Consider the following 112,726-nt stretch of genomic DNA (forward strand, 5'->3'; position numbering starts at 1 on the left):
ATCGGGGCCGAAGTGCGGCTTACCCAGCGGCTTGATGTGAGCGCCCTCGCTGTACGGTTTCCCGTCCGGCCCGACCAAACGCAGACCGCAGGTCTGGCACTCGTGGTCGTACATGTCCTTGACGCGTTTAATCAGCGCACTGTCTCGCACCAGTCGCTGCACCCAGGAGGAACGCGCCTCGGGGAACTTCTCAGCTTCCGCCCGCCGCTCCTCCGCAGCGAGCAGCGCCTTCATGGCCTGCCGCTCCAGGCCCGAGACCTCCTGTAAGGAGTCAGGAAGGCGCTCCAGATCAAACTGGCAGATCTTGACCTCAGATCCATCGGGAGCGGGGTACTTAGAGATAGCCGTACGGATGCCGGTGATCTCGTATAGACCGTCGTAGCGGTACCCCTTGCCGGGCGAGTACCGCTTATCCCCTTCGTAGCCTCGGAACACTCGAATCAGATGGCCGCGCTCATAGCTCAATTGAAGCGCGGCATTGTCGGCATACTCCCAGGATTGACTACACCTGAGCTTAGTCTCGCCTGCCTCTTGGTACTTTTCCTTGTCTGGCGAAGCGCCGGTGTACAGAACCGTGTACCAGTCATCCGCATCGTCTGCGTATCCACCATTGAGCACAATGGCGTCGGAAACCCACCTGCCATCCCGATCTTTGAAGCGTGAGATGCCTCGCTGTAAGTCCGAGTGCAGCTTGGCATCGAATATTTCTCTGCGCCTCGGGAAGCAGGCCCCAGGCCCGACACCCTCGACATACCCGATCACACGTTCAGTCACCATGTGATCAATCTGGACCGCAACCGACCACTACTGTCAACTACCTTTTCCGCTCGGCTAGTTCAGTGGCGCATAGTGATCGCTCTTGGTCGCATACCCCTCGCGTGTCAGTCCCGCCTGTTACAACTGGCCCGTCAGCCCACGAACGCGGAGGAGCCAGCGTGAGCCACCCAGGGGACCTGTCGGAGCCGGTTGCCGGCCTGTACGAGGTGCTCATCACGGAGCGCATGCAGGGGCAGATGGCTCAGCTGCATACGGCTGGCTGGAAAGCGATCGAAGCCGAGGTCAGCGACGATTCCTCACCCCACGTCCTCGCTCGACACCTCGGGCAAGCCATAGGGCGCCGCCTCCGCCAGCTTCCGCCCGAGCAACGCGTGACCTTGACTAACGAGATCATCAAGTCACTGGCAGACCCGGCTACACCCGATCAGCCTGAGCTAGAGCTCATCGCCGAGGGACCACGACAGCTTCTCGCTCTGGCGGAACAAGAGGCTCCTGGCGTCTACGCCATGCGCCCACTCACCCCGCTGTCCGAGACCGCGCTCATCACCAACGCCCCCGAGGACCCGAGCCTCGGAAGCGAACTGCGCGCGGAACTTGCCACAGCAGATCGCATCGACCTGCTCTGCGCCTTCGTGAAGTGGTACGGCCTGCGCGTTCTCGAAGACTCGCTCCGCGCCGCCAAGGAGCGCGGTGTCCCCATCCGCGTCATCACAACCACCTACATCGGCGCGACGGATAGGCACGCCCTCGACCGCCTCGTGCGCGATTTCGGCGCCGAGGTAAAGGTCAACTACGAGCTTCGCTCAACTCGCCTGCACGCTAAGGCCTGGCTGTTCCGCCGTAGGAGCGGCTTCGACACGGCCTACGTAGGCAGCTCCAACCTCTCCAAGGCTGCGCTCCTCGACGGACTGGAATGGAACGTACGGCTCTCATCCGTCGCTACGCCTGCCGTACTGAGGAAGTTCGAGGCCACCTTCGACGCGTACTGGAATGACATCGCCTTTGAGTTGTACGACCCGAATGATGACGGCGAGCGGCTAGACCAGGCGCTGGCTCGGGCCGGTGGCACTGGTCTGACACCGGACCTCAAGATCAGCGTGTCGGGACTGGAGGTTCGTCCTTTCCCCCATCAACAGGACATGCTGGAGCGCCTGCGTGTGGAGCGTCAGGTCCGCGGTCGAACCCGCAACCTGCTGGTGGCCGCAACGGGGACCGGCAAGACCGTCATGGCTGCACTGGACTATCGGGGTCTGCGCAGGGAGCTGGGCAACGGCAACCCAACCTTGCTGTTCGTCGCCCACCGCAAGGAGATTCTCCACCAGTCCCTGCGCATCTACCGCGAGGTGCTCGACGACGCCTCCTTCGGTGAGTTGCTGTACAGCGGAAAGGAACTGCGCGAAGGCCAGCATGTGTTCGCAAGCGTCCAGTCACTCAATGCCCAGCGGCTGGAGCAACTCGCCCCTGATCGTTTCGACATCATCGTCATCGACGAGTTCCATCACGCTACGGCAGCCACGTACCGCCGGGTCATCGACCACTTCAAGCCGAAGCAACTCCTGGGCCTGACGGCCACGCCCGAGCGGATGGACGGGCTGAACGTTCAGGATGAGTTCTTTGATGGTCACATCGCGGCCGAGATGCGTCTGTGGGAAGCCCTGGAGAACGATCTCCTCTGCCCCTTCCACTATTTCGGCATCCCCGACGGCACGGATCTGACGAACCTCACCTGGCAGCAGGGCGCCTACGCTGACCGTGACCTCGACAACGTCTATACGGGCAACGACGCCCGCGCACGCATCGTCGTCAAGCAGATCCGTGACAAGGTCGCAGCGCCGGGTGCGATGCGCGCGCTCGGCTTCTGCGTAAGCAAGCGGCACGCGCACTTCATGGCTCAGTTCTTTGTCAAGGCTGGCTTCCAGGCCGTGGCTCTGGACAGTGACTCATCGGCCGAGGTCAGGGCGCAGGCGCTCGCTGACCTGCGGGACGGCAAGGTCCAGGTGATCTTCTCCGTCGATCTCTTCAACGAAGGGCTCGACATCCCCGACGTCGATACGTTGCTACTGCTCAGGCCCACGAACAGCGCCACTGTCTTCCTGCAGCAGCTTGGGCGAGGGCTGCGTCGCACCGAGACAAAGCCCGTACTGACAGTGCTCGACTTCATCGGGCAGCATCGCGCGGAGTTCCGGTTCGAGGAGCAGTTCCGTGCCATGACGAACCTGTCCCGCAATCGACTGATCGAGCACATCGAGCGGGACTTTCCCCAGCTGCCCTCGGGCTGCCAGATCCTCCTCGAAGGCAAGTCCAAGGACCTCGTCCTGGACAACATCCGCACGCAGCTTGGCGCCACCGTGAAGACGTTGGTGAAGGAGGTCAAGGACTTCCGCGCGCCTCGCCTAGCGGACTACCTCCGCGAGAGCAGGCGAGAGCTGAAGGAGCTGTACAAGAGCAGCAACTCCTGGACCGCCATCCTGCGCCGCGCTGGGCTGCTCAACGAGGCCGCGCCGCAGGGAGAAGCCGCGCTACTCAAGCGGGTGCACGCTTTCCTCCACGTCGATGACCCGGAACGGGCTGCGGCCTACGTTCGCCTCCTCGCCGACGACGCCCCGCCGTACGACGCGCTCTCCGAGCCCGAGCAGGCGTACGCCCGCATGCTCTTCTTTAACCTCTGGGATGACGCGGGTGGTTTCACCAGTTTTCAGGAGGGGCTCGAATCCCTCCGCTCGCAGGCAGCTCTACGGGACGAACTTAGCCAGGTCCTGCAACTCGCGATGGAGCAAGCCGATCACTTGCCCATCGCACTGTCGGACCCTCATTCCCACCTCCCCCTGAAGGTGCACTGCTCCTACAACCGCTCAGAGATCCTGGCCGCGCTGGGCGTAGCCCGCTTCGGCGGCCAGATGCCTCGATCGTTTGCGCAGGGTGTGCAGTGGGTGGAGGACATCCAGACAGATGCCCTCCTCATCACCTTGGAGAAGAACGAGAAGGACTTCTCCCCCTCGGTCCGCTACAAGGACTTCGCCTTGAGCCCCGAGCTCTTCCACTGGGAGTCCCAGAACGCCACAGCAGAGAACTCACCGACTGGTCTGCGCTATCAGCATCACGCCCGGCAGGGCAGCCACGTCCTGCTCTTCATGCGCCGCTACAAGAACACCGACATTGGCAAGCCGCACCCCTGGATGCTGCTCGGCCCTGCCACCTACGAGGAGCACAGCGGCAGCAAGCCAATGGGCATCACCTGGCGGCTCCACCACGAACTCCCGGCTGACGTCTTCACATACGCAGCCATCGCCGCCGGGTAGGCGATCTAGGCGTAGGAGCCGTTGTCCTCAGCCTGCACCTCGAATCGAGTCTGAGCGCGGTCCAGTACGTCGTCGGTGTCACGCCCATGCGCCCTCAACCAGTGGAGCACGTCCGTGATCACGTCGATGACCGCTTCCTCGGCGATGGAGGCGCCAAGTCTGCTGTGGCCGAGGCAGCTCGGGGAGTAGTCCGCCGTTCCGTAGAGGCTGAGTAACGCACCGGCGCGCGCCACGCTGTTTCCCTCGACATGCCCGTTCGGCGAGGTCAGCGCTGTTGCGAGCTCGCACCAGGTGATCTTCCGATCGGCACGACGCTGAACGCCCCACCGCTCTGCGACCGCATTGATCAATGCGACGCCTCGGCCCTCCTCGGAGGCACAGGCCGCGTCAACGAGGGTGGGCGAGGTGCCCGTATCCGGATCGTGCACCTCGATGCGTAGGCGGGTGCCCCGCATAAAGACGGCGAGGGTGGCCGGCGTCCCGCGTCCAACGTGCAGGATGACGTTGGTCGCCAGCTCGCTGACGCAGAGCTGAGCTGCGTCGATGAGCTGATGCAACCCCCAGATTCCCAGGTGGAGCCGCAACAGGCGCCTCAGTGCCCCCACTTCCTCAGGCTCCGCCTTGAACGGAAGAGTCCACGGTTTCCTCTGCATGCACTCGCCGCAATCCATTGCTCAGCTCCTCCACTCACCCACTGAGTCACGTGAAGTAACCATCACCACACTGAGAGTTGCACTGTAACTCTCAAAATGGAACTCTCATGAAGGCCGCTTCGGGAGCGCGGTGCCGCTTCGCGCGCCCCCCGCGCACGCCACCTTGCCCAGGCATTCGAACAACCGCGACGATCCACGAGAGATCGACGTGAGGGACGAGGAACATGCCCATCGGACCGACCACACGAAGGCGCCAACTGGGCGCTGACCTGCGCCGCCTCCGCGAGGCCACAGGATTGACCCTGGAAGAGGCAGGAGCCCGCGTAGGTATCTCCAAGGCCACACTCAGTCGCTACGAAACCAAGGAGGGCACGGTCAAATGGCCAGCGGTAGACGCTCTCTGTCGTGAGTACGGAGCCTCGGACGAAGAGCGGCAGGCTCTGGTCGAGCTGGCCAAGGGCGCCAAGATCCAGGGCTGGTGGCGCTCGCTCGCCGACCCGATCCCGGAGTCCATGAACCTCATGCTCACGCTGGAGGACGAGGTCGTTCGCGAGGACCACTACGCGTCCATGTACATCCCCGGCCTTCTCCAGACGCGAGCCTATGCGGAGGCTGTTCATCGAGCGTCAGAGGTTCAGTGCCCGGAGCGCGAGGTCCAGCACATGGTGGACATCCGTATGAAGCGCCAAGAGCTCCTCGACCGGGACGAGCCACCCCACCTCTGGTGCGTCATCGACGAAGCAGCACTGCGACGCCGCGTAGGCGGACAGTCAGTCATGCAGGCCCAACTGGAGCACCTGCTCACCGCCTCCCAACGCCCTCACGTCACCATCCAAGTACTGCCGTTCTCAACTGGCGCACACGCGGCCGCGGTCGGCAGCTTCGCCGTCCTACGCGGCCCAACCACCGAACTCGATGTGGTCTACGTGGACCTCCTCGGAGGTGGCCTATTCATGGAGAAGCGCCAGGAACTGGACCGCTATAGGTTGGCGTTCGAGTACCTCAGCGCACAGGCCCTCGACCTCGAATCCTCGGTGGAGATCATCCACCGCATAAGCAAGGAGACCTGATGAAGGCGTCCTCCCCGCACCACTGGTTCAAGTCCTCCTACAGCGGCGGCAGCGGAACCGAGTGCGTGGAGTGTGCCTACGTCACCGAGGCGACTCTGATACGCGACTCCAAGCACTCCAGTGGTCCTGTCCTCGCCATCAGCCCGAACGCCTGGCATCGCTTCGTGAGCGCCCTACGCGAGTGCGATCTGTCACTGCATGCCTAGTCCGCGCGCCGGACACCTCGGTTCGCTCTTTGCGAACCATGACACCCTCATGACCGGCGCTCTGCGCCACCGCTCGGGCGCCTCAAATCACCCACGTCGCAGGGCGAACACCCCGCCGGACGGCCGACACCGCACTCCTCCCAAAGAATGCCCCACCCCCACCACGAAGTCCGTGAAAACCCCCTGTGACTGTGGGACGGGAGTGGAGGGTGCAGGATGGGGGGTATGACGACCAAGGTCTACTTCGACATCACCATCAATGACCAGCCCGCCGGGCGGATCAACTTCAACCTCTTCGACGACGTCGTCCCGAAGACCGCGGAGAACTTCCGCGCGCTCGCCACCGGCGAGAAGGGCTTCGGCTACGCCGGGTCCTCCTTCCACCGGGTCATCCCGGCCTTCATGCTCCAGGGCGGCGACTTCACCGCCGGCAACGGTACGGGTGGCAAGAGCATCTACGGCGAGAAGTTCGCCGACGAGAACTTCCAGCTCAAGCACGACCGCCCGGGCCTGCTCTCCATGGCCAACGCCGGTCCGAACACCAACGGCTCGCAGTTCTTCATCACGACCGTCGTGACGGACTGGCTGGACGGCAAGCACGTCGTCTTCGGCGAGGTCGCGGACGAGAGCAGCATGGAGGTCGTGAAGAAGATCGAGGCCCTGGGCTCCCGCAGCGGCTCCACCTCGGCGAAGATCACGATCGCGGCTTCCGGTCAGCTCTGATCGGCGCACATCAGTTGTAAGTGGCACGGCCGGGGCGAGCTGTCGCCCCGGCCGGGGCCCAGGACGGGGCCGCGAAGGGTTACCGGGTCAGGAAGGCCCTCAGCGCCCCGTACAGCGCCTCCGGCGCCTCCAGGTGCACGTCATGCCCCGCCGTGGCGATCGTGCGCAGTTCGGCCTCGGGGCGTACCACCCCCATCGCCCGGAACTCCTCCTCCGGCATCCAGCCCTTCCCGCCCCTGATCACCAGCGCCCGCGCCGTCGTCCGGCGCCATTGCGGCCAGTAGTCCCGGCCTGCGGCGTCGGTGATCATGTCGACCATGACGTTCCGGTCGACGCGCGGCCACCAGCCGTCCGGCCTCTTCTCCAGGCCCCGTGCCCACGCCTCGTGGCCCAGGAAGTCGCGGGCCGCCTCGAAGGTCGGGAACGGCTTCGGCCAGCTGTCCAGCCAGGTGCCTATGCGTTCCGGCATCTCTACGGGGATCGGGCCCGGGCCCGCCTCTATCAGGACCAGGGACGACAGCAGCTCGGGGCGGGTCGCCGCCAGCAGGAGCGCGGTGTGGCCGCCCAGGGACTGGCCCACCACGGTCACGGCGGCGGGCGACAGTGACAGGTGGTCCATCAGCGCCGCCGCGTCCGCCACGCACGACTCCCGTGTGACCGAGACCGGGCGGCGCGTGCTCTCGCCGTGGCCCCGGGCGTCGTACGTCACCACGCGGTGGCCGTCGGACCGGAGGCGGGCCGTCAGGTCGTCCCACTCACCCCGGTGGCCCGCCAGGCCGTGGAGGAGGAGTACTGGGGAGCCCGGAGCCTCGTGGTCCTCGTACGCGATCTCCGTGCCGTCGGCGGTCACAAGCCGCACACGCTGCTCCATTCGGGTGAGTTCGGGGGGTTCGAGTGATCGTCGAGCCGGGCGATTAGCCTCTTTACCAGTAGTCGAGTCGATCAGTCGTACAGGCAGGAGGCCTACACACATGGCGAAGATTCCCAGCGCCGCGATCGCCGCGGGCGGGCTGGTCGGCGGGTACGGCGTGGCCCGGTGGACGAAGAAGCGGCCGCTCGGCGGGGCCGTGCTCGCCGCGGCCGGAGCCGTCGCCGCCAAGCAGTGGCAGCACCGGGCCGGTGGCAAGGCGGCCGGTGCGCTCACGGCCGCCTATGTCGCCGCCTTCGCCGGGTCCCACCCGCTCGCCAAGAAGGTCGGCGCCTGGCCCTCCGTGATAGGCGTGGCCGGGGCCGTCGCCCTCGCCTCCTGGGCGGTCGCCGACCGCAACAGCTGAAGAGCTAAGCCGCGCGGTGCGTCAGGACGTTCACCACACGGCCCGTCGGGTCGCGGACGAAGAAGCGGCGCACGCCCCACTCCTCGTCCCGCAGCTCCCGTACGATCTCCGCGCCCGAGGCCACGACCTCGGCGTACACCGCGTCCACGTCCTCGACCTCCACGCTGAGGTCGGGGACGAGCGGGGCGGTGCGTTCCTCGGTGAACAGGCTGATCTGGGCGGTGGGGTTGGACGGTGAGGCGAGGGTTCTCACCCAGCCCATGTCCATGGCTTCCTCGAAGCCGAGCAGGCCGTAGAAGGCACTGGACTCGGTCAGCGCCTTCTCGGAGTCGACCTGGATGTTCGGGACGATTCTGCGGATGGTCATCGGGCGGCGCGCCTCCAAGTTCGGAAGTCTCGGCAGCTTCGGGAGACTCGGAAGTCTCGACAGCGCGAGGAGACTCGGGAGTCTCAACCACCCTGCCAGTATCGGTACTTACGCCACCTGCTGCGAGGCCCGGTCCCCCACCTCCGACAGCGGACGCGCGATGTCCTCCAGCGACTGCCGTTCCGCGCGCACCGCGAGGAACGCCGCGACCAGGCCGGCCGCCGTCATCAGGCCCGCGCCGATCTGGAAGGCGAGCACGGTGTCGCCGACCACGCCGGACTCGGTGAGCTTGGCGAAGATCAGCGGGCCGCTGATACCGCCGGCCGCGGTGCCGAGCGCGTAGAAGAAGGCAATGGCCATCGCCCTGGTCTCCATCGGGAAGACCTCGGAGACGGTCAGGTAGGCGCTGGAGGCGCCCGCGGAGGCGAAGAAGAGGACCACGCACCAGCAGGCCGTCAGGGAGGTGGCGGTGAGGACCTCCTGGTCGAAGAGCCAGGCCGTGGCGAACAGCAGCAGACCGGAGAGGATGTAGGTCGAGCTGATCATGATGCGGCGGCCGACGGTGTCGAAGAGCTTGCCGAGCAGCAGCGGGCCGAGGAAGTTGCCGGCCGCGATGACGGCGAAGTAGTAGCCGGTGCTGCCGGTCGGGACGTCGTAGAAGGTGATCAGGATGGCGCCGAAGCCGAAGGTGATGGCGTTGTAGAGGAACGCCTGGCCGATGAAGAGGGACAGGCCGAGCACGGCGCGGCGCGGGTAGCGGGCGAAGACCGTGCGGCCGATCTCCACGAAGCTGATGCTCTTGCGCTGGTGGATGGTGATCTCACCGGCGGGCGGCGGCAGCGGCTCGCCCTTCTCCTGCTCGATCTGGCGTTCCACCTCGTCGACGAGTTCGTCCGCGTCCTCACCGTGGCCGTGGATGTACTGCCATCGTGGGCTTTCCGGGACGTGTCGTCGTACCAGCAGGATGACCAGGCCCAGGACGACGCCGAGGGCGAAGCTGAGCCGCCAGCCGAGGTCCTTGGGGAAGATCGCGGTGTCCAGCATCACGATGGAGAGCAGGGATCCGCCGATCGCGCCGAGCCAGTAGCTGCCGTTGATGATCAGGTCGACGCGGCCCCGGTAGTGGGAGGGGATCAGTTCGTCGATCGCGGAGTTGATGGCCGCGTACTCGCCGCCGATGCCGAAGCCGGTGAGGAACCGGAAGAGGAAGAACCACCAGGTCTCGAAGGACAGGGCGGTCATCGCGGTCGCCGCCAGGTACACGGCGAGGGTGACCATGAACAGCTTCTTACGCCCGTAGCGGTCGGTCAGCCGGCCGAAGAACAGGGCGCCGGAGCAGGCACCGGCCACGTAGAGGGCGGCCGCGGTGCCGGTGATCTGCGCGGAGGAGATGTCGAGGCCGCTGCCCTCCTCGGCGATCCGGCCGGCGACGTTGCCGACGATGGTGACCTCAAGCCCGTCGAGGATCCAGACGGTACCCAGGCCGATCACGATCATCCAGTGCCAGCGCGACCACGGCAGCCGGTCCAGCCGGGCCGGTACGGCGGTGGTGACGGTGCCGGCCTCTTTGGGCACGGGGGCGGACGCTGCTGCAGTCATCGGAACGGCTCCTTCCGGACACCTTGGCCCGGCCCGAGTGCCCCGCCGACCGGCGCTTATGCGCCCGAAGTCGTCAGCAGCGACCCGGCGTCACGCCCCGAACGCCCGGGACACCGTGTAGATGAGCAGTCCGGCGAGGGAGCCGACCACCGTGCCGTTGATCCGGATGAACTGCAGGTCCCGGCCGATGTGCGCCTCGATCTTCCGGGTGGTGTGCTCGGCGTCCCAGCTCGCCACGGTGTCCGTGATCAGGGAGGTGATCTCCTTGCGGTAGGTGGTGACGACGTAGACCGCGGCGCCCTCCACCCAGCTGTCGACCTTGCCCTGGAGCTTGGGCTCCACCGCCATCCGGGCGCCCAGCGACAGCAGCGAGGCGCGTACCCGCAGCCGCAGTTCGCTGCGCTCGTCCTCGGCCGCCGAGACGATCATGGACCGTACGGCCGTCCAGGCGGAGGCGATCAGGTCCTGCACCTCGCCCCGGCCGAGCACCTCGCCCTTGAGCCGCTCCACGCGGGCCCGGGTGTCGGTGTCGGACTGCAGGTCGGAGGCGAAGTCGGTGAGGAAGCGGTCCAGGGCGCCGCGCGCCGGGTGCGAGGGCATGTCGCGCATCTCGGTGACGAAGCGCAGCAGTTCCTTGTAGACGCGCTCGCCGACCCGCTTGTCGACGAAGCGGGGGGTCCAGCCGGGGGCGCCGCCCTGGACGGCGGCCATGACCTGCTCGTCGTGCAGGACCAGCCAGTCGTGGGCCCTGGAGACGACCAGATCGACCACGCGCTTGTGGCCGCCGTCGGCCACCACCTTCTCCAGCATCTTGCCGATGCCGGGGCCGATCTCCTGGGCGTCGGCCCGCCGGGTGATCGCCTCCCCTACGACCGCCTGGACGTCGGAGTCCCGCAGCACGGTCAGCGCGCCCCTGAGGGCGGCGGACAGTTCGGCGGTCACCCGGTCGGCGTGGTCGGGGACGGCGAGCCAGGCACCGAGTCTGCTGCCGATGCCGACGGAGCGCAGGCGCTGGCGCACGACGTCCTCGGAGAGGAAGTTCTCGCCCACGAACTCGCCGAGGGAGACGCCGAGCTGGTCCTTCTTGGTGGGGATGATCGCGGTGTGCGGGATGGGGATGCCGAGGGGGTGGCGGAAGAGGGCGGTGACGGCGAACCAGTCGGCCAGCGCGCCGACCATGCCGGCCTCCGCGGCGGCGGCGACGTAGCCCGCCCAGGCGCCGGCGCCCTGGTGCTCGGCCCAGGTGGCGAGGACGTAGACGACGGCGACGAAGAGGAGCAGGCCGGTCGCGGTGAGCTTCATCCGGCGCACCCCGCGCTGCTTCTCGCGGTCGGCGGCGCTGAACGTCGTCATCGCACGGACGGCCGAGGCGGGGACGCCGTTGGGATTGGCCGGACCGTCCCGCCGGGCATGATCCTCTACGCCGGAAGGATCCGAATCCCCTGAATCCCCCGGAGAACCCGGAGAACCCGGAGAACCCGGAGAACCCGGAAGACCCGAAAGATCCGAAGCCTCTGTTTCGCCCGTTTCCGATCGTTCCATCCGCTCCACCCGTTCACCGTCCCGTACTCATTGTCCCTTCCTGACCGACTCCTGGAACGAAACGAGAGTTCCCGACGTCTGTCCGGTGGGGGGAGCACACTGGGGAACTCCACGGCCCAATGGGGGGTCAGTTCATGCCCCCCTGATCTCATGACGCATCATGAGATGATCACAGCGGAGCCTCGGGCTCCCTTCGCCCGAGGAGACACACACCGCATGACCAGGCGTGTTGCTGGGGGTGTGGGGGTGTCCCCCACAAAACACCGCGCCCTGTTGTCCGCCGTCGTCGCCCTGATCGTGGGGCTGTCCGCGGCGATCTACATCACCGTCGGCGCCGACAACGGCAGCGCCCGGGGCCCCGCGCTGGCCAACGGGAACACCCCGCGCAACCAGGCCGCGCCGGTCTCCACCGGCACCTGGGTCGGCACCTGGTCGGCCTCGCCGGGCGCCGCGGAGCCGGGCACCGAGGTCGACGGGATGGCGGGCCGCTCGGTGCGCAATGTCGTCCACACCTCGGTCGCCGGTACGAGCGCCCGGGTGACGCTGTCCAACCTCTACGGCCAGTCCCCGCTGACGATCACCCACGCCTCGCTGGCCGTCGCGACCGGGTCGGACACGGCCGAGGCGCTGACGGACACCATGCGGCGGCTCACGTTCGGCGGGGACACCACCGTCGTCATCCCGCCGGGCGGGCAGGTGCTCAGCGACGCCGTACGGGTGCCGGTGCCCGCGGACACGGACGTGCTGGTCACGACGTACTCCCCGACCCCGTCCGGGCCGGTCACCTACCACCGGCACGCCCGCCAGACGTCCTACGTCGCCCAGGGCGACCGGACCGAGGACGCGACCGGGACGGCGTACACGGAGAAGGTGGGCGTCTGGCGGTACCTGACCGCGCTGGACGTGCTGTCGAAGGACGCCGACGGCACGATCGTGGTCCTCGGCGACTCGCTGACCGACGGGATCACCTCCACGTCGGGGGCCAACCGGCGCTGGACGGACGCCCTGGTCCGGCGGCTGCGCGCGGCGCAGGCGGCCGGGGAGGACGTGCCGCGCTACGGCGTGGCCAACCAGGGCATCAGCGGCAACCGCATCCTCACCGGCGGCCTCGGCCGCCCCGCGGACAACCCCAGCGGCCTGGACCGCTTCGGGCGCGACGTCCTGGACCGTACGAACGTCAAGGTCGTCATCGTCGTCCTCGGCGTCAACGACATCCTGCGCGACCCACAGGCCGCCGACCCCAACCGCGTCATCGGCGGACTGCGCACGATGGTCGGCCAGGCCCACGCCCGCGGCCTGAAGGTCATCGGCGCGACGCTCATGCCGTTCGGCGGCCACCGCGGCTACACGGACGCCCGCGAGTCGGTCCGCCAGCAGATCAACTCCCGGATCCGCTCGGGCGAGGTCTTCGACGAGGTCGTCGACTTCGACAAGGCCCTGCGCGACCCGTACGACCCCCGCAAGCTCCGCTCCGAGTACGACTCCGGCGACCACCTCCACATGAGCGACCGCGGCTACGAGCGGATGGCTCAGACGGTGGACCTGAAGTCCCTGAAGGGTTCGGCACCGGCACGGCTGTAAAGCCCTCAGCAGGGCACTCCCTCAGTCTTCGTCGCCGTACGGCCTGTGATGCGACCCGTGTTTGTCCAGGGCCTGACGCTGCTCGGTCCGGAGCTTCTCCTGGCGGCGTTCCTCACGCAGCCGGCGGCGTTCGGCCCTGGGGAGCTTGCGTTCCACACCCACGCCGCCCCAGAAGGCGAAGCCGGTGATGATGACCCGCGGGGCGCCCGGGTCGCCCGGGACGCCGTCCTCACGCTGGTCGAAGCCGCCCATGATGCCGATGCCGCGGGTGGAGACCTCGACGCCGGGCGGGACAATGATGTTGACGCCGCCCATGATCGCGACGCAGTTGATCACGACCTCGCGGTCCGCGAAGTTCGCCTCGCGCAGGTCGATCTCGCCGCCGCCCCAGAAGGCGAAGCAGTTGAAGCGGCGCGGCACGGTCCAGCGGCCCTTGCGCTCGAAGCCGGACATGACCGCCACGCCCAGCGTGGACGTGCCCTCGCCGCCGGTGATACGGCTCGCCCAACTGCCGTCGGTTTCCGGCCCCTTCACCAGGTTGACGGTGCCCGCGACCGGCAGGTCCCGGGTGATCGGGGTGAGTTCCCCGTACGTACGCGCCTTGTACGTGGCGTCCAGCCGTTCCCCGAACTCCTCCATGTCGAGCCGCCCCTCGGCCAGGGCTTCCCGCAGGATCTCGGCGACCCGCTCACGATCGGCGTCGGATGCTCGAAGCTCAGGGAGTTCCTCGGTCATGCGTTCAGCCTACGAGTTCCATGGGCCCCGCACTATGCGGTCGCCGGGTCCACGTCCATCCGCCGCCACACGGTGGCATCGCCCACGCGCACCCGCCCCTCCCCAAAGGCCCCGCCCACGCGCACCCGCCCGTCCACAAAGGCCCCACCCACGCACATCCGCCCCCACCCGGTGACCCCGTCCACGCGCACGCGCCCCTCCCTGGCACCCCGCCCACGCGCATCCGCCCCACGGAATCCCCGCCCACGCGCACCCGCCCCTACGCCGTCGCCTTGTCCGCGTACATCCGCGCGATCACGGCCTCGATGTCCGGCTCGCGCACCGAGAGGTCGACCAGTGGGTACTCCGCCGCGATCCGGGACACCAGCCCCGCCGCCGGCTCGCCCGCCGGGAACGCCAGCCATTGCCGGGGCCCTTCCGTGCGGACCACCCGGGCCGCCCCGCCCACCTCGATCGGCGGCAGTTCGCGTTCCAGGTCCACCACCAGGATGCGCTCGCTGCCGCCCGCCTCGTGGAGTCCGGCGAGGGTGCCGTCGTAGACCATGCGGCCGTGGTCGATGACCATCACCCGGGAGCAGAGCTGCTCGATGTCCTGGAGGTCGTGCGTGGTCAGCAGGACCGTGGTGCCGCGGTCGTGGTTCAACTCCCGCAGGAATTCCCGGACCTTGGCCTTCGAGATCACGTCCAGGCCGATCGTCGGCTCGTCCAGGTACAGCACCTCCGGATCGTGCAGCAGCGCCGCCGCGATGTCGCCGCGCATCCGCTGGCCGAGGGAGAGCTGGCGTACGGGGACGTCCAACAGGTCGCCCAGTTCGAGGAGTTCCACACAGCGGTCGAGGTTCTCGCGGTAACGGCCGTCGGGGATGCGGTACATGCGGTGCATCAGCCGGTAGGAGTCGATCAGCGGCAGGTCCCACCACAGGGTGGTGCGCTGCCCGAACACCACCCCGATCCGGTGCGCCAGCCGCCTGCGCTCGCGCGAGGGATCGATCCCGGCGACCCTGAGCCGCCCCCCGCTCGGCGTCAGGATCCCCGTCAGCATCTTGATCGTCGTCGACTTGCCCGCGCCGTTCGGCCCGATGTACCCCACCATCTCGCCGCGCGCCACAGTGAAGGAGATCGAGTCCACCGCCCGCACCTGCCGCCGCTCCCGCTTCAGGAACCCGGTCCTGCGGCGCACCTCGAAGACCTTCTCGACCCCGTCCACCTCGATGAACATCCGCCCTCAGCTCCCCGTGCTCCGATACGCCCGCAAGCCCGACCGCCACACCAGCCCCGCCACCACCGCGAACCCCGCCGCCACCAGCGGCGGCGCGAAGGCCGCCCCCTCCGGCAGCCCCAGCGGATACGGCCGCCCCAGCACATAGGCGGCCGGCACCCAGTTCACGAAGGCCAGCGGCAGCATGTACGTCACCGAGCGGACCAGTTCCGTCCCGAACACCGTGGGCGGGTACTGCAGCAGCGTGCTGCCGCCGTAGGTGAACGCGTTCTGCACCTCCGCCGCGTCCTGCGCCACGATCTGGAAGGCCGCGCCCGCCACGAACACCGAACCGAAGATCACCGCACCGCCGATCACCGTCACCGGCACCAGCAGCGCCTTCGCCGCCGTCCACTCCACATCGACCGCGAACAGCGCCCAGGCCAGCACCAGCGTGCCCTGGGTGATCCTGCCCAGGCGGCGCAGCGCGAACTGGTCGGCGCCGACCTGCGCCAGCACCGGCACCGGCCGCACCAGCAGCGTGTCGAAGGAGCCGTCCCGAATCCGGGCGCCCAGCGCGTCCATCGAGCCGAGCAGCAGGTCCGCGAGGCCGAACGCGGTCGCGACCAGGCCGTACAGCAGGGCGACCTCGGGCAGCGTCCAGCCGCCGAGCGTGTCGACCTGCGAGAACATCAGCAGGATCCCCACGAAGTCCAGGCCGGTGATCAGCAGGTTGCCCACCACCGTGAGCGCGAAGGAGGTGCGGTAGGCCGTCGTCGACCGGATCCACATCCCCGCGATCAGCCGGTACGCCCGAAGCCCCTCCCCCAGCCGCGTCGGCTCGGCACCCCGCACCACCACCCGCCGCGTCGGCTCAGCCACCCTGCACCACCACCCGCCGCGTCGCCGCCGCCTGCAGCAGCCGCCCCAGCGCCAGCAGCACCACCGCCCAGCCCGCCTGGAAGGCGTACGCCGACCACAGCGAGGTCTCCCCCATCAGCACATCCGCCGGGACCTGCAGCTGCGCCGCCCACGGCAGCGCCCGCACCACGGCCCCGATCTCCTCCGGGAAGGCGTTCAGCGGCAGGACCATGCCGGAACAGAAGACCCCCGCGATCATCACCGTCTGGTTGATGCCCCGGTCGTCCATCAGCCAGAACATCGCCAGCGCGGCCAGGTAGCGGATCGCGAAGCTCACCACCATCGCCAGCGCCACCGCGACCGTGAACGCCGCCCAGGTCGCGGCCGACCGGGGCAGCGCCATGGTGAAGAACACCGCCCCGAACGTGAAAGGAATCACACCGCGGCCCAGCAGCTGGAACACCGAACGGCCCAAGTCGCCCGCCAGCCACCACAGTTGGAGATCGGCCGGCCGGTACAGATCGACCGCGATCTCCCCGGTGCGGATCCGGGACATCAGCTCCTTCTCGGCACCGCCGCCCTGGATCGCCAGCGTCGCGTACAGGGCCTGGCCCAGCCAGGCGTACGTGACGGCCTGCGCCTGGTCGTACCCGCCGAGGTGCGGCTTCTCGTCCCACAGCGCCAGGTAGGTGTAGACGAGGATCACCCCGAAGACGGTGTTGGTGAACACCCCGGCGGCGGTCGCCGCCCGATACGTCGCGTATCGTCTGAAACCCCCCACCGCGACGGTCCCGTACAACCGGCCGGAACCCAGCACCACAACCCTCCCCGGCCCTCGCGCGTCAAAGCGCAGGAGCCTAACGCCCAGGCAGTGACCCACGCCACGCGTTTTCCGTTGCCGAAGCGTGCCGTGGATCCGGGAACGGAACGCATGGTGCGAGAGTCTTCAACGGGGGGCGCAGAACGCGTACGAGGTCGTACGGGAACGTACGACGCGAAACAGGAGTCCAGGCACTAGATGAGCGACGAGCCGCAGCCGCAGGCAGAGCAGCCGAACGAGAAGCCCAAACGGCCCAAGCGGACCGGCTGGCGACGGCTGGTCCCGACCTGGCGCATGGTGCTCGGCACTTTCGTGATCGGCACACTGCTCCTGGTCGGCCTCTTCTTCCTCGGCTACTCCATGGTCAAGATCCCGCCGGCCAACGCGCTCGCCACCAAACAGGCCAACGTCTTCCTGTACGCCGACGGCTCCCAACTCGCCCGGGACGGCAAGATCAACCGGGAGAACGTCGACCTCGCGCAGATCTCCAAGGAAGCCCGGTACGCCGTACTCGCCGCCGAGGACCGCGACTTCTACAGCGAGTCCGCCATCGACCCCAAGGCGATGGTGCGCGCCGGCTGGAACACCGCCACCGGCAAGGGCAAGCAGTCCGGCTCCACCATCACCCAGCAGTACGTGAAGAACTACTACCTGGCGCAGGAACAGACCGTCACCCGCAAGGTGAAGGAGTTCTTCATCTCGATCAAGCTGGACCGCGAGAAGCCCAAGGACGAGATCCTTGAGGGCTACCTCAACACCAGCTACTTCGGCCGCAACGCCTACGGCATCCAGGCCGCCGCACAGGCCTACTACGGCGTGGACGCCTCCGAACTCACCGCCGCCCAGGGCGCCTACCTGGCCGCGCTGCTCAACGCGCCCAGCCAGTACGACGTGGTCGCCCACCCGCAGAACAAGGCCGCCGCAAAGGCCCGTTGGGACTACGTCCTGGACGGCATGGTCAAGGAGGGCTGGCTGAGCGAGTCCGAGCGGGCGAAGGCGAAGTTCCCGATGCCCAAGGAGGCGACGGTCCCCACCAACCTGTCGGGGCAGCGCGGTTACATCGTGCAGATCGTCAAGGACTACCTGATCGACAACCGGATCGTCGACGAGAAGGAACTGGAGCGGGGCGGCTACCGCATCACCACCACCCTCAGCAAGTCCAAGCAGGACGCCTTCGTCAAGGCCGTCAACGACCAGCTGATGGACAAGCTCGACCCCAAGGCCCGCAAGGTCGACTCCTACGTCCGCGCGGGCGGCGCCTCCGTCGACCCGAAGACCGGCAAGGTCGTGGCCCTGTACAACGGCATCGACTACATCAAGCAGTACACCCCGAACGCCACCCGCCGGGACTTCCAGGTCGGCTCCACCTTCAAGCCGTTCGTCTTCACCTCGGCCGTCGAGAACGAGGCCACCACCCAGGACGGCCGCACGATCACCCCCAACACGATCTACGACGGCACCAACAAGCGCTACGTCGAGGGCTGGCCCGGCGACCCCTACAACCCGGAGAACGAGGACCAGTACTCCTACGGCGACATCACCGTCCGCGAGGCCACCAACAAGTCGGTGAACTCGGTGTACGCGCAGATGGCCGTGGACGTCGGCCCCGAGAAGGTCGAACAGACCGCGATCCAGCTCGGCGTGCCCCGCGACACCCCGAACATGGCCCCCTACCCGTCGATCGCGCTCGGCACCGCCACCGCCAGCGTCCTCGACATGGCGGAGGCCTACGCGACCCTCGCCAACCACGGCAAGCGCGGCACGTACACCATGATCGAGCGGATCACCAAGGACGGCTCCGACGTCATCGACCTGCCCAAGCGCAAGACCTCGCAGGCCGTCAGCCGGGCCGCCGCCGACACCACCACCTCGGTGCTGCAGAGCGTCGTGCAGTCCGGTACCGCCACCGCCGCGCAGTCCGCGGGCAGGCCCGTCGCGGGCAAGACCGGCACCGCGGAGAAGGACAAGGCCGCCTGGTTCGCCGGCTACACCCCGGAACTGGCCACCGTCGTCGCGGTGATGGGCCAGGACCCGGTCACCGCCGAGCACAAGCCGCTGTACGGCGCGATGGGCCAGGTACGCGTCAACGGCGGCGGGGCGCCCACGCAGATCTGGGCGCAGTTCACCAAGGACGCCCTCAAGGGCAAGCCGGTCACCGAATTCGACCTGGAACTCCAGGAGGGCGCCGACATCGTCCAGGCCCCGCCCACCCAGCCGGACACCGGCACCGACCCCGACGAGGACGAGGACGAGGGCGACAGCACGACCGGCGGCGACGAGACCGGCGGCCGGACCCCGGGCGCCGACGAGGGCCAGACCCAGGGCCAGACCGGCGGCGACACCACCACCGGCGGTACGACGGACGGCGGCACCGAGGGCGGTACGGCGGACGGCGGGACCACCGACGGGGGCGCCACGAACGGGGGCGGTACCGCGGACGGCGGCGGCACGGCGGACGGCGGCACCACCGACGGCGGCGCCACGAACGGGGGCGCCGACACCGGCGGCGGGACCACCGCCGGGACGACCCTGGGGACGCTGGGCAGACGGGACTGAGCCCGTACGGTCAGTGGCCGCCGGTCGCCTTCAGCCCCACCACGGCGACCAGCAGCAGACACACGAAGAAGATCCGCGCGGCGGTGACCGGCTCCCCCAGCACGGCCATGCCGACCACCGCCGCACCGGCCGCGCCGATACCCACCCACACGCCGTAGGCGGTACCGATCGGCAGGGAGCGGGCGGCGTAGGACAGCAGCAGCATGCTGGCGACGATCCCCGCACCGGTGAACAGACTGGGGACAAGGCGGGTGAAGCCGTCGGTGTACTTCATCCCGACCGACCAGGCGACCTCAAGCAGACCGGCGACGACAAGCAGCACCCAGGCCATGGAAACCTCCGCGAGACGGCGTGTGGGCGGACACGGATGCGTCGTCTTTGCCTTCACCCGGTACGGCGCGTCTCGTCGGGGCTGCCTCCAAAACTAGCAAAGAAAGCCGAAAAGGGGCCGGTGACAATGGCCACCAGCCCCTTGAAGGCGAACAATCACAGGTACAGGCCGGTCGAATCCTCGGACCCCTCGAACCGGTCGGCGGCCACGGCGTGCAGATCCCGCTCACGCATCAGCACATACGCGACCCCCCGGACCTCCACCTCGGCCCGGTCCTCCGGATCGAACAGCACCCGGTCACCGGGCTCCACCGTCCGTACGTTCTGCCCCACCGCCACGACCTCGGCCCAGGCCAGCCGACGGCCGACCGCCGCGGTGGCCGGAATCAGGATCCCGCCACCGGAACGCCGCTCGCCCTCGCTGGTGTCCTGCCGCACCAGAACCCGGTCGTGCAGCATCCGGATGGGCAGCTTGTCGTGTGGGGTGGTGTCGTTTCTGTTGGCGCTCACGCCTCGAACTTACCTGCCTTCGCCGCGTCCGTACGCCGCCGGGTCAGCGCTTGCGGCGCCGCGTGCCGGCGGTCAGCAGCCCCACCACGCCCACGACGAGCAGCGCGGCCGGGACAACCCGCTCCAGACGCGGCGCGCCGTCCTCGTTCACGAACCGCGCCTTCACGTCACTGACGACCCGGTTCACGTGCACATAGGCACGGCCGACCGTGTGATCAATATTGGAGACGACCTTGGCCTTCGCATCCCCGACGATCGTCTTCGGGTGGACCCGCACCCCGATCTCGTCCAGGGTCTCGGCCAGCAGCTCACGGCGGCGCCTGATGTCCGCCTCGATCTGCGCCGGGGTTCTGGTGTCCGACGTTTCCGCCACCGTTCGGCCTCCGAAGTCCGCTGATACTGATGCGGACAGTCTGTCAGCTCTGCGCCGCGCCGCACTGTCAGGACCCCCGGTTACGCTAGCGAGATGAGCGAGCGACTCCAGCCCGGGGACGTAGCCCCCGCCTTCACCCTCCCCGACGCCGACGGCAACCAGGTCTCCCTTGCCGACCACAAGGGCCGCAAAGTCATCGTCTACTTCTACCCGGCGGCCCTCACCCCCGGCTGCACGAAGCAGGCCTGCGACTTCACGGACAACCTCGACCTCCTGGCCGGCGCCGGCTACGACGTCATCGGCATCTCCCCCGACTCCCCGGAGAAGCTGGCGAAGTTCCGCGAGAAGGAGTCCCTGAAGGTCACCCTCCTGGCCGACCCCGACAAGAAGGTCACCGAGTCCTACGCCGCCTACGGCGAGAAGAAGAACTACGGCAAGACCTACATGGGCGTCATCCGCTCCACGATCGTCGTGGACAAGGACGGCAAGGTCGAACGCGCCCTGTACAACGTCCGCGCGACAGGCCACGTAGCCAAGATCATCAAGGACCTGGGCATCTGACCCCACACCCCTCCTACGGAACGGCCCGCACCGGCATCCCCCGGTACGGACCGTTCCGCATTTCGTGCGTGACTGTCCGATAAACGAGTCGTTACTCCATGCGAGCCACGAACAGGTGGCCGGAATGGAGGGGGGCTCGATGGCGGTCGGTGGATACACCAGGGAACGGCTGGAGGAGGCAGCCAGGGGAGCTCGGACACTGTCCGAGGCGTGCCAGAGGCTGGGAGTGGAGCCCAAGGGGTCGAAGCGCCGCTACGTCCACGAGCGAATGAAGAAGCTCGGGATCGACATCTCGCACTTCGAGCGCGAGGGGATCAAGTGGACACGACAGATCCTCGAACCTGTGGTCGCCCAGTCGTCCAGTGTCAATGAAGTACTCCGGCGCCTGGGACTGGACCCGGTCGGCGGACACCACACGAACATCTCCCGGCGCATCAAGGCGTACGGACTCGACACCTCGCACTTCACTCCCGTGGCCCGCACGGAACGGCAGCGGTACAACCAGCGCCGCCGGACGGCCGGGGAGATCCTCGTGGCGCAGGCCCCGGCACACGCCAGGCGGGTGCCGAGCAGCCGCCTCAAGCGGGCAATGCGTGAGCTGGGCGTGGAGGAGCGCTGCGCCCTGTGCGGGACGGAAGGCATGTGGCAGGGGCATCCGCTCCCTCTGGAGGTCGACCACATCGACGGCGACTGGCGGGACAACCGCATCACCAATCTGCGGCTTCTGTGCCCCAACTGCCATTCGACGACCGACCATTACCGGGGTCGCGGCAAGTGTCGGGCGGGACGATGAGTAGTGGCGTGCGGTACACCCGCGAGCGGCTGACGGAGGCTGCTGCGCAGTGCTCCTGCCTCGACGAGGTGATCGCCTTCTTCGGCACCCGGCCGTACGGCCATCTCCGCCGGTATCTCATGAGGCGGTTCGCTCACTTCGGCATCGACATCTCGCATTTCACTCCCTCCGGGAGGCTTCCCCGCCCCACACCCGAGGAGTTGAGCACGGCAGTCGCCGAATCCGTTTCACTCGCCGCTGTCCTTCGGCGGCTGGGGCGTCCCGACAGCCGTACGCAGCGAGCTCTCCTGCGCCAGTGGATCGCTGAGGACAAGATCTCCACGGCGCACCTCCTGGGGCAGGCACACCAGCGCGGCAAGCCAGGCCCGACCCCTGCCCGGCGGCCCGAGGACATCCTGGTCAAGCACGGCGGCAAGCGCCGGACGAGAACTGTGCTCCTGCGTCGGGCTCTCCGTGAAGTGGGCGTATCCGAGGAATGCGCGGGCTGCGGCACGGGGCCCGAGTGGCTGGGCAAACCCATGACACTGGAGATCGATCACATCAACGGGGACTGGAGCGACGATCGACGTGAGAATCTGCGACTGCTCTGCCCCAACTGCCATGCGATCACCAGCACCTGGTGCCGAGGGGGCGGACGGCGCCTCGGGCGGACAGGCTGACCGGTAGCATGGCCAGGCATGCGGCCGTGATGGAAGGGCAGACATGCGGCGCTTAGAACGCCGTGGGCGAGAGCCCGTGTGGGTTCGAATCCCACCGGCCGCACATGCAGGGGGCCACTCAGCCAGTGGCCCCCTGACTTCTGTTATCCCAACAGCTCCCGCATCACCGGCACCAACGCCCGGAACGCCTTCCCCCGGTGGCTGATGGCGTTCTTCTCCTCCGGGGTCAGCTCGGCGCAGGTTCGGGACTCGCCGTCCGGCTGGAGGATCGGGTCGTAGCCGAAGCCGTTGGTGCCGGAGGGGGTGTGGCGGAGGGTGCCTCGGAGTTGGCCCTCGACCACTTGCTCGCGGCCGTCCGGGAGCGCCAGGGCTGCCGCGCAGGCGAAGTGGGCGCCTCGGTGGGTGTCGGGGATGTCGGAGAGCTGGGCCAGGAGCAGGTTCAGGTTGGCCCTGTCGTCGCCGTGCTGTCCCGACCAGCGGGCCGAGAAGATGCCCGGGGCGCCGTTGAGGACGTCCACGCAGAGGCCGGAGTCGTCGGCGACGGCGGGCAGGCCGGTGGCGCGGGCCAGGGCGTGGGCCTTGAGGAGGGCGTTCTCGGCGAACGTCACCCCGGTTTCCTTGACGTCGGGGATGTCGGGGTAGGCGTCCGCGCCGACGAGGTCGTGGTCGAGGCCTGCGTCGGCGAGGATGGCCCTCAGCTCGGTGATCTTTCCGGCGTTGCGTGTGGCGAGGATCAGGCGGGTCATGCCCCCAGTATCAGGGGGTGCAGACCTTGGTGAGTTCGCCGGCGGCGTCGGTGACCGGGGTGAGGTCGGGGGTCTCGTCGCCGTTCTTGATGGCGGTGCGGACGTTGTCGACCGCCTTGGCGAGGTCGTCGACGGCCTTGCTGACGTCGGCGTTGTCGGTCTTGTCGGTGACCTCGTTGAGGTTGTCGTCGATGGAGTTGAGCGACTCGTCGATCTGCGTCGGGTCGTTGGAGGCGTTCTCGACGGCCTGCTGCAGGTCGGTGACGCTGTCGGCGACCGCCTCGGCGGTCTGGACGCAGTCCAGTGCCTTGCTGACGGCGTCGCAGCCGGTGGTCAGTCCCACGGTCAGCCCTACGGCCGCCACCGCGGCGACTACGGTGATACGGCTCCGACGGCGTCGGCTCGCGCGCATGCTGGTGTCCCTCCCGTGCTCAGGCCCTGTGTCAGGCCCCCGTGCCTGGCCGGGCGTACGAGGTTTCGTACGCCCGTACCCCTAGTGACGCGGGGGCGGTCGGCGTGGTTGCCCGTGCCGGACGCTGTGCTTGGTGCGTCCTTTACTTTTCCAGGACGGTACCAAGGGCCTCGCGCTGGTGGACAGCGAGTTCCGTGCAGCCCGAAACAGCCAGGTCCAGCAGGGAGTTGAGCTCCTCGCGGGCGAACGGTTCGGCCTCGGCGGTGCCCTGGACCTCGACGAAGCGTCCGTCGCCGGTGCAGACGACGTTCATGTCGGTGTCGGCGCGGACGTCCTCCTCGTAGCAGAGGTCGAGCAGGGGGACGCCGCCGACGATGCCGACGGAGACGGCGGAGACGGTGCCGGTGAGGGGCTGGCGGCCGGGCTTGATGAGCTTCTTGCCCTGGGCCCAGGCGACGGCGTCGGCGAGGGCGACGTAGGCGCCGGTGATGGCGGCGGTGCGGGTGCCGCCGTCGGCCTGGAGGACGTCGCAGTCGAGGACGATGGTGTTCTCGCCGAGCGCCTTGTAGTCGATGACGGCGCGCAGGGAGCGGCCGATGAGGCGGCTGATCTCGTGGGTGCGGCCGCCGATCTTGCCGCGGACGGATTCGCGGTCGCCGCGGGTGTTGGTGGCGCGGGGGAGCATGGAGTATTCGGCGGTGACCCAGCCCTCGCCGCTGCCCTTGCGCCAGCGCGGGACGCCTTCGGTGACGGAGGCGGTGCAGAGGACCTTGGTGTCGCCGAAGGAGACGAGGACGGAGCCCTCGGCGTGCTTGCTCCAGCCTCGTTCGATGGTGACGGGGCGGAGCTGTTCGGGGGTGCGGCCGTCGATGCGTGACATGGCGATGAGCCTAGTCCTCGTACGGAAGGGGCCCTTCCCGTGGTGGGAAAGGGCCCCTTTCGTGTGGGTCCGGGCTCGTGGGGAGCGCGGGTCACATCATGTCTTCGATCTCCGCCGCGATGGGGTCGGCGTCGGTGCCGATGACGACCTGGATCGCGGTGCCCATCTTGACGACGCCGTGGGCGCCGGCCGCCTTCAGTGCCGCCTCGTCGACGAGGGAGGCGTCGCTGACCTCGGTACGCAGGCGGGTGATGCAGCCTTCGACCTCTTCGATGTTGTCGATGCCGCCGAGTCCGGCAACGATCTTCTCCGCCTTGCTGGCCATTTCGGTCTCCTTACGCACAGTTGGCCCAACTTTACGAGCGATTGCGCCGTACGTACCGAAAGATGACGTCACAGCAACCCAATCGTCGGATAACTGGTCTACACCACCTGACAGGCGGTCGCCAACTGATGAATGCGCCCTCCGAGATCTCCCCGGCACGACAGCGCTGGCACACGGCGTTCCAGGGACTGCAGAAGATGGGTCGCAGCCTCCAGCTGCCGATCGCCGTGCTGCCGGCCGCGGGCATCCTGAACCGGCTGGGCCAGCCCGATGTGTTCGGTGACGACGGGCTCGGCTGGGACAACGTCGCGAAGGTGATGAACGGGGCGGGCGGCGCGCTGCTCGACGGCTCGCTCGGTCTGCCGCTGCTGTTCTGCGTGGGTGTCGCGATCGGCATGGCGAAGAAGGCGGACGGCTCGACGGCGCTGGCGGCGGTGGCGGGGTTCCTCGTCTACTTCAATGTGCTGCGCCAGTTCCCGGAGGACTGTCCGCCGGGCACGAAGGGGGTCCCCGGCATCGGCTGCCAGGGGACCGTGGACGGGACGGTCCAGGCGTTCACCTACCAGAACCCCGGCGTGTTCGGCGGCATCGTCATCGGGTTGCTCACGGCCTTCTTCTGGGCCCGCTACCACCGGACCAAGCTGGTGGACTGGCTGGGCTTCTTCAACGGCCGCCGTCTGGTGCCGATCATCATGGCGTTCGTCGCGATCGGTTTCGCGGCGCTGTGCCTGTGGATCTGGCCGCCGATCGGTGACGCGCTGGAGGACTTCAGCGACTGGCTGAGCGACGCGGGCTCGTGGGGTGCCGGCATCTTCGGTGTCGCGAACCGGGCGTTGCTGGTGATCGGGCTGCACCAGTTCCTGAACGTGCCCATCTGGTTCCAGTTCGGCACGTACACCAAGCCGGACGGCACCGAGGTGCACGGCGACATCAACATGTTCCTCGCCGGGGACCCGGACGCGGGGCAGTTCCTCTCCGGGTTCTTCCCGATCATGATGTTCGCGCTTCCGGCCGCGGCGCTGGCGATCACGCACACCGCGAAGCCGCACCGCCGCAAGGAGGTCGGCGGTCTGATGCTGTCGGTGGCGCTGACGTCGTTCGTCACCGGTATCACCGAGCCGATCGAGTACTCGTTCCTGTTCGTGGCGCCGGTGCTGTACGCGATCCACGCGCTGCTGACGGGTGTGTCGATGGCGGTGACGTGGGGGCTCGGGGTGCACGACGGGTTCAGCTTCTCCGCCGGCCTCATCGACTACATCATCAACTGGAATCTGGCGACCAAGCCGTGGGCGATCATTCCGATCGGTCTGTGCTTCGCAGTCGCGTATTACGTGATCTTCCGTTTCGCGATCACGAAGTTCGATCTGCAGACCCCGGGACGGGAACCCGAGGAGGAGGCGCGGGAGATGGAGCGGGACAACATCAGGTGACGGCCGGCTCGACGATCGAGTCGAGCATGACACGCAGACTCGTGAATGCCGCTCGTACCTCGTCGCCGCCACCGCAGCTCACCGCTGATCGGAAAGCGTCGGCGACCTCGTCGTAGCGCCCGCAGGCCAGAGCCAGCAGGGCTCGTAGCTCGGCGTGGCGGGCTGCGAGCCGCGGCCGCGCGGGGCCGGCCGCCAGCGCCGCCTCATCGAGGCCGTCCACCAGGGCGGACAGCCGAGCCAGCAGGACACCGCTGTCGACGAGGGTCCCGTAGTAGGCCGCTTCGGCGGCCCTGTCCGCTTGGCGCAGCACCGCCAGGCTGTCGTCCAGGCGGGCCCGGTCGCCGCTTCGCAGCGCCAGTTCGGCCAGCAGCGCGTACGACTCGTCCTCACGCTGGCGTTCGTACGCCGTCAGGCCGCTGTCGCCGTACCGGTCGATGGCGGCGCGCAGGTCCGAGTACGCGGTGGCGAGCGCCTCCGGGTGGGTGCCCCCCGCGGCCAGGACCTCACGCGCGGCGTAGAAGACCCAGGTCGGGTTGGCCGGCTCCTCCTGCCGGCAGCGGGCGATCAGGGCCGCGTCACGGTTGCGTTTGTCCCGGGCGGTGATGACTTCGGGGAGGTAGCCGTGGTGGATCAGCTCCACATCGAGTCCGACCGACCGGGGTGCGGTACCGTCGGGGTGGAAGGGCTGCTCATGGATCCGGCCCCGGAACCGCAGCGGGCTGTCCGTCCTCAGCATCCTGCGTGTCCGATCGTAACTGCCGCTTCCGTCGATGTTGACGATGCGCGGTGACAGGACGACGTCACGGCCGGCGCGCGCCTCGTCAACGTCGCGCAGGGCCTGCCGCAGCCGTGCACCATGACCGTCCCGCAGGCGTTCGTCGGCGTCGACAAACAGGATCCAGCCTTCGGTCACCTCGGTGAAGGCGTGGTTGCGCTGAGCGGCGAAGTCGTCGCGCCAGGGCCGCAGCACGGCCTCGAAGGGCAGACGAACCGCCTCGGCCGCCCTGTGCGCGGAGGCCACGGTGCCGTCGGTCGAGCCGGCGTCGATGAGGAGCACTTTGTCCACAGCGTCGGCGAGGGCTCGAACGGTCTCACCGATGCAGGCTTCCTCATCCTTGGTGAGGATGACGGCGGTGATGGTGGGGATGGTCATGGTTCACTTCCCGACGGCGATGATCGCGTCGAAGTCGGAATCGGGCACGTCTCGGTGGGAGACGAGCACATCGGCACCGGGGACGTCCCTGAGGTTCTTCCATATGCGCCGGAACGTGTCCTCGTCGATGCCGCTGAAGGTCTCGTCGAACAGCCGGACATGCGGTTCCCGCAGTACGGCTCGGGCCACCGCGAGCCGCTGGGCCTGGCCACGCGAGAGCTGACCGCCGTCCTCCTTCAGGAACTCGTCATAGCCACCGGGAAGCCTGTCCACCACCTCGTCGAAGCAGGCGATACGGCAGGCACGGTTGATGGCCTCCTGCGAGTGGTGGGTGCCCAGCGTCAGGTTCTCGCGGACGGTCGCGGCGACCAGGAGAGGCTCTTCCGGGACGTAGAGGATGTGCCGGGATCGCCGTGTCTCGTCCATGTGCCGGATCTCCTCCCCGCCTACGGTGACGCTGCCCGTGTGGTCGGCATGGAGGCCAGCGAGCACTTTCAGCAGGGTGCTCTTGCCTGCGCCATTGGGTCCCTGAATTAGGGCTCGTCCGTGGGCAGGCAGGTGGAAGCCGACATCCCGGAACACGGTTTCACCGGTGTGGGAGTAGGCGAAGGCGAGATCCTCGACGTGCAGTTCCGCACCCGGCGGAGCAGTCGCTTCGTCTGCTTCCTCGCCCTGGTCGGTCGCGGCACGGGCATCGTCACGCTGGGACATGATGTCGCGGTAGCGGCCGAGAGCGGCAGCCGCACGCTGCACCCGCACCTGGAGGGCGGCGAGATTCTCGGCCGACCCCAAGAAGTACCCGGACAGTGCGAGGAAGCTCATCAGTTGCCCCAGCGCGAGTGTGCCCCGGTCGACCTGCGCGGTGCCCAGCCAGGCGACGACGATGACGAAGATCCCCTGGTTGGCGATCTTCACCGTGCCACTGAGGTTGTCCAGCCTTCCCAGCCGCACCTCCGCGTCGACCAGCCGTCCCAGGGACCGGTCGAGCCGTTCGGTGGCGTAGTGCCGCTTGCCGTGCGCGGCAAGGTCCAGGTGGCCGCGCAGCAGGTTGTAAGCCTCCGCCTTGAGGGAGGAGTCGCGTTGCAGCGCCTCCTCCGCCTGTTCTCGCACAGCCGGATACAGCGCCCAGGTCGTGCATACGTCGATCACTGCCGACAGCAGGAGCACCAGGAACAGCGGCGGGGCGGAGACAGCGAGGTATGCGCCCGAGAACAGCACGGTGCAGAGGTCGATCGCCGCGCCGACCGTCAAGGTGGCGAGAAGGGACTGGATGGCCTGGACGTCGCCGAACCGGCTGACCAAATCTCCGGTCCTGCGCGTGGCGTAGAAGGAGAGCGGCAGCCGCATGAGCTTACGGATGTATGCCTGAGTGAGCCGCCGCTGCAGCGACTGACCGAGGGTGACGACCATACGGCCTCGGACGTACTGCAACAGCACGCCGCCCAGGACGACCAGCACGGCGCCCGCTGCGCCGACAGTGAGGCCCGAGACATCCCCTCTCGGCAGGTAGGTGTCCACCGCGGCCTGGAGGAAGAAGGTCGAGGCGGCGATCAGGAGGACGGACGTGGCGGCGGTCAGCAGCGCCACGGCCGCCAGACGCCCGCGGTACTCCGAGGCAAGCCGCCACAGCACGCTCTGGGCGCGGGTCTCCGCCAGTAGATGGCGCAGACCGACTCCACCGCCCGACGGCGCATCCGTGACCAGCACCTGGCCGCCGAATCGGCCGATGAAGGTCTCAAGCGTCCATACAGTGGGCCGGTAGACAGCCGGGTCGCTCACAAACAGCGTGCCGTCGGCCCGGACCTCGTGCACGACCACGAAGTGGGTCAAGCCGTCCTCGTGCAGCACGGCAAGCGCGGGCCCGGCGGCCGCGAACACCTTGAGCAGTTCATCGGGTCGTGGACGCAGCAGCAGCGACTCCACACCGTATCCGGCGAGCACGTCCCGCAGTCTGAGCAGTGAGGCGCCCGACTCGCCCAGCCCGACGGATTCGCGCAGCGTGGCCGTGTCGACCAGAACGCCATGTCGTTTCAGGAGAATCCGGGCGCAGGCCGGACCGCAGTCGGTGTCTCCTTCTTGGTGTGCGTGGTAGCGCTGCCACTTCATGCCGTAGGTTCCCCTGCCCGCGGTGCGTTTCAAGAGCCGTGCCCCGCTCCTCTGCGGAGCGGGGCACGGCGGACCTGTCAGGTCAGTGCTCAGAGCTTGGGGCCTTTGCCCTTGCACTCACGGCGGTAAAGAGCGATGTACTGCGAGGTGTCGGCGCTGCCGTACATGTCGAGTGCACCGGTGGTGATCTGGTTGTAGAGGACCTTGCACTGGGTCTTGGACATCGCGCCCCCGATCACCTGCGCTGCTTCATCTTCCCCGAGCAGAGAAACACCCATATTGCGAAGGTTCGCGAGACTCATAACTCTTCTCCCCTGTTGGTCAGTTGACGCCGTTTCATCGGCGACAGGTCTAGACAACCATCAGCCAAGGGCGTCTTTCAAGAAACAGAGGCCACAGCTACCGGAGAGTAGGATCACATTGCATCAGCACACGAGAAACGGAACCGATCGGCCGCGATTCGCATCGCCAGGCGGCCACCGTGCGCAGCCCTCCCATTACAGGAACCACGGGTTCCTTATGCCGCCTTCATCGTGCTACAACAGGTCTACACCACTGAGTGGTGTAGACCACCACCCGATGGAGGAAGTCTATGAGCACCGCCACCTCGCCAACGGCGGCCCCCCCGAAGAAGTGGGGATCCGGTCTTTTCCAGGGCCTGCAGAAGGTCGGCCGCAGCCTGCAGCTCCCGATCGCCGTGCTTCCGGCGGCGGGCATTCTGCTGCGACTCGGTCAGCCCGATGTGTTCGGCAAGGACGGACTGGGCTGGGACAAGGTCGCGTCGGTATTCGCCACCGCCGGCGACGCCGTCTTCGCCAATCTGCCGCTGCTGTTCTGTGTCGGCATCGCCATCGGCTTCGCGAAGAAGGCCGACGGCTCCACGGCACTGGCGGCGCTGGTCGGCTTCCTCGTCTACAAAAACGTACTGACCGCCTTCCCGATCACCGAGGCGAAGGTCACCGAGGGCGTTGACGTCGCGGCCACCTACAACGACCCCAAGGTCCTCGGTGGCATCGTGATGGGCCTGATAGCCGCCGTCACCTGGCAGCGCTACCACCGCACCAAGCTCCCCGACTGGCTCGGCTTCTTCAACGGCCGTCGTCTGGTCCCGATCCTGATGGCCTTCATCGGCACCGCCGTCGGTGTCTTCTTCGGCCTTGTCTGGGAGCCCATCGGTGACGTGATCACCAACTTCGGCGAGTGGATGACCGGCCTCGGCGCTGGTGGCGCGGCCATCTTCGGTGCCATCAACCGCGCGCTGCTGCCTGTGGGCATGCACCAGTTCGTCAACACGGTCGCCTGGCAGGAGATCGGCTCCTTCAAGGACTCCGCCGGTGCCGTCTGGCACGGTGACCTGCCCCGCTTCTTCCACGGCGACCCGACCGCCGGCCAGTTCATGACGGGCTTCTTCCCGATCATGATGTTCGCCCTCCCGGCGGCTGCCCTCGCCATCACGCACTGCGCCCGTCCCGAGCGCCGCAAGGCTGTCGGCGGCATGATGCTCTCGCTCGCGCTGACCTCGTTCGTCACGGGCATCACCGAGCCGATCGAGTTCGCGTTCATGTTCATCGCGCCGGTGTTGTACGTGATCCACGCGGTGCTGACCGCGCTCTCCATGGCCGTCACCTGGGCCCTCGGCGTCCACCACGGCTTCAGCTTCTCGGCCGGTGCGATCGACTACTTCCTCAATTGGGGTCTCGCCACCAAGCCCTGGCTGATCATCCCGATCGGTCTCGTCTTCGCCGCGATCTACTACTCCGTCTTCCGCTTCGCCATCACGAAGTGGAACCTCCCCACCCCGGGCCGCGAGCCCGAGGAGGAGGTCGAGGACCTCACCAAGGCGTGAGCCTCACCGCCTGAACAGCGACGAGGCCCCCGGAGAGCTTGGGTTCTAACGGTCCTCGCAACACCCGCAATCTGTGGGAGTTGCGAGGACCGTGGCGGTTGAGCGTGATGATCTTGCGGGGTTGAGGGAGCGTTTCCTTGCACGGCTGGATGCCGTGGGGAACGTGACCGTGGTGGCGCGAGAGCTGGGGGTGAACCGGAACACTGCTTTCGGCTGGGCCCGGAAGGCCGGACGGACCTCGGTGCGCCTGCCACGGCGGCATCCCGGGCGGGACGAGTACGAGCGGCTTCGTGCCGCCGGTGTCGCCCGCCGGGGTGCGGCCCGGCAGGTCGGTGTGAACGAGCGCACGGCCAAGGACTGGGACTGGGGCGTCAAGAAGACCCGTACCACCCGCACTTACGCCGACGGCCGCCGTGTCGACTACACCACCGGGACCGTCACGATGTGCGGCGTGACCACGGCACCGGTGGGCCTGAGCGCCCTGGAAAAGCAGCTTCACCCGCGATTCCTGACGCTCGCCGAGCGCGAGAAGATCCGCGATCTGCGCGCGGCGGGCCTGTCGCTGCGGGCGATCGGACGTGCCCCGGGACGGCCGGCGAGCACGGTCAAGCGGGAGACCGACGCGAACTCCGGCAGCGAGGGCTACCAGCCCTACGCCGCCCACCGCGCCGCCGCAGCGCGCAGGCCCCGGCCCAAGGAGCGCAAGCAGTTGCGCGAGGGACGGCTGCGTCGCTTCGTGAAGGACGGACTGCGCCGGCGGTGGTCACCCGAGCAGATCTGCCACGCTCTAACGACGAGAGCATCCCGACGACGAGAGCCTGCGGGTGAGCGTGGAGACGGTCTACCAGGCGCTGTATTTCCAGGCCCGCGGCGCCCTGAAGCGGGAAGTGCAGGCAGCCATCCGCTCCGGCCGCACCCGCCGCAAGCCGCGCCGGGACCCCCAGCGGCGCACCCCACGGTTCATCGACCCGATGGTGATGATCAGCGACCGTCCCGCCGACGTCGAGGACCGGGCCGTGCCCGGTCACCGGGAAGGCGACCTGATCATCGGCGCGGGCGGGCGCTCCGCGATCGCCACCCCGGCCGAGCGCAGCACCCGCTACACGATGCTGGTCCACCTGCCGGGCGGAGCCCACGACGCCGAGACCGTCCGCGACGGCCTCATCGCCACGATCCAGACCCTGCCCGACCACCTGCGCGGCTCTCTGACCTGGGACCAGGGCAGCGAGATGGCACGCCACAAGCAGTTCAGCATGGCCACCGGCATGCCGGTCTACTTCTGCGACCCGGCCTCGCCCTGGCAACGCGGCTCGAACGAGAACACCAACGGACTTCTGCGCCAGTACTTCCCGAAAGGCACCGACCTGAGCGTCCACAGTCCCGAAGACCTCGAACACGTCGCCCAGGAACTCAACGGCCGCCCACGCAAGACGCTCGGCTGGGATACCCCAGCCGAGCGTCTCCGTGATCTACTCACCACCTAAACCAAGTGGTGTTGCGAGGACCCCTGGAACCCAAGCTCTCCGGGGGGCCTCGTCATGTCCTCGGCCGCGTCAGATCTCGTACGTCTGCCGCGGCGCCGCCAGCGTCACCGGACCGTCGTACACCGCGCGGGCGTCCGCGAGGTTGGTCTCGGGGTCGGTCCACGGCGGGATGTGGGTCAGCACCAGGCGGCGGGCGCCCGCGCGGGCCGCCGTCTCGCCCGCCTCACGGCCGTTGAGGTGCAGGTCGGGGATGTTCTCCTTGCCGTGCGTGAACGCCGCCTCGCACAGGAACAGGTCCGTGTCCCGGGCCAGTTCGTCGAGGGTCGCGGTCACGCCCGTGTCGCCGGAGTACGTCAGGGACCTCCCGCCGTGCTCGACGCGGATGCCGTACGCCTCCACCGGGTGCGCCACCCGCTCGGTGTGCACGGTGAACGGGCCGACCTCGAAGGTGGACGGCTTGACGGTGTGGAAGTCGAAGACCTCGCTCATCGAGGAGGCCGACGGGGTGTCGGCGTAGGCCGTGGTCAGGCGGTGCTCGGTGCCCTCGGGTCCGTAGACCGGGATGGGGTCGCAGCGGCCGCCGTCGTGCCGGTAGTAGCGCGCGACGAAGTAGCCGCACATGTCGATGCAGTGGTCGGCGTGCAGATGGCTCAGGAAGATCGCGTCGAGGTCGTAGAGACCGCAGTGGCGCTGCAGCTCGCCAAGGGCGCCGTTGCCCATGTCGAGGAGCAGCCGGAAGCCGTCGGCCTCGACGAGGTAGCTCGAACAGGCCGATTCCGCGGACGGGAACGACCCCGAGCAGCCGACGACGGTGAGCTTCATGAAGCAGAAACCTCCGCTGGCGGGAAATCCGGATGGGGGGCGACGGGGGTCGTGCGGTTTGTCGAGCGTAAGGCGCGAAACGCCCGGTCGCTCCTCCGCCAAGGGCTGTTGTGGGCGAACTCACCTGTGCTGTCACCGGTTCGGCTGGCAGTGGGGCGCGGGAGGCGCGAGAAGGGCGCGCACGGCTTGGCGCGCGCCGGTAACGTCGTCGTATGGACACGTCCTGGTGGCTGGCGCTCGCGGCGGTGGTGCTGCTGGCGCTGGTCGCCGCGCTGGTGGACGGGTGGGGGCGCAGGTCCTCGGCGCGGTCGGCCCGGCGCCGGCCGGCGGTGCGGCCGCGGCCCACGGAGATCTGGTGGGCGAGTGTGCCCTTCGAGGACCGGCCCGGTGCGAAGGACCGGCCGTGTCTGGTGCTGGCGGTGCACGGCAGGCGGGTGCGGGTCGCGAAGATCACCAGCCGGTATCACGACGAGCGGTCCGGGGTGATCCCGCTGCCGCCGGGCGCGGTGGGCGACGCGCAGGGCCGGGCGAGCTTCCTGGAGACGGACGAGCTGCGCGAGGTGCCGGTGTGGGGCTTCCGGAAGAAGGTGGGGGTGGTGGACCCGGTCCTGTGGGACCAGGTCCGTCACCTGGCGTCGTAGCCCGCGTCGTAGCCCGCGGGGGGGGGCTCACGCCCAGAGCTGGCCCTGGAGCGTCTCGATGGCCTCTTCGGTGGTGGCCGCGGTGTAGACGCCCGTGGAGAGGTACTTCCAGCCGCCGTCGGCGACGACGAAGACGATGTCGGCGGACTCCCCCGCCTTGACGGCCTTCTTGCCGACCCCGATCGCCGCGTGCAGGGCGGCGCCGGTGGAGACGCCCGCGAAGATGCCCTCCTGCTGGAGCAGTTCCCGGGTGCGGGTGACCGCGTCGGCGGAGCCGACGGAGAAGCGGGAGGTGAGGACGGAGGCGTCGTACAGCTCGGGAACGAAGCCCTCGTCGAGGTTGCGCAGGCCGTAGACGAGGTCGTCGTAGCGCGGCTCGGCGGCGACGATCTTCACGTCCGGCTTGTGCTCGCGCAGGTAGCGGCCGACGCCCATGAGGGTGCCGGTGGTGCCCAGGCCCGCCACGAAGTGGGTGACGGAGGGCAGGTCGGCGAGGATCTCGGGGCCGGTGGTGGCGTAGTGGGCGCCCGCGTTGTCGGGGTTGCCGTACTGGTAGAGCATCACCCAGTCGGGGTGCTCGGCGGCCAGCTCCTTGGCGACGCGCACGGCGGTGTTGGAGCCGCCCGCGGCCGGGGAGGAGATGATCTGAGCGCCCCACATGCCGAGCAGGTCCCGGCGTTCCTGGGAGGTGTTCTCGGGCATCACGCAGACCATGCGGTAGCCCTTGAGCTTGGCCGCCATGGCCAGGGAGATGCCGGTGTTGCCGCTGGTCGGCTCCAGGATGGTGCAGCCGGGGGTGAGCCGGCCGTCCTTCTCCGCCTGCTCGATCATGTGCAGGGCCGGGCGGTCCTTGACCGAGCCGGTGGGGTTGCGGTCCTCCAGCTTGGCCCAGATGCGGACCTCGGCGGACGGCGACAGCCGCGGCAGGCGCACCAGAGGGGTGTTGCCCACCGCGGCCAGCGGGGAGTCGTAGCGCATGTGGATCAGGCCATGCCGCCGGCCACGGCCGGCAGGATCGTGACGTTGTCGCCGTCGGAGAGCTTGGTGTTGATGCCGTCGAGGAAGCGGACGTCCTCGTCGTTCAGGTAGACGTTGACGAACCGGCGCAGCTGTTCGCCGTCCACGATGCGGGCCTGGATGCCCGCATGCCGGGTCTCCAGGTCCTGGAACAGCTCGGCGAGGGTGTCTCCGCTGCCCTCCACCGCCTTCTGACCGTCGGTGTACGTGCGGAGGATGGTGGGGATGCGGACCTCGATGGCCATGGCAAGGGGCTCCTGTCGGAAAAAGTGGTCTGGTCTCGGTGGGCGCGCATCGGCGCGCCGCGGCTGCGCGGCCCTACGGCTACAGCGGGCGGGTCAACAGATGGCGCTGCTCAGCCTGCACAGGTCGACGTGCAGCCGCGCAACGAGCAGCGTGCCCGGCGCTTTGTCGCCCACGTCGAGAAGAACCATGGGGTCATCGTATCGATTCCCGGACCGCCCCCTGGAGTGTGATCTCACAGGGCGGACATGAATCATCCGGGGTGTGAGATCGGGGCGCGAGGAACCTACTGATCAGTACGCGATCAGCAGGCGATCAGTACGCGCTCAGTACGCGCTCAGTACGCCTCGACGATCTTGACTTCCTCCTCCGTGACCTCGCCCTCCAGGATCCGGAAGGAGCGGAACTGGAACTCGCCGAGGCCGTCGGTGTCGGCGGTGGAGACCAGGACGTAGTGGGCGCCGGGCTCGTTGGCGTAGGAGATGTCGGTGCGGGAGGGGTAGGCCTCGGTCGCGGTGTGCGAGTGGTAGATGACCACCGGTTCCTCGTCGCGGTCGTCCATCTCGCGGTAGAGCTTGAGCAGGTCGCCGGAGTCGAACTCGTAGAAGGTGGGCGACATCGCCGCGTTCAGCATCGGGATGAAGCGCTCGGGGCGGTCGCTCCCGGCCGGGCCCGCGATGACGCCGCACGCCTCGTCGGGGTGGTCCTTGCGCGCGTGCGCGACGATCTGGTCGACGAGGGCCTGGGTGATGGTCAGCATCTGGCCAGGATAAGCAAACAGGCCGCCCCGTACCGATGGGTGGTACGGGGCGGCCCGAATGCCGGACGGCTGGGATGGGGTCAGCCGACCTTCTCGAATTCCGGGTCGCGGCGCTCGGTGACCTCGGGGCTGCGGGACTTCAGTACCAGCCAGCCGATGCCGAGGGCGGCGGCCCAGCCGGCCATCACGTAGAGGCAGACCCGGGAGTCGGCGTCGTAGGCGATGAGGCCGGTGACGAAGAGCAGGAAGACGATGGCGATCCAGCTGCACTTCGCGCCGCCCGGGGCGGGGAAGGACGAGGCGGGCAGGCGGCCCGCGTCGACCGCTCGGCGGTACAGGACGTGGCTGACGAGGATCATGAGCCAGGTCCAGATGCCGGCCGCGGTGGCGACCGAGACGACGTAGCCGAAGGCCTTCTCCGGGACGATGTAGTTCAGGACCACACCGATGCCCATGAACAGCACCGAGACGGTGATGCCGAAGGCGGGCGTCTTGGTGGAGGACAGCTTGCTGAAGACCTTCGGGGCCTCGCCGTTGTCCGCGAGCGTGCGCAGCATGCGGCCGGTGGAGTACATGCCCGAGTTGCAGGAGGACAGGGCGGCGGTGAGCACCACGAAGTTGACGATGCCCGCGCCGGCCGGGATGCCGATGACGGCGAACGCCTTCACGAAGGGGCTGACGCCCTCGGCGAACTCGGTCCACTTCACCACGCAGAGGATGACGGTGAGGGCGCCGACGTAGAACAGGGCGATACGCCAGGGCAGGGTGTTGATCGCCTTGGGGAGGGTCTTCTCGGGGTTCTCCGACTCGCCCGCGGTGACGCCGACGAGCTCGACGGCGAGGTAGGCGAACATGACGCCCTGGAGGGTCATCAGGGAGGAGCCGATGCCCTTGGGGAAGAAGCCGTCGAAGGCCCACAGGTTGGAGACGGCGGCGCTGTCACCGGCGTTGCTGAAGCCGAAGGTGAGGACGCCGAGGCCGATCACGATCATGCCGATGATCGCGGTGACCTTGACCATCGAGAACCAGAACTCGATCTCGCCGAACAGCTTCACCGAGATCAGGTTGGCGCCGAACAGGATGACCAGGAACACCAGCGCGGACGTCCACTGCGGGACCTCCGGGAACCAGTAGTTGATGTAGATCGCGGCGGCGGTCAGTTCCGCCATACCGGTGACGACCCACATCAGCCAGTACGTCCAGCCGGTGAAGTAGCCGAAGAACGGGCCGAGGAATTCGCGGGAGTACTCCGCGAACGAGCCCGAGACCGGGCGGTACAGGAGCAGCTCGCCGAGCGCCCGCATGATGAAGAAGATGATCACGCCCGCGAGGGCGTACATGACGATGAGGCTGGGGCCGGCCTTGGCGATGTTCGCCCCGGCGCCCAGGAAGAGGCCGACGCCGATGGCGCCGCCGATGGCGATCATCTGGACCTGGCGGCTGCCGAGTCCGCGCTCGTAGCCCTCTTCCGGTGCTTTGTCCGTGTCGACCTGAGCGGAGGTCATATGTAGTCGTGCGCCTTTCTCCACGCCGACCCGGGCCTCTTGTCGGCCTCGGACCGGATCTCGATCCCCCCGGATGATGGAGCGGTGCCTGGCCGACGATGGTCGGCTCGGTGGCGCACCCGGCCGAACATTCGGGTGGTGTTCGCGCCGAGCGGTCTGAAGATTTATCACGGCCGCGACGCTGATCACGTGGCGCGGATGTGGTCCATCACACAGGGAGAAGCGCGCAAACAGGGCGCAAAAGGTGCACAGGGGGCCGAGAGGTTGACGTGATCGTTATCCGGATTTGAGCGTCCGCTGAGCGAACTCACGGATCGGTCGCAACCGTCGCACTTGGGGCACGTGTGTGTTCAGCGCATGAGGGTGGAGACGAGGGTCTCCTGCAGTCCGCCCAGCCAGAGGTAGGCCATCACCATCGGCTTGCGCGGGTCCTCGTCCGGGAGGCGGTAGAGCAGCTCGGTGTCGTCCTCGTCGGCGATGTCGAGGCGGGAGCCGATCGCCAGGCGCAGGTCGTTGAGGGCGCCGAGCCACTGCCGGGACTCGTCCGGGTCCAGCTTCAGTACGGCGCCGCCGTCACCGGCGGACTCGGTGCTGAGCCCGTTCAGGGTGCGGATCACCGCGAGGGCGTTCTCCCGCTTGCCGGCGCGCAGGTCGTTCTCGGTGTAGCGGCGGAACTCGGCGGAGTAGGCGCGCTGTTCCTCGGCCTGCTCGGGGCCGGGGGTGCCCTCGGGGTCGCTGTAGGCGTCCGGGAAGAGGCGGCGCAGGACGGGGTCGGCGGGCGGCTCGCTCGGGCCGTCGGTGAAGAGTTCGGCGAGCGGGTCGTCGGAGGTGTCCTCGCCGGGGCCCGGGCCGATCAGCTCCAGGAGCTGCACGGCCAGGGACCGGATGATGGAGATCTCGACGTCGTCGAGGGCGACGGCCGCGCCGCCGCCGGGGAGCGGTTCGAAGGTTCCTGGCATCAGCGCTGGTCGCTACTTCCGGTCCTGCTGGAGGGTGGCCCACAGTCCGTATCCGTGCATCGCCTGCACGTCGCGTTCCATCTCCTCGCGGGTTCCGCTGGAGACGACCGCCCGGCCCTTGTGGTGGACGTCGAGCATGAGCTTGGTGGCCTTGTCCTTGGGGTAGCCGAAGTACGTCTGGAAGACGTACGTCACGTAGCTCATGAGGTTGACCGGGTCATTGTGGACGATCGTGACCCAGGGGACGTCGGGCTCGGGGACAGCGAAGACCTCTTCCGCCGACTCGGTGCGTTCGATCTCTACGGGAGCGGGTGACGTCACACAGCCCATGCTGCCACGCTCCCCATAAATCGTCACACTGACGCGAAGTGCGGTATGGTCGTTGCCATGAACACAGCGGACCTTGGGCTGCCAGAAGAAGAAGGGCGCGAAGCGCTTCCTCAGAAGGGTGGTGGTGGGCGACGGGTGGGGGTTCCGTCGACGGCGCTCTTCACGGACCAGTACGAGCTGACGATGCTCCAGGCGGCCCTCCGGGCGGGCACGGCCGAACGGCGGAGCGTGTTCGAGGTCTTCACGCGCCGGCTGCCCAACGGGCGGCGGTACGGGGTGGTCGCGGGCACCGGACGGGTGCTGGACGCGGTGGAGAACTTCCGGTTCGACGAGGGCGTCCTCGGCTTCCTGCGGGAGCAGGCCGTCGTCGACGAGCGGACGCTGGACTGGCTGGCGGACTACCGCTTCAGCGGTGACATCTGGGGCTACCCCGAGGGCGAGGTGTACTTCCCCGGCTCGCCGATCATGCGGGTCGAGGGCTCCTTCGCCGAGTGCGTGCTGCTGGAGACGGTGATCCTCTCCATCCTCAACCACGACTCCGCGATCGCCGCCGCGGCCTCCCGGATGTCGTCCGCCGCCGGGGACCGGCCGCTGATCGAGATGGGGGCCCGGCGCACCCACGAGCTGTCCGCGGTCGCCGCCTCGCGCGCCGCCTACCTGGGCGGTTTCACCTCCACCTCCGACCTGGCGGCGGGCTTCCGCTACGGCATCCCGACCGTCGGCACCTCCGCGCACGCCTTCACCCTGCTGCACGACACCGAACGGGACGCGTTCCGGGCCCAGGTCGACTCCCTCGGCCGGGGCACGACGCTGCTGGTGGACACGTACGACGTCGCCGAGGCGGTCCGTACGGCCGTCGAGGTGGCCGGGCCCGAGCTGGGGGCCGTCCGGATCGACTCCGGTGACCTGCTGCTGGTGGCGCACCGGGTGCGGCAGCAGCTGGACGAGCTGGGGGCGCGGGACACGAGGATCATCGTGACCTCGGACCTGGACGAGTACGCCATCGCCTCGCTGGCCGCCGCGCCGGTGGACGCGTACGGGGTGGGCACCCAGCTGGTGACCGGCTCGGGGCACCCGACCTGCTCGATGGTCTACAAGCTGGTCGCCCGTGCCGCCTCCGCCGATCCGGCGGCGCCGCTGGTACCGGTGGCGAAGAAGTCCACCGGGGGCAAGACCTCCATCGGCGGCCGCAAGTGGGCGGCGCGGCGGGTGGACGCGGAGGGTGTCGCGGAGGCCGAGGTCATCGGCACCGGACCGGTTCCGGCCGAACTGGCGGACCGGCAGTTGCTCGTGGAGCTGGTCAAGGGCGGTGACGTGGTGGCACGTGAGCCGCTGGACGTCGTACGGGACCGGCACATCGCCGCGCGGGCCCGGCTGCCGCTGTCGGCGACACAGTTGTCGCGTGGGGAACCGGTCATTCCGACGGAGTACCTGTGAGGGCGCCCGGGTAGCCAATGCGGGTGCGCCCTCCCGCGGTGCCGCCTCAGTCTCTAGGCTCGTAAGTTCACACTCCGTCGAAGGACACCCACCATGCGCCGCGCCTTGATCGTCGTAGACGTGCAGAACGACTTCTGCGAGGGGGGCAGCCTCGCGGTGGCCGGCGGGGCCGATGTCGCCGCCGCCATCACCGAGCTGGTGGGGCAGGCCGCCGGTTCGGGCTACCAGCACGTGGTCGCCACCCGGGACCACCACATCGCGCCCGGCGGCCACTTCGCCGACAACCCCGACTACGTCCACTCCTGGCCCGCGCACTGTGTCGCGGGCACCGAGGGGGTGGGCTTCCACCCGAACTTCGCACCCGCGGTCGCCTCCGGCGCCGTCGACGCCGTCTTCGACAAGGGCGCCTACGCGGCCGCGTACAGCGGCTTCGAGGGCACCGAGGAGAACGGCGTGAAGCTGGCCGACTGGCTGCGCGCCCGCTCGGTCACCGAGGTCGACGTGGTCGGCATCGCCACCGACCACTGCGTGCGGGCCACCGCCCTGGACGCGGCCCGCGAGGGCTTCCGTACCCAGGTCCTCCTGGACCTGACGGCGGGGGTCGCGGCGGAGACGACGGACCGGGCCCTGGAGGAGATGCGGCAGGCGGGCGTCGAGCTCACCGGCAAGCCGGTCGTGACCTGAGCCCGCCTGCGCCGGTGCCTCGGTCGCGGCCTGAGCCCGCCCTACGCCTGTGCCGCCGGTCACGGCCTGAGCCCGCCCTGCACCGGTGCCTCGGTCGCGGCCCGACCCGGCCCTACACCCGTGCCGCCGTTCGCGGCCCGGCCGGGCCCTACGCCGGTGCCGCCGGGCGTCTGAGCAGGGATCTGATCGGGCGCCACAGCTCCTGCTCCAGGTCCGCGGGCGGGGTGACGCCCAGGTCGGGGGCCGTGCGCCATATCAGGCCGTCCGGATGGTGGAGGACCGCGGTGATCTCGTCCGGGGTCGGAGGCGCCAGGTTGCCGCGCAGGTAGACGGCCCGCAGACCCAGGTTCCGGAGCCTGGTCAGGGCCCGGGCCCGGTTGCGGGCGTGGACGAGGACGCGGACCGAGCCCGTGCCGTCGGCGGACGGCGAGGGCAGGTTCAGCGCCACCACCACGCTGCCGGTCGGCAGCTTGCAGAAACCTCCTGCGGCCATGCGGTCACACCCCCGTGTGCGTCGGTGTCAATAAGAGAGCCACAGGACGCACCTAAACACGGATCGGCGGCAACCCGCCAGGGGGTCACCGCCGATCTCGCTCTGACCTGGGCAGATGCTAATTACCTGCCCGCTTTGCCAACCTCAAGCTCGATCGTGGAGCCGTCCTTGGCCTCCTTGGTGATCTTGATCTTGGTGTTGGTGTCAGTGATCTTGACGCCACCGGTCGGGTTCGACTCGTCGTAGTAGTCGTCCTTCCGGTCGTTGAAGACCGAAACACCCTTCGAGCCCGGAATCGACTTCGCGACGCCCGCCTTGTGCAGCGTGATGCCGTCGCTGCGGAAGGTGCTGAACGGCGAGTCGTAGGCCTGGATGCGGTTGCGCATCAGCGTGCCGTCGGTCCACTTCAGCGCGGTCGGGTGGGAGTCGATCGGCAGGATCAGACCGGTACCCGGGTGCTGGCTGGTGTTGTTGTCCGCCTGGGAGGTGTCCCACTTCCAGATCAGCAGACCGTTCTGGTACGCGTAGTGCTCGACCCAGTCCGGGCGGTCGGCGAAGCCGAAGTTGTACGGACCGACCTTGAGGGTCTTGTCGTACGACACGTACTGCCGGTTCTCGGCGATGTAGTACTGCGCGTAGTCCTTGGTGAAGGACGCGCCGATACGGGAGAAGCCGGTCGCCTTCCAAGCGGCGTCCGCGGTCTCGGCGTTGTCGGTGAACAGCGCCGCACCGTCCGCGGTCACGGAGATCGCGTCGGCCGCGAAGCCCTTCTGGGCCACGCCGCCGTCGGTCTGGTAGCGGAAGCGCAGGTCGACCTTCTGACCCGCGTAGGCGTCCAGGGAGAACGCGAACTTCTTGTAGCCGTCGAGCGTGCCGTGCAGCGCGGGCTTGTCACTGCCGTCGCGCGGGATCGGCTGACCGTCCACCGTGCCGTCGATCGCGGTCCAGTTGGCGCCGCCGTCGGTCGACACCTCGGTGTAGAGGTAGTCGTAGTTGGCCTCGATGTCGTACCAGCCGTCGAAGGTCAGCTCGGCCTTCGACTTGCCGGTGAGGTCCACCGAACGGGTCAGCGTGTTCTTGAGGTTGTCACCGCTGCCGCTCCACCACTGGGTCTGGCCCTCGGCGGGAGTGACGATCTCGGTGGTGACGGCCTTCTTCGGCAGATTGACGACCAGCGCCTGCTTGTGCTTGGTGTTGTACTCGGCAACGCCCAGCTTGTGCCAGGAGTTGACCCCGGCCTTGGCGGTGTCGTAGTTCAGCCAGCCGAGCTGGAGCTTGTCCCAGGCGGTCATGTCGCCGGGCAGGTCGCCGATCTCCTTCTTGCCCTTGCCGAGCCAGGAGCCGGACGACATCAGCGTCCAGAAACCGGTGGAGTTCTCGCCGCCGTTGGTGTCGTAGAGGTCCGGCAGACCGAGGTCGTGGCCGTACTCGTGGGCGAAGACACCGAGTCCGCCGTTCTCCGGCTGGATGGTGTAGTCGCCGACCCAGATACCGGTGTCGCCGATCTTCGCACCGCCGAGCTTGTTGTTCTCGGGGCCGGTGGCACCGGCGTCGGTGCCGAAGGCGTACCAGCGGTGCGCCCAGATCGCGTCCTCGCCCTGGACGCCGCCGCCGGCGGACTCGTCCTCACCGGCGTGCACGATCTGGAAGTGGTCGATGTAGCCGTCCGGCTCGTTGAAGTCGCCGTCGCCGTCGAAGTCGTAGCGGTCCCACTCGTCGTAGCGAGCGACGTCCGCCTTGATCTGGGCGTCGGTGCGGCCGGCCGCCTTCTGCTGGGCGACCCAGGCGTTCAGACCGTCGCTGACGACGTTCCACACGCTCGGGCAGTTGCTGTCGCCGCAGGCGTTGTTGCCGTAACGGGCCTCGTTGTAGGGGACCTTGACCCAGTCGGAGACCTCGCCCTCGACCGAGTAACGGCCCGAGGACTGCTTCTCGTAGTACGTCTTGACCGAGTCCACGTTCTTGCCGTGGCCGAAGTACAGGTCGTCGAAGTACTGCTGGTCGTAGTCCTCGCGCCAGGCCGTGGAGTTGTCCTTCTTCCGGTTCGGCTTGGCAATCTGGTTGTGCAGGGGACCGGGGGTGCCGCCGTAGCGGCTGTCTATCTGGTCCCCGAACTCCACCAGGATGGTGAAGATCTTGTCGGTCTTCTCACGGCCGAGCTCGACGTACTTGCTGTCGCCCTTCTTGCTCTTGAGCTGGACGACCTTCGAGCCCTTGCGGTTCTTCACCGAAGCCTTGCCGGAGAGGACCTGGTTCAGGGCCTCCTCGCGCTGGGCGGCCTGAGTGTCGCTCAGGGGGCCTTTGAGGTCGTGCGAGTCCGTACCCTTCGCAGGGTGCGGGTCGTGGCGGTCCACGGCCTCCGGCCGGGCCGGCGAGTCCGCCTGTGCCACGCCGGCGGCGGACAGCGTGGCGGCGGCCGCCGCGAGCGCGACAGCGGTGGCCGCCGCTCTGAACGTCCAGGGTCTGCTGGTCACTTGAGATCCTCCCCCGCGTTGTGCGCGCGCGACGGGAGGGTTCCTGGTCATGGAGATTCGCGCGCGCGTGATCAACGCGTGTAGTCAAGTGACGACATTTGACTAGAGGTTCAGCAGAAAAGACAGACCTTGACTTGAGCAGGTCAATTGCACTATGCGGAGTCGCGATCCGCTTTACGGACACCCGCGGCATACTCGACAGGCGCGTGACACCGTCCAGTTCGTGGACTCCATGACTCCGTGCGCCCCCTGTGCACCGGTACTGTTGGTTAGGTCACGCTTACTGTTCGTTCCGCTCGGGCATGCACGCGATTAGAGTCGACTGGCGGAACGCCCAGAAGTTGGCGGAATGCCAGGCCCCCACCCCCGTGTACCCCCGATTCCGAGGACACGATCATCATGCCTCGTCCGACCGCCGCACAGCTCGCCTACGGTTCGTGCACCGTACTTCTGTCGACCCTCGCCATGCTGCTGCTGTCACAGACGAGTTCGGGTGCGGCCATCGCGCTCATCGCCGTCGCGGCACTCGCCCTCGGACTGCTGGTGGCGCTGACCGTACCCAGGCCCAAGGCGCGCGTCGTCGCGATCCGCCGCCCGGCTCCCGCCGTCCAGCAGGACGCGCCCGCCCCGGCACCGGTTCCCGAGCGCGCCGCCTGACCCGCGCCGCGCCACCGCCTCAACGCGTGCTGACCACCACCGTCTTGGCCGCCTTGTCGTGCAGGCCCTGCCGGTAGGGCTTGTCGAAGAAGCTCCAGCCGCCGCAGATCGCGGTCCAGACGCAGGCACAGCAGAACGCGAACGGGATCCACAGCACCAGCGCGCGCACCAGCGAGGTCTGCACGGAGGGCGTGGCTCCGTTGTCCAGGTTGGCCACTCGCATGCCCAGCCACTTCTTGCCGAGCGTCTGGCCGGTCCGGGACATCGTGAAGGTGTCGTAGGCGATGTAGAGGACAGCGGCGATCGCGGACTGGACGAGCGACTTGCCGTAGTTGACGTTGTCGGCGCTCATGTCCAGCTCGTTGACCCGGAACGCCCAGGTGAGCAGCCACACCACCACGGCCACCATGATCATGTCGATGATCCGGGCCAGGGTGCGTCGGCCGCCGTCCGCGAGCGGCGGCATCCCGGCCAGCGGATCGGCCGGGTAGCCGCCCCCGCCGTAGGGGTCACCGCCGTAGGGGCCGCCGTACGGCGGCGGCTGGCGGTCGTACGGCGAGCCCGCGCCGTCGTACGGCGAGCCCGCGCCGGAGTCCCCGGGCGGGGGCTGCTTCCTGAACGGGTCGTCCTCGGGCGGCTGTCCGCCGGAGCCGGGGGGCGGTTCACTGCTCATGGCCCGAGTCGACCGCGAACCCCCGGTTCCCGCATCCGGCGAGCGGCCGTCCGGGGTACGGAATCATCCGCGCCGTTCGCCGTACCGGGTCATCCCGCCACGAACGTATTCGCGGCCTTGTCGTGCCAGCACTGCCGCCACGGCTTGTCGAACAGGCACCACAGGACGCCCACGACCCCGATCACCAGCAGTGCGGGGACGCTGTAGACGAGCCAGCGGCGCAGCGCCCCGCCGAAGGTGGGCGGTTCGTGGGCCTCGATGTCGCGCACTTCGAGCCCGAGCAGCTTCTTGCCGAGCGTGCGGCCCCACTTGGCGGTGGGCAGCGCCTCGTAGAGCGCGCCGAAGACCAGCAGGACGCCCAGCACGATGCCGAGGTAGACGGAGGTCGTGGAGTCCAGCAGCCAGACGGTGACGGTCTCTCCGGAGAACCGGGCCGCGTCGATCTTCTGCTCGATGTGGTCGAGCGCCTTGGTGCCGAGCGGTACGGCGGCCACCGCGGTGACGCCGAGCACGACGACGGTGTCCAGCAGCCGAGCCGTGAACCGCCTGCCCAGGGAGGCGGGCCGGGCGGACGCCTGGCGCCGGGCGGCTGCCTGGAAGGGGTCCTCGACCGGGGGCTTCCAGGGCGCGACCGGCTGGTCCTCGCCGGCCAGCCGGTGCACCTGCTGGGCCCAGGAGGGCTGACCGCCGCCGGGGCCACTGGTGAGCGGGGTGGAGGCGGCGCCCTGGGCGGGGACCTGCGGCGCGGGCCGCGGGCCGGGCTGCGCCGGGGCCGCCGGTGCCGCCTGCGGCCCGGACAGGGCCGTGGGGGCGGCTGCCGGGGCCTGTTGGGGCTGCGCGGCGGCGCGCTGGGCGGCGGCCTTCCCGGCGCCGAACCCGGGGCCCTGCGGGGCGGACCCGGCCGTGACCGGTGTCCCCACGGCCCCACTTGCCCCTTGTCCCGGGGGCGAGCCCGCCGTGCGCCCCTGCTGTGCCGGGGATGCTCCGTCCGGGCTCCCCGTGCGCGGGGAGAGGGCACGGAAGGTCATGGTGCCGTCGTCGGTGCCGGCGTCCTGCGCGGCCGGTCCGGGGGTCGGGCGGCGGAAGACGAAGGTGTTGTTCGCGGCTGCCGCGTCGTCGGAGTCGTGGTCGGCCGGCGGGATGGTGGCAGTGCCGTCGGTGCTGTGGGTGCCGCCGTCGGCGCTCGCGGCGGCGGTGCCTGTGGCGGTCCGGGGATCGGGTGCCGGGGTACGGGGGTCCGGGGCGCCCCAGGAGACCCGGCGGTCCTGGTCGCCGCCGAAGCCGGACTGGCGGGAGCGGTCGGCGCCCCAGGCGGAGGCGGGCTCGGGACGGCTGCCGTGCTGGGCCTGTGCGGGGGCGGCGGGTTCGGCCGGGTCCTCGTCGAAGAAGTGCGGGCCGGTCTCCTCGACCGGCGGGACGGACCCGGCCTGCGCCGGGCCCGCGCCGGGCGGCGGGGCGAGCGGCTCGCCGTCCGAAGGCGCCGGACGGCTGGTGCCCGGCACCCAGGCGGTGCCGTTCCAGTACCGGACATATCCAGGAATGGACGGGTCCGGGTAATACCCTTCGCGGGGCCTGTCGTCACCGGGGGCCGGGGTTGGGGCGCTCATGTCCGTCGTCCCGTATCTGCTCGGGGGTCATTGGAGGGGCTCCACATCTATCAGACGCGGGCAACCCCCACCGCCAGTCCCGCCGTACCCACCCCTTTCCGGGCAACCTCGCGCAAGGGCGCCACAGGCCCGGAAACGGCGTGCGCAGGGAAGTGCGGAAAAAAGTTTCCCGAACCCGCGTAATGCTCCGAGCCAAACCCGCTCTCCACTCGTACGGGCCCACAGCCGGACCCGTACGAACGTCGTCAGAGAGGACACCTCACACCATGTACCCCACCGTTGTGGAGCGGGAGCTGGAGCTCAAGCTGGTGCTGTCGCCCGAGCGCAGCATCGCCGTCCCGGCCCGGCTGAGCTACACCAGCGACGACCCCTTCGCCGTGCACATCACCTTCCACATCAACTCCGACCATCCCGTCAACTGGACCTTCGCCCGCGAGCTGCTGGTGGAGGGGGTGTTCCGGCCGTGCGGGCACGGGGACGTGCGGGTGTGGCCGACGAAGGTGGAGGGGCGCAGCGTGGTGCTGATGGCGCTCAGCTCGCCCGACGGGGACGCCCTGCTGGAGGCGCCGGCCGCGCAGGTGTCGGCCTGGCTGGAGCGCACCCTGCGGGTGGTCCCGCCGGGCACCGAGGCCGACCAGCTCGGCATCGACGACGGGCTCGCGGAGCTGCTGGCGCCGACCCCGGCCGACGATCTGTGGCTGTGCGACCCGTGGCCGTCGGACGAGTCGAAGGACGGCGAGTGAGCGGGGGCGGTTGGGTCTGGGGCTGCTCAGAAGAGCTTGCCCGGGTTGAGGATGCCGAGCGGGTCGAAGACCTGCTTGATGCCGCGCTGCAACTCCACTCCGACGGGGCCGATCTCGCGGGCCAGCCACTCCTTCTTCAGCACGCCGACGCCGTGCTCGCCGGTGATGGTGCCGCCCAGTTCCAGACCGAGCGCCATGATCGCGTCGAAGGACTCGCGGGCCCGCCGGGACTCGTCCTCGTCGTTCGCGTCGAAGCAGACCGTGGGGTGGGTGTTGCCGTCACCCGCGTGGGCGACGACGCCGATGGTCAGCCGGTGCTTCTCGGCGATCCGCTCGACCCCGTCGAGCATGTCGCCGAGCCGGGAGCGCGGTACGCACACGTCGTCGATCATGGTCACGCCGCGCACGGCCTCCAGCGCCGTGAGCGACAACCGGCGCGCCTGGAGCAGCAGTTCGGACTCGGCGGTGTCCTCGGCGGGCACCACCTGGGTGGCCCCGGCGGCCTCGCACAGCGCGCCGACGGCGGCCAGGTCCGGCGCGGGGTCCGGGGTGTCGAAGGCGGCCAGCAGCAGCGCCTCGGTGGTCTCCGGCAGGCCCATGTGCGCCAGGTCGTTGACCGCCTTGACGGTCGTACGGTCCATGAGTTCCAGCAGGGACGGCACGTGGCCGCCGGCCATGATCCGGCACACCGCGTCGCAGGCCGCGGCGGCGGAGGCGAACTCGGCGGCCAGCACCAGCTGGCGGGGCGGCTGCGGCTTGAGCGCGAGGACCGCCCGGACGACGATGCCGAGGGAGCCCTCGGAGCCGACGAACAGCCGGGTCAGGTCGTACCCGGCGACGCCCTTGGCGGTGCGGCGGCCGGTGGACATCAGGCGGCCGTCGGCCAGGACGACGTCGAGGCCGAGCACGTACTCGGCCGTCACCCCGTACTTCACGCAGCACAGGCCGCCCGAGGCGGTGCCGATGTTGCCGCCGATCGTGCACTGCTCCCAGCTGGAGGGGTCCGGCGGGTAGCACAGACCGTGCTCGCCGACCGCGCGGGACAGCGCGGCGTTGACGACTCCGGGTTCGACGACGGCGATGCGGTCGACGGGGTTGATCTCCAGGATGCGGTCCATCCTCACCAGCGACAGCACGATGCAGCCGTCGGTGGCGTTGGCGCCGCCGGACAGGCCGGTGCGGGCGCCCTGCGGGACGACAGGGACGCGCAGCTCGGTGGCGGTGCGCATGACGTGCTGGACCTGTTCGACCGTGCGCGGCATCACCACCACGGCCGGGGCGCCGGCCGGGCAGAAGCTGGCCATGTCGTTGGCGTAGGAGGCCGTGACGTCGGGGTCGGTGAGGACCGCCTCGGCGGGCAGGCCGGTGAGCAGACGGTTCACGAGGTCGTGGCTCATGATCACAGCCTGACACCGGGGGCCATCGGTGTGAACCCCGCTACCGGGGGGCTTTGGGTGCGGGAATGCGGTCGTCGTACTGACGCACAGTGAGCGCCATGGACAACCAACAGGAAGGGCGCGAGGAGCGGCGCCCATGGATCGGCCGGCGGGCGCTGATCGGCGCGGTCGCGGGGTGTGCGGTGCTCGGCGGATTGCTGGTGCTGGTGCCGTGGGGGCCGTCGGGGGGCGGGCCGCCCGCTCCGGCGCCGGGGGCGCAGGCGCTGGCCGCGGTGACCACGGGTGTTCCGGCCGCGCTGCCCGACCTGGCGGTGCTGATCGAGGAGCGGGAGAGCCATCTGCGGCGCAATCCGAAGGACGCGGAGTCCTGGGCGGTGCTGGGGGTGGCCTATGTGGAGCAGGGGCGGCGGACCGCGGACCCGGCGTACTTCCCGAAGGCGGAGCGGGTGCTGAAGACCTCGCTGAAGGTGCGCCCGAAGGGGAACGTGGAGGCGCTCGGCGGGCTCGCCACGCTGGCGAACGCGCGCCGTGACTTCCCCGCCGCGCGCAAGTGGGCGGAGGCGGCGCGGGAACTGGCGCCGCGGCGCTGGACGACGTACCCGCTGCTCATCGACGCGTACACGGGGATGGGCCAGTACAAGGCGGCCAAGAAGAGCCTGGACCGGATGCTGGAGCTGGGCTCGGGCCCGGCGGTGCTGGCGCGGGCCGGGGCCGTCTACCGGGACCACGGCTGGCGCGAGGACGCGGCGGCCTCCTTCTCCGACGCGGCGGCCTCGGCCGAGTCCCCGGCGGAACGGGCCGCGTATCTGGAGCGGGGCGGCCAGCTGGCCTGGGAGCGCGGCGACCGGGACGCGGCACTGCGCCACTTCCGGCAGGCGGTGCGCCTGGACCCCGACCAGCGGGCGGCGCTCGCCGGGCAGGGCCGGGCGCTGGCGGCACTGGGCCGCACGACGGAGGCGCTGAGCGCGTACCGCAGGGCGCTGGCCCGGCAGCCGCTCCCCCAGTACGCGCTGGAGCTGGGCGAGTTGTACGAGGCGCTGGGGCTGGGGCAGGCGGCCCGGGTCCAGTACGACCTGCTGCGTGAGCGGGTGCGTACGGCGGAGGCCGGCGGGGCCGACGAGGCGCTGGTGCTGGGCCTGTTCGAGGCGGACCACGACGACCCGGAGTCGGCGGTACGGCGCCTGCGCGCGGAGTGGGAACGGCAGCCCGGCATCGCGGTCGCGGACGCCCTGGGCTGGGCCCTGCACCAGGCGGGCGAGGACGAGGAGGCCCTGCGCTACGCCCGCATCGCCACGGACCGCACGAAGGGCGGCGCCGTGCGCAACGCCCTGTACTCCTACCACCGCGGCATGATCGAGCGGGACCTGGAGCTCACCGGCCCGGCCCGCCGCCACCTCCAGGAGGCACTGCGGATCAACCCGTACTTCTCCCCACTGCACGCACCGCGCGCCCACCGGGCCCTGAAGGCCCTGGGCGAGCCCGCGCCGGAACCGCTGACGGAGTTCGAGTAGAGCCCCTTACGCCACGCGGGCGACGCGGCGCGGGGCGGGGCGGGGCCGGCCCACGCCCCGTCACGGAACAGCCGACCGCCCCACGCCGGACTCCGCCCGCCCACGTGAAGCCCAGCGCCCCGCCCGGCGCAGCGCGACGGCGAGCCGGGCGGTCCCGGGCGCGTCGGGCGGCACGAAGCGGTTTGCTGCGGCCATGGCGGCCCCGGCAGGCGGCTCGTGTCGGTGGCTAGAGATTCCCCCGCCTCGCCTGCTCGCGTTCTATCGCCTCGAACAGGGCCTTGAAGTTGCCCTTGCCGAAGCCCATGGAGCCGTGGCGTTCGATGAGCTCGAAGAAGACCGTCGGGCGGTCCTGGACCGGCTTGGTGAAGATCTGGAGCAGGTAGCCGTCCTCGTCGCGGTCGGCGAGGATCTTCAGCTCGCGCAGGGTCTCCACGGGGACGCGGGTGTCGCCGACCCAGTCACCGAGGGTGTCGTAGTAGGAGTCCGGGGTGTCGAGGAACCGCACCCCGGCCGCGCGCATGGTGCGTACCGTCTGCACGATGTCGTTGGTGTTCAGCGCGATGTGCTGGACACCGGCGCCGCCGTAGAACTCCAGGTACTCGTCGATCTGGGACTTCCGCTTGGCGACGGCGGGCTCGTTGATCGGGAACTTGACCTTGAGCGTGCCGTCGGCGACCACCTTGGACATCAGGGCGCTGTACTCGGTGGCGATGTCGTCGCCCACGAACTCCTTCATGTTCGTGAAGCCCATGACCTTGTTGTAGAAGCCCACCCACTCGTTCATCCGGCCCAGCTCGACGTTGCCGACGCAGTGGTCGATCGCCTGGAAGGTGCGCTGTGCGGGCGGCTCGACGATCGGGTCGGTGGCCACGTAACCGGGCAGGTAGGGGCCGGTGTAGCCGGAGCGGTCGACGAGGGTGTGCCGGGTCTCGCCGTACGTGGCGATCGCGGCCAGCACCACCGTGCCGTGCTCGTCCTTCAGCTCGTACGGCTCGGCCACGGAGGTCGCGCCGTGCTCGACGGCGTAGGCGTACGCCCGCCGCGCGTCCGGGACCTCGATGGCGAGGTCGACGACGCCGTCGCCGTGCTCGGCCACGTGCCGGGCGAGGAAGCGGCCCCAGTCGGTGGCGGGCTTGATCACGGAGGTGAACACGAAGCGGGCGGAGCCGTTCTCCAGTACGTAGGAGGCGGTCTCGCGGCTGCCGTTCTCCGGTCCGGAGTAGGCGACCAGCCGCATGCCGAAGGCCGTGGAGTAGTAGTGCGCCGCCTGCTTGGCGTTGCCGACGGCGAACACGACCGCGTCCATTCCCTTGACCGGGAAGGGGTCTGCCTGCCGGGCGGTGTCGGGAGTGTGGTGTGTGGTCTGTGTCATATATGCAGGCTGGCTCTGCCCCACATAGTGCGCAATAGTGTGCCTTTCCACTGGGCAGGTTGCTCAGCGCCATGCCCGTGCGTACGGGCTTTCTGTACAGGTTGACCAGTGCCGGGAGGGCTCATGGCGATCGATCAACTGGACGGCCGGATCCTCGTGCTGCTGGCGCAGGAGCCGCGGATCGGGGTGCTGGAGATGTCCCGGCGGCTGGGCGTGGCGCGCGGGACCGCGCAGGCCCGGCTGGACCGGCTTCAGTCGAACGGAGTCATCCGCGGATTCGGTCCGCAGGTGGACCCGGCGGCGCTCGGATACCCGGTCACCGCCTTCGCCACGCTCCAGATCCGGCAGGGCCAAGGGGCCGATGTACGGGCCCACTTGGCGACCGTTCCGGAGGTGCTGGAGCTGCACACGACCACCGGCAGCGGGGACATGCTGTGCCGGCTCGTGGCCCGCTCGAACGCCGATCTGCAGCGGGTCATCGACCGGGTTGTCGGTTTTGATGGGATCGTCCGGGCCTCCACCGCGATCGTCATGGAGAACCCCGTTCCGCTGCGGATCATCCCGCTGGTGGAGCAGGCGGCGGAGGACCAGCGCGGCCAGTAGAAGACCGGCGGGGTGAGCGGATGAGCTTCTGGGAGTACCTGAGCACGCGCCACCAGCAGCTGCTCGCGGACGCCTGGCAGCACGCGAGCGCCGTCTTCCAGTGCACCCTCGTGGCGACCGTGCTCGGCGTGCTGATCGGGGTGGCCACCTACCGCAGCGAATGGGCCGGGAACCTGGCCCAGGCCACCACCGCGACCATCCTGACCATCCCCTCGCTCGCCATGATCGGCCTGCTCGTCCCGCTGGTCGGCCTGGGCGTCCCGCCCACCGTGATCGCGCTGACGCTGTACGGGCTGCTGCCGGTCGTGCGCAACGCGATCGTCGGACTGCGCGGCGTGGACCCGGCCCTGGTGGACGCGGCCACCGGCATCGGGATGTCCCGGCCGATGCGGCTGCTGCGGATCGAACTGCCGCTGGCCTGGCCGCCGATCCTGACCGGCATCCGGATCGCCACCCAGATGCTGATGGGCATCGCGGCCATCGCCGCCTTCGCCTCCGGACCGGGCCTCGGCAACGAGATCTTCCGCGGGATCGCCTCCCTGGGCAGCGCCAACGCGCTCAACCAGGTCCTCGCGGGCACCCTCGGGATCATCGTCCTGGCCCTGCTCTTCGACGCCGCGTACGTCCTGCTGGGACGGCTGACCATTCCCAGGGGGATCCGTGCCTGAGTCCGTGCCCGAGTCCGTGCCTGAGTCCGTGCCCGAGTCCCCCGCCTCCCCCGCCTCCCCCGCCTCCGGCGCCTCGATCGAGCTGGAGCACCTCAGCAAGCACTACCCGGGCAGCTCCACCCCGGCCGTCGACAGCGTCTCCATGGAGATCCAGGCGGGCGAGACGGTCGTCTTCGTCGGCCCGTCCGGCTGCGGGAAGTCCACCACCCTGAAGATGATCAACCGGCTGATCGAGCCGACCGGCGGCCGGATCCGCATCGGCGGCGAGGACGTCACCGACATCGACCCGGTCAAGCTGCGCCGCAAGGTCGGCTACGCCATCCAGTCGGCCGGTCTCTTCCCGCACATGACGGTCGCGCAGAACATCGCGCTGGTGCCGAAGATGGTCGGCTGGCCGAAGGCCCGGATCGGCGACCGGGTGGAGGAACTGCTGGACCTGGTCGGTCTGGACCCCGGCGAGTTCCACGGCCGCTATCCCCGTCAGCTCTCCGGCGGCCAGCAGCAACGCGTGGGCGTGGCCCGGGCGCTGGCCGCCGATCCCCCGGTGCTGCTGATGGACGAGCCGTTCGGCGCGGTCGACCCGATCACCCGCGACCACCTCCAGGACGAACTGATCCGGCTCCAGCACGAACTGCACAAGACGATCGTCTTCGTTACCCACGACTTCGACGAGGCGATCAAACTGGGGGACCGGATCGCCGTGCTGCGCGAACGCTCGCACATCGCCCAGTTCGACACCCCGGAGGCGATCCTCACCAACCCCGCCGACGACTTCGTCTCCGGCTTCGTCGGCGCGGGCGCGGCCCTGAAACGGCTGAACCTGACCCGGGTGCGGGACGTGGCGATCACCGGCTGTCCGACGGTCACCGTCGACGACCCGCTGCAGGAGATCTTCAACAAGCTCCGCTCCAGCGGCACCAACGAGATCCTGCTCCTCGACAAGCGCCGCCGCCCCTACAAGTGGCTGCGCCGCGGCGACCTGATGCGTGCCAAGGGCTCGCTCGCCCGCGCGGGCACCCTGGTGCACGACACCGTCACCCGGGACGCCACCCTGCGCGACGCCCTGGAGGCGGTGCTCACCGACAACGCGGGCCGGGTCGCGGTCACCGGACGGCGCGGCGAGTACGAGGGCGTCGTGGACATGGAGACGCTGATGAACTCCGTGCACGAACTGCTGGAGGCCGACCGGCTGGAGGCGCTGGAGGCCCAGCACGAGCTGGAGTCGGTACGGGCCGGGCAGACCCGCGCCGAACAGGAGGGCTCCGTGGGGGAGGCGAAGGCGTGACCACTTCCCCGGAGCGGCAGCGCCCCGGCTTCCCCGACGAGGGTTTCCGCGACGAGGGCGAGGCCGAGCAGGAGGCGCCGCCGCCCCCGCCGGTCCACCGGCGCCGGCTGACCTGGCAGAAGCTGACGATCCTGCCGTCGGTGCTGGTGGCCCTGCTGCTGGGCACCTGGCTGTGGTTCCAGCAGGCGGATCTGGACCCGATCACCGAGAACGCCCTCTCCGACGGCCAGGTCTCCAAGGCGCTGTGGCAGCACGTGGAGCTGACGGTGATCTCCACGTTCTTCGTACTGATCATCGCCATTCCGCTGGGCGTCCTGCTGACCCGCAAGGCCTTCCGCAGGTTCACCCCGATCGCCATGACCGTCGCCAACATGGGCCAGGCCACCCCGGCGATCGGCCTGCTCGCCCTGCTGGTGATCTGGCTCGGCACCGGCATGAGGTCGGCCCTGATCGGCATCACCCTCTACGCCATCCTGCCGGTGCTGTCGAACACGATCGCCGGACTGAAGGGCAACGACCCCGCCCTGCTGGAGGCGGCCCGCGGTATCGGCATGTCCCCGATCGGCGTGCTGGCCCGGGTCGAGATGCCGCTGGCGGTCCCGCTGATCCTGGCCGGTGTGCGCACCGCCCTGGTCCTGAACGTCGGTACGGCGACCCTGGCCACCTTCGGCGGCGGCGGGGGCCTCGGCGTCCTGATCACCACCGGGATCACCAACCAGCGCATGCCGGTGCTGATGCTCGGCTCGATCCTCACCGTGGCACTCGCCCTGCTGGTGGACTGGCTGGCGTCCCTGGCCGAGCTGCTGCTCCGGCCGCGCGGCTTGGAGGCGGGGACATGAGACGGGCGGCCTGCGTACTGCTGGCCGGGACGCTGCTCACGGCCTGCGGACTGACCAGCGGCTCCCCCATGGTCGACGACGTCCGGCCCGGCTCCATCGGCAAGGGCGAGCCGCTCAAGGGCGCCGATCTCACCGTCACCTCCAAGGAGTTCAGCGAGCAGCTGATCCTCGGCGCGATCATGGGCATCGCCTTCCAGGCGGCCGGCGCCAAGGTCCTGGACCGCACCGGCATCCAGGGCTCCATCGGCTCGCGGGAGGCGGTCAAGCAGGGCACGGCGGACGCGGACTACGAGTACACCGGCACCGGATGGATCAACTACCTCGGCAACACCGAGCCGTTGCCCGATCCGCGCAGGCAGTGGGAGGCGGTGCGGGACGCGGACCGGGAGAACGGGGTGACCTGGCTGGAGCCGTCCCCGCTGAACAACACCTACGCGCTGGCGATGAGCCGGGAGAACTTCGAGAAGTACGGCACGAGGACGCTGTCGGACGTGGCGGAGCTGTCGCGCAAGGACCCCGGCGCGGTGACGCTGTGCGTGGAGAGCCAGTTCGCCAACCGACTGGACGGACTGCGGGGCATGGCCAAGGAGTACGGGATGGACGTCCCGGCGAAGAACATCACACAGATGGACACCGGGATCATCTACACCCAGGCGGCGAAGGGCACCTGCACCTTCGGCGAGGTCTACACGACCGACGGACGCATCAAGTCGATGGACCTGGTGGTGATGGAGGACGACCGGAAGTTCTTCCCCAACTACAACGCCGCCCCGATGGTCAACACCGAGACGCTGAAGAAGTACCCCGAGATCGCGGAGATCCTGGCGCCGATCACCAAGCGGCTGAACAACGCGGTGGCGCGGGAGCTGAACGCGCGGGTGGACGTGGACGGGGAGGACCCGCACGAGGTGGCGCTGGACTGGCTGAAGCAGGAGGGGTTCGTGAAGGAGGGGTGACTCGGCTGCTAGCAGCTCGGCACGTTCCCCGTCCCCTTCTCCAGCGCGACCAGCGCGTCCACGGCGCCCTTGAGGGTGGTGACCGGGATCAGGCGCAGCCCCTTGGGCAGCTCGGACTTGGCGTCGGAGCACTCCGCCTTCGGCACCAGGAACACGGTGGCGCCGTCCCGGCGGGCGGCCTGCGTCTTCAGGCCGACGCCTCCGACGGGGCCGACCTTGCCGTCGGCCGCGATGGTGCCCGTACCGGCGATGACCCGGCCGCCGGTGAGGTCGCCGCCGGAGCCGTCGCCGTCCAGTTTGTCGACGATGCCGAGGGAGAAGAGCAGACCGGCGCTGGGCCCGCCGACGTCGGCGAGCTCCAGGTCGACCTTGACCTTGGCGGGGTCCAGGTCGAGGTAGTTCAGGGCGGCCTCGGTGGCGGAGTCCTGGGACTGCTCCATCTGCTGGGTGTTGTGCTGCTCGATCTCCTTGGTGCTCTTGCCGCTGGGGTAGACCGCGTCCCGGGGCAGCACGGCGCGGTCGGTGCGGAACCAGGAGTCGATCACATCGCCCAGTCCCACACTGGCGTCCGGGCCGGTCGCCTCGATGGTGGTCATCCGCAGCTGCCCCGAGGTCTTCCGGGTCTCGGCGCCGGTGACGGTGATCACCGGCTCGCCCTTGTTCTCGCCCAGGACGTTCGCGGTCATCCCGGGCTGCGTCAGCGAGAACGGCAGCGGCGCCAGTGCGGCCGTGGCGATCAGGGCCACGACCGGCACGGCGCAGACAGCAAGCGCCTTGGGGCGCGAGAGACGAGAGAGCACGGGGTCAATCTAACGTGGCGGCGATCCGGTCCGGCCGCGCGCGGTCAGCGCAGCGCCTCCGCCACCTCGCGTGCCGCGTCCACCACGCGCGGACCGACCCGCTCCGGTACGGCGTCGGCGAGCATCACCACGCCGACGCTGCCCTCGACCCCGGTCACCCCGAGCAGGGGTGCGGCGGCGCCGCTGGCACCGGCCTCCAGTTCGCCGTGGGTCAGGGTGTAGCCGGGCTCCTCCAGGGGCTGGCGGCGGGCGGCGAGGATGGCCTTGCCGGCGGCGCCGCGCTCCAGCGGGTGCCGGAAACCGGCCCGGTAGGCCACGTGGTAGTCGGTCCAGGTCGGCTCCACCACGGCGACCGCGAGCGCCTCGGCGCCGTCGACCAGGGTCAGATGCGCGGTCGCGCCTATGTCCTCGGCCAGCGAGCGCAGCGCGGGCAGCGCGGCCTCGCGTACCAGGGGGTGCACCTGGCGGCCCAGGCGCAGGACGCCGAGTCCCACCCGGGCCCGGCCGCCCAGGTCCCGCCGTACGAGTGCGTGCTGTTCCAGCGTGGCCAGCAACCGGTACACCACGGTCCGGTTCACGCCCAGTTTGTTGGATAGCTCGGTGACGGTCAGCCCGTGGTCCGTGTCGGCCAGCAGCTTGAGGACGCGCAGTCCCCGATCGAGCGTCTGAGAGGTCTCCGCGGTCACGACGCCCACTCCTTAGTGGTGAGGTCGGCAGCCCCCTCAGCGACAGCTGCGTCACCGAGTCCCGTCGGAAGACGCGCTTCAGAGGCCGCCGATCGGCCGGCGGCCCGGCCTGTCCGGGCCGCGTCGCTTCACGGCTGCGCTCCGCGGCGGCGCTGCCACGGGGCGTGTGCGTAGCGGGACATTAGCGAAGCGGGTTCGCTCAGCGGAAGGCTCCGTCCAGAATCCGGGCACCGGCGGGTACGGCACGCCTGTGTTTGTCCCCATACGCACAGCGCTCGCGTCACCGCATGCGCGTGGCCCACTCCTGCACCTTGGCGATGCGCTGGCGGAGCTGGCCCGCGGTGGCCTCGGCGCTCGGCGGGCCGCCGCACACCCGGCGCAGTTCGGTGTGGATCACGCCGTGCGGCTTGCCGCTCTGGTGGACGTAGGCGCTGACCATCGTGTTGAGCTTCTTGCGCAGCTCCATCATCTCCTTGTGGGAGACGACCGGGCGGCGCTCGGCGGGCAGCTCCAGCAGGTCGGCCTCGGCGTCCGGCTTCTTGCGGCTGTGCGCGATCTGCCGGGCCTGCCGCTTCTGCAGCAGCAGCTGCACCTGGTCGGGCTCCAGCAGCCCGGGGATGCCGAGGTAGTCCTGCTCCTCCTCGCTGCCGGGGTGGGCCTGCATGCCGAACTCGGCGCCGTCGTAGAGGACACGGTCGAAGACGGCGTCGGACTCCAGCGCCTCGAAGGGCAGCATGTCCTGCTCGCCGGTGTCCTCGTCCTGCTCCTTGTTCGCCTCCTCCATCTCCTTCTCGGACTCGGCGTACGGGTCCTCCTCGCCCTCCTTCTTCGGCTTGTCGAGGGCGTGGTCGCGCTCGACCTCCATCTCGTTGGCGAAGGTGAGCAGGTCGGGGATGGTCGGCAGGAACACGGAGGCGGTCTCGCCGCGGCGCCGGGAGCGCACGAAGCGGCCGACGGCCTGGGCGAAGAAGAGCGGGGTGGAGATGGTGGTGGCGTAGACGCCGACCGCGAGGCGGGGCACGTCGACGCCCTCGGAGACCATGCGGACGGCGACCATCCAGCGGTCGTTGTTCTGACTGAACTCGTCGATCCGCTTGGACGCGCCGGCGTCGTCGGACAGGACGAGGGTCGCCTTGGTGCCGGTGATCTCGCGGATCAGCTTGGCGTAGGCGCGGGCGGAGTCCTGGTCGGAGGCGATGACGAGGGCGCCCGCGTCGGGGATGGCCTTGCGGACCTCGGTCAGCCGCTGGTCGGCGGCGCGCAGCACGCTCGGCATCCATTCGCCGCGCGGGTCGAGGGCGGTGCGCCAGGCCTGGCTGATCGCGTCCTTGGTCATCGGTTCGCCGAGGCGGGCGGCGATCTCGTCACCGGCCTTGGTGCGCCAGCGCATGTTGCCGCTGTAGGAGAGGAAGATGACCGGCCGCACGACGTGGTCGGCGAGCGCGTGCCCGTAGCCGTAGGTGTAGTCGGCGGCGGAGCGGCGGATGCCGTGGCTGTCCTCCTCGTACGTGACGAAGGGGATGGGGTTGGTGTCCGACCGGAACGGCGTACCGGTGAGCGCGAGCCGGCGGGTGGCGGGCTCGAACGCCTCCAGGCATGCCTCGCCCCAGGACTTGCTGTCACCGGCGTGGTGGATCTCGTCCAGGATCACCAGGGTCTTGCGCTGCTCGACGCGGTTGCGGTGCAGCATGGGGCGCACGCCGACGCCCGCGTAGGTGACGGCGACGCCGTGGTAGTCCTTGCCGAGCGGGCCCGCGCTGTACTCGGGGTCCAGCTTGATCCCTATCCGCGCGGCGGCCTCGGCCCACTGCTTCTTCAAGTGCTCGGTCGGCGCGACCACGGTCACCTGCTGCACGACGTGGTGGTGCAGCAGCCAGGAGGCGAGCGTCAGGGCGAAGGTCGTCTTGCCCGCGCCCGGGGTGGCCACGGCGAGGAAGTCACGCGGCTGCTCCTGGATGTACTTGTCCATCGCCCCCTGCTGCCAGGCACGCAGCTTGCCGGCGGTACCCCAGGGGGCACGGCCGGGGAAGGCGGGGGAAAGGTGGTGGGAGGAGGAGGCGGCGGTGGTAGTCACGGTCTCCGGTTCTCGACTGCGTACGACGACCGAGTCACCCTACCGGCGCCCGCCCGCGTCAACACGCGGACGGGGCCGCGTCACTCGGGGGTGGGACCGACGTCACAGCTGCCGCAGCCGTCCCGCGATCCGCCCGATGTCCCCCTCTGCACCGGACGCCACATCGATGACCAGCGCGTACGCCGCGTCCTGGTCGCACCCGGCGAGATCGATCCCGTTGATGCCGAGGAACGTGGCCGCCGCGAGCCACGCGGTGCGCTTGTTGCCGTCGACGAGGGGGTGGTTGGCGGCCAGCGCGTGCAACAGCGCGGCGGCCTGCTCGTACAGATCCGTGTACGCCTCGGTCCCGAACATCCGGGCCCGCGGCCTGCGTACGGCGGAGGCGAGCAGCCCGGCGTCCCGCGCCTCGGGGGCCCGCCCGCCGAAGGCGACCCGGGCCAGTTGCTCGACGTCGGCGACGGTCAGGTGCCTGGTCACTCCCCCAGCCTCCGCAGCAGGTCGGCGTGGGCGGCGGCGAGCACCTCGGCGGCTTCCCGCACCGGGCCGGCCTCCGCGGCCACCCGGTCCCGTACGGCGTCCAGGGCGATGTCCTCCGCGCCGCGCCCGGTGGCGTCGGCGAGGTCGAGGAGCTGCTCATGGAGGTCGGGCGGGAGGGCCAGGGTCAGTTCGGACATGCCGAGGAGGGTAGGGGGTGGGGGGCAGGGCGGCGATCGGTTTTACGCCTCCCGCACCGCCAGCCGCCGCGTCACCCACACCCCCGCCAGCGCCACCGCCGCCATCGGCAGGAACACCGCCGCGAAGGCCTCCGGGGTGGACGCGGTGGCGTTCGTGGTGTGGCTGAGGGCGCCGCCGCCCAGGGCGGCGAAGGCGGCGCCGACCAGGCTGAGGAGGACGACGTTGGAGAGGGCGTCGGAGATCTGGAGGGAGGCGGAGTTGGTGCCGGCCTCCTCCGGGGCGGACAGCTTCAGCAGCAGCACGCTTGCGGAGGAGATCACCAGGCCCATTCCGAAGCAGCCGACCGCCCAGGCCGCGGCCAGCGTCCACACCGGCACGGAGTCGATCAGCACGCTCGGCGCCGCCGCGATGGCCGCGGCCACCAGCACCATCCCCAGCGTGGTCAGGCGCTCCCGGTACGGCTCAAGGCGCGGCCGGGACTGCACCCAGGAGCCGATCGCCCAGGTCACGCCCCCGGCCGCGAGGGAGAACCCGGCCAGCGTCGGCGACAGCCCGCGCTGGGTGACCAGCATCAGCGGTACGAAGGACTCGGCGCCGATGAAGGTGCCCGAGGCGATCCCGCGCAGCAGCACCACGGAGGGCAGGCCGCGGGCGGCGCGGTAGGTGCCGCGCGGCAGGAGGCCGAGGACGGCCGGGACGAGCAGCGCGGCGCCCAGCACACCGGGCACCAGGGCGAGCGGGCGCAGGTCCTGGGCGGCGTACTGGAGGAGGCCCGCGCCGAGGGAGATGCCGAGGGCGAGGCGGATGCGGCGGCGGTCGAAGGAGGTGTCCGCGCCGTCCACGGGTCCGCCCGCCCGGCGCCGTATCTGGGGCAGCGCGAGGGCGAGCGGGAGGAGGACGAGCACCGGGATGCCCAGGAACACCCAGCGCCAGCCCAGGTGCTCGGTGACCGCCCCGGAGGCGAGCGGTCCGACGACGGACGGGACGACCCAGCTCGCGGCGAAGGCGGCCACGATGGCGGGCCGCAGCCGCTCCGGGTAGGCGCGTCCGATCACCACGTACAGCGCGACGATCACCAGTCCGCCGCCGAGGCCCTGCACCGCCCGGCCGAGCACGAACGCCCACATCGTGGTGGCCGTCCCCGCCAGCAGCAGCCCGGCGGCGAAGGCGCCGATCCCGGCGGTCACCGGCCCGAGCGGGCCGCGCCGGTCCGCCCACTGGCCCGCGAGCACCATCCCGAACAGGGAGGTGGTGAAGAACCCGGAGAAGGCGAACGCGTACAGCTCCACCCCGTCCAGCTCGCGCGCCGCGACCGGCATGGCCGTGCCGACGGCGGTCGCCTCGAAGGCGATCAGCAGCACGACGGAGACGATCCCGATGCTGAGCGCCCGGTAGGACCGGCCGAGCACGGTCTCGGCGGAGCCGTCGCCGGTGGCGGGCTCGGTGTCGTGCGCGACAGCGGTGTCGCGGGAATCGGAGCGGGTCATGCGAGCCAGAGTAAGGTGCGAAGCCGTCTGCTGCCCCTGTCAGGAGTCGGTCCCGGCCGCGGACCTTGGTCCTACGACCAAAGGACCGTTGCGCCCGGTCAGGGGCGTGTGTGCAACAGCCGCCGAGCGACCGGCCTCGGCGATCAGGCGGCCGCCCAGTCCGCCGTCCCGGGTCTCGGGGACGACGGACACGCACTGCACATCACCGGAGGCGCGGTTCAGGGCGTGCGGGGTCGGCACGCGTCGCACGATCGCCGGCCAGGCCATGCCGATGACGACCGAGTCGCGGATCGGAACCGTGCAGCGGTGGGTGGCGGAGCTCTCGGCGGCCCAGGCGCCGAAGTGCCGTACGAACGCGGCGCGTTCGACCGTGGCCGACGGGTCCGGCCGGGCGGACGACGCCCTCGGTCACGCGTGCGCGGTGTCCCGGTGCAGCAGCCACAGGGCGAAGGCGAGGACGGAGACGTCCGTGTTCAGGGCGTGCGGTATCGGGGCGGTCGGGGTCCAGGTGTGCAGGGTGCCCGTTTCGCCGTGCAGGAGGAGGTGGTTGGGGGCGTCCAGGTGGCCGAGGACGATCAAACGGTCGGCGTCCGGCGGGAGTTCCGCGGCCGGGTCGCCCGCGTACGACTCCGTCAGTGTCGGCAGGACCGCGTCCAACTCCAGTCGGAACAGGGCGTGTTCCTCCGGCAGGCCCGTCTCGCGCAGGAAACGGCGGGTCGGTTCGTGGGTGAGGGCGGCCGGGAAGTCCACGTCCTCAAAGCGCATCACGCTCCCCCGCCCGAACTCCTCGGCGAACAGTCGGGGCGGGACGGACACGGCGAGCCCGGACGCCTCGCGCCGGTCGGGACCGGGGCCCGCGACCAGTTCCAGCGTGGTGACCAGGCGCCCGCAGCACCGCGGTTCCGGCTCGGCGATCGTCCCGATCATGGTGTCCCCCCGTTCATGTCCCGATACCGCAGAACATTACGCCGCACCACTGACAACGCCCGCCGAGCGGCTCACGTGCCGTTCGTCACCACCGCGGCCTGCGGCCGGATCGGCAGCCGGTTCACCGGACGGCCCGTCGCGGCGCGCACCGCGGAGGCGACGGCCGCGGGCGAGGCCACCACCGGCACCGCGCTCACCGCCTTCGCGCCGAACGGCGCCACCACGTCCCGTTCCTCCACCAGCTTCACGATCCTGATGTCGGGGGCGTCCAGGGCCGTCGGGAGCGCGTACCCGGTCAGATCCGGATGCCGTATCGAGCCGCGCGCCGTGCGCAGGTTCTCCGTCAGCGCGATACCGACGCCCTGCGTGACACCCGCCTCGATGCGCGCCGCGAGCTGCGCGGGGTTGAGCACCCGGCCCACGTCCTGGGCGACGGCCAGCTCCACCACGCGGATCGAGCCCAGCTCGATGTCGACGTCCACCACCGCGCGGATCGCGCAGAACGCCATGCCCACGAAGGCGTCGCCCTGGCCGGTCTCGTTCAGCGGCTCGGTGGGGTGCGGACGGCACTGGGCGGTCGCCCACAGCTCCTTGCCGTCCATCGCCTCGGTCACGGTGGTCGACAGCACACCGTCGTACGAGGTGATCTTGCCGTCGGTGATCTGGAGCAGTTCGGTGGACATGCCGAACTTGTGCGCGAGCGGCTGCAGGAGCTGGGTGCGGACCATCTTCGCCGCGCGCTCCACCGCCCCGCCCGACACCCAGGTGTGCCGGCCGCGGCAGCTCGCGCCCGCCGGGGGCTGGTCGGTGTCGACGGGGGCCACGTGGACCTCGTCGATACCGAGGGTCTCCTGGACGATCTGGCGGGCCAGCGTGGTGAAGCCCTGACCGGTCTCCACCGCCGCGCACAGCACGGTCGCGACACCGTTCTGCACCTTGACCGTCGCCGTGGACACCTCGTCGGCGCCCTCGGCGCCCAGCATGTGCACCATGCCGAGCCCGTAGCCGACGCCCCGGCGCACCGCGCCCGGTTCGCCCGCGCCCTCGGGGCCGCCGGGCAGCAGCCACTCCTCCTCCGGGGTGTCCTTGGGCAGCGGCGGCAGCGGGAAGTCCCGTACCGCCTGGAGGAGTTCGGCGACCGGCGCCGGGCAGGTCACGGTCTGGCCGGTGGGCAGGACGTCGCCGGTGGCCAGCACGTTGCGCAGGCGCAGTTCGGCCGGGTCGACGCCGAGCTTCTTGGCCAGCTTGTCCATCTGCGCCTCGTAGGCGGCGGCGACCTGCATGGCGCCCTCGCCGCGTACGTGGCCGGAGGGCGGGTTGTTGGTGCGGACCGCCCAGCCCTCGATGAAGGCGTTCGGGACGACGTAGGGGCCGCAGGCGAAGGAGACGGCGGCGGCCAGGGCCTCCGAGGAGGTGTCCGCGTACGCGCCCGCGTCCAGCAGGATCTGCGCCTCGACCTTCACCAGCTTGCCCTCGGCGTCCGCGTGGTGGCGGTAGCGCAGCAGGGTCGGGTGCCGGTGGGCGTGGCCGAGGAAGGACTCCTCGCGGGTGGCCGTCAGCTTCACCGGGCAGCCGGTGCGCAGGGCAAGCAGGCCGAGCGGGAGCTGGAAGCCGGGGTCCTCGCGGTCGGCGGTGGCGCCGGGGACGCCGGTGACGACGATCTTGACGCGGTCGGCGGCGAGGCCGAAGCAGGCGGCCGCCCGGTCGCGGTCGGCGTGCGGGTCGGTGGAGGCCAGGTACAGCTCCACGCCGCCGTCGGGGCGGGGCACGGCGAGTCCGGCCTCGGCGCCGATGGGCGCCGGGTCCTGGCGGCCGATGCGGTACAGGCCCTCGACCACGACGTCGCCGGCCGCGTCGGGGTCGCCGTGGCGCAGCGGGATGTGCCGGATCAGGTTGCCGTCGGGGTGCAGCGGCTCGGCCTCGAAGGCCTGCTCGGGGTCGGTGACCGGGTCGAGCACCTCGTACTCGACGATGACGGCGGCGGCGGCCATCCGCGCGGTGTCGGGGTGGTCGGCGGCGACGGCGGCGATGGGCTCGCCGTGGTGGCGTACGACGTCGGAGGCGAAGACCGGGCGGTCGGCCTTGCCGCGGCCGTGCAGCGGGGCGCCGGGAACGTCCTCGTGGGTGATGACGGCACGCACGCCGGGCATCTCCCGCGCGTGGGTGGTGTCGATCGACACGATGCGCGCGTGCGCGTGCGGCGACCGCAGCACGGCCGCCCACAGCAGGCCCTCGGCCCACAGGTCGGCGGCGTAGGGAAAGGTGCCCTCGGTCTTCGCGCGCGTGTCGGCGGCCGGCAGCGACGCGCCGAGCCCGTGCGGAATCGCCTCGGCGGCGGGCGCTGCCTCCGCCGGAATGGGCGCGGTGACGGCTTCATTGCTCACGCCTGGCCTCCGTCCTGGCCGTACTGCTGGTGCTGCGGGACCCCGGAGGCCGGGGCGGTCACGGCTGCCCGGCTCCTGCCCGGCCCGCGGCGGCCGTACTGCTCGTCGCGCGAAGCCCCGGGGGCAGGGGCGGCTGCCCGCGCGGGGGCGGCTGTCGTGCTCACGCGGGACCTCCGTCCTGGCCGACCGGTCGGCCGCGCCGGGCCTCGGGAGCCGGGGCGGCTGCCCGCGCGGGAGCGAGTCGGTTGCTCACGCCTGGCCTCCGTCCTGGCCGTACTGCTGGTCGTGCGGGGGCTCGGGGTTGAGGGCGGAGGGGTGGACGCCGCCCGCGCCCGGGCCCGCCTGGTGCGGGATGCGCGCCTCGTCGGCGTCCGCCTCGGCCTCGGCCGCGCTGTGCGCCTCGCGTTCGGCGACGACCTCCCTGACCGCCTCGACGACACCCCGGTAGCCGGAGCAGCGGCACAGGTTGCCGCAGAGTGCCTGGCGGGTCTCCAGGTCGGTGGGGGCGGGGTTGCCCTCCAGCAGGTCGTGCACGGTCATCGCCATGCCGGGTACGCAGAAGCCGCACTGGACGGCGCCGCAGCGGGCGAGCGCGCGCTGCACGTCGGAGGGCTGTCCGTCGACGGCGAGGCCCTCGACCGTACGCACCTCACTGCCCGCGGCGGTCACCCCGGGTACCAGGCAGGAGGCGACGAGCCGTCCGTCGACCTGGACGTTGCACGCCCCGCACTCGCCCTGCGAGCAGCCGTCCTTGGCGCCCGCGAGCCCGAGCCGCTCGCGCAGCACGTACAGCAGCGACTCGCCGATCCACGCGTCCGTGACGGGCCGGTCGACGCCGTTGACGCGCAGGACGTAGGAGGCGAGGGGGTGTTCCTCTCCGGGCAGCGAGGGAGCGGGCTCGTCCGGGGTCTCCTCCGGCGCCGACGCGGCGTCCTCGGCGGCCTTCTCCGCCTCCGGCTCGCCCTCGGCGGCCCCGTCCGCCTCAGGGGCCTCCGCGGTCGTCCGCGCGGCCTCTGAGGGCCCCTCAGGAGTCTCCTGGGCCTCCGCCGGGGAGTCGGGGGCGGCCTCGGCCGGACGCTCCGGCTCCGCGGGCTTCTCCGGCGGACGCCCCCACGGCTCCCCGATCGCCTGCGCGGGCGCGGCCTGCTGCTCCGACTCGCCGGGCTGACCAGTGCCTTCCTGCTGCGTCGCCCAGGGCGCGGGCGCGCCGCCGGGCAGGGTCGCGGGCGGGGTCGCGCCGTTCCACTGATCGACCAGCGACGAAGTAGTGAACTCGCCCGATTCGTCCGGAAGGTCGCCCCCGGCGACGGGGATCGACCACTGTCCGGTGACGTCGTGGCCGGGCGCGCTCGCGGAGCCCGCCGCGTCCTCGAAGGTCCACTGCCCGGTGGCGCCGGGGTTGTACGTGAACCGGTCGTCGCCGGCCGTCCCCTCGCCCTGCGGGTTCGCGTTCGCGTCCGGCCACTGCACGCCGCCCGACGGCATCGCCCAGGTGCCGGTGGCCGCCGGGTCGGTGCCCGCGGTGGTCGCGGGCGTGACCGTTATGGGCGGTGGCACATAGCCGTGGCCGGGCGCGGCCAGCGGGCTGTCCGCGGAGGCCAGCAGCGCGTCCATGCCGCCCTCGGGAAGCTTCACGAAGGCGGTGGCGCCGTCGTCGTAGTCGCCCTGGGGCAGCGGGTCCCAGCGGCCCGCGCCCTGCGGGGCGCCCTCTTGGTGCCGGTCGTCGGTCACGACAGCGCCCTCCCCAGTGCTCGTCGGGCCAGCGCGGCGACGGTGCGCCGCAGGTGCAGTACGGCGGGCGGGAGCGGCTCGACGGAGCCGTCCTCGGCCGGCGCCGGGTCGGGGATGCAGGCCGCGGCGACGTACTCGCCGAAGGCGGCCAGCGCCTCCGGGACGATGGCGCGGTCGTTGTCCCAGTCGATGAGCTGCGCGACCCACTGCTCGGCGTCCAGGGGCCGCAGGGGCATCGGCGCTATGGCGCCGACGGCACACCGCACGCCCCGCCGCGCGGGGTCGAGCACCAGCGCGACGGAGGCCATGGCGCGGCCCGGTCCGGTGCGGCCGGTCGCCTTGAGGAAGACCTGGGGGGCGTGCAGCAGCGGCACGCGTACGTAGCCGATGAGTTCGCCGGGCCGCAGCATCTCCACGCCTGCCAGCAGGTGCGACACCGGGATCTCCCGGCGGGCGCCGCCGGGGCCGGCGATGATCAGCGTGGCCTCCAGGGCGGCCAGCACCGGCAGCGCGTCGCCCGTGGGGGCGGCGGTGGCGATGTTGCCGCCGAGGGTGCCGGCGTTGCGGATCTGCGGCGGACCGGCGGCCCGCGCGGAGGCGGCGAGCGCCGGGATCAGCGCGGCGAAGTCGGGGCGGCCCATGCGGGCATGGGTGAGCCCGGCGCCGAGCAGCGCGTGCCCGTCCTGGTACTGCCAGCCGCGGATCTCGCTGATCCGGCCGAGGCCCACCAGCGCGGCGGGCCTGAGCTGCCCGGAGTTGACGGCGGCCATCAGGTCCGTGCCCCCGGCGACCGGAACGGCGGCGGGCATGGCGGTGAGTGCCGCCACGGCCTCGTCCAGCGTCGCGGGCAGCGTGACGGCCTGCGCCGCCTGCGGTGCGTGCGTGGTCAAACCGGCTGCCCCTTCCCGCTGCCCCACCTGGTCCCACCTGTTGCTGCCGTACGGTACGTGCTGACAGGGCGGACGTGGCAACTCTGGCACATCTTCGCCGAGGCCGAACGCGGGGGTCCGCTAGGAGGCATTCGCCCACTTCACCGGGGAGATAGTCCGTTTTCGCACCGCATCGCCGGTGCGCACGAATTTGCCACTCTTCGGTGATCTGCCGGGGTTTTTCCGTTACCTGTTCGGGGCGGCCCTCCGGCGGTTACCTGTTCGGGGGCGGCCCCTCCAGCGGCCGGCCGAGCACACCGGGGCGCCGCTGCCAGGGGTGCGGTCCGGCGGGCGGACGGTAGGCGACGCCGAGGGCGTCGAGGCGGGCGTAGTGGGCCACCATCCGCCGCTGGAAGCCGATGAACTCCCGTTCCCGCGGGGCGGGCAGGTGACTCCACGCCACTTCGGCGAAGGCCGAAAGTCGCGGGAACACCTGGTAGTCCACCCGCGCGGGGTCCTCCATCACCTCGGTCCACACATTGGCCTGGGTGCCCAGGACGTGCCGCGCCTCGGGTTCGGTCAACTCGGGTGGAACGGGCTCGAACCGATAGACGTCCTCAAGGGTGCGGACGTAGCCGATCGGCACCGGTTCGTCCTCGCCCGGCGCCTGCCGGTGGTCCAAGTAGACGTGCTGCTCGGGGCACATGACGACGTCGTGGCCGGCCCGCGCGGCGGCGATCCCGCCCGCGTACCCGCGCCAGGAGGAGACGGCCGCGCCCCTGGCGAGCCCGCCCTCCAGGATCTCGTCCCAGCCGATGAGCCGGCGCCCGCGCGCGGAGAGCCAGTTGTCGAAGTGGGCGATGAACCACGCCTGGAGTCCGTCCTCGTCCGCGAGTCCGAGTTCCTTGATACGAGCCTGCGCCACGGGTGACCGCCGCCACTGCTCCTTCGGGCATTCGTCACCGCCGACATGGACGAACTCCGACGGGAACAGCTCCAGCACTTCCTCGAACACCCCCTCGTAGAAGCGCAGGGTGTTGTCAGTGGGCGCGAGTACGTTCGGAGAGATTCCCCAGGTGTCCCAGACGGTCAGGGAGGCGGTGTCGATGACGTCGGTGTTGCCGAGTTCCGGGTACGCGGCGATGGCGGCCTGCGAGTGTCCCGGGATGTCGATTTCGGGGACGACGGTGATATGCCGCTCGGCGGCGTAGGCGACGATCTCGCGGATGTCGTCCTGGGTGTAGTGGCCGCCGTGCGGCTTCTCCTCCCACAGCGGTGAGGCGCGGTGGCCGAATTTCGTGCGCGACCGCCAGGATCCGGTCTCCGTGAGCCGCGGGTACTTCCTGATCTCGATCCGCCAGCCCTGGTCGTCGGTCAAGTGCAGGTGCAGGACGTTGAGTTTGTGCGCGGCCATCAGATCCAGGTAGCGCAGCACCCCGTCCTTGGGCATGAAGTGCCGGGCCACATCGAGCATCAGACCCCGCCAGCGGAATCGGGGCCGGTCCTCGACCGTGCCCAGCGGTACCGGCCATTCCCGGCGGCCCGGATCGAGCGGCGCCCGCCGGAACGCCTCGGGGCCGAGCAGCTGACGCAGGGTCTGCGCGCCCCAGAACACCCCGGCCGGGTCGCCGCCGTGGACGCGGACGCCGCGCTCGGTCACATCGAGCCGGTACGCCTCCGGCCCGAGCCCGGTGTCGAGCCCCAGCTCGATGCCGTGGTCACCGCGTCCTTCGGCGAGGAGCAGCCCGGTCGCGGCACCCACCGCGGAGCGCAGCCAGTGCGCCACGCGCGCGGTGCCCGGACCGGCGTGCAGGACGGTCCCGGGGTCCAGGACGAAGGCGCCCTGATCCACCGGCGACCACCACGCCCTCCCCGGCGCCGGGATCACTTCGTCGAAGCCCATGTCGTCAGTCCTTTACCGCTCCGCCCAGTCCCGAGACCAGGCGTCGCTGTACGAGTACGAAGAACACCAGCACCGGAATCGTCATCACCGTCGAGGCGGCCATCACACCGCCCCAGTCCGGCTCGTCCGGCTTGTAGAAGACCAGCAGAGCCATCGGCAGAGTCGACTGCGAAGTGTCACTGATGATGAACGACTTGGCGAAGAGGAAGTCGTTCCAGGCGGAGATGAAGGAAAACACGCTCGTGGCCACCAGACCGGGCAGCACGAGCGGGAAAAGGATCTGCCACAGGAATCGCGTCCGGCTCGCCCCGTCGAGGTAGGCGGCCTCCTCCAGGGACTCCGGAACCGCTTTCACGAAACCGCGCAGCATCCAGATCGCGAACGGCAGCGAGAAGGCGATGTGCGGCAGGATCAGCGAGCCCAGCGTGTTGAGCTGACCGGCGTCCCGCATGAGGAAGAACAAGGGGATCGTGAGGGCTTCCACGGGCACCATCTGGGCCACCAGAAACATGATCAACAAGGTGGTCCGGAAGCGGAACCGGAATCGCGTCACGGCGGTCGCCGCGAGAAACGCGACAAGCGCCGAGGCGACCACCACGGTGCCCGCCACGACAAGGCTGTTGACGAAATACCGACCGAATTCCTGCTGCTCGAACACGCGCCGAAAGGAGTCCAGCGTGGGCGCCGTCGTCCAGGGCCGCGGCTCGGTCGACTCGATCTCCCCGGCGGGCTTGAAGGCGCCGAGCACCATCCAGTACAGCGGGAAGGCGACGACGGTCGCGATGAGCAGCGCCGCGCTCTCCGCAGCGAACCGCCACGGACGGGCCACAAGGCCGCGCAGAAGATTCACAGCTCCTCCCCCTGGCGCCGCAGCAGTCGCAGGTACGCGAGCGTCACGACGAGCAGGATCAGCAGCATCACCACACCGATCGCCGAGCCGAGGCTGTACTGCGAGGACGCGAACGCCTTCTGGTAGGCGTAGACATTGAGCACCAGGTTCTGGCCGGCGATGCCGCCGCCGTTGGTCATGACGTAGATCTGCGTGAAGACCTTGAAGTCCCAGATGACGGACTGGATGGTGACCACCACGAGGATGGGCCGCAGGATCGGCGCGAGCACCGACCGCCAGATCCGCCACTGCGAGGCGCCGTCCAGCGAGGCGGCCTCCAGCACCTCCGCGGGCACGGCCCGGATCCCGGCGTACACGGTGACCATCACGAACGGGAAGGAGCACCAGACCACTTCGAGCAGGACCAGAAAGAAGGCGCTGAGCCGCCCGTAGGTCCAGGAGTGGTCGCCGAGGCCCAGCACCCGGTTGACCGGGCCCGTGTCGGGGTCGAAGAGGAACAGCCACACAGTGGAGCCGGTGACGGCCGGGGTGGCCCAGGCCCCGAGCGCCGCCAGCATCAGCGCGAGCCGCGGCACGGCCCGCACCCGGGTGAGCAGCACCGCGAGCGCGCAGCCGACGGCGAGGGTGGAAACCACGCAGGCGGCGGCGAACAGGACCGTCGCCAGCAGCACCTCCCAGAACTGGGAGTCCCCGAACAGCTCGGCGTAGTTGCCGAACCCCTCGAAGGTGGTCGGCTCCCCTCCGCTGACCTGGGCCTGGGTGTAGTGGAACAGGGAGATCAGGCCGAGCTGGTAGATCGGGTAGGCGAGCAGTCCGCCCAGGACGACGAGCGCGGGGGCGAGATAGAGCCAGGGAGTCCAGGACTTGCCGTGGGTCACGGACGTCATCCGACGGTCGCGAAGGCGTCGTTCATCTTCTTCGCCGCGTCCTTGGAGGCCGCCTCGACCGACTTCTTGCCGCTGACGATCTCCTGGAACATCGTCGGCAGGACCAGCGAGGAGTCGATCTGGGACCAGGCGGGCGAGGCGGGGACGAACTTGGTGCCCGCGCCGAGGGTCTCCACGAACGGCTTCACGAACGGCTCCTTGGCCGCCACCTGCTGTCGTACGTCGGAGAAGGTCGGCAGGAAGCCCATCGCGTCGAACATCGACGCCTGGGTCTGCTTGGACGCCAGCCGCTGCATCAGGTCGACGGCGAGCGTGCGGTGCGAGGTGCTCTTCAGGACGCCGATGTTGTTGCCCCCCGCGAACGCCGGGGCGATCTCGCCCTCCTTCACACCGGGCAGCGGAACGACCGCGTACTTGCCCTTGACCTTGCCGGCCTCCACGGCCGCGTGGCTGAAGTCGCCGCCGATCGCCATGGCCGCCTTGCCGGAGGCGAACGCGGTCACGGTGTCGTTGCCGCCCATGCCGGCGCACGTCTGGGCGGGACAGTTGTCGTCGCCGAAGAGCGAGGCGTAGGCCTTGATGCCCTTCTGCGCGGCGGGGCTGTCGATGCCGGAGGCGTACGAACCGCCCTTGCCGGTGGCGAGTTCGCCGCCGTGGGCCCAGACGAAGGGCATCGCGCCGTAGGTGTAGGCGCCACCGACCGCGAGTCCGTACAGGTCGGGCTCGGCCGCCCGTATCTTCTTGGCGGCGGCGATGAGTTCGGCCTGGGTTCTCGGCACCTCGATGTCGTGCTTCTCGAAGATGTCGGTGCGGTAGTACAGCGCGCGCACGCCGACGAAGTACGGGGCGCCGTAGACCTTGCCGTCCACGGTGACCGACTGCCTGGCGGTCGGGTCGGTGTCCTTGGCCTCGGACCAGGCGCCGAACTCCTTGGTGATGTCGAGCAGTCCGCCGTCCTTCACATAGCCGGCGGTGTCGGTGTTGCCGTACTCGATGACGTCGGGGGCGCTCTTGGGGTCGTTGAAGGCGGCCTTGATGCGCTGGGCGCGGGTCTCGACGGGGATGTACTCGACGGTGACGTCGGTGTTCTCGTGGTCCTTCTCGAAGGCGGCGAGGACGGAGTCGACCACCTTCTCCTTGGGCTTGTTGCTGACCTCCTGGAAGAGCCAGACCCTGAGGGTGCCGGACTGTTCGTCCTTGTCGGAGGCGGAGTTGTCGGACGTCTGGGGGGCGCAGGCGGTGGCGACCGTGACGGCGAGAAGCACGGCCAGTCGAGCGGGGAGCTTCATGGAGCATTCCTCCGTGCGTTGCAACATGTGCAATAGCTGTTTTGCTCTGCACAACGGAGGCTAGGGACAACCCCAACGCGCCCACAAGAGGTCTCAACCACTTCGTGACACACGAAGGCCCCCGGAGCGCACGCGTGGTGCGCTCCGGGGGCCTTCGGGAAGGTCGGACCTAATCGGACCTAAGGGGACTACCGGGGGGACTATTTCTTGTCGCCGCCCTTGCCCTTGTCGTCGCCGCCGGAGCCCATGGACTCGTAGATCTCCTTGCACATGGGACACACGGGGTATTTCTTCGGATCGCGGCCGGGCACCCAGACCTTGCCGCACAGCGCCACGACGGGAGTCCCGTCGAGGGCGCTCGCCATGATCTTGTCCTTCTGGACGTAGTGGGCGAAGCGCTCGTGGTCGCCGTCGCCGTGGGACACCTGCGGCGTCGGCTCTACGAGGGTCCCCGTACCAGTCCCGCGCTCGGGCTCAAGAGTGCTCATAACAACCAGAGTACTGAAGCTCACACGTCTCAGTTGAGCGAAGGGTCGTCCGGATACGTGGCGACCATCGCCAGCTCGTTGCGCTGGCGGCGCAGGACCTCCCGCCACAGTCTCTCCGGCTCCGGCGAGGAGACGTCCCCGGGCTCCGACTCCACCACGTACCAGGCACCCTCCACCAGCTCGTCCTCCAGCTGGCCGGGCCCCCAGCCCGCGTACCCGGCGAAGATCCGCAGCGAGCCGAGCGCGGAGGCGAGCAGTTCGGGCGGCGCCTCCAGGTCCACCAGGCCGATCGCGCCGTGCACCCGGTGCCAGCCCAGCGGTGCGCTCTCGCCGCTCGCCCCGCCCGGGATGACGGCGACCCCGAGCGCGGAGTCGAGGGAGACCGGTCCGCCCTGGAAGACGACTCCCGGTTCCCCCGTGAGGTCGGCCCAGCCCTCCAGGATGTCGCCCACGTCCACCGGGGTCGGACGGTTCAGGACGACGCCGAGCGAGCCCTTCTCGTCGTGGTCGAGGAGGAGCACCACCGCACGGTCGAAGTTCGGGTCCGCCAGGGCCGGCGTGGCCACGAGCAGCCGCCCTGTGAGCGAGGACACCTCGGTCATGCCAGACATGATCCCGCATCTTCCCTTCGTGTGGGGAGGCAATCCGGGTAAGGGAGTGAACGCAGCTCAGCGCGGCGCGGAACGCCCCCGGCGCACTCCCCTCACGGTGACTGGTCGTACCCGGTGAGGAACGGTTCGTGTTGTGACACAGCTATGACGTTTCTGGGCCGTCCTTGGGCTTACTGAAGGGGGGTGCGCGGCGATTACCCTGTTTCCTCGGCCCCTGCCCCACTCATCGGAACGCGAGATACATGACCGTCAACGACGATGTCCTGCTTGTCCACGGCGGAACCCCGCTGGAGGGCGAGATCCGTGTCCGCGGTGCGAAGAACCTCGTACCGAAGGCCATGGTCGCCGCACTGCTGGGCAGTGAGCCGAGCCGGCTGCGCAATGTTCCGGACATCCGTGACGTCCGGGTCGTGCGCGGACTGCTCCAACTGCACGGCGTGACGGTCCGTCCGGGCGACGAGCCCGGCGAGCTGGTGATGGACCCCTCGCACGTGGAAAGCGCGAATGTCGCTGACATCGATGCCCACGCGGGGTCCAGCCGTATCCCGATCCTGCTGTGCGGTCCGCTGCTGCACCGGCTCGGGCACGCCTTCATCCCGGGTCTCGGCGGCTGCGACATCGGCGGCCGGCCCATCGACTTCCACTTCGAGGTGCTGCGGCAGTTCGGCGCCACCATCGAGAAGCGCGCGGACGGCCAGTACCTGGAGGCCCCGCAGCGGCTGCGCGGCACGAAGATCCGGCTGCCGTACCCGTCCGTCGGCGCCACCGAGCAGGTGCTGTTGACGGCCGTCCTCGCCGAGGGTGTCACCGAGCTGTCCAACGCGGCGGTGGAGCCGGAGATCGAGGATCTGATCTGCGTGCTCCAGAAGATGGGCGCCATCATCGCGATGGACACCGACCGCACGATCCGGGTCACCGGTGTCGACAAGCTCGGCGGCTACACCCACCGCGCCCTCCCAGACCGCCTGGAGGCCGCCTCCTGGGCGTCCGCGGCGCTGGCGACCGAGGGCAACATCTACGTCCGTGGCGCCCAGCAGCGCTCGATGATGACGTTCCTGAACACCTACCGGAAGGTGGGCGGTGCCTTCGAGATCGACGACGAGGGCATCCGGTTCTGGCACCCCGGCGGCCAGTTGAAGTCCATCGCGCTGGAGACGGACGTGCACCCCGGCTTCCAGACGGACTGGCAGCAGCCGCTGGTGGTGGCGCTGACCCAGGCGACGGGCCTGTCCATCATCCACGAGACGGTCTACGAGTCCCGGCTCGGCTTCACCTCCGCGCTGAACCAGATGGGCGCCCACATCCAGCTCTACCGCGAGTGCCTGGGCGGCTCCGACTGCCGCTTCGGCCAGCGCAACTTCCTGCACTCCGCGGTGGTCTCGGGCCCCACCAAACTCCAGGGCGCCGACCTCGTCATCCCCGACCTGCGCGGTGGCTTCTCCTACCTGATCGCGGCGCTGGCGGCCCAGGGCACCTCCCGGGTCCACGGCATCGACCTCATCAACCGCGGCTACGAGAACTTCATGGAGAAGCTCGTGGAACTGGGCGCGAAGGTCGAACTGCCGGGCAAGGCGCTGGGGTAACGGCAAGCCGCAGAAACGCCGATGGGGCGGTCACCCGAGTTCGGGGTGACCGCCCCATACACGTTTGGCTCAACCCCCTAAGGGGCGCGGGCCGTATCGATCTGCGGCTGGGCCGCGTGGGCGCGACCAGCCACATGGGGCCCGCGGACAGCGACGGCGTCCCGCCCCTACGGCGAGCAGTTCCCGGCGCTCAGAGCGGAGCGCTTACTTGCCCTTGGCGGCTTCCTTCAGCTTGCTGCCCGCCGAGACCTTCACGCTGTAGCCGGCCGGGATCTGGATCGGGTCGCCGGTCTGCGGGTTGCGCGCGGTGCGAGCGGCACGGTGGGTGCGCTCGAAGGTCAGGAAGCCAGGGATGGTGACCTTCTCGTCGCCCTTGGCGACGATCTCGCCGACGGTCTCGGCGAACGCGGCCAGCACGGCGTCGGCGTCCTTGCGGGTCACCTCGGCGCGGTCGGCCAGCGCGGCCACCAGCTCACTGCGGTTCATGTTGTTACTCCCGTGTTCTTCTTGCCATTGAGGCGTGCCACGCGGCGGAGCCGCATATCGGGCACAGCGAAAGTCGATGCTGCCAGGGTCCTCGGACAGTCCCCGGACCCGGGTCCGGTCCGCCAGACGCTCGCGCCCGAAGACGCATCCTGCCCCTACCTGCGGCGGGAAAGCCAATCCGGCACCCGTCCGAGCCGTGAGAACACCCTTGGGGGTCACACGAAGGGCGGGCCCGAGCCCGGCCGTCACGATAAACGGCTGTCACGGGCCCGCGGTTCCACGACGCGCCGCGACAAGGGCTTGCCGTGGCGATCGTCACGTCCCGTCAGACGCCCGAGTTGTGGTGCGCGGCCGCCCCGGCGGCCTTCGCGGCGTCCCGTACGGCACCGGCCACCGCGCCCGCGACCTTGTCGTTGAAGACCGACGGGATGATGTAGTTCGGGTTCAGCTCGTCCTCGCTCACCACATCCGCCAGGGCCTTCGCGGCCGCGAGCATCATGTCGGTGTTGACCGTGCGGGACTGCGCGTCCAGCAGGCCGCGGAACACACCCGGGAACACCAGCACGTTGTTGATCTGGTTCGGGAAGTCCGAGCGGCCGGTGGCCACAACGGCCGCCGTCTGACGGGCGATTGCCGGGTCCACCTCGGGGTCCGGGTTCGCCAGCGCGAACACGATCGCGCCCTCCGCCATGGCGGCCACGTCGGAGCCGTCGAGGACGTTCGGGGCCGAGACGCCGATGAAGACGTCCGCGCCGCGCACGGCCTCCTTCAACGTGCCCGTCAGGTTCTCGGGGTTGGTGTTGTCGGCGATCCAGCGCAGCGCCGAGTCGGGGGCGGCGTCCACCAGGTCGGCGCGCCCGGCGTGCACCACGCCGTGGATGTCGGCGACGACGGCGTTCTTCACGCCCGCCGCGAGCAGCAGCTTCAGGATGGCCGTACCGGCCGCCCCGGCGCCGGACATGACGACCCGGATGCCGTCGATGGACTTGCCGGTCACCCGCAGCGCGTTGGTGAGCGCGGCGAGCACGACGATGGCGGTGCCGTGCTGGTCGTCGTGGAAGACGGGGATGTCCAGGGCCTCGCGCAGCCGCGCCTCGATCTCGAAGCAGCGGGGCGCGGAGATGTCCTCCAGGTTGATGCCCGCGAAGCCGGGGGCGATGGCCTTGACGATCTCGACGATGGCGTCGGTGTCCTGGGTGTCCAGGCAGATCGGCCAGGCGTCGATGCCCGCGAACCGCTTGAACAGCGCCGCCTTGCCCTCCATGACCGGCAGCGCGGCCTTGGGGCCGATGTTGCCGAGGCCGAGGACGGCGGAGCCGTCGGTGACGACCGCGACGGAGTTGCGCTTGATGGTCAGCCGGCGGGCGTCCTCGGGGTTCTCGGCGATGGCCATGCAGACCCGGGCCACACCGGGGGTGTAGACCATGGAGAGGTCGTCACGGTTGCGGATGGGATGCTTCGACGCCATCTCGATCTTGCCGCCGAGGTGCATCAGGAACGTACGGTCGGAGACCTTGCCGAGGGTGACACCCTCGATGGTGCGGAGCTTGGCCACGATCTCGTCGGCGTGCGCCGTGGAGCTGGCCGCGATGGTGACGTCGATACGGAGCTTCTCGTGTCCGGACGCGGTGACGTCGAGGCCGGTGACCGAGCCTCCGGAGGACTCCACGGCGGTGGTGAGCTGCGAGACGGCCGTTCCGCTCGCGGGCACCTCCAGCCGGATGGTCATCGAGTAGGAGACGCTGGGCGCCGTTGCCATGGCCGACTTCCTCTGCTTTCACCGTGTCGCGAAGTTGTGCCGTCCGATCGTCGCACCTACCGCTGAGTACGCGGTAGCCGCCCCGGATTGCGGACTTTTTGTTCACCGAGGCCCCCCAGAAGGGTGGGACTTCGGAAAACATCTTCCACGATACGAGAAATGTTCGGCCAGTCGTGAGCCACCAAAAGAGGCCCACGTCACAGGGACGTGGGCCTCTTCGGAGGTTGAGCGACACCGACCCGCCATGCTCGCCTCGCGGCAAGTGGTCGCTCGAAGCGACGAAGGTTGGGCCCGGGGGCTTGGATCGGGCCGGTGTCACAGCAAGGCTAACAAACCGCTCCCCGGGGCCATTCCCGAACCGGCGATCAGTCCCGCAGAAGATCCGGCACGCCGTCCGCGTCCGGCTCGTCGCGCCCGCCGGAGACCACGGTCAGCTGCTGGGTGGCGCGGGTCAGGGCGACGTAGAGGACGCGCAGTCCGGCCGGGGACTCGTCGGCGATCTCCGCGGGCGAGACGACCACCGTGGCGTCGTACTCCAGACCCTTGGCCTCCAGGGAGCCGAGCGCGACGGCCCGGTCGCCGAGTCCGGCGAGCCAGCGGGCGGCCTCCTCGCGGCGCTGCATGGCGACGACCACGCCGACCGTGCCGTCGACCTGCTCCAGCAGCCGCGCGGTCTCCTCGCGCACGGTCCGCCCCAGCGACTCCCCCACGACGCTGAAGCGCGGCTGGAGCCCGGTGGAGCGGACCGCCTTGGGCGCCGTGGAGCCGGGCATGGCCAGCGCCAGCACCTTCGCGGCCAGCTCGGCGATCTCCGCGGGGTTGCGGTAGTTCACGGTGAGCTCGAAGCGGCGGCGCGGGCGGGTGCCGAGGGCCTCGTCACGGGCCTCGGCCGCCTCGTCGGGGTCGGACCAGGAGGACTGGGCCGGGTCGCCGACGACCGTCCAGGTGGCGTGCCGGCCGCGGCGGCCGACCATGCGCCACTGCATCGGGGTGAGGTCCTGAGCCTCGTCGACGATGACATGGGCGTACTCGACGCGCTCCTGCGCGAGCCGCTCGGCGCGCTCGCGCTGGCTCTCCTCACGCACCGGCATCAGCTCCTCCAGGCCGGTGAGCTGGTCCAGCGGATCCTGTTCGCGCTTGCGCTTCGGGCGGGCCGGGGCGCCGAGGATCGCCTGGAGCTCGTCGAGGGCGGCGATGTCGTGCACCGAGTAGCCGTCCCGGCGCAGCGAGCGGGCGACGCGGCGGACCTCGCCCGGGTTGAGGACGCGCCGGGCCCAGCGGCCGAGGCGCTTCTCGTCGGCCATCGCCGCGAGCACGCCCTTCGGGGTCAGCTCCGGCCACCAGGCGTCCAGGAACTCGATGAAGGAGTCCTCGCTCGTGATGTCCTCGTCGAAGGAGGAGCGCAGCTCGGCGGCGAGTTCGGGGTCGGTGTGCCGGGCGGCGGCTCCCGACTTGGCCCACAGGGCGTCCAGGAGCAGCTTGCGGGCGCGCGGGCGCAGCAGGTTGACCGGTGCGGTGCCGCTGAGGGCGGTGCGGCGGATCGCGGCGAGCTCGTCGGCCTCCAGCTCCAGTCTCCGGCCGAAGGCGACGACCCGGAGCCGGGCCGGAGAATCGTTCAGCTCCAGCGCTCCGCGTGCGGCTTTCCGGAGCACCTTGAGCATGCGGTACGAGCCCTTGGCGCGGGCCGTGGCCGGGGAGTCGTAGAGCGTGGCCTCGGCGCCGTCGACCAGGGAGCCGAGCGCCCGGATGGCGACCTGGCCCTCCTCGCCGAGCGAGGGCAGCACGCCCTCGGTGTACGCCACCAGCAGCGGGGTCGGGGAGACGATCAGGATGCCGCCCGCGTAGCGGCGCCGGTCCTGGTAGAGCAGGTAGGCGGCGCGGTGCAGGGCGACGGCGGTCTTGCCGGTGCCGGGGCCGCCCTCGACGTAGGTGACGGAGGCGGCGGGGGCGCGGATGACCAGGTCCTGCTCGGCCTGGATGGAGGCGACGATGTCCCGCATGCTGTGGGTGCGGGCCCGTCCGAGGGCCGCCATCAGGGCGCCGTCGCCGATCACGGGCAGTTCGTCGCCGTCGAGGAACGCCTTCAGCTCGGGGCGCATCAGATCGTCCTCGACACCGAGCACCCGGCGCCCCTTGGAGCGGATGACCCGGCGCCGGACGACCCGGCCGGGGTCGACCGGGGTGGAGCGGTAGAAGGGGGCGGCGGCCGGCGCCCGCCAGTCGATGACCAGCGGGGTGTAGTCGTCGTCCAGGACGCCGATCCGTCCGATGTGCAGGGTCTCGGCGATGTCGGCGGTGTTGTCGGGGCGTACCGCGCCCTCGGCGGGTTCGACGGCGGTGTACGCGCCGTCCGGGCCCTTCTTGCCGTCCTTGCCGAGCAGCAGGTCGATCCGGCCGAAGAGGAAGTCCTCGTACTCGTTGTTCAGCCGGTTGAGGTGGACGCCCGCCCGGAAGACCTGCGCGTCCCGCTCGGCGAGCGCGCCGGGCGTGCCGACCTGGGCGAGCTTGGCCGCGTCGAGCATGAGGAACTCCGCCTCGTGGATCTTCTCCTCAAGGCGCCGGTACACCCGGTCCAGGTGTTCCTGTTCGACGCTGATCTCGCGGTCCCGGACCGAGTCCGGGACCGCGCCGACCGCGGTTTCCTGTTGAGCCTGAGCGGCCACCGGGCCCCCTTCTGACGTGCTGGGCAGCCGTCAACCGTACGCGAAGGGGACCCCTGGAGGCTATGCGTCGGCTGTGTGTGGCCTCAGACAGCCACCTCGACCAGCCGCTTGCCGTCGAACGTCATGACCTCGAAGCGCTCGATCTCCTCGGGCGTGAACGCGGCCCCGCCGTGGACGTACAGCGGTTGCTTGGCCTGTTCGGTCTGGGCGTTCGGGATGCCGTAGCCCCACTTCGGGACCGACCACGAGGTGATGGTCTCCCGCTCGCCGTTCTTGCCGACGGCGATCAGGGAGCACTTCTCCGGACCGGTGACGTTCTTCAGCTCCAGCACCGCGTGGGTGCCCCACTGCTTGGCCTCCATCGCCACGGTCGCGGTGACCTTGGTGGAGGCGTCGCGGCCGGTGACCTTCTCGGACATGGTGTCGAAGGCCGCCTTGGCGGGGCTGGTGGCCGCCGCCTCGTTCTTGGTGCCGCTGCCGCTGTCGGTGGTGGCGATCGCGGCGACCGGGCCGCCGATGATCAGCGCCGCCGCGGCCGCGACCAGGTAGAAACTGCGGCGCCGGGTCATCGCCCGGCGCTCGGCGACCTCGTCGACGAGGTTCTGCACCAGTCTCGGGCTGGGCTTCGCCGAGAGCGACTCGCCGATGGCGGGGGTGCCGGAACCCGGCAGGTCCGCCAGGGCGGCCAGCATCGGCTCCATCCCGGCCAGCTCGTCGAGCTGCTGGGCGCACCACTCGCAGCTGGCGAGGTGCATCTCGAAAGCGGTTGCTTCGGCGTCGTCGAGGATCCCGAGGGCATAGGCGCCCACGGTCTCGTGCTCGTTGGCGCCCGAAGCACCCTGCGTCCCCTGCATGGGGCCAGACATACCCGGACCGCCTGCTCCGTACCCCCCGTATGTGTTCATCACGCCGTCACCCCCCGCTCCTCCAGCGCCAGCTTCATCGACCGCAGGGCGTAGAACACCCGTGAGCGCACGGTGCCGCTGGGTATACCCAGGGTTTCCGCCGCCTCATTGACCGTACGCCCCTTGAAATACGTCTCGACGAGCACCTCGCGGTGGGCGGGGGTCAGGTCGTCGAGCGCGTCCGACAGCGTCATCAACCACAGCGCCTTGTCGATCTCGTCCTCCGCGGGGATGACCTCCAGCGGCGACGGATCGACCTCCTGCGGCCGGGCCTGCCGGCTGCGGTGGCCGTCGATGACGATGCGGCGTGCGACCGTCACCAGCCAGGGGCGTACCGATCCGGTCGCTCGATTGAGCTGGCCGGCGTTCTTCCAGGCACGGATGAGCGTCTCCTGCACGACGTCCTCGGCGCGCTGCCGGTCACCGGCGACCAGGCGCAGGACATACGCAAGCAGGGGTCCGGCGTGCTCCCGGTACAGGGCACGCATCAGCTCCTCGTCAGGTTCCACCGAGGGCTGGGACATGCGATGTCGGGCCCTCGATCCACGTTCATTGGCCACGGCCGCATCCTTGCGCACGCCCACCTCCGGTGTCCGGGGGTTCCCCCAGTCGGTCGCTCCTCCACCCGTACGGACCGGGGCCGTTGTGTGTTCAAAGCGGGATGACAGTTTTCCTGTGAGTGACATGACGGAGGGGACACGGAGGCACATTCCCCCCTCAATGTCTTTACATTTTCGCCATCACGGAACGATCAACTCCGTTGGTACGTACCAATGATGGGTAAACGAGATGTAATCGAAATCACGTCGATCACCGCGACGCGTAAGGGACATAAGGGACCGTCAGGCGCGGGCGAGCGCGGCGCGCCGGCGATGCCGGGCAACCCTTTCGCGGTTGCCGCACACCTCACTGCTGCACCAGCGCCGTCGGCGTCCTCGTGAGGTGTCGAGGTACACGATGGGGCAGTTGTCCCCTTCGCACTGTCTGAGCCCGGCACGTGCGAACGGATCCGTCAGCAGCTCCACCGCGTCCCGGGCGAGTGCGGCGAGCAGCGCGGCCCGTTCCGGCGGCCCCTCCAACTCCCGTACCAGCGTGCCGTCGTGCACCCGGACCGCACGCGGCGCGGGCGGCGCGGTGCGCGCGATGTCATTGACCCGGGCGAGTGCGGAGGCGTACGACGCCCAGCTCCTGACCTCGGAGAACAGGGCGCCGCGGATCAACAGGTCGATACGGCCGCGCAGTTCGCGGAAGTCCACGAGCCAGGAGGCGTCAGCGTGCGCGAGCGGCGTGCCGGGCGGCACCAGCCCCGACCCGGTGACCCAGGCCCGCAACACCTCGACCGAGCAGAGCCGTTCGACGGGATGACCGGTCGCCAGCAGATCGAGACAGCTGCGTCCGGTGTCGAAGCGCAGCTCGTACGAGACCGTGGCCGTACCCAGTGCCATGTGCCTGTCACCGCCTAGGGATCACCCCGGAACCGGCCCCGAACGAACCGCCCCCTCTAACAGTGCCTGCCCACGGGCCCACCGGAAACCCCTCGTAGGGCAGGACGGTTCCGGGGTGCGGGGGCCGCGCGCACTCCCAGCCCGTCCGGTGTCCGAGGACGAGGCCGTTCAGGCCGAAAGCGGAGGTCTGGGGGCGCAGCCCCCAGAGACGGGACGGGAAGGGGCGGCGGGGGCGAGCAACGAGGGCCGCAAGCCTGGGGCAACGAGTGCGGCGGACCCGGACGGAGTACCTACGCGTCCGCGTACTTGGAGTCCGCGGCCGGGTCCAGGGCCAGGCGGTAGCCGCGTTTGACCACGGTTTGGATGAGTTTGGGGGTGCCGAGGGCCGAGCGCAGACGGGCCATGGCCGTCTCCACCGCGTGTTCGTCCCGGCCCGCGCCGGGCAGGGCGCGCAGCAGGTCGGCGCGGGCCACCACCCAGCCGGGGCGGCGGGAGAGAGCGCGCAGGAGGGACATGCCGGCCGGGGGGACCGGGCGCAGGGCGCCGTCGACCAGGACCGCGTGGCCCCGGATCTCCACCCGGTGGCCGGCCACCGGCAAGGAGCGCGCCCGCCCGGGGAGTTCCTGGCACAGGAGCTGCACCAGAGGGCCGAGGCGGAAGCGTTCGGGCTGGACCGTGTCGATACCGCGGGCCTGGAGGGGGAGAGCGGTGACCGGGCCGACGCAGGCCGCAAGGACGTCGTGGTTGAGGGCTTCGAGGAGTTCGGGGAGCAGTCCGCGCTCCTCCGCCCGGGTCAGCAGCGAGGCCGCCGCCGGGGCGCTGGTGAACGTCACCGCGTCCAGGCCCCGCGAGACCGTCGCGTCCAGCAGCCGGTCCACCGGACTCAGGTCCTCCGGCGGCATCCACCGGTACACCGGCACGCCCACCAGCTCCGCTCCCCCGGCCCGCAGCGCGTCCATGAACCCCGGCAGTGGCTCACCGTGCAACTGGACCGCGATCCGGCGGCCCTCGATGCCCTCCTCCAGCAGCCGGTCCAGCACCTCCGCCATCGACTCCGACGACGGCGACCAGTCCTCGGTCAGCCCGGCGGCCCGGATCGCGCCCTTCACCTTCGGACCCCGCGCGAGCAGCTCCACCCCGCGCAGCCGGTCCAGCAGCTCCTCCCCGAGCCCCCACCCGTCGGCGGCCTCGATCCAGCCCCGGAAGCCGATCGCGGTCGTGGCGACCACCACGTCCGGCGCCTGGTCCACGATCTCCTTGGTGGCCGCGAGCAGCTCACCGTCGTCGGAGAGCGGCACGATGCGCAGGGCGGGTGCGTGCAGGACGGCGGCGCCGCGCCGCTGCAGCAGCGCCCCCAGTTCATCGGCGCGGCGCGCGGCGGTCACCCCTACGGTGAACCCCGCGAGCGGCCCGTGCTGCCCTTGGCCGGGCTTGTGCTGATCGTCGTACATAGTCTCGTCCCGCACTCAAGTCGTCACATGTCGGGTCGCCCCCGCATGCCCGGGTTGGTCCCGCCATGCCGATCGAGCCTGTCAACGGTGCGTGACAGGCTCGGATCGGCTTCATGTCGGCAGTGTTACGTCACACGCCTCACACCTCGGCATAGCTGAGCTGCGGCTTCGCTTCCGAAGCGGCCGCCGGGGCCTCGTTCCGGACAGCCGGGCGGCGAAGGTATACGGCCCAAGTGACCACGAAACAGACGCCGTAGACGATCAGGAAGGCGACGAAGGCGCCGGTACCGGAGCCCACCGAGAGGAAGGACTGACGGAAGGCCAGGTTGATGCCGAGCCCGCCGAGCGCACCGATCGCGCCGATGAGGCCCATCGAGGCACCGGACAGCCGGCGGCCGTACGCGGCGGCCTCCTCGCCCGAGAGTCCCTTGGCCAGGGCCTTGGCGTGGAAGATGCCCGGGATCATCTTGTACGTGGAGCCGTTGCCGAGCCCGGTCAGCACGAACAGGGCGATGAAGGCGACGGTGAACAGCGGCAGCGACTCGCGCATCGAGGCCACGATGATCACCGCGGTGGCGGCGGCCATGCCGACGAAGTTCCACAGCGTGATCCTCCCACCGCCGAACCGGTCGGCGAGCGCACCGCCCACGGGCCGGATCAGCGAGCCCAGCAGCGGGCCGATGAAGGTGACGTACGCGGCCTGCAGCGGCGTACGGCCGAACTGGGTCTGCAGCACCAGGCCGAAGGCGAAGCTGTAGCCGATGAACGAGCCGAACGTCCCGATGTAGAGGAAGGACATGATCCAGGTGTGCCCCTCCTTCACCGCGTCCCAGGCCGCGCCGGTGTCGTTCTTCACGGACGAGATGTTGTCCATGTACACGGCGGCGAGGACCGCGGCGACGACGATGAAGGGGATGTAGATCCCGAGCAGCACCCGCGGTCCGCCGCTGGCGCCGATCACGGCGAGGCCGATCAGCTGCACGACGGGCACACCGATGTTGCCGCCGCCGGCGTTCAGGCCGAGCGCCCAGCCCTTCTTGCGGAGCGGGAAGAAGGCGTTGATGTTGGTCATGCTGGAGGCGAAGTTGCCGCCGCCGACACCGGCGAGCATCGCGCACAGCAGGAACGTGGTGTACGACGTCCCCGGCTCCATCACCACGAACGCGGCGATGGTCGGCGCGAGCAGCATCGTCGCCGAGACGACCGTCCAGTTCCGGCCGCCGAAGAGGGCCACCGCGAAGGTGTAGGGGATGCGGACGACGGCGCCGACCAGGGTCGCCATGGAGACGATGGTGAACTTGTCTGCCGGGGTGAGGCCGTACTCCGGTCCCATGAAGAGCACCATGACCGACCACAGGGTCCAGATGGAGAACCCGATGTGCTCGGAGAGCACGGAGAAGAGCAGGTTGCGGCGGGCGATCTTCTCGCCCTTCTCGGCCCAGAAGGTCTCGTCCTCCGGATCCCAGTGATCGATCCAACGTCCTCCCCTGCTCGCGGCGGGGGCAGTGCTAGGGGCTGTCATAACGCCTCCACGGGGCTCCGGGCTCAGGTCGTACTCCAGGGAGTGGCTGATCCCGAAGGTAGGGAGGGCGCGTTACCTGCCTGTGGCACCGAGTGACCGGAAAGGAACTTTGCTCTCACCTTGGAGGGAGGGGGGATGAGAGGTTCCCGGGGCGGGGGGCGGTTGGATCAGTGGCTCGGGGGCTGCCAGTGGGGGTTCTGCTGGGGGTGCTGCAGGGGGTTCTGCTGAGGGTAGGACGGGGGCGGCGCGTAGGGCTGGGGCGGGGAGTACGGCTGCTGCGGGGCGTACGGCTGCTGCGGAGCCGGAGGCGTGCCGTAGGGACCGGCGGCCGGGGCGCCCGCGCCGTAGGGGCCCTGGGCGTACGGGGCCGCCTGCCCCGGTACGTACACCCCCGCCGGGAAGTAGCGCAGCCGTCCGGTGGCGTCGTTGACCGGCTGGAACCCGGCGGCCCGGAGCAGCGCGGCGAACTTGGCGTTGCGCCTGCGGTTGACGGCGAAACCGATGCCGAGGGCGCCCATCAGCAGGACGAACAGCACCCCCGCGATGATCCACGCGATGTCGCCCTGCGCGGAGCGCATGGCGACGGCGACACAGCCGAGGGTGCCGCCGAGCGCGCCGAGCAGCATCCGCTTCTCGGCGTTCTTGCCGGTGAGGTCGAAGTTGATACGCGCCTTGAGCAGTTCGAAGGCGTCGGGGACGAGCGGCGGCAGGGAGACGCCGTCACCGGCATTGGGGTACTGCGCCCAGTTCTGCGCGGCACGGGCGCGGGCCTGGGGGCTGTGGTCGGGCACGATCAGCATCACCAGCGCGCTGTTGTGACCGCCACCCTGGCGGACGTCGGCGTACTCGTACCCGAACTGCTGGGCGATGAAGGCGAGTCGGGCGAGCTTCTTCACCGAGGCCATGGGGCTGCTGAGCTCGACCGGTTCCCCGCTCGCCATCAGCCGCAGCATCTTCCGCACCTGCCGCTTGCTCATCGCCACCCTCTCCCCCGACACGACGTGGTGCCAGTGTTCCATGAGGGACGGGAACTGGTTGTGGGGGCTTGATGGAGGAACGCGTACGGGCACCTGGCACCCGGTGGACACCTGACCGGCACCGCCCCCTTCCGCTCCCGCCACCCCTCGATATCCTCTAGCCCACCCCACCGGAACGGGAGAGTCCATGTCCGCCGAGTTCAGGGCCGAGCCGCCCAAGGCGCAGCGGTCGGCTGTCGGAAATGTACTGTTCGCCGGGGCCGTGATCGTGGCGCTGGCGGCGATGGTGGGCGGGGCGTTCGCGGCGGTCGCCGGGCTGCTGGAGCCGTTGTCGGGCCTCGCGCCCGAGGACGGGGAGCACGCGCTCGTCGTCGGCTGCGTCGGGCTCGGCGGGGTCGTCGGGCTCGGGGTGCCGGTGATCCTGTTCGGAACGGGGTCACGGTCGGGGGTCGGGGACGCCGGGCGCAGGATCCTCGGCCTGGTCGTGTTCGCCGTCTACCTGCTCGTCGTGGCCGTGATCGCCGCCCAGCTCGGGTACGCCCTCCCCCGCGACCTCACCACCACTGTCGCCGTCTTCGCCGTCGGCTTCAGCTGGATGCCGCTGGTGATGGTGCCCTGGGAGCGGCTCGGCCTGGGCCGGTTCGTGCCCAGGGCCGTCTCACGCAAGGCGGAGTGAATCCGCCAACTCGTCGGCCACCTTGGTCAGTTCCTCGCCGAGCCCGAGTGACGTCCACAGCAGCCGGCACTCCAGCGCCGTCGCGTGCCGGACGGGCAGGACGTAGTGGGCGACGCCCTCGACGACCACACCGCGGTCGGACTCCGGGTCCGTGGGCTCCTGGCGGTGGACGCGCAGGGCCGGTCCCAGCGGGAGTTCGACCTCCGTCAGGCCCAACACCCCGCCGAAGTAAGGACCTTCGGCCAGCTCCGCCTCCGCGCGGAAGGCGGCCAGGCTCAAGGACTCGGGCGGCACCCGCAGTTCGCGGACGCTGTACGAGGCGATGATCGCGTCGTTGCGCGGCGCCAGCACCGAGGCGCACAGCGCGCCCTGCCGCACGGCGGCACCCCAGTACCAGAGCAGGTCCTCGGCGAAGGCCGTACGCAGCCGTTCGTCCGTCTCACCGCCCAGGTGCTCCGCGGCCAGGCCCAGCGCCCACTCCTCCGGGTCCTCGCACCGCAGGTCCAGCACCAGCCAGTTGTGCGCGGCGGGCAGATCGACCCGGCACTCCCGCCAGTCGTCCGGCGACACCATCCCCGCGCTCACACTCCCGCCAGCGACGCGTCGGGCCCGGTGACGTCGATCTCCGGGTCGCCGCCGAACAGCCCGACGAAGCTCTTGGTGTCGGACCCGGCGCCGGTACCGGTGGCGCCCAGGGACACGGAGTTGTAGGCGATGGCCTGCTTGAAGGCATCCGGGGTGCCGATGAAACTGAGATCGGCGGGGTCGATGTTCTTGATCCGGGCGAGTTCGTCGACCATGCCGGGACCGGCGTACATGCTCGCCAGACCGCGCACACCGGCGGTCTGGTAGGCGTCCCGCGCGGCGGAGAAGTTGTCGCCCACCTTGAACAGGTCCCGCCAGTTCGAGCGGATGGTGCCGAGGTCGTCGGCGAAGGAGCGGGGCAGCCCCCGGAAGGCGGCGCCGAGCGACACGTCCGGCAGGGCGGCACCGGGCCGCGCCCCAGCCCGGGCGCCGACCATGGACTCCACGAGCGCCCGGCGCGCGGCCGAGTTGAGATTGGGGTTCCAGGCCCGTACGTACTGAGTGGCCGCCGTCCACACCCGGCTGCGCCCGACGGTGGCGGCCAGCTTGGCGCCGGCGGAGAAGACGCGCCCGATGCCGAAGGTGGCGAGCCCCAGCACGTCCATGGCGACATCGCCCCAGGAGCCGTCGCCGTTGACGGCGAGCAGCACATGGCAGACCAGGGAGACGGCTGTCGCGATGAGCGCGATGGTGCCGAGCACACCGGCGAGGGCCTGCCCGATGATGGGTATCCAGCCGACGACGAGGGCAAGCAGCCCGCACACGGCGGCGATGGCCCCCGCGATGTCGGCCACGATCTTCAACGTGTCCCGGAGGTCGTCCAGCCAGGAGTCGTTGAGCCCGTCGCCCTCGGTCGTGTCGTGGATCTTCTTGGCGGCGGTGTCGCCCGCCTTCCTGTGCCGCGTCTTCAGGTCGGCGAGCTGGGAACGCAACCCGTCGAGGTCGCCCTGCAGATCCTTCGCGGCCTTGTCGAGCTTCTTCTGCCCGGCCTCGTCGGTCCCCTCGGGCGGGTTCTCGGCCCGCGACTTGGCGCTGCTGAGATCGCCGGCCTTGGTCTCGGCCTGGGTGAGCAGCTTGTCGGCGTCCTGCTGCACCGACTCCAGCGTGGTGCAGTACTCCTTGATCGCGGCGCCCGCGTCGGCGTACCGGTCGTGCGCCTTGCTGACCGTCTTCGCGGTGTCGTTGGCCTTCTCCGCGAAGGCGCGGCCGGCCTCGGAGTCCCAGCTCTCCAGGTTGCCGATACGGCGCAGGGCGGCAGCGGTGTCGGTGATGGTCTTGGCGGTGGCGGTGAAGCGCCGGGCCAGCGCCTGCATGTCGTGCAGATCGCCGGGGACCGGGTCACCGCTCTCCCCGAGCACTTCCCAGCGATGGGCGGCGGGACGGGTCACTTGGCCTTCCCCTTGCCTTTGCCGATGAGGGCGTTGTAGAGCGCGGTGTCCAGCTCGGTATAGGCCTTGCCGGACTCATGGGCGAGCGTGCCGAGCCCCTTGATCTCCTCGATCATCTTCTTGCGGTTGTCGTCCCAGCCGTCGGAGAACTCCTGGAGCCGCTCGTAGAGCGTCCCGTGCCCGACCGTGTTGCGGTCGTACTGGTCCATCAGCTTGTCGAGCCCTTCGAGCTCGGTGGCGACGGTACGCAACCCGGTGCCCGCGGTGCGCAGATCGTCGGTGGAGACCTTGAGTTTCTTGCTCACTGTGCACTCCCCTCGGTCGGCTGGTGCCAGCGCAGCGTTCCGGCCACGGCGTCGAAGAGCTGCACCATGGCGTCGGCGATGGGCTCCAGAGGGGTGCTGAAGGTCAGATGCAGCACCTCCTCCCGGTCCGGTACCGGCACGAAGTACTCCACGATCGTGTCGTCGAACTCGGTTCCCAGCTTCCGCGACTGCTTGGGCCGCTCCGTGCGCCGCAACCGAGCGGCGGCCCCGGCGGCGGGAAGCTTCACCGGCTCCACCTCCCCGGACCCGGCGAGCGCGACGACGGCGTCAAGACTGTCAAAGGCCCGGTGAATACGGGTGACAAGCAAGGAGGCGGACAACGGAATCCCCGCTGCCTCCAGGAAGGACAGGTACAACACCACCCCGCCCTGCTCGACCCCCGCCTCCGCGGCCCCGAGCAACTGCTCCTCGGCCTTGCGCCGCAACACGGGCTGATCGTCGACCCCGGCGAACTGCCGCTTGATCAGCGCGGCGACGGACGCCTCCCGCCGCTCCTGCGGCAGCAGCGGGATCCGGTACCAGTCCTCGGGCGTGACCAGCCCGAAGACAGGTGCACGCGTTTCGGTCATGTCCGACTCCCGGTGGCGCGAATCGATCGACGGAGGCGGGCCTACCGTAGCGGGTGCCTCAACCGCACCACCGGGCTCCCCCGTGACGCACACGATTCGCCCACACATCCGACGCCGAGATGCAGTCGGTCAGGTCACATCACCCTGGGTAATCATGCATAAACCGGTTGTCCGCACCAGTTTTGACCTCGCCGTTACGACGCTTCCAGCAACCCTCTTTCAAGGCCTCGCCAAACCAGGCCACGGCCACGCCTCCCGTACCGGTCCCCACAGCCTGACGCTTCGAACCCCTCGCTGCCGACGAAGCCACCAGTACCGCCGCATCGCCCTTCCGACCGAGTGCGTCCATTCCCTCAAGAGCCACCGGGAACGCCAGCAAGAAGAACACCAGGACGCCAGAACCAACTGGACGGGCAGCGGGCTGGTCTTCCCCACCTCGACGGGCACCGCCCTCGACCTCACCAATCTCACCCGCCGCTTCGCCCGACTCCTCAGTCGGGCAGGGCTCCGCCGCATCCGCTTTCACGATCTCCGGCACTCGACCGCGACCCTGCTCCTGGAACAGGGCGTCGACCTCGTCGTCATCAAGCAACTCCTCGCCACGCTCACATCGGCGTCTACGCCCATATCCGACTGTGCCTCAAGCATGCAGAAGCGGCTCGGCTACCTGAGCCCTATCGAGTTCGAGGAGAAGCACTACACCGACCAGGCAGCGGCCGAACAAGTGAACCTGAAACCACGTCGCCCCGCCCTGCCCTGCTAGTCAGCCACTCCCGCGCAGCAGGGGAACCACAAGGGTCGCGGTGCACCGGCTGGGCTGTCACTGCAGGTCCCGGCCCACGGGGCTGTCGAGCGGCCCAGCTCCTGGGCGCGTGGATCGTCTTCGAGGACGAAGCAGGGCAGGACTTGTAGCCCGGCAAGGGCCGCACCTGGTCAAGGAGGGGAGAAGGCCGCTCGTCAAAGTAGTGGGCAAGGGTTCGGCCGGGTCTTGATGGCTGGGATGACCTGCGTGCGACCAGGCCACGAGACCCGTCTGATCCACCGGGCCCAGACGTGGGTGTACGTGGAAGTGCCTTGTCGTACGTCCGTGTTGCTGTTGCCGCAGCGTCAAACCGCCGAGAGCACCACCGAGTTATGCCTTGGTGGTGCACCTCTCTTGTGGTCGACGCTCGACTCGACGTCGACCAGCGGACTACCGAGCTGAAATCTTGATCAAATTACTTCGACTTCGTACCCGTACTGCTCCTTAACGTTCTCCGCCATTGCATGGCCAGCGACGCGCGGGATTTTTCGCTCCCACCAGCCACGACCACCCCGCGCCTCGAAACCTTGGGCCAACAAGCTGGCAAACTTTTCGTCCACTCGCTGAACTTCCGACTTGAACCACGTCAGTTCGGGCACTTCTTTTACCATCGAGTCGTCGATTACACGCTGAAGAAAACTACGAATGGACAAGTCGTCCCAGTATTCAAATAGAGTACCTTCGTAGCCTTCCATGCAGTCGTCGACAAATTCTGACCACTCTTCAATTGCCCGATGGGGGGTCAGCCGCGGGGATCGGCCCAGATCCACAGCCAATTCCCTGAACCTGTCAAGGAACAGCATGACTTACCTCTTCTCTTGGAGTGCTACCGATAATTCATCACGCTTCGACGGAAGTAAGAAAGGCCATCCGTCGGCCGGAAGAACGTCGAGATGCTCCCACTGCTGTTCATGTACCCGTAGTACCCCGTGGTCGGATCGAAGCGATGCATACCACCACTAGCCGTACGGACACTGATCGCCGAATCTGGGCCATCGCCGCTCATAAAGTCGCGAGCGGCTTGCCGATACGCCTTTCTTCCACCTGGTCGATCAAACTCCGGCATATCTGGTTCCACGGCACGCGGTTCGCGCTGCTTGCCCCTCTTAAGTCGCACGTCCACTCCCTTGACGTGCTTTGCATAGTGAACTGCCGCAGATAGGTTCGAGTTGAAATCCGGGCAATTACTGTTGTGAACGAGTACCGGCGTAGTCCCCGCCAGCACATAGTACGTGTGCAGGTCATCGACAGTCAGGTTATAGGTACGTGCATGCCGACTGAAGGGGCGGTTTTCAGTGACGATGACCGTGTCACCTGCATCTGTGCGCAGGGACATCCCAGCTTCGAGCCGAAGAGCCGGGATCCAGTCGTCTTCCGAAGGCGACCAGAACGGGTGCTCGTGTGTTGCCGTGAGTTTCTCGATACCGTCCTCAGTAGCGATGGACAGTTCATTGAAGTGCTTGTCGTCTTCCGTGACGATGAGGTGGGTGACTTTTCGCGGTCCGGTCTCACCAGTTTTCGGATCGGCAGCAAGGACTTCGTCCCCTACCTCGATATCTTCAATGTCTGATGTTTCACCGTTGGCCATCAAGACGTCAGTGCCAGCCAAAAAGCACTTGCAAGAGCTAGGCTTCTGGGGGCCTCGGCCAAAGAGTCGGCCATTTCCGCTGACCAGCCCCATTTCTGCCCCAGCATCCGCCAAGTCGACCATTGGGCTCGCCCAAAGGTCGCCGCACTCGCTCTCGCAGGCGTACATCATTGCCTTGACGCGATTCCACGGATCCGGGTCGGTTCCGTCGTCGCGAGGGGCCATGCAGTAGAAGTTCTTACTGGGGTGCGCGTCGCATACGTAATGGACCCAGTGAAGGACCTCTGCAGCTACCTCATCAACCTTGGGGCTGTTGGCAGGGAAATATATGGCCGGGTAAATCTGGACGTACCACGTCTTGCCGACCTTGACCAGGTTGTTGGAGTCCCCATTTGCCGCATCAGGCAGTTCTCCGGTATACCCCGCTCCACTCGATGCCCCCGAGTTCACACCACCGGCGTTGGGGGGAGCGACGGTTACAAACCTCTTCTCACTGCCGTTGCTTCCCGTTCCTCCAATGGGATATCCGACCCCACAGACATCCGCCCTACACAGACCAGACGGGTCACTGAAGCTGACCGGGCTGTTGTTGGAGTACGCATAACCGTTGATCTGCAACGGATCCGTAAGCACCATCACCGGATCCGCCGAAATGAACCGCCCCGCCGCCTGGTCGTATTCCCGTGCGCCGATGTGCGTCAGGCCCGTGGAGTCGTCGATGCCGACGCCCAGGTAGCTGCGCTTGTTCGGCCAAGTGGTGGGCTTGGTGCCGCGGGTCTCGCCGTACGGCTTGAAGGCGCGGCGGGTGATCGACTGGCCGCTCGCCACCTCCACCGAGGTGTTGGCGGTGCCCAGGTGGTCGGCGATCAGGACGGTGAGCTTGTGGCCGGTCGTCGCACCGTTCGTCGTGGTGCGGACGACCGTGGGGGCACCGGGGTGGGCGTACGAGCGGGACGCCTGGGTGATGCTGCCCGTCGCGTTCGTCGTCACCTCCGTTTCGCCCAGGTAGAGGGTCGAGCCGGAAGGTGAGTTCTCCAGGAGGCGATTGCCGTCGGCGTCGTAGACGTACGTCGTCTTGACGCCGTCGTCCGTGATGGAGTCGAGCTTGTTGTCCGGCGACCACTCAAGGTGCTGCGTGGTGTTGGCCAGGTCGCGCACCTTGGTGTTGCCGGTCGCGTCGTTCTCGTACGAGCTGCCCTTGCCGGACGGGTTCGAGCCTATCCACGCCATGGTGTGCGGCTGGATCTTGTACGACGGGGTGGTGCCGTTGCCGGCGACCGTCTTGCCGTAGCCGTAGGTGAACGTGGTGTCCTTTGTGGCGTCCGCCGGGTCGTGCTCGACGAGCTTCGCCCGGTTGGCGAGCCAGTCGAAGGTGAAGGACTGCCAGTAGGCGGTGGAGCCGGTGGAGACCGTCGCCGCGTCGGGTGCCGCCGCCGCGAGCGTGGACGTCAGGGTGGTGTCAGGGCTCGTGTGGTCCGTCGACGCGTCCGGTGCTTCGGCCACCGGGCCGGAAGCGGGCGCGTAGCTGGTGCGGTGGCCCCATGTCGTGCCGTCGGACGCCTTGCATCCCGTGCCACTGCCGTTCGGGGTGATGTTCGACGTCCAGGCATGGACCAGCTCACCCATCACGTCATAGGTGAAGCACTGGTTGTCCCAGGTGTTGTCACCGAACTTGCGGGCGTTGGATGTGATCGAGCCGGAGACGTCGTAGGAGTAGTAGCTGTCCGCGATGCGGTGCGGGCCAGCGGTTTCGCGGTCCGAGACCGTGCGCTGGAGGCGCCCCGTGTAGGGGTCGACGAAGTTCGTCGTCCAGACGCGGTATGGCTGGGCGGCCGAAACCGTGCGCAGTGCCTCGCCGTACGGGGAGTAGGTGACATCGGACGTGTACCACTTCGCGCCCGAAGTGGACTCCGGGAGGCCGTCGCTGTTGTAGCGGGTGACGACCTTCTCGCTCGCCAGGCCGCCCACGGCGGGCAGCGTGGCCGAGTGGGGCTTGCCCGTGGGGGTGTACGTGTACGCGTACGAATACGTGCCGGACAGACCCGCCGTCATGGAGTTGGCGGGGATGACCGTCTCGCTGCCCTTGACGTTGTAGTCGGAGTCGTAGCCCGTGACGCGGTTGATGTAGTCGCCCGTGTCCGTGTGCCGGATCGAGGCGAGGGGCTGGCCGATACCGCCGGGCGCCGTGTCGTAGGTGTACTCCTTCTCAGGGGTCGCCGTTGCCGATCCCCGGCGCACCTTCACGATGCGTCCGAGGAGGTCGTACTCGGTGAACGTCTCCTGCTCACGCGCGTTCTTCACCCGGTTCGGGCGGTCGGCGTCGTCGTACCAGGTGTCCGTCCGGCCGACGTCGGGGTCGGTGGTCGACGTGACCCGGGCCCGCGCATCGTACGTGTACGTCCACTTGTTCCCCGCGGGGTCGGTGACCGTGTCGAGGTGGCCCCGTGCGTCGTAGTCGTACGTCGTCGTGCGCCCCTCCGTCGCGGACGACGACTCCTTGGAGTAGTGCTTGATGGACGTGACCCGCCCGAGCGCGTCGAAGTACGTGCGCGTCGTCGGCGTCGTCGAACCGGGCGGATTCACCCAGGTGCTGGTGTCGCTGTACGTCGTGTAGGTCGCGAACTTGTAGTGGCCGCCCTGGTAGACCGAGGCCCGGTGCTCACGCTCCAGTCCGTCGTAGCGGAACTTGGTCCACGTGGGGATCACACTGTCCGACTTGGGGACGAACAGCTCCTGGCCCGGCTCCCCCTTCGCGAGGTACGCGCCGGTCTTCTCGTCGACCAGACCGTGGTCGTTGTAGCTGGTGTCCGTGACGATCCGGCCCGGACCGTGTGCCTCGGTCTGGGTCTGGACCTCACGGGACAGACCGTCGTAGAGGGTGACCTGGCGGCTGTAACCGCCGTCGTCCTGGAGGGTCTCGGTGGTCACCGCGGCGGGCTTGTTGACCTTGCCCTTGGCGACCGCCGAGTGGTACGTGAACTTCACGTTGGGGGACTTGCCGTCCGAGCGGGACGGGGCCCAGCCCTTCACCAGCCGGCCGAGAGCGTCGTACTCGGTACGCGTCACACGGTTGTTGGGGTCCGTCACCGTCAGGGGCAGGGCCCGGCCGGGGTCGTACGTCGTCGTGGTCTCGTGCCCCAGCGCGTTGATCGTCTTCGTGGAAGTGACCGGGCCACCGGAGTCACCCGGCGTGTACTGCGTCTCCGTGGTGCCCACGCCCGGTGCGGTGACCTTGCGGGTACGGCCCAGGGGGTCGTAGGTCACCGTCATGACCTGGGAGTACGACGTGCCCTTGCCGTCCGTCTGGGCCGCCGAGGTCAGCCGGCCCTTCGTCGGGGAGGCTCCGTAGGCCTGGCCGTCGTAGGAGTTGCGGACCGCCGATATCAACTGGGTGGCCGGGTCGGCGTCGGCGTGGTTGGCGCAGGACGTACCAGTGGTGCGCTGTTCCTTCGGCAGGCCGATCAGCCAGTCCGAGGAGTTGTGCACGTACGACGTCTTCGTGCACGTCCGGTCGGACAGTTGCTCCCCGTTGCTGCCGGGCTTGACGACCGCGGTCTCGATCTGGACCGGCAGGCCGTAGGTGTCGTCCACCTCCGTGAGGGTGCGCACCGCGCGCCAACTGCTGCCGTTCCGCTGGATCTTGTCCGTACGGTCGATACCGACGCGGTGCGCGAGCAGCGGATCGGCCGCGGTGCCGTCCTCGTTCTCACGGGCGCGGGAAGCGGTCTGCTTGGACCACGGGAAGTTCAGCGTCCATTCGCGGGCCTTGCCCAGAGAGTCGTCGTAGGCGATGGATTCCGCGACCATGCCCGCGTACTGGGGCTTGTCGTCCGCCGCCAGCGTGTACTTGCCCGTGGAATCCTTCACCTCTCCGCCGGTGCCCAGGAAGTACCTGGTCACCGAGCGCGACTGGGGGTTCAGCTCACCCGGCTGGGGCACGGTCCTGGTGCCCTTGTCGACGGTCACCTGCCGGTATCCGCGCCAGTCGCTGTACGTCCGCAGCGAGGGACGGGTGAACTCGTCGTCGCTCTTGGCCCAGGCCGCACCGGAGTACTTGTACGTCATGATGATCGGCTTGCTGTGCGAGGTGACCTTATCGGTCTGGGTCACCGAGGCGACGACGTACTTGTTGAACCAGGCCTTGGCCGGCTTCTTCTCGTCCCCGTCCGGCGACCAGCGGACCGGGTAGCAGGTGCCGTTGCTCCTTTCCTTGTCCGTCGCGGGCTCGGTCGCGCAGCCGCCCCGGTACTCCACCTCGATGTCACCGCCCAGTTCCGTGGAGACGGTGCCGATGCGGGGGCGGGTGAAGCCGGGTCGCTGGTCGCTCGCTCCCCTGCTCACCAGGTTGGGCAACTGCCGGTCCAGCAGGCGGGCGTGGAGCGGCGACTCCGTGCCGACCGTGTACGGGGAGAAGCTGATGCCGTCCTTGGACTGGAGCGTGCCCTTGCTGTCGCCTGGTGCGTAACCGGTGCGGGTGATGGAGTTCAGCCAGAGGCCCGGAGAGGTGTCGTACCAGTCCAGCGGGAAGGACTGGTGCAGCGTGTACTTGTCGACCAGGCCCAGTCCGGACTGGCCGGCGCGTGCGGCCTTCGTCGTCACAGTGTCCAGGCGCATCTGCGTCCAGAAGGACGGGAAGGACGGGCACAGCTTGGACGTGGACTTGCAGTTGAGGTTCCCGGGGGTGTCCCACCAGGGGCGGTAGGCACCCGGGTCGTCCGTCTTGGCGAAGTTGGCGGCCTCGCAGGCGCTCTCCGACTTGAGGCAGCGCTGCTTCACACCGAACGTGACGGTGGCGGAGGGCTTGGTCAGGTCCGCGGTGCGCATCCCGTACTCGATGGACGTCGGGTACGCGTAACGGTCGTACTGCTCGGGCGACTTGAACTTCTCACGGACGGCGTAGTAGTTCGTCTCCTGCTTCCAGTTGACCACCATGGCGTTGCCGTGGACATCGACGACCTTGTCCATGCCCCAGCGCCAGGCCTGCTGCTTGCCCGAGCCGCAGCGCGAGTCGGCGAAGGAACTGTTGTGGCAGGGCTCACCGGGGTGGTTGCCGAAGACGGGGACGGTGGAGACGGAGTTCGTGTCGGCGTGGTCACCGCCCACGTTGTTCTGGCCGTAGTAGTACTTGGTGCCGTCCGGCGTGGTGACGACCCAGTACTCGCCGTTGTTGTCGCCGTTGCTGCCGCCGGTGCGGTGCTCGACGCGCGTGCCGTCGTCCTGCTGCGGACGGTAGATCTCGGTGCCCGTCTCGGGGTTGCCGCCCTCCTCGACCCGGACCAGCTCCACGGTCTTGCCGTTCAGGGACATCACGGCGTTGGCCGACACCCAGCACAGGTCGGCGGTCTTGTTGGCCTTCGCGGTGTTGTTGGGCGTGCCCGCGTCCAGCTTCTTGCGGTCATCCTGACAGGTGCGGTAACGCCGCTCGATGTAGCCGGGATCGTAGCTCCAGCCCTCCCCGATCCACGACGCCTGCGGCGAGGACACACCTGTACGGCCGTCCACTGTCTGGGAGTTGTAGCCGAAGGTGATAGCCGGGGCGGGGCCCGCCGGTGGCGGCGGCACCGTCAGCGGGTACGACCAGGTGAAGGCGCCGGACGAGCCGCCCGCCTCCCACTTGCCGTCCGAGGCGAGCGGCGTCGCCTTGAACGTGCCGCCCGCACCGCCGCCCGAGTCGGCCGTACCGACCACAGCGGTGGAACCGGAGGCCGCCGCGGTCGTGGCCGATGTCGAAGTCCGGTACGCCGCCTGGACAACGCCGGAGTCACCGCGCCCGGTCGAATGAGCCGCTGCCGGTGTCACATCCTCCTGTGCTCCGGGGTCCACCGTCGCCGTGATGGTCCCGGTGGCCTCGTCGTTGACCGTCTCCAGTTCCTCGTACGCCTGGCACGCCTCGTCCTCCGGCGTGTCCAGGTAGCAGTCGGGGAACTGAACCAGTTTCAGCCGGGATGCCCAGTCCGCACCGTAGAGGTTCTTGAACGTGGAATAGTCCAGCTTGACCGACACTGGTACGGCACCCGTGTCGGGTCCTCGGACCACCATGACCGTGCCGCCGACGCTCTGACTGACCGCCGAACTGCGGTCAGGAATGGTGACCTGCCACGTACCCGTCGGAGCCGGCTCGTCGGGTGCCTGGCCGAGGCTGACCGGCAGGTTCCCGACCGGGGTTTCCTCTGCTGCGGCCGCCCGGGCGGACAGCGAGGCCTGGCTCGCCGTGGAGCCGAAATTGACGGTGCCCGTCACGTTGGACGGTGGGGTCACCGAGTTGGGCGGTGGCTGGACCTGCTCCTTGGGAATCTCCGCACGAAGGGACTCCAGCTGCCTGCTGAAGGGCACGCCCTCAAGAGGCTTCTCCTGGTCCAGTTCCTCAAGCGTCAGCGTCTCACGACCGACCTCGGCCTGAGCGGGATCGGGCGGCAGCGCCCATGACTGGGCGGGAAGCAATCCCACCAGCAGCACAGCGGCCAGGGTGGGCACGGCTGCACGCGTGACAGTACGACGGGCATGCGGAAGTGGGCCGAACACGGCGAGGTCCCCCCGGACCACTCGGAGCGGGACCGGTAACGGACCACGCGCGACAACGTTTCAGTTCACGGGGATTCTGTGACCGGACTGTGAAGAAACGCCAGGCCCGCCGGAATCATGTGATCAATGCCACGGTGCGTAGCGATGCGTTACGCAATGAATGCAGCCAACCGCGAGAACTGCCGACATAAAACCGCGCGTGCCGTTTTTAGTCGAGCAAGGGGCAAACAGATGCTATTCACTCCATAAGCACCACTGCCGCAGCACGATTTGGCAGGATATCAGGTATTTGTTCGCCTCAATATTCACGGCAGAAGCTGTCTTTGACGGGACGTCAAACTAGTTGAGAGGCAAACGAAGCGCCCTGTTCATACCCCTCCGCGCAGACCGCACAGGATGACGACAGCTTCTTCATGGGTCATCATCAGGTCGCCTCGCCATGCCCTTGCCACGGCCGGCCGACAGTCTCGGCGACGGCGCACCCTGGCCTGTCGCCGGTCCACAGGGGGAAGGGGAGTTCGTCCCATGTCGCGCAACTGGCGCCGCAGACCCGGCCGTCGGGCCACTGCCGTGCTGATCGCCACCGTCATCGCCGCGACCGGCATCGTCTACGCCGGGTACCGCCTCGACGACGGAACCGAGGGCCGGGACGACGCCCGCGGCCGGCACACGCGGCCCGTGACCGAGGCCGCCGCCATCGACCGGGCCGCCCGCACCGACAAAGCGGTTGAGGTCACCGCCGCGCGTACTGCGAACTCCACCACCTGGGCCCTCCCCGACGGCCTGATGAGGAAGCGCGTGTACGCATCGCCGATCCGCGCCAAGGTGGACGGCGAGTGGAAGAAGATCGACCCGAGTCTGCGGCGCGCGAAGGCCGGTTGGGAGCCGAAGGCCACCAACACCCGCATGGTCTTCTCGGCCGGATCTGGCAAGGCCGAACAGCGGGCCTCCCGGAGTTCCGTGCGGCGGGCATCCCTGGCGCAGTGGGCGGCGGCGGACGACAGCGCCAGTCCCCTCGTCACGCTCTACGTGGACAACAACCAGCACCAGATCCAGCTGACCTGGCCGGGACCCGTTCCCGCGCCGATCATCCAGGGCAACCGTGCGCTGTACCCGGAAATCCTCCCCGGCGCGGACCTGGTCCTTACCTCGGAGGACGACGGATTCGCGCAGATGCTGGTGCTGAAGGAGCGTCAGGCAGCGTCCGATCCGCGCGTGCAGCAGCTTGTGTACGGCCTCCAGTCGTCCACGCTCACCTTCCGCCTCGACCCACTCTCCGGCATCGTCAGCGCCGAGAACGCGTACGGCAACGAAGTAGCCGTGTCGCCCACGCCGCTGATGTGGGACAGCAGCGGCGCCCCTGCCGTCACCGACGGCGGAGTCGGTGCGACGGCTCAGCCGACCGAGGCGGAGACCCCGGACCCCACGGACTCCCCCAGCCCGTCTCCCGAGGAGGGCGAGGATCCCAGCCCCAGCCCGACCGATGAGGAAGAAGTCGAGTCGGACGAGCAGAGCGACACCGACGTAGAGGAACTGCCCTCGGACGACCCCGAGCCCGAACCCACCTTCTCGGACTCCCCGTTGCCCTCCGCACCGACCGAGCCGACCCCCGCTCCGTCGCAGACGGGGTCCGCGAGCACGCTGAGCCTGCCCTCCCTCAACGGGCCCTCCCCCGACTCACGCGGCGAACTGGTCGAGCCCGACCTGGAGGTGGGCAAGTGGACCCTCACCCCTGACCAGGAGTTCCTCCAGGACCCCGAGACCACCTATCCCGTCTTTATCGATCCCTCGGTCAAGAAGCACATCCAGAACTGGACGACTGCCTACAACCGGCACCCCAACGCCACCTTCTACAACGGCAAGGGCTTCAATCCGGGAGGTACGCACGAGGCCCGTGTCGGCTTCGAGTCCGACACGTGGGGGACGTCGCGGTCCTTCTTCAACATGGACTTCGACTCGTCCCTCAAGGGAACGAAGATCGTGAGGGCCAAGCTGCGGCTGCTGGAGACCTACTCCTGGTCGTGCAGCCCCCGCTCGATGAGCGTGCACCTCACCGGCCGCATCAACGCGCACACCAACTGGAAGAACGCCCCCAAGCTCCACGACGGCAACAAGCTGGCCACCAAGAGCTTCGCGCACGGCTACAAGTCGGGCTGCCGGGACGAATACGAGGCGTTCGACGTCAAGAAGGGCGCCCAGGAGGCGGCCGACGACGGGGACAAGTCGATCACCTTCGGTATGCGTGCACGCGACGAGAACTCGCAGTACGCCTGGAAGAAGTTCCAGGCCAACGGCGACCACGGCCCCGTTCTCGAACTGGACTACAACCGCCCGCCCTCCATCGTCGCGAACTCCCTGGATCTGGGGCCGGACGCCAAGTGCACGACCACGAAGCCGTATGTCCGCGTGGGTTCGGGCAAGCTGACGTTCACGGCCAAGGCCACGGACAAGGACAAGAACCTCGATTTCTTGAACTTCGACCTGTGGCCGATCGACAAGTGGAAGGAGACCGGCGACCTGCTGGGTTCGACCGGCAAGGTGTCGGTGGGCGATGACAAGGACTCAGTGGTGGCGACGACGTCGGGGTTCCCCACCAGCAACCTCAAGAACGGCACCTACTCCTGGCGTGTGCAGGCCCATGACGACAGAGACTCGCGGTCCAAGTGGGCGCCCTCGAAGACTCCGTGCCGCTTCGTGCTGGACACCTCTGCGCCCAGTTCACCGAAGGTCAGCTCGACGGACTTCCCGAATGCCGACGGAGAGAATAACGGCTTCGGCAACGACGCCGAGGACGCCAACTGGAGCACCAAGAAGTTCGGAACGCCCGGAAACTTCACGGTGCGCGCCCTCAACAAGGACGTCGTCCGGTACGAGTACGGCTTCAACTCGCCGACCTACACCGGTTCCGTGAGCAGGACCGCGGGTAGCGAGACGAGTGTCAGCGCCACGATCAGCAACGCCAAACCGCCGGCCGCAGGGCCCAACGTGCTCTATGTGCGGGTCGTGGACAGCGCGGGCAACGTCTCGGATCCGACGAAGTACTTCTTCTACGTCAGCCCCCGCGACCAGGCCGACAAACCCGGCGACTTCACCGGTGACGGGCTTCCCGACCTCATGGTCGTCACCGAGGCCGGCAACCTCAGCCTCTACCCCTCCCAGGCCAAGGCGGACCTGTCCAAGGGCAGCGGTGACCTGGACTACTCCATGTCGGGGGCCTACCGGCCGAACCCCGACAAGGATCCGAACGGCGACGATCTGCCACCGTACACAGCAGCGCCCAGTGGGCACTTCACGGGAGCTCTGATCTCGCACAACGGCGACATCTACGGCGGTGACGGCCTCCAGGACCTGGTCGTCCGGGTCGAGGGCAAGCTGTGGGTGTATCCGGGTGACGGCTACGGCGCCGTCAACATCGACCGGCGCCGCGAGATCCTCCTGCCCGAGGGAGCGCCCAGCCCGTCGGCCCTGACGCAGATCGTGGCAGCGGGCGACATCACCGGCGACGGACGTACCGACTTCCTCGCCACCGCCGGTGACGAGCTGTGGGCCTTCACCGGTTACCACGGGGCCACCGTCGACCAGGCTGTGCGGCTCATCGCCTCGTCCGCCTGGGCCGAACGTGATCTGGTCGCCGTCCAGGACGTCTCGGGTGACGGTGTCGCCGACCTCCTCTACCGTTCCGACACCTCCGGAAGACTGCTGCTGCGCAAGGGGATCGCGGCCTCGGGCGGCGGTGTCGTACTGAACTCGCTTTCCTCCGCCGCCAATTCGGCCGACGGCACGGACAACGAGTACGCGGCCTCGGGATGGACGAAGGCGAGCGTTCCGCACCTCTTCGGGACGCCGGATGCCAACGGGGACGAGGTGCCCGACATCTGGGCGGTCCGGTCGGACGGCTCGGTGCGCTTCCACGCCGGTGGCAAGACCGCTCTGTCCGGGTCCGGGACGGAGATCATCACGCCCAAGGACTACTGGAAGACGCGGATCGCCATCGGATGAGTCCGGACAACGAGGTGGGGGCCCGCACCCAGGGCCCCCACCGCTCCGTCGATCAGGCCGACAGCGGGTCAGCTCTTACGGCGCCGCGATCCACGGGATGCCTTGCGACCGCCGCCGCGCTTGGCGGCGGATGCCGAACCGTCCGGCCACAGCTGCGGCTTGCGCTTGGCCGCGAGGTCCTCCGCCCAGCCGAACCACACGATGCAACCGAAGATCAGCAGCCAGGCGAAGACCAGCACCGGCCACGGACTCTCCAACAGCCAGGAGAAGTGCATCCACATCACGTCGATGCCCCACAGCTGGTCCCACATCGTCGCCGCGGCGAGGATGCAGATGTTGTGCCACAGGTAGATCGTCACCGCTCGGGAGTTGAGCAGGGTGATCAAGCGGTCCCAGCGGCGCAGGCGGCGCGGCCACTCGGACCACGAGGGGCTGAAGTGCAGCAGCAGCAGCACCGTGCCGAAGGACCACAGGGCCTGGGCGAGGGGCATGCTGTCGAGGTCGTTGCCCTCCCCGAAGTCGTGGTTGGTGGCGTACCACAGGCCCAGCAGGGCGATCACCGGCGCCACGGACGGCACGATGTAGCGCGGAAGACGGCTCAGGACCCCCTCTTGGTGCGCCATACCGAGAATCCAACAGGCACCGAAGGTGCTGAAGTCGGTGAGGGCGGAGGGGAAACGCTCGCCCGGAAGGTCGAGGTAGCCCTGCTCCAGGACAACCGCCAGCACCAGGGGCGCGAGCACTGTCGCCACGGGCACCGCGCGCAGCAGCTTGAGGATGAACGGCGAGAGGAGGACGTACCAGAGGTACGCCCGGATGTACCAGAGCGGTCCGGCGAAGTCGACGGCCCAGTTCTCGCCGATGACACCGTGGATTCCGGGAAGGCCCTCGGCGTACGGCGGATCGCTCAGCGGAACGATCCAGTAGGCCAGGTGAATCCACCACCAGCCGGGGTGGTTGTCGGGGTCCGGGCCCCAGCCCTGGATCACCATGCCGGTGACGCCGACCGCGCCCAGCAGCCACAAGGGGGGCAGGAGCCGGCGCATACGACCCCTGATGACCTGTATCGCCGGACGCTTCAGGGAGCGCGCCATGAGATTGCCGGCGAGGGCGAACATCACGCCCATGGAAGGGAAGACGAGCGGGAGCCACGCCCAGCCCATCAGGTGGTAGAGGACCACCCGGAACAGGGCGAGAGCGCGGAGAAGATCGAAGTAGCGGTCGCGGACGGGGCCGCGGCGGACCTTCTCCTCCACCGTGTCGGCGGGCTTCGTCTCCTCGGACGGCGGGGTCACGAGGACCGTCGTGTCCAGGGTGTGATGCGCGGTCGGTGGCTGGCCTGCACCGGGCGTCGCCGAGACCGGCGGGAAGTCACCGGAGTAAGGGTTCATCGAAGTCACCGGACCGGCCTCTCATTCATTGCCTGCTGACCGAGCGCCGAGTCCGGCACAGGTGCCCCGACCACACCCGTCCGCCGCAGCTTCTGCCAGCGCAGGCGGCCGCCGGTCAGAGCGGTGATCCAGGACTGCAGGAGCACGACGTACATGAGCTGTCGGTACAGGATCTGCTGGAGCGGCAGGGAGATCAGGTGGACCATCTTTTCCCGGTCGAGACGGAAGGCGTAGGCGGCGCAGACCGCCTGGATGGCGAGGACGCCCAGCCAGGCCATGATCGTCTTCTGGGTCGGGCCGAAGATCAGGCCGTAGAGGAGGAAGACGTCGATCAAGGGGGCCAGCAGCGGGGCCAGCACCATGAACAGGGAGACCAGAGGCAGGCCGACGCGGCCGAAGCGGCCGGAGGGGCCACGCTCCACGATCGCCTTGCGGTGCTTCCAGATCGCCTGCATGGTGCCGTAGGACCAGCGGTAGCGCTGGGACCACAGCTGCTGCACGGTCTCCGGGGCCTCGGTCCAGGCGCGGGCGTTCTCCGCGTAGACGACACGCCAGCCGTCGCGGTGCAGCGCCATGGTGATGTCGGTGTCCTCGGCGAGCGTGTCGTCACTCATGCCGCCGACCCGTTCCAGGGCCGTGCGCCGGAAGGCACCCACCGCGCCGGGGATGGTCGGCATGCAGCGCAGCATGTCGTACATCCGGCGGTCCAGGTTGAAGCCCATCACGTACTCGATGTGCTGCCAGGCACCGATGAGCGAGTCCCGGTTGCCGACCTTGGCGTTGCCCGCGACGGCGCCGACGCTCGGGTCGCCGAAGGGCTGCACGAGTTCGCGGACAGTGGCCGGTTCGAAGACGGTGTCGCCGTCCATCATGACGACGATGTCGTAGCGCGCGTTGGCCACACCGCGGTTGAGGGCGGCGGGCTTGCCCGCGTTGAGCTGGCGGATGACCCGCACGTTGGGCAGGTTCATCGCCTCGACGATGCGCGCGGTGCCGTCGGTGGAGCCGTCGTCGATGACGAGGACCTCGATCGGGTGCTCGCTCGCCATCAGGGAACGGACAGTGTTCTCGATGCACTTGGCCTCGTTGTACGCGGGCACCAGCACCGACACCGGTTCGGTGACCGGCGGTCCCCAGCGGAAGCGCCGTCTGCGCACCTTGCGGGCGTGCACCGCGGACAGCACCAGCATCAGCACGAACCGGCTGATGACCAGGAAGCCGATGATCGACAGGCCGACGACCAGCACGGCGGTGATGTTGTCGGAGGCCTGCACCAGGAAGACCCAGGCCTTGCCCTTCCACAGTTCGGCGCCCGTGACCTGGCTGTGCGCGCTGGGCGCGTCGAGGGCCTCGGTGAGGTTGTCGAACTCGTAGCCCCGCTCCTGCATCTGCGGCAGGAAGCGGTCCAGGGCCGCGACGGTCTGGCTGCGGTCGCCACCGGAGTCGTGCATCAGCACGATCGCGCCCTTGGTGCCCTTGGGCGTGGCCTTGCGGATGATCGCCTCGACGCCCGGCCTCTTCCAGTCCTCACTGTCGGTGTTGTTGACGACCGTGATGTAGCCGCGCGAGCCGATGTACTCGGTGACCGGCCAGGACTCGTTGTCCATGGCGGCGGAGAACGAGGAGTACGGCGGCCGGAACAGCGAGGTGCGGATGCCGGCCGCGCCGGTGATGGCGAGCTGGTTCTGCGACAGCTCCCAGTCGATGCGCTTCTTGGTCTGGAATGACAGGTCCGGGTGGTTGAAGGTGTGCAGGCCGATCTCGTGGCCCTCTTCCACCATGCGCTTGACCAGGTCCGGGTAGCGCGAAGCCATGGTGCCGGTGACGAAGAAGACACCGTGCGCGTCGTGCTTCTTCAGCACGTCCAGGACCTTGGGGGTCCACTCGGGGTCGGGCCCGTCGTCGAAGGTGAGCACGAGCCGGCGGTCCGGCACCTTCAGGGTCTCGGTGCGGCCGCTGCGGGCGTCGATGACCGGACCGCCCTTGAGGATCTGCTGCGGAACCTTGTCGTTGTCGGCGGCAGGGCGGACGCGGTGGTCGGCGAGGATCTCGCTGTGCACGTATCCACGCAGCATCAGCATCGCCATCATCGCGGCAAGGACAAGAACCGGCAGCAGCAGCCGCATGGGCACGCGGCGGCGCCGGGCGTCGGGGGCCTGGGGACGGCCGCCCCGACGGCGGGAACGGGAAGCCATCAGAGGGTGTGCTCCGGGTACGGGTCGTGCGAATGAGCGGTGAGGTTCTGGGGCTGGCCCGCGGCGACCGAGTCGGCTCCGGTGCCACCGCCGGCCTCGCCGCCGCCGGTGGACTCGGTCTCTTCCGGCGGTGTGGGCTCGCCGGTCTCCGTCTCGGTGGGGCCGGGGGCGGGCTCGGTCGCCGTGTCGGTGGGGTCCGGCTTCGGCGTGGTGCCGCCGGTACCCGAGCCGGTGGTCGGCTTCTTGGACGTCGTCGGCTCGGGGTCGGTGGTGGCGTCCGGCGCCTCGCCGGTGGCGGTGGCGCCCGGCACGGCGGCGGTGGCCCCTGCGGAGGGCGTGACGCCGTCGCTCGCGGAGGGGCCGGCGCCCGGGGAGGCTCCGTCGGGCCCGTCGGTCGACGCCGACTCGGCGGGCAGCGGTGAGGTGTCGACCTTTCCGGCCGGGGTGTCCTCCTTCTGGTCCTGAACGGGCAGCCAGGGTGCGTTGGAGTTGCCGGACATCAATGTGACGACGATCACGACGGCGTAGACCGCGCAGGCGAGGGCCACGGCCATGCCGATCCGCCGGAAGCGGCGGCTGCGGCGGCCGGACTCGTCCACGAAGACCGGCCCGTCGGAGGCTTCCGAGCCGTTGGGGCCCGCCTTGGCTCCGCGCAGCGAACCGTCCATCTGGAGGTTGACGCTGTCCAGCTGGATGGTGACCTCGTGCGGGTCGTGGGTGGCGGCGTCGTCGGCCGCGTCCCAGGGGTCGCGGATCGCCGCGGGGGACTCGCGGACCTCGGTGACCGGCGGAAACGGGTCAGCGGGGGCCGGGCCGTTGCGGGCACCGCGCGGCTGAAAGGCATCGTTTGCAGCCGCGTTCCTCGGCGCCTCACCGCGTCGGCCCGCGCTCGGCAGCGCCTCGGTGCGGTCGAACCGGTCGAACGCCGAGAGCAGCTCGGTCAGGTCCTCCCCATCCGCCGCGGCCGGGCCGCCGGAGCCGGAGGCCCCGGCGGGGCCGCCGCCGGGCACGGCTTTGGGGAGTACAGCAGTCTCGTCCCCACCCGCCGGTTCCGGTCGGAACGCCGTGGTGTTGGGAAACGCCTGTGTGCCACCCCCGCCCAGCGGCTTCGGCTGGGTTCCGGATGCGGCCTCGGGCCACTCCGGTTGGGCGTCTTCTCGCCAGTTGTTCACGCGCGCACATCCCCCCAGGGACAGTTCCGGGTGCGCGTACGACACTGAGCACCCGTCGATCGGTACCGGGCCCCCACCCGGGCCGAGCGCCCCCTTTACCACAATGTGCTCAGGCCAAGAATGTAGCGCACGAGTGAGTTCTGTGTTTGCCGTGTGTCATTAGTTGAACCGCATCGTGACTTTGTCACTGGCTGGAATCCAACCCTCCGGGTGTGGCCGAAGCCACTCCTCCGCGGCCGCCAGCTCGGCCCCCGCCCGTCTCAGAGCGTCCAGAGCGGGATGCACCAGCCCCTTCCGCCACACCAGCGAGACCGGGGAGAGCGGCACCGGATCGATCAAGGGGCGCAGTACCGAGGCGGGCATGGCCGGAAAATCCACGACGGCGAGGACGGGTGTCCGGGTCTTCGTCATGATCCGCTGGAACTCCTCGACGCCGACGGCGACCGGCGCGGGAGGCGCCACCTCGATCCCCCGCCCGGCGAACAGCTCGCGCGCGAGATCCGTCCACTCCGGGGTGCGCGGATTGCCCGCCCCCGCGTATACGACCGAGCCCGCCAGCGCGTCGAGCGGTACGGCGTCCAGGGCGGCCAGCGGATGCCCCTCGGGCAGCAGCACCGCCATCGGTTCGTAGCGCACGGGCTGGTGGTCGAGGCCGGCGCGCAGGGCGGGGGCGAGTCCGGAGTACCGCCCGAAGGAGGCGTCCAGGCGTCCGGCGAGCAGATCGGCCGCGGCTCCGGTCAGCCCGCTCTCGTAGCGGGCCATCAGTTCGAGCTCGGGGGCCAGTTCGCGGGCGCGGGCGAGGACGCGGTGGCCGGTGCCGAGGCCGGGCGAGTTCAGGTCCACCAGCAGCGGCCGGGCCTGTCCGAACGCGGCGAGCAGGTCCTCGTGCGCGGCCAGCGCCCGCCGGGCGTGCGGCACCAGGCGCTCCCCGTCCGCGGTGAGCGTGACCTGACGGGTGGTCCGGACGAACAGTTCGGCGCCCAGCTCCCGCTCCAGCCGCCGTACGTCCCGGCTGAGCGCCTGCTGGGCGACGTAGAGCCGGGCGGCGGCGCGGGTGAAGTGCAGTTCCTCGGCGACGGCGAGGAAGGCGCGCAGGAGTCGGGGGTCGGGCATGCCGGGAATTTACAACGCGGGTGTGTCAATCGCCGCGGAGCAGGTGTTGGACCCCTTGATCCACTCCGGGTGAAGGTGGGGCCATGCCTCGACCGACCTCCGCCTACCGGCGGCTCTTCGCCCTGCCCGGGGCCCGCGCCTTCACCGCCGGGAACCTGCTGGCCCGCCTGCCCATGGGCATGTTCAGCGTGAGCGCGGTCGTGATGATCGCCGGGGAGCGGGACTCTTACGCGCTGGCCGGGGCCGTGGTCGCGGCGGGGCTGGCCGCGACGGCTCTGGTCGCGCCGTGGATCGCGCGGCTCATCGACCGGCACGGGCAGGCGCGGGTGGCCCTGCCCGCCACGCTGGTCGCGGTCCTCGGCGGCCTGTCGCTGATCCTGTGCGTCCGCGCCGGGACCCCCGACTGGACCCTCTTCGCCGCGTACGCCGCAACCGCCACGACGCCCAACATCGGCGGCATGTCCCGGGCCCGCTGGGCGCATCTGCTGAAGGACGACGCGGCGGCGCTGCACACCGCGAACTCCTTCGAGCAGGCGGCAGACGAACTGTGCTTCATGCTGGGCCCGGTCCTGGCCGCGTTCCTGAGCGGCACGGCCTTCCCGGAGGCGGGCACGCTGGCGGGCGTACTGCTCCTGGCGACGGGCATGACGCTGTTCACGGCCCAGCGCTCGACGGAACCCCCGGTACGGCCGCGTACGGACCCCACACACCCCCCGTACCGCGCCCCGGGCATGCCCGCGCTGCTCGCCGTCTGCCTGGCCATGGGGGTCGTCTTCGGCGCCGTGGAGGTCGTCACCCTCGCCCACGCGGACACCCTCGGCCACAGCACGGCGGCGGGCGCGGTCCTCGCCCTCCAGGCGGCGGGCTCCTGCGCGGCGGGGCTCCTGTACGGCGCTATGAGGCCGGCGAGTTCGCCGGAGCGCCGCTACCCGTGGTGCATAGCGGCGATGACGGCACTCCTGACCCTGCCCCTGCTCGCGGCGACGCTCACCGACTCCCTGCTCCTCCTGGCCGCCACGCTGCTGGTATCCGGCATGGCCACCGCCCCCACGATGATCACCAACATGACCCTGATCCAGCACCGCACCCCCGAGGGCCACCTCAACGAGGGCATGACCCTGGCGGTGACCGGCCTCCTGGGCGGCATCGCCCTGGGCAGCGCGGCAGGCGGCTGGACCGCGGAACACGTGTCGGCTGCGGCAGGATACGGCGTACCGGTGTGCGCGGCAGTGCTGGCCACCGCCATGGCGGTGGGCACTCGTGCCGCAGCTGCGGGCAGTCGTGCCGCTGGGGCGGCACGGGTGGGCGCAGCGGCACCCCGCAAGCGCGGGCAGGCGAACCCACCCCCGACGCGCGCCACCGCCCCGCGTCAGTCACCCGGCGTCGACGCCCCGGTCTCCGAGCCTCGGTAGTCCTCGTCCTTCTGCCACGGCCCGACGCCCAGCTTCCCGGTCGTACCGAGGTCCAGCTCCGGCGTGACCATGACGGGCGCGTCACCGGGGGCGGCCTGCACACGGACGTAGGGCGCGTTGACCGGATCGCCGAACTCGGTCGTGTTGCGCCACGCCAGTGACGCCCGCGCGGCCTCACCGGGAGCCAGCGAGACAGGACGCGCGGTGTCGTCCCCCAGCCCGGTACTGATCGACCCCGTCCCCTCCAGGATCCGTACGCCCGTCACCTTCCGATGGTCCTCGTCGAACAGCTCCAACTCGGGATAGCCGTTGAACCGCAGTGTCTCCGCACCGCAGTTGACCAGGTGCAGCCCGACCACCCGCAACCCCATCGCGGCGTCGCCCTCGTCCGCGTACACATGCACCCCGGACTTGGGGCAGGGGCCGGACTTGGTCGGTGCCTCGGCGGTGGGGACGCTGCGGGCGCGGAGGATTTCGACGGTGGGCGCCGCGTCCGGCGGCAAGTCCTTCATCACCACCGTCCCTTTGACGGTCCGTCCGGCACCGACCGCCTCGACCGTGCGGTCGATCGGCTCCATGCCCCGGCCGGAGGAGCCGAACGCGAAGGTGATCGTGTAAGTGGCCGTCTCCGGACCGCTGTTGGTGACCTCGAAGTCGGCGGAGTAGTCGACGCCGTCGCAGCCGCTGCCGGGCCCCCAGGCATACAGCCCGGTCACCCGCACCTCGTCGTCGCCCTGGCCGTCGGACGGCGGCAGCGGCAGCTTTGACGGCGTCCCCGAGGGACGTGCGGCGGGCGTCGGTTCGTCCGGTGCGGTGGGCAGCGCGCCGTACTGCTGCTGCGAGGGGCACAGGGTGGCCCGGGCGACCCGCCCGTCCCCTCCTCCCCCGGCCTCGTCGCTCTTCTCGGTGCCGCACGCGGCCAGTAACAGGGCACCCAACAGGACAGCGGGAACTGCGCGACGGGGGGTAGGCATCCGTCCACCTCATCAGCCGGTGATCGTCGAGAGCAGTGGCCCACCTCACACCACCCGTCACAGCCCTGTCACAGCCGCAGCCGGGCACGACAAAGGCCCCGTCGCCGGAAGCGACGGGGCCTTGGCCCACATGGGGTGGTCCCCGGAGGGACAAGTGGAGATGGCGGGAATCGAACCCGCGTCCAACGGTGCGGAATCAGGGCTTCTCCGTGTGCAGTCCGGTACGAGTTTCTCGGCCCTCCGGATCACCCGGACAAGTCCGGAACGGGCCCAGTCACTGTTTGATTTCCCTCTTCACCCCGTGACCGGGATCAAGGTTTAGTTCCCTAGCTGATGCCAGGATCCGGGTCGGGAACAGCCCCGGGCTGACACTTCGCAAGTCGCTACTTAGGCAGCGAGGGCGAAGGAATCGCGCTTGGTGTTGGCGATTATTTGTTTCGGCCTGTGGTTAACGAGATCATGGCCGCTTCCTCGACACGCTTCCCCTGCTTCGACAGCCGCTGTCGAAACCGATCATCCCCATGTTGTTTTTTCAAACACCCTCTGGTGAGGGCGGCGCGCACCCTCGATGAGGTGCAGTGCCATCGTACGTGACCAACGCGGGCGCGTGCCAGCGTATTCCCGGCGTCGGACGGCGCCGGACGGCATCGGACCGCGTCAGACGCCCCGCTGCCGCCGCTTCGCCGCCGCGATGGCCCGGTCCGACTCCCGCCGGTCCTGCTTCTCGCGCAGGGTCTGGCGCTTGTCGTACTCCTTCTTGCCTCGCGCCAGGGCGATCTCTGCCTTCGCCCGGCCGTCCTTGAAGTACAGGGCGAGCGGCACGATCGTGTGACCGGTCTCCCCCGCCTTGACCTCCAGCTTGTCGATCTCCTCGCGGTGCAGCAGCAGCTTGCGCTTGCGGCGCGCGGAGTGGTTGGTCCAGGTGCCCTGGGCGTACTCGGGGATGTGCGCGTTGTGCAACCACGCCTCGCCCCCGTCGACCTGGACGAAGCCGTCCACCAGCGAGGCACGGCCCTG

General features: G+C 69.5%; 100 protein-coding genes, 1 tRNA gene, 1 other RNA gene, 2 pseudogenes and 1 riboswitch (2 of these 105 only partly in view). Of the genes and pseudogenes, 30 read left to right on the forward strand and 74 right to left on the reverse strand.

Going from position 1 to position 112,726, the window contains the following annotated elements:
• On the reverse strand, positions 1-777 hold the 5' portion of the coding sequence (locus ACZ7L7_RS05770; RefSeq protein WP_472074992.1) for a YDG/SRA domain-containing protein. 222 nt of this gene lie to the left of the window's left edge; 777 of the gene's 999 nt are visible here — the first part of the coding sequence; its start codon is at positions 775-777; its stop codon lies beyond the left edge, outside the window.
• A 224-nt stretch (positions 778-1,001) separates the two neighbouring features.
• On the opposite strand from ACZ7L7_RS05770, the gene ACZ7L7_RS05775 reads away from it, so the two are divergent.
• Entirely contained in the window at positions 1,002-4,076 is a 3,075-nt protein-coding gene (locus ACZ7L7_RS05775; protein WP_472075101.1) for a DEAD/DEAH box helicase, read from the forward strand.
• A gap of 5 nt (positions 4,077-4,081) precedes the next feature.
• Here the strand turns inward: ACZ7L7_RS05775 and ACZ7L7_RS05780 are convergent, their stop codons facing one another.
• Complete coding sequence (locus tag ACZ7L7_RS05780; protein ID WP_472074994.1) at positions 4,082-4,747, reverse strand: ATP-binding protein; 666 nt, start codon at positions 4,745-4,747, stop codon at positions 4,082-4,084.
• Between the two features lie 206 nt (positions 4,748-4,953).
• Between ACZ7L7_RS05780 and ACZ7L7_RS05785 the strand changes: the two genes are divergently transcribed.
• From ACZ7L7_RS05785 to ACZ7L7_RS05795, 3 genes are all read left to right on the forward strand, one after another.
• Positions 4,954-5,799, forward strand: a complete 846-nt coding sequence (locus ACZ7L7_RS05785; RefSeq protein WP_250744455.1) for a helix-turn-helix domain-containing protein — start codon at positions 4,954-4,956, stop codon at positions 5,797-5,799.
• Entirely contained in the window at positions 5,799-6,005 is a 207-nt protein-coding gene (locus ACZ7L7_RS05790; RefSeq protein ID WP_250744454.1) for a DUF397 domain-containing protein, read from the forward strand. Before ACZ7L7_RS05785 ends, ACZ7L7_RS05790 begins: the two co-directional genes overlap by 1 nt.
• A gap of 225 nt (positions 6,006-6,230) precedes the next feature.
• Positions 6,231-6,728 carry a peptidylprolyl isomerase gene (locus ACZ7L7_RS05795; protein WP_093720834.1) on the forward strand — a complete coding sequence of 166 codons (498 nt, stop codon included), beginning with the start codon at positions 6,231-6,233 and terminating at the stop codon, positions 6,726-6,728.
• A gap of 79 nt (positions 6,729-6,807) precedes the next feature.
• Here the strand turns inward: ACZ7L7_RS05795 and ACZ7L7_RS05800 are convergent, their stop codons facing one another.
• A complete protein-coding gene (locus tag ACZ7L7_RS05800) occupies positions 6,808-7,587 on the reverse strand; it encodes an alpha/beta fold hydrolase (protein ID WP_250744453.1) in 780 nt (259 codons plus the stop codon).
• Positions 7,588-7,699: 112 nt separating this feature from the next.
• On the opposite strand from ACZ7L7_RS05800, the gene ACZ7L7_RS05805 reads away from it, so the two are divergent.
• Positions 7,700-8,002: a hypothetical protein gene (locus ACZ7L7_RS05805; RefSeq protein WP_093720832.1), complete on the forward strand. Its 303-nt coding sequence runs from the start codon at positions 7,700-7,702 to the stop codon at positions 8,000-8,002.
• Positions 8,003-8,006: 4 nt separating this feature from the next.
• Here the strand turns inward: ACZ7L7_RS05805 and ACZ7L7_RS05810 are convergent, their stop codons facing one another.
• From ACZ7L7_RS05810 to ACZ7L7_RS05820, 3 genes are all read right to left on the reverse strand, one after another.
• Positions 8,007-8,369, reverse strand: coding sequence for a VOC family protein (locus ACZ7L7_RS05810; protein ID WP_250744452.1), 363 nt, complete (start codon positions 8,367-8,369; stop codon positions 8,007-8,009).
• 108 nt (positions 8,370-8,477) lie between these two features.
• Positions 8,478-9,968 (reverse strand): MFS transporter, encoded by a 1,491-nt coding sequence (locus tag ACZ7L7_RS05815; RefSeq protein WP_472074997.1) that lies wholly within the window; start codon positions 9,966-9,968, stop codon positions 8,478-8,480.
• Positions 9,969-10,058: 90 nt separating this feature from the next.
• The gene (locus tag ACZ7L7_RS05820; RefSeq protein ID WP_472074999.1) at positions 10,059-11,510 is read right to left on the reverse strand and encodes a DUF445 domain-containing protein; all 1,452 of its coding nucleotides are present in this window, start codon (positions 11,508-11,510) and stop codon (positions 10,059-10,061) included.
• Positions 11,511-11,726: 216 nt separating this feature from the next.
• Between ACZ7L7_RS05820 and ACZ7L7_RS05825 the strand changes: the two genes are divergently transcribed.
• Positions 11,727-13,091 carry an SGNH/GDSL hydrolase family protein gene (locus tag ACZ7L7_RS05825; RefSeq protein ID WP_285510837.1) on the forward strand — a complete coding sequence of 455 codons (1,365 nt, stop codon included), beginning with the start codon at positions 11,727-11,729 and terminating at the stop codon, positions 13,089-13,091.
• A 21-nt stretch (positions 13,092-13,112) separates the two neighbouring features.
• Here the strand turns inward: ACZ7L7_RS05825 and ACZ7L7_RS05830 are convergent, their stop codons facing one another.
• The 4 genes from ACZ7L7_RS05830 to ACZ7L7_RS05845 all read right to left on the reverse strand — a co-directional run bounded on the left by ACZ7L7_RS05830 (position 13,113) and on the right by ACZ7L7_RS05845 (position 16,699).
• A complete protein-coding gene (locus tag ACZ7L7_RS05830) occupies positions 13,113-13,826 on the reverse strand; it encodes a DUF1707 SHOCT-like domain-containing protein (RefSeq protein WP_472075001.1) in 714 nt (237 codons plus the stop codon).
• Between the two features lie 259 nt (positions 13,827-14,085).
• Positions 14,086-15,045 carry an ABC transporter ATP-binding protein gene (locus ACZ7L7_RS05835; RefSeq protein WP_472075003.1) on the reverse strand — a complete coding sequence of 320 codons (960 nt, stop codon included), beginning with the start codon at positions 15,043-15,045 and terminating at the stop codon, positions 14,086-14,088.
• 6 nt (positions 15,046-15,051) lie between these two features.
• The gene (locus ACZ7L7_RS05840; protein ID WP_472075103.1) at positions 15,052-15,816 is read right to left on the reverse strand and encodes an ABC transporter permease; all 765 of its coding nucleotides are present in this window, start codon (positions 15,814-15,816) and stop codon (positions 15,052-15,054) included.
• Positions 15,817-15,898: 82 nt separating this feature from the next.
• Complete coding sequence (locus ACZ7L7_RS05845) at positions 15,899-16,699, reverse strand: ABC transporter permease (RefSeq protein ID WP_285511287.1); 801 nt, start codon at positions 16,697-16,699, stop codon at positions 15,899-15,901.
• 204 nt (positions 16,700-16,903) lie between these two features.
• On the opposite strand from ACZ7L7_RS05845, the gene ACZ7L7_RS05850 reads away from it, so the two are divergent.
• On the forward strand, positions 16,904-19,261 hold the full coding sequence (locus ACZ7L7_RS05850; RefSeq protein ID WP_285510834.1) for a transglycosylase domain-containing protein: 2,358 nt from the start codon (positions 16,904-16,906) through the stop codon (positions 19,259-19,261).
• Positions 19,262-19,271: 10 nt separating this feature from the next.
• On the opposite strand, the gene ACZ7L7_RS05855 is transcribed toward ACZ7L7_RS05850, so the two are convergent.
• From ACZ7L7_RS05855 to ACZ7L7_RS05865, 3 genes are all read right to left on the reverse strand, one after another.
• Entirely contained in the window at positions 19,272-19,592 is a 321-nt protein-coding gene (locus ACZ7L7_RS05855) for a DMT family transporter (protein WP_453602826.1), read from the reverse strand.
• Positions 19,593-19,627: 35 nt separating this feature from the next.
• Positions 19,628-19,695, reverse strand: a riboswitch (guanidine-III (ykkC-III) riboswitch).
• Between the two features lie 52 nt (positions 19,696-19,747).
• On the reverse strand, positions 19,748-20,050 hold the full coding sequence (locus ACZ7L7_RS05860; protein ID WP_205615585.1) for a GroES family chaperonin: 303 nt from the start codon (positions 20,048-20,050) through the stop codon (positions 19,748-19,750).
• Positions 20,051-20,144: 94 nt separating this feature from the next.
• Positions 20,145-20,474: a DUF3618 domain-containing protein gene (locus ACZ7L7_RS05865; protein WP_453602828.1), complete on the reverse strand. Its 330-nt coding sequence runs from the start codon at positions 20,472-20,474 to the stop codon at positions 20,145-20,147.
• 93 nt (positions 20,475-20,567) lie between these two features.
• On the opposite strand from ACZ7L7_RS05865, the gene bcp reads away from it, so the two are divergent.
• The 4 genes from bcp to ACZ7L7_RS05885 all read left to right on the forward strand — a co-directional run bounded on the left by bcp (position 20,568) and on the right by ACZ7L7_RS05885 (position 22,590).
• On the forward strand, positions 20,568-21,035 hold the full coding sequence (bcp, locus tag ACZ7L7_RS05870; RefSeq protein ID WP_472075006.1) for a thioredoxin-dependent thiol peroxidase: 468 nt from the start codon (positions 20,568-20,570) through the stop codon (positions 21,033-21,035).
• 139 nt (positions 21,036-21,174) lie between these two features.
• The gene (locus tag ACZ7L7_RS05875; protein WP_472075008.1) at positions 21,175-21,828 is read left to right on the forward strand and encodes an HNH endonuclease signature motif containing protein; all 654 of its coding nucleotides are present in this window, start codon (positions 21,175-21,177) and stop codon (positions 21,826-21,828) included.
• A complete protein-coding gene (locus ACZ7L7_RS05880) occupies positions 21,825-22,487 on the forward strand; it encodes an HNH endonuclease signature motif containing protein (RefSeq protein ID WP_453602854.1) in 663 nt (220 codons plus the stop codon). The genes ACZ7L7_RS05875 and ACZ7L7_RS05880 overlap by 4 nt, the downstream gene beginning before the upstream one ends.
• A gap of 20 nt (positions 22,488-22,507) precedes the next feature.
• Positions 22,508-22,590: transfer RNA gene (locus ACZ7L7_RS05885), tRNA-Leu, on the forward strand.
• 40 nt (positions 22,591-22,630) lie between these two features.
• On the opposite strand, the gene rdgB is transcribed toward ACZ7L7_RS05885, so the two are convergent.
• From rdgB to ACZ7L7_RS05905, 4 genes are all read right to left on the reverse strand, one after another.
• Entirely contained in the window at positions 22,631-23,233 is a 603-nt protein-coding gene (gene rdgB, locus ACZ7L7_RS05890; RefSeq protein ID WP_472075010.1) for an RdgB/HAM1 family non-canonical purine NTP pyrophosphatase, read from the reverse strand.
• 10 nt (positions 23,234-23,243) lie between these two features.
• The gene (locus ACZ7L7_RS05895; RefSeq protein ID WP_285510829.1) at positions 23,244-23,645 is read right to left on the reverse strand and encodes a hypothetical protein; all 402 of its coding nucleotides are present in this window, start codon (positions 23,643-23,645) and stop codon (positions 23,244-23,246) included.
• Positions 23,646-23,787: 142 nt separating this feature from the next.
• The gene (rph, locus tag ACZ7L7_RS05900; protein ID WP_285510828.1) at positions 23,788-24,525 is read right to left on the reverse strand and encodes a ribonuclease PH; all 738 of its coding nucleotides are present in this window, start codon (positions 24,523-24,525) and stop codon (positions 23,788-23,790) included.
• Between the two features lie 91 nt (positions 24,526-24,616).
• On the reverse strand, positions 24,617-24,850 hold the full coding sequence (locus ACZ7L7_RS05905) for a PTS sugar transporter subunit IIB (protein WP_093720813.1): 234 nt from the start codon (positions 24,848-24,850) through the stop codon (positions 24,617-24,619).
• A gap of 128 nt (positions 24,851-24,978) precedes the next feature.
• On the opposite strand from ACZ7L7_RS05905, the gene ACZ7L7_RS05910 reads away from it, so the two are divergent.
• Positions 24,979-26,280 (forward strand): PTS transporter subunit EIIC, encoded by a 1,302-nt coding sequence (locus ACZ7L7_RS05910; RefSeq protein ID WP_285510827.1) that lies wholly within the window; start codon positions 24,979-24,981, stop codon positions 26,278-26,280.
• Here ACZ7L7_RS05910 and ACZ7L7_RS05915 read toward each other — a convergent pair.
• The 3 genes from ACZ7L7_RS05915 to ACZ7L7_RS05925 all read right to left on the reverse strand — a co-directional run bounded on the left by ACZ7L7_RS05915 (position 26,273) and on the right by ACZ7L7_RS05925 (position 29,841).
• A complete protein-coding gene (locus ACZ7L7_RS05915; RefSeq protein ID WP_285510826.1) occupies positions 26,273-27,433 on the reverse strand; it encodes a glycosyltransferase in 1,161 nt (386 codons plus the stop codon). The two genes, ACZ7L7_RS05910 and ACZ7L7_RS05915, sit on opposite strands and share 8 nt — an antisense overlap.
• A gap of 3 nt (positions 27,434-27,436) precedes the next feature.
• Positions 27,437-29,539, reverse strand: a complete 2,103-nt coding sequence (locus tag ACZ7L7_RS05920; protein ID WP_453602839.1) for a peptidase domain-containing ABC transporter — start codon at positions 29,537-29,539, stop codon at positions 27,437-27,439.
• Between the two features lie 89 nt (positions 29,540-29,628).
• Complete coding sequence (locus ACZ7L7_RS05925) at positions 29,629-29,841, reverse strand: hypothetical protein (RefSeq protein ID WP_285510824.1); 213 nt, start codon at positions 29,839-29,841, stop codon at positions 29,629-29,631.
• Positions 29,842-30,131: 290 nt separating this feature from the next.
• Between ACZ7L7_RS05925 and ACZ7L7_RS05930 the strand changes: the two genes are divergently transcribed.
• Both ACZ7L7_RS05930 and ACZ7L7_RS05935 read left to right on the forward strand, forming a co-directional pair.
• Entirely contained in the window at positions 30,132-31,385 is a 1,254-nt protein-coding gene (locus tag ACZ7L7_RS05930; protein ID WP_285510823.1) for a PTS transporter subunit EIIC, read from the forward strand.
• A 247-nt stretch (positions 31,386-31,632) separates the two neighbouring features.
• Positions 31,633-32,869, forward strand: a pseudogene (locus ACZ7L7_RS05935) (IS30 family transposase).
• Positions 32,870-32,938: 69 nt separating this feature from the next.
• Here ACZ7L7_RS05935 and ACZ7L7_RS05940 read toward each other — a convergent pair.
• Complete coding sequence (locus tag ACZ7L7_RS05940) at positions 32,939-33,691, reverse strand: MBL fold metallo-hydrolase (protein WP_472075014.1); 753 nt, start codon at positions 33,689-33,691, stop codon at positions 32,939-32,941.
• Positions 33,692-33,903: 212 nt separating this feature from the next.
• Between ACZ7L7_RS05940 and ACZ7L7_RS05945 the strand changes: the two genes are divergently transcribed.
• On the forward strand, positions 33,904-34,332 hold the full coding sequence (locus tag ACZ7L7_RS05945; RefSeq protein ID WP_472075016.1) for a type II toxin-antitoxin system PemK/MazF family toxin: 429 nt from the start codon (positions 33,904-33,906) through the stop codon (positions 34,330-34,332).
• A 27-nt stretch (positions 34,333-34,359) separates the two neighbouring features.
• Here the strand turns inward: ACZ7L7_RS05945 and ACZ7L7_RS05950 are convergent, their stop codons facing one another.
• The 7 genes from ACZ7L7_RS05950 to clpS all read right to left on the reverse strand — a co-directional run bounded on the left by ACZ7L7_RS05950 (position 34,360) and on the right by clpS (position 39,146).
• A complete protein-coding gene (locus tag ACZ7L7_RS05950; RefSeq protein WP_472075018.1) occupies positions 34,360-35,310 on the reverse strand; it encodes a PLP-dependent cysteine synthase family protein in 951 nt (316 codons plus the stop codon).
• A gap of 5 nt (positions 35,311-35,315) precedes the next feature.
• Entirely contained in the window at positions 35,316-35,594 is a 279-nt protein-coding gene (locus tag ACZ7L7_RS05955) for a MoaD/ThiS family protein (RefSeq protein WP_285510820.1), read from the reverse strand.
• Positions 35,595-35,687: 93 nt separating this feature from the next.
• A complete protein-coding gene (locus ACZ7L7_RS05960) occupies positions 35,688-35,783 on the reverse strand; it encodes a putative leader peptide (protein WP_352230189.1) in 96 nt (31 codons plus the stop codon).
• Between the two features lie 146 nt (positions 35,784-35,929).
• Positions 35,930-36,352: a M67 family metallopeptidase gene (locus ACZ7L7_RS05965; protein WP_093720804.1), complete on the reverse strand. Its 423-nt coding sequence runs from the start codon at positions 36,350-36,352 to the stop codon at positions 35,930-35,932.
• Between the two features lie 80 nt (positions 36,353-36,432).
• Entirely contained in the window at positions 36,433-37,857 is a 1,425-nt protein-coding gene (locus ACZ7L7_RS05970) for an amino acid permease (RefSeq protein ID WP_453604913.1), read from the reverse strand.
• 350 nt (positions 37,858-38,207) lie between these two features.
• The gene (locus tag ACZ7L7_RS05975; RefSeq protein WP_453604915.1) at positions 38,208-38,816 is read right to left on the reverse strand and encodes a DUF2017 domain-containing protein; all 609 of its coding nucleotides are present in this window, start codon (positions 38,814-38,816) and stop codon (positions 38,208-38,210) included.
• A gap of 12 nt (positions 38,817-38,828) precedes the next feature.
• Positions 38,829-39,146 (reverse strand): ATP-dependent Clp protease adapter ClpS, encoded by a 318-nt coding sequence (clpS, locus tag ACZ7L7_RS05980; RefSeq protein ID WP_093720801.1) that lies wholly within the window; start codon positions 39,144-39,146, stop codon positions 38,829-38,831.
• 57 nt (positions 39,147-39,203) lie between these two features.
• On the opposite strand from clpS, the gene ACZ7L7_RS05985 reads away from it, so the two are divergent.
• Both ACZ7L7_RS05985 and ACZ7L7_RS05990 read left to right on the forward strand, forming a co-directional pair.
• Entirely contained in the window at positions 39,204-40,583 is a 1,380-nt protein-coding gene (locus ACZ7L7_RS05985) for a nicotinate phosphoribosyltransferase (protein ID WP_472075021.1), read from the forward strand.
• Between the two features lie 93 nt (positions 40,584-40,676).
• Positions 40,677-41,267 carry an isochorismatase family protein gene (locus ACZ7L7_RS05990; protein WP_285510816.1) on the forward strand — a complete coding sequence of 197 codons (591 nt, stop codon included), beginning with the start codon at positions 40,677-40,679 and terminating at the stop codon, positions 41,265-41,267.
• 148 nt (positions 41,268-41,415) lie between these two features.
• Here the strand turns inward: ACZ7L7_RS05990 and ACZ7L7_RS05995 are convergent, their stop codons facing one another.
• Complete coding sequence (locus tag ACZ7L7_RS05995; protein ID WP_285510815.1) at positions 41,416-41,760, reverse strand: hypothetical protein; 345 nt, start codon at positions 41,758-41,760, stop codon at positions 41,416-41,418.
• 122 nt (positions 41,761-41,882) lie between these two features.
• Positions 41,883-44,234, reverse strand: a complete 2,352-nt coding sequence (locus ACZ7L7_RS06000; RefSeq protein WP_453604921.1) for an immune inhibitor A domain-containing protein — start codon at positions 44,232-44,234, stop codon at positions 41,883-41,885.
• A 399-nt stretch (positions 44,235-44,633) separates the two neighbouring features.
• Here ACZ7L7_RS06000 and ACZ7L7_RS06005 point away from each other — a divergent pair, with 399 nt between their 5' ends.
• On the forward strand, positions 44,634-44,891 hold the full coding sequence (locus ACZ7L7_RS06005) for a hypothetical protein (protein ID WP_453604923.1): 258 nt from the start codon (positions 44,634-44,636) through the stop codon (positions 44,889-44,891).
• A gap of 19 nt (positions 44,892-44,910) precedes the next feature.
• On the opposite strand, the gene ACZ7L7_RS06010 is transcribed toward ACZ7L7_RS06005, so the two are convergent.
• Together ACZ7L7_RS06010 and ACZ7L7_RS06015 are read right to left on the reverse strand one after the other, a co-directional pair.
• Positions 44,911-45,564: an RDD family protein gene (locus tag ACZ7L7_RS06010; protein WP_453604925.1), complete on the reverse strand. Its 654-nt coding sequence runs from the start codon at positions 45,562-45,564 to the stop codon at positions 44,911-44,913.
• Positions 45,565-45,653: 89 nt separating this feature from the next.
• A complete protein-coding gene (locus ACZ7L7_RS06015) occupies positions 45,654-47,171 on the reverse strand; it encodes an RDD family protein (protein WP_453604927.1) in 1,518 nt (505 codons plus the stop codon).
• A 266-nt stretch (positions 47,172-47,437) separates the two neighbouring features.
• Between ACZ7L7_RS06015 and ACZ7L7_RS06020 the strand changes: the two genes are divergently transcribed.
• Positions 47,438-47,914 (forward strand): SsgA family sporulation/cell division regulator, encoded by a 477-nt coding sequence (locus ACZ7L7_RS06020; protein WP_285435140.1) that lies wholly within the window; start codon positions 47,438-47,440, stop codon positions 47,912-47,914.
• Positions 47,915-47,940: 26 nt separating this feature from the next.
• On the opposite strand, the gene ACZ7L7_RS06025 is transcribed toward ACZ7L7_RS06020, so the two are convergent.
• On the reverse strand, positions 47,941-49,311 hold the full coding sequence (locus ACZ7L7_RS06025) for an FAD-binding oxidoreductase (RefSeq protein ID WP_285510810.1): 1,371 nt from the start codon (positions 49,309-49,311) through the stop codon (positions 47,941-47,943).
• 98 nt (positions 49,312-49,409) lie between these two features.
• Here ACZ7L7_RS06025 and ACZ7L7_RS06030 point away from each other — a divergent pair, with 98 nt between their 5' ends.
• Entirely contained in the window at positions 49,410-50,822 is a 1,413-nt protein-coding gene (locus ACZ7L7_RS06030; protein ID WP_472075025.1) for a tetratricopeptide repeat protein, read from the forward strand.
• Positions 50,823-51,048: 226 nt separating this feature from the next.
• Here the strand turns inward: ACZ7L7_RS06030 and hppD are convergent, their stop codons facing one another.
• Positions 51,049-52,194 carry a 4-hydroxyphenylpyruvate dioxygenase gene (gene hppD, locus ACZ7L7_RS06035; RefSeq protein WP_285510808.1) on the reverse strand — a complete coding sequence of 382 codons (1,146 nt, stop codon included), beginning with the start codon at positions 52,192-52,194 and terminating at the stop codon, positions 51,049-51,051.
• 123 nt (positions 52,195-52,317) lie between these two features.
• Here hppD and ACZ7L7_RS06040 point away from each other — a divergent pair, with 123 nt between their 5' ends.
• Genes ACZ7L7_RS06040 through ACZ7L7_RS06060 form a run of 5 tightly spaced genes read left to right on the forward strand, consistent with a single transcriptional unit; the run spans position 52,318 to position 56,545 of the window.
• Entirely contained in the window at positions 52,318-52,797 is a 480-nt protein-coding gene (locus ACZ7L7_RS06040) for an Lrp/AsnC family transcriptional regulator (protein WP_285510807.1), read from the forward strand.
• Positions 52,798-52,817: 20 nt separating this feature from the next.
• Positions 52,818-53,465, forward strand: a complete 648-nt coding sequence (locus tag ACZ7L7_RS06045) for an ABC transporter permease (RefSeq protein ID WP_285510806.1) — start codon at positions 52,818-52,820, stop codon at positions 53,463-53,465.
• Positions 53,466-53,493: 28 nt separating this feature from the next.
• Positions 53,494-54,750 carry a betaine/proline/choline family ABC transporter ATP-binding protein gene (locus ACZ7L7_RS06050; protein ID WP_453604966.1) on the forward strand — a complete coding sequence of 419 codons (1,257 nt, stop codon included), beginning with the start codon at positions 53,494-53,496 and terminating at the stop codon, positions 54,748-54,750.
• On the forward strand, positions 54,747-55,589 hold the full coding sequence (locus ACZ7L7_RS06055; RefSeq protein ID WP_285510805.1) for an ABC transporter permease: 843 nt from the start codon (positions 54,747-54,749) through the stop codon (positions 55,587-55,589). The genes ACZ7L7_RS06050 and ACZ7L7_RS06055 overlap by 4 nt, the downstream gene beginning before the upstream one ends.
• Entirely contained in the window at positions 55,586-56,545 is a 960-nt protein-coding gene (locus ACZ7L7_RS06060; RefSeq protein ID WP_285510804.1) for a glycine betaine ABC transporter substrate-binding protein, read from the forward strand. Before ACZ7L7_RS06055 ends, ACZ7L7_RS06060 begins: the two co-directional genes overlap by 4 nt.
• An 8-nt stretch (positions 56,546-56,553) precedes the next feature.
• Here the strand turns inward: ACZ7L7_RS06060 and ACZ7L7_RS06065 are convergent, their stop codons facing one another.
• From ACZ7L7_RS06065 to ACZ7L7_RS06150, 18 genes are all read right to left on the reverse strand, one after another.
• Positions 56,554-57,345: a S16 family serine protease gene (locus ACZ7L7_RS06065; RefSeq protein WP_285510803.1), complete on the reverse strand. Its 792-nt coding sequence runs from the start codon at positions 57,343-57,345 to the stop codon at positions 56,554-56,556.
• A 44-nt stretch (positions 57,346-57,389) separates the two neighbouring features.
• Entirely contained in the window at positions 57,390-58,031 is a 642-nt protein-coding gene (locus tag ACZ7L7_RS06070) for an IclR family transcriptional regulator (protein WP_093721413.1), read from the reverse strand.
• 280 nt (positions 58,032-58,311) lie between these two features.
• Entirely contained in the window at positions 58,312-60,105 is a 1,794-nt protein-coding gene (locus tag ACZ7L7_RS06075) for a DEAD/DEAH box helicase (protein ID WP_453604937.1), read from the reverse strand.
• Between the two features lie 102 nt (positions 60,106-60,207).
• On the reverse strand, positions 60,208-60,582 hold the full coding sequence (locus ACZ7L7_RS06080) for a type II toxin-antitoxin system death-on-curing family toxin (protein WP_472075029.1): 375 nt from the start codon (positions 60,580-60,582) through the stop codon (positions 60,208-60,210).
• Positions 60,579-60,779, reverse strand: coding sequence for a hypothetical protein (locus ACZ7L7_RS06085; RefSeq protein WP_285510800.1), 201 nt, complete (start codon positions 60,777-60,779; stop codon positions 60,579-60,581). Before ACZ7L7_RS06085 ends, ACZ7L7_RS06080 begins: the two co-directional genes overlap by 4 nt.
• A 42-nt stretch (positions 60,780-60,821) precedes the next feature.
• Positions 60,822-62,267 carry an MFS transporter gene (locus ACZ7L7_RS06090; protein WP_453604939.1) on the reverse strand — a complete coding sequence of 482 codons (1,446 nt, stop codon included), beginning with the start codon at positions 62,265-62,267 and terminating at the stop codon, positions 60,822-60,824.
• Between the two features lie 39 nt (positions 62,268-62,306).
• Positions 62,307-62,507, reverse strand: a complete 201-nt coding sequence (locus ACZ7L7_RS06095) for a hypothetical protein (RefSeq protein ID WP_472075032.1) — start codon at positions 62,505-62,507, stop codon at positions 62,307-62,309.
• A 168-nt stretch (positions 62,508-62,675) separates the two neighbouring features.
• The gene (locus ACZ7L7_RS06100) at positions 62,676-63,194 is read right to left on the reverse strand and encodes an SUKH-4 family immunity protein (RefSeq protein WP_472075034.1); all 519 of its coding nucleotides are present in this window, start codon (positions 63,192-63,194) and stop codon (positions 62,676-62,678) included.
• 71 nt (positions 63,195-63,265) lie between these two features.
• Entirely contained in the window at positions 63,266-65,578 is a 2,313-nt protein-coding gene (locus ACZ7L7_RS06105) for a xanthine dehydrogenase family protein molybdopterin-binding subunit (protein ID WP_471591523.1), read from the reverse strand.
• On the reverse strand, positions 65,575-65,742 hold the full coding sequence (locus ACZ7L7_RS06110) for a hypothetical protein (protein WP_285510796.1): 168 nt from the start codon (positions 65,740-65,742) through the stop codon (positions 65,575-65,577). The genes ACZ7L7_RS06105 and ACZ7L7_RS06110 overlap by 4 nt, the downstream gene beginning before the upstream one ends.
• Before the next feature lie 85 nt (positions 65,743-65,827).
• Positions 65,828-67,309 carry a (2Fe-2S)-binding protein gene (locus tag ACZ7L7_RS06115; protein ID WP_472075036.1) on the reverse strand — a complete coding sequence of 494 codons (1,482 nt, stop codon included), beginning with the start codon at positions 67,307-67,309 and terminating at the stop codon, positions 65,828-65,830.
• Positions 67,306-68,199, reverse strand: coding sequence for an FAD binding domain-containing protein (locus ACZ7L7_RS06120; protein WP_285510794.1), 894 nt, complete (start codon positions 68,197-68,199; stop codon positions 67,306-67,308). The genes ACZ7L7_RS06115 and ACZ7L7_RS06120 overlap by 4 nt, the downstream gene beginning before the upstream one ends.
• Positions 68,200-68,452: 253 nt before the next feature.
• The gene (locus tag ACZ7L7_RS06125) at positions 68,453-70,081 is read right to left on the reverse strand and encodes a beta-N-acetylhexosaminidase (protein WP_472075040.1); all 1,629 of its coding nucleotides are present in this window, start codon (positions 70,079-70,081) and stop codon (positions 68,453-68,455) included.
• 4 nt (positions 70,082-70,085) lie between these two features.
• Positions 70,086-70,931, reverse strand: coding sequence for a carbohydrate ABC transporter permease (locus tag ACZ7L7_RS06130; RefSeq protein ID WP_472075042.1), 846 nt, complete (start codon positions 70,929-70,931; stop codon positions 70,086-70,088).
• Positions 70,928-71,818: a carbohydrate ABC transporter permease gene (locus ACZ7L7_RS06135; protein WP_285510792.1), complete on the reverse strand. Its 891-nt coding sequence runs from the start codon at positions 71,816-71,818 to the stop codon at positions 70,928-70,930. Before ACZ7L7_RS06135 ends, ACZ7L7_RS06130 begins: the two co-directional genes overlap by 4 nt.
• Positions 71,815-73,107 carry an extracellular solute-binding protein gene (locus ACZ7L7_RS06140; RefSeq protein ID WP_472075044.1) on the reverse strand — a complete coding sequence of 431 codons (1,293 nt, stop codon included), beginning with the start codon at positions 73,105-73,107 and terminating at the stop codon, positions 71,815-71,817. The genes ACZ7L7_RS06135 and ACZ7L7_RS06140 overlap by 4 nt, the downstream gene beginning before the upstream one ends.
• A 200-nt stretch (positions 73,108-73,307) precedes the next feature.
• On the reverse strand, positions 73,308-73,595 hold the full coding sequence (locus ACZ7L7_RS06145; protein WP_053665779.1) for a DUF3039 domain-containing protein: 288 nt from the start codon (positions 73,593-73,595) through the stop codon (positions 73,308-73,310).
• Between the two features lie 29 nt (positions 73,596-73,624).
• Positions 73,625-74,197 (reverse strand): YqgE/AlgH family protein, encoded by a 573-nt coding sequence (locus ACZ7L7_RS06150; protein ID WP_285510790.1) that lies wholly within the window; start codon positions 74,195-74,197, stop codon positions 73,625-73,627.
• A gap of 251 nt (positions 74,198-74,448) precedes the next feature.
• Between ACZ7L7_RS06150 and murA the strand changes: the two genes are divergently transcribed.
• Positions 74,449-75,789, forward strand: coding sequence for a UDP-N-acetylglucosamine 1-carboxyvinyltransferase (gene murA / locus ACZ7L7_RS06155; protein ID WP_093721381.1), 1,341 nt, complete (start codon positions 74,449-74,451; stop codon positions 75,787-75,789).
• 204 nt (positions 75,790-75,993) lie between these two features.
• Here the strand turns inward: murA and ACZ7L7_RS06160 are convergent, their stop codons facing one another.
• The 9 genes from ACZ7L7_RS06160 to ACZ7L7_RS06200 form a co-directional block, all read right to left on the reverse strand.
• Positions 75,994-76,275 (reverse strand): HU family DNA-binding protein, encoded by a 282-nt coding sequence (locus ACZ7L7_RS06160; RefSeq protein WP_007382399.1) that lies wholly within the window; start codon positions 76,273-76,275, stop codon positions 75,994-75,996.
• Positions 76,276-76,600: 325 nt separating this feature from the next.
• Positions 76,601-78,034, reverse strand: a complete 1,434-nt coding sequence (locus tag ACZ7L7_RS06165; protein WP_285510789.1) for an NAD-dependent malic enzyme — start codon at positions 78,032-78,034, stop codon at positions 76,601-76,603.
• Positions 78,035-78,399: 365 nt separating this feature from the next.
• Positions 78,400-80,697, reverse strand: coding sequence for a HelD family protein (locus tag ACZ7L7_RS06170; protein WP_285510788.1), 2,298 nt, complete (start codon positions 80,695-80,697; stop codon positions 78,400-78,402).
• Positions 80,698-80,780: 83 nt separating this feature from the next.
• Positions 80,781-81,551 (reverse strand): anti-sigma factor family protein, encoded by a 771-nt coding sequence (locus ACZ7L7_RS06175; RefSeq protein ID WP_285510787.1) that lies wholly within the window; start codon positions 81,549-81,551, stop codon positions 80,781-80,783.
• A 50-nt stretch (positions 81,552-81,601) separates the two neighbouring features.
• Entirely contained in the window at positions 81,602-82,186 is a 585-nt protein-coding gene (locus tag ACZ7L7_RS06180; RefSeq protein ID WP_078598885.1) for a sigma-70 family RNA polymerase sigma factor, read from the reverse strand.
• 258 nt (positions 82,187-82,444) lie between these two features.
• Positions 82,445-83,047, reverse strand: coding sequence for a CGNR zinc finger domain-containing protein (locus ACZ7L7_RS06185; RefSeq protein WP_472075049.1), 603 nt, complete (start codon positions 83,045-83,047; stop codon positions 82,445-82,447).
• Between the two features lie 290 nt (positions 83,048-83,337).
• Positions 83,338-84,498 carry a uroporphyrinogen-III synthase gene (locus ACZ7L7_RS06190; protein ID WP_285510785.1) on the reverse strand — a complete coding sequence of 387 codons (1,161 nt, stop codon included), beginning with the start codon at positions 84,496-84,498 and terminating at the stop codon, positions 83,338-83,340.
• Positions 84,499-84,637: 139 nt separating this feature from the next.
• Positions 84,638-86,020 carry an MFS transporter gene (locus tag ACZ7L7_RS06195; protein ID WP_472075051.1) on the reverse strand — a complete coding sequence of 461 codons (1,383 nt, stop codon included), beginning with the start codon at positions 86,018-86,020 and terminating at the stop codon, positions 84,638-84,640.
• Positions 86,021-86,187: 167 nt separating this feature from the next.
• On the reverse strand, positions 86,188-86,997 hold the full coding sequence (locus ACZ7L7_RS06200) for a hypothetical protein (protein ID WP_472075053.1): 810 nt from the start codon (positions 86,995-86,997) through the stop codon (positions 86,188-86,190).
• 187 nt (positions 86,998-87,184) lie between these two features.
• Here ACZ7L7_RS06200 and ACZ7L7_RS06205 point away from each other — a divergent pair, with 187 nt between their 5' ends.
• Positions 87,185-87,673: a hypothetical protein gene (locus ACZ7L7_RS06205; protein WP_472075055.1), complete on the forward strand. Its 489-nt coding sequence runs from the start codon at positions 87,185-87,187 to the stop codon at positions 87,671-87,673.
• Here ACZ7L7_RS06205 and ACZ7L7_RS06210 read toward each other — a convergent pair.
• Genes ACZ7L7_RS06210 through ACZ7L7_RS06225 form a run of 4 tightly spaced genes read right to left on the reverse strand, consistent with a single transcriptional unit; the run spans position 87,656 to position 90,541 of the window.
• Positions 87,656-88,246 carry a hypothetical protein gene (locus ACZ7L7_RS06210; RefSeq protein ID WP_250746685.1) on the reverse strand — a complete coding sequence of 197 codons (591 nt, stop codon included), beginning with the start codon at positions 88,244-88,246 and terminating at the stop codon, positions 87,656-87,658. The genes ACZ7L7_RS06205 and ACZ7L7_RS06210 overlap by 18 nt on opposite strands.
• Before the next feature lie 8 nt (positions 88,247-88,254).
• Entirely contained in the window at positions 88,255-89,646 is a 1,392-nt protein-coding gene (locus tag ACZ7L7_RS06215; RefSeq protein WP_472075056.1) for a hypothetical protein, read from the reverse strand.
• Positions 89,643-89,951 carry a hypothetical protein gene (locus ACZ7L7_RS06220; RefSeq protein ID WP_250746689.1) on the reverse strand — a complete coding sequence of 103 codons (309 nt, stop codon included), beginning with the start codon at positions 89,949-89,951 and terminating at the stop codon, positions 89,643-89,645. The genes ACZ7L7_RS06215 and ACZ7L7_RS06220 overlap by 4 nt, the downstream gene beginning before the upstream one ends.
• Positions 89,948-90,541, reverse strand: coding sequence for a hypothetical protein (locus tag ACZ7L7_RS06225; RefSeq protein ID WP_472075057.1), 594 nt, complete (start codon positions 90,539-90,541; stop codon positions 89,948-89,950). The genes ACZ7L7_RS06220 and ACZ7L7_RS06225 overlap by 4 nt, the downstream gene beginning before the upstream one ends.
• Before the next feature lie 241 nt (positions 90,542-90,782).
• On the opposite strand from ACZ7L7_RS06225, the pseudogene ACZ7L7_RS06230 reads away from it, so the two are divergent.
• Positions 90,783-91,186, forward strand: a pseudogene (locus ACZ7L7_RS06230) (tyrosine-type recombinase/integrase); the annotation flags it as partial.
• A 567-nt stretch (positions 91,187-91,753) separates the two neighbouring features.
• Here ACZ7L7_RS06230 and ACZ7L7_RS06235 read toward each other — a convergent pair.
• Together ACZ7L7_RS06235 and ACZ7L7_RS06240 are read right to left on the reverse strand one after the other, a co-directional pair.
• A complete protein-coding gene (locus tag ACZ7L7_RS06235) occupies positions 91,754-92,146 on the reverse strand; it encodes a hypothetical protein (RefSeq protein WP_472075059.1) in 393 nt (130 codons plus the stop codon).
• A gap of 23 nt (positions 92,147-92,169) precedes the next feature.
• A complete protein-coding gene (locus ACZ7L7_RS06240; RefSeq protein ID WP_472075061.1) occupies positions 92,170-99,405 on the reverse strand; it encodes a polymorphic toxin-type HINT domain-containing protein in 7,236 nt (2,411 codons plus the stop codon).
• A gap of 573 nt (positions 99,406-99,978) precedes the next feature.
• Here ACZ7L7_RS06240 and ACZ7L7_RS06245 point away from each other — a divergent pair.
• A complete protein-coding gene (locus ACZ7L7_RS06245; RefSeq protein WP_472075063.1) occupies positions 99,979-103,452 on the forward strand; it encodes a DNRLRE domain-containing protein in 3,474 nt (1,157 codons plus the stop codon).
• A gap of 68 nt (positions 103,453-103,520) precedes the next feature.
• On the opposite strand, the gene ACZ7L7_RS06250 is transcribed toward ACZ7L7_RS06245, so the two are convergent.
• From ACZ7L7_RS06250 to ACZ7L7_RS06265, 4 genes are all read right to left on the reverse strand, one after another.
• On the reverse strand, positions 103,521-104,843 hold the full coding sequence (locus tag ACZ7L7_RS06250) for an acyltransferase family protein (RefSeq protein ID WP_453603594.1): 1,323 nt from the start codon (positions 104,841-104,843) through the stop codon (positions 103,521-103,523).
• 5 nt (positions 104,844-104,848) lie between these two features.
• Complete coding sequence (locus ACZ7L7_RS06255) at positions 104,849-107,038, reverse strand: polysaccharide deacetylase family protein (RefSeq protein ID WP_472075065.1); 2,190 nt, start codon at positions 107,036-107,038, stop codon at positions 104,849-104,851.
• Complete coding sequence (locus tag ACZ7L7_RS06260; RefSeq protein ID WP_453603598.1) at positions 107,038-108,048, reverse strand: hypothetical protein; 1,011 nt, start codon at positions 108,046-108,048, stop codon at positions 107,038-107,040. Before ACZ7L7_RS06260 ends, ACZ7L7_RS06255 begins: the two co-directional genes overlap by 1 nt.
• A gap of 321 nt (positions 108,049-108,369) precedes the next feature.
• The gene (locus ACZ7L7_RS06265) at positions 108,370-109,323 is read right to left on the reverse strand and encodes a LysR family transcriptional regulator (RefSeq protein WP_472075067.1); all 954 of its coding nucleotides are present in this window, start codon (positions 109,321-109,323) and stop codon (positions 108,370-108,372) included.
• A gap of 83 nt (positions 109,324-109,406) precedes the next feature.
• Between ACZ7L7_RS06265 and ACZ7L7_RS06270 the strand changes: the two genes are divergently transcribed.
• Positions 109,407-110,735, forward strand: a complete 1,329-nt coding sequence (locus tag ACZ7L7_RS06270; protein WP_285510772.1) for an MFS transporter — start codon at positions 109,407-109,409, stop codon at positions 110,733-110,735.
• Here the strand turns inward: ACZ7L7_RS06270 and ACZ7L7_RS06275 are convergent.
• The 3 genes from ACZ7L7_RS06275 to smpB form a co-directional block, all read right to left on the reverse strand.
• Positions 110,693-111,709 carry a DUF4232 domain-containing protein gene (locus tag ACZ7L7_RS06275; RefSeq protein ID WP_471432194.1) on the reverse strand — a complete coding sequence of 339 codons (1,017 nt, stop codon included), beginning with the start codon at positions 111,707-111,709 and terminating at the stop codon, positions 110,693-110,695. The genes ACZ7L7_RS06270 and ACZ7L7_RS06275 overlap by 43 nt on opposite strands.
• Positions 111,710-111,861: 152 nt before the next feature.
• Positions 111,862-112,230: a transfer-messenger RNA gene (gene ssrA, locus ACZ7L7_RS06280) on the reverse strand.
• A gap of 136 nt (positions 112,231-112,366) precedes the next feature.
• Positions 112,367-112,726, reverse strand: partial view of an SsrA-binding protein SmpB gene (smpB, locus tag ACZ7L7_RS06285; RefSeq protein WP_285511282.1) — the 3' portion only. 183 nt of this gene lie beyond the right edge of the window; the window shows 360 of its 543 coding nt (coding positions 184-543); its start codon lies beyond the right edge, outside the window; the stop codon is at positions 112,367-112,369.

The sequence above is a fragment of the Streptomyces sp. NPDC110618 genome (assembly GCF_055657065.1).

What these genes read in the sequence shown, in the direction of transcription:
- ACZ7L7_RS05775 (WP_472075101.1), top strand. Translation starts at nt 1,002, where the DNA reads ATGCAGGGGCAGATGGCTCAGCTGCATACGGCTGGCTGGAAAGCGATC.
- ACZ7L7_RS05825 (WP_285510837.1), top strand. Translation starts at nt 11,727, where the DNA reads ATGACCAGGCGTGTTGCTGGGGGTGTGGGGGTGTCCCCCACAAAACAC.
- bcp (WP_472075006.1), top strand. Translation starts at nt 20,568, where the DNA reads ATGAGCGAGCGACTCCAGCCCGGGGACGTAGCCCCCGCCTTCACCCTC.
- ACZ7L7_RS05840 (WP_472075103.1), bottom strand. Translation starts at nt 15,816, where the DNA reads ATGTGGATCCGGTCGACGACGGCCTACCGCACCTCCTTCGCGCTCACG.
- ACZ7L7_RS06100 (WP_472075034.1), bottom strand. Translation starts at nt 63,194, where the DNA reads ATGATCGGGACGATCGCCGAGCCGGAACCGCGGTGCTGCGGGCGCCTG.
- ACZ7L7_RS06135 (WP_285510792.1), bottom strand. Translation starts at nt 71,818, where the DNA reads ATGACGTCCGTGACCCACGGCAAGTCCTGGACTCCCTGGCTCTATCTC.
- ACZ7L7_RS05970 (WP_453604913.1), bottom strand. Translation starts at nt 37,857, where the DNA reads ATGACCTCCGCTCAGGTCGACACGGACAAAGCACCGGAAGAGGGCTAC.
- rdgB (WP_472075010.1), bottom strand. Translation starts at nt 23,233, where the DNA reads ATGACCCGCCTGATCCTCGCCACACGCAACGCCGGAAAGATCACCGAG.
- rph (WP_285510828.1), bottom strand. Translation starts at nt 24,525, where the DNA reads ATGTCACGCATCGACGGCCGCACCCCCGAACAGCTCCGCCCCGTCACC.
- ACZ7L7_RS06175 (WP_285510787.1), bottom strand. Translation starts at nt 81,551, where the DNA reads ATGCAGGGGACGCAGGGTGCTTCGGGCGCCAACGAGCACGAGACCGTG.
- ACZ7L7_RS06015 (WP_453604927.1), bottom strand. Translation starts at nt 47,171, where the DNA reads ATGAGCGCCCCAACCCCGGCCCCCGGTGACGACAGGCCCCGCGAAGGG.
- ACZ7L7_RS05795 (WP_093720834.1), top strand. Translation starts at nt 6,231, where the DNA reads ATGACGACCAAGGTCTACTTCGACATCACCATCAATGACCAGCCCGCC.
- ACZ7L7_RS05940 (WP_472075014.1), bottom strand. Translation starts at nt 33,691, where the DNA reads ATGAAGCTCACCGTCGTCGGCTGCTCGGGGTCGTTCCCGTCCGCGGAA.
- ACZ7L7_RS05820 (WP_472074999.1), bottom strand. Translation starts at nt 11,510, where the DNA reads ATGGAACGATCGGAAACGGGCGAAACAGAGGCTTCGGATCTTTCGGGT.
- ACZ7L7_RS06040 (WP_285510807.1), top strand. Translation starts at nt 52,318, where the DNA reads ATGGCGATCGATCAACTGGACGGCCGGATCCTCGTGCTGCTGGCGCAG.
- ACZ7L7_RS05860 (WP_205615585.1), bottom strand. Translation starts at nt 20,050, where the DNA reads ATGCTGCACGACCGGGTTCTGGTGCGGCAGGACACCAGCGAGGGCGAG.
- ACZ7L7_RS05815 (WP_472074997.1), bottom strand. Translation starts at nt 9,968, where the DNA reads ATGACTGCAGCAGCGTCCGCCCCCGTGCCCAAAGAGGCCGGCACCGTC.
- ACZ7L7_RS05920 (WP_453602839.1), bottom strand. Translation starts at nt 29,539, where the DNA reads ATGAAGTGGCAGCGCTACCACGCACACCAAGAAGGAGACACCGACTGC.
- ACZ7L7_RS05880 (WP_453602854.1), top strand. Translation starts at nt 21,825, where the DNA reads ATGAGTAGTGGCGTGCGGTACACCCGCGAGCGGCTGACGGAGGCTGCT.
- ACZ7L7_RS06060 (WP_285510804.1), top strand. Translation starts at nt 55,586, where the DNA reads ATGAGACGGGCGGCCTGCGTACTGCTGGCCGGGACGCTGCTCACGGCC.
- ACZ7L7_RS06195 (WP_472075051.1), bottom strand. Translation starts at nt 86,020, where the DNA reads ATGACAGCCCCTAGCACTGCCCCCGCCGCGAGCAGGGGAGGACGTTGG.
- ACZ7L7_RS05850 (WP_285510834.1), top strand. Translation starts at nt 16,904, where the DNA reads ATGAGCGACGAGCCGCAGCCGCAGGCAGAGCAGCCGAACGAGAAGCCC.
- ACZ7L7_RS06250 (WP_453603594.1), bottom strand. Translation starts at nt 104,843, where the DNA reads ATGAACCCTTACTCCGGTGACTTCCCGCCGGTCTCGGCGACGCCCGGT.
- ACZ7L7_RS05965 (WP_093720804.1), bottom strand. Translation starts at nt 36,352, where the DNA reads ATGCTGACCATCACCCAGGCCCTCGTCGACCAGATCGTCGCGCACGCG.
- ACZ7L7_RS05955 (WP_285510820.1), bottom strand. Translation starts at nt 35,594, where the DNA reads ATGGCCATCGAGGTCCGCATCCCCACCATCCTCCGCACGTACACCGAC.
- ACZ7L7_RS06245 (WP_472075063.1), top strand. Translation starts at nt 99,979, where the DNA reads ATGTCGCGCAACTGGCGCCGCAGACCCGGCCGTCGGGCCACTGCCGTG.
- ACZ7L7_RS06085 (WP_285510800.1), bottom strand. Translation starts at nt 60,779, where the DNA reads ATGTCCGAACTGACCCTGGCCCTCCCGCCCGACCTCCATGAGCAGCTC.
- ACZ7L7_RS06020 (WP_285435140.1), top strand. Translation starts at nt 47,438, where the DNA reads ATGTACCCCACCGTTGTGGAGCGGGAGCTGGAGCTCAAGCTGGTGCTG.
- ACZ7L7_RS06025 (WP_285510810.1), bottom strand. Translation starts at nt 49,311, where the DNA reads ATGAGCCACGACCTCGTGAACCGTCTGCTCACCGGCCTGCCCGCCGAG.
- ACZ7L7_RS05950 (WP_472075018.1), bottom strand. Translation starts at nt 35,310, where the DNA reads ATGCGCTACGACTCCCCGCTGGCCGCGGTGGGCAACACCCCTCTGGTG.
- ACZ7L7_RS06045 (WP_285510806.1), top strand. Translation starts at nt 52,818, where the DNA reads ATGAGCTTCTGGGAGTACCTGAGCACGCGCCACCAGCAGCTGCTCGCG.
- ACZ7L7_RS06210 (WP_250746685.1), bottom strand. Translation starts at nt 88,246, where the DNA reads ATGGTGTCGCCGGACGACTGGCGGGAGTGCCGGGTCGATCTGCCCGCC.
- ACZ7L7_RS05990 (WP_285510816.1), top strand. Translation starts at nt 40,677, where the DNA reads ATGCGCCGCGCCTTGATCGTCGTAGACGTGCAGAACGACTTCTGCGAG.
- ACZ7L7_RS05930 (WP_285510823.1), top strand. Translation starts at nt 30,132, where the DNA reads ATGAGCACCGCCACCTCGCCAACGGCGGCCCCCCCGAAGAAGTGGGGA.
- ACZ7L7_RS06005 (WP_453604923.1), top strand. Translation starts at nt 44,634, where the DNA reads ATGCCTCGTCCGACCGCCGCACAGCTCGCCTACGGTTCGTGCACCGTA.
- ACZ7L7_RS05835 (WP_472075003.1), bottom strand. Translation starts at nt 15,045, where the DNA reads ATGTTCATCGAGGTGGACGGGGTCGAGAAGGTCTTCGAGGTGCGCCGC.
- ACZ7L7_RS06225 (WP_472075057.1), bottom strand. Translation starts at nt 90,541, where the DNA reads ATGACCGAAACGCGTGCACCTGTCTTCGGGCTGGTCACGCCCGAGGAC.
- ACZ7L7_RS06125 (WP_472075040.1), bottom strand. Translation starts at nt 70,081, where the DNA reads ATGGGCTTCGACGAAGTGATCCCGGCGCCGGGGAGGGCGTGGTGGTCG.
- ACZ7L7_RS05915 (WP_285510826.1), bottom strand. Translation starts at nt 27,433, where the DNA reads ATGACCATCCCCACCATCACCGCCGTCATCCTCACCAAGGATGAGGAA.
- ACZ7L7_RS05910 (WP_285510827.1), top strand. Translation starts at nt 24,979, where the DNA reads ATGAATGCGCCCTCCGAGATCTCCCCGGCACGACAGCGCTGGCACACG.
- ACZ7L7_RS06265 (WP_472075067.1), bottom strand. Translation starts at nt 109,323, where the DNA reads ATGCCCGACCCCCGACTCCTGCGCGCCTTCCTCGCCGTCGCCGAGGAA.
- ACZ7L7_RS05975 (WP_453604915.1), bottom strand. Translation starts at nt 38,816, where the DNA reads ATGCCAGGAACCTTCGAACCGCTCCCCGGCGGCGGCGCGGCCGTCGCC.
- ACZ7L7_RS06010 (WP_453604925.1), bottom strand. Translation starts at nt 45,564, where the DNA reads ATGAGCAGTGAACCGCCCCCCGGCTCCGGCGGACAGCCGCCCGAGGAC.
- hppD (WP_285510808.1), bottom strand. Translation starts at nt 52,194, where the DNA reads ATGACACAGACCACACACCACACTCCCGACACCGCCCGGCAGGCAGAC.
- ACZ7L7_RS06150 (WP_285510790.1), bottom strand. Translation starts at nt 74,197, where the DNA reads ATGACCGAGGTGTCCTCGCTCACAGGGCGGCTGCTCGTGGCCACGCCG.
- ACZ7L7_RS05810 (WP_250744452.1), bottom strand. Translation starts at nt 8,369, where the DNA reads ATGACCATCCGCAGAATCGTCCCGAACATCCAGGTCGACTCCGAGAAG.
- murA (WP_093721381.1), top strand. Translation starts at nt 74,449, where the DNA reads ATGACCGTCAACGACGATGTCCTGCTTGTCCACGGCGGAACCCCGCTG.
- ACZ7L7_RS06140 (WP_472075044.1), bottom strand. Translation starts at nt 73,107, where the DNA reads ATGAAGCTCCCCGCTCGACTGGCCGTGCTTCTCGCCGTCACGGTCGCC.
- ACZ7L7_RS05785 (WP_250744455.1), top strand. Translation starts at nt 4,954, where the DNA reads ATGCCCATCGGACCGACCACACGAAGGCGCCAACTGGGCGCTGACCTG.
- ACZ7L7_RS06270 (WP_285510772.1), top strand. Translation starts at nt 109,407, where the DNA reads ATGCCTCGACCGACCTCCGCCTACCGGCGGCTCTTCGCCCTGCCCGGG.
- ACZ7L7_RS06165 (WP_285510789.1), bottom strand. Translation starts at nt 78,034, where the DNA reads ATGGCAACGGCGCCCAGCGTCTCCTACTCGATGACCATCCGGCTGGAG.
- ACZ7L7_RS05805 (WP_093720832.1), top strand. Translation starts at nt 7,700, where the DNA reads ATGGCGAAGATTCCCAGCGCCGCGATCGCCGCGGGCGGGCTGGTCGGC.
- clpS (WP_093720801.1), bottom strand. Translation starts at nt 39,146, where the DNA reads ATGGGCTGTGTGACGTCACCCGCTCCCGTAGAGATCGAACGCACCGAG.
- ACZ7L7_RS05995 (WP_285510815.1), bottom strand. Translation starts at nt 41,760, where the DNA reads ATGGCCGCAGGAGGTTTCTGCAAGCTGCCGACCGGCAGCGTGGTGGTG.
- ACZ7L7_RS05985 (WP_472075021.1), top strand. Translation starts at nt 39,204, where the DNA reads ATGAACACAGCGGACCTTGGGCTGCCAGAAGAAGAAGGGCGCGAAGCG.
- ACZ7L7_RS05960 (WP_352230189.1), bottom strand. Translation starts at nt 35,783, where the DNA reads ATGGTTCTTCTCGACGTGGGCGACAAAGCGCCGGGCACGCTGCTCGTT.
- ACZ7L7_RS06160 (WP_007382399.1), bottom strand. Translation starts at nt 76,275, where the DNA reads ATGAACCGCAGTGAGCTGGTGGCCGCGCTGGCCGACCGCGCCGAGGTG.
- ACZ7L7_RS05780 (WP_472074994.1), bottom strand. Translation starts at nt 4,747, where the DNA reads ATGGATTGCGGCGAGTGCATGCAGAGGAAACCGTGGACTCTTCCGTTC.
- ACZ7L7_RS06030 (WP_472075025.1), top strand. Translation starts at nt 49,410, where the DNA reads ATGGACAACCAACAGGAAGGGCGCGAGGAGCGGCGCCCATGGATCGGC.
- ACZ7L7_RS05925 (WP_285510824.1), bottom strand. Translation starts at nt 29,841, where the DNA reads ATGAGTCTCGCGAACCTTCGCAATATGGGTGTTTCTCTGCTCGGGGAA.
- ACZ7L7_RS06235 (WP_472075059.1), bottom strand. Translation starts at nt 92,146, where the DNA reads ATGCTGTTCCTTGACAGGTTCAGGGAATTGGCTGTGGATCTGGGCCGA.
- ACZ7L7_RS05855 (WP_453602826.1), bottom strand. Translation starts at nt 19,592, where the DNA reads ATGGCCTGGGTGCTGCTTGTCGTCGCCGGTCTGCTTGAGGTCGCCTGG.
- ACZ7L7_RS06255 (WP_472075065.1), bottom strand. Translation starts at nt 107,038, where the DNA reads ATGGCTTCCCGTTCCCGCCGTCGGGGCGGCCGTCCCCAGGCCCCCGAC.
- ACZ7L7_RS06205 (WP_472075055.1), top strand. Translation starts at nt 87,185, where the DNA reads ATGTCCGCCGAGTTCAGGGCCGAGCCGCCCAAGGCGCAGCGGTCGGCT.
- ACZ7L7_RS06200 (WP_472075053.1), bottom strand. Translation starts at nt 86,997, where the DNA reads ATGAGCAAGCGGCAGGTGCGGAAGATGCTGCGGCTGATGGCGAGCGGG.
- ACZ7L7_RS06190 (WP_285510785.1), bottom strand. Translation starts at nt 84,498, where the DNA reads ATGTACGACGATCAGCACAAGCCCGGCCAAGGGCAGCACGGGCCGCTC.
- ACZ7L7_RS06185 (WP_472075049.1), bottom strand. Translation starts at nt 83,047, where the DNA reads ATGGCACTGGGTACGGCCACGGTCTCGTACGAGCTGCGCTTCGACACC.
- ACZ7L7_RS05790 (WP_250744454.1), top strand. Translation starts at nt 5,799, where the DNA reads ATGAAGGCGTCCTCCCCGCACCACTGGTTCAAGTCCTCCTACAGCGGC.
- ACZ7L7_RS06275 (WP_471432194.1), bottom strand. Translation starts at nt 111,709, where the DNA reads ATGCCTACCCCCCGTCGCGCAGTTCCCGCTGTCCTGTTGGGTGCCCTG.
- ACZ7L7_RS06145 (WP_053665779.1), bottom strand. Translation starts at nt 73,595, where the DNA reads ATGAGCACTCTTGAGCCCGAGCGCGGGACTGGTACGGGGACCCTCGTA.
- ACZ7L7_RS05895 (WP_285510829.1), bottom strand. Translation starts at nt 23,645, where the DNA reads ATGCGCGCGAGCCGACGCCGTCGGAGCCGTATCACCGTAGTCGCCGCG.
- ACZ7L7_RS05830 (WP_472075001.1), bottom strand. Translation starts at nt 13,826, where the DNA reads ATGACCGAGGAACTCCCTGAGCTTCGAGCATCCGACGCCGATCGTGAG.
- ACZ7L7_RS05905 (WP_093720813.1), bottom strand. Translation starts at nt 24,850, where the DNA reads ATGGCCAGCAAGGCGGAGAAGATCGTTGCCGGACTCGGCGGCATCGAC.
- ACZ7L7_RS05945 (WP_472075016.1), top strand. Translation starts at nt 33,904, where the DNA reads ATGGACACGTCCTGGTGGCTGGCGCTCGCGGCGGTGGTGCTGCTGGCG.
- ACZ7L7_RS06090 (WP_453604939.1), bottom strand. Translation starts at nt 62,267, where the DNA reads ATGACCCGCTCCGATTCCCGCGACACCGCTGTCGCGCACGACACCGAG.
- ACZ7L7_RS05875 (WP_472075008.1), top strand. Translation starts at nt 21,175, where the DNA reads ATGGCGGTCGGTGGATACACCAGGGAACGGCTGGAGGAGGCAGCCAGG.